The sequence below is a fragment of the Bradyrhizobium rifense genome, assembly GCF_008123425.1.
In the GTDB taxonomy this organism is placed as follows: domain Bacteria; phylum Pseudomonadota; class Alphaproteobacteria; order Rhizobiales; family Xanthobacteraceae; genus Bradyrhizobium; species Bradyrhizobium rifense.
The window spans coordinates 111,472-199,617 of sequence record NZ_VSSS01000015.1; the positions used below are offsets into that span (position 1 = coordinate 111,472).

The 88,146-nt window shown below is 64.1% G+C and carries 80 protein-coding genes, 1 tRNA gene and 2 pseudogenes (1 of these 83 only partly in view); 42 read left to right on the forward strand and 41 right to left on the reverse strand.

Going from position 1 to position 88,146, the window contains the following annotated elements; translation table 11 throughout:
• Window positions 1-428 carry the 3' portion of an A/G-specific adenine glycosylase gene (mutY, locus tag FXB40_RS09005; RefSeq protein ID WP_148771854.1) on the forward strand. The gene continues 691 nt to the left of window position 1, outside the view, so the window shows 428 of its 1,119 coding nt (coding positions 692-1,119); its start codon lies beyond the left edge, outside the window; it ends in the stop codon at window positions 426-428.
• A 52-nt stretch (window positions 429-480) separates the two neighbouring features.
• Window positions 481-903 carry a PaaI family thioesterase gene (locus tag FXB40_RS09010; protein ID WP_148771855.1) on the forward strand — a complete coding sequence of 141 codons (423 nt, stop codon included), beginning with the start codon at window positions 481-483 and terminating at the stop codon, window positions 901-903.
• A gap of 211 nt (window positions 904-1,114) precedes the next feature.
• Here the strand turns inward: FXB40_RS09010 and FXB40_RS09015 are convergent, their stop codons facing one another.
• Window positions 1,115-2,392, reverse strand: coding sequence for a flavin-dependent oxidoreductase (locus FXB40_RS09015; RefSeq protein WP_148771856.1), 1,278 nt, complete (start codon window positions 2,390-2,392; stop codon window positions 1,115-1,117).
• 141 nt (window positions 2,393-2,533) lie between these two features.
• Here FXB40_RS09015 and FXB40_RS09020 point away from each other — a divergent pair, with 141 nt between their 5' ends.
• Complete coding sequence (locus tag FXB40_RS09020) at window positions 2,534-3,154, forward strand: glutathione S-transferase family protein (RefSeq protein WP_148771857.1); 621 nt, start codon at window positions 2,534-2,536, stop codon at window positions 3,152-3,154.
• A 41-nt stretch (window positions 3,155-3,195) separates the two neighbouring features.
• Here FXB40_RS09020 and FXB40_RS09025 read toward each other — a convergent pair whose 3' ends face one another.
• Both FXB40_RS09025 and FXB40_RS09030 read right to left on the reverse strand, forming a co-directional pair.
• Window positions 3,196-3,894 (reverse strand): FkbM family methyltransferase, encoded by a 699-nt coding sequence (locus tag FXB40_RS09025; protein ID WP_148771858.1) that lies wholly within the window; start codon window positions 3,892-3,894, stop codon window positions 3,196-3,198.
• 90 nt (window positions 3,895-3,984) lie between these two features.
• Entirely contained in the window at window positions 3,985-4,899 is a 915-nt protein-coding gene (locus FXB40_RS09030) for a LysR family transcriptional regulator (protein WP_148771859.1), read from the reverse strand.
• A gap of 91 nt (window positions 4,900-4,990) precedes the next feature.
• On the opposite strand from FXB40_RS09030, the gene FXB40_RS09035 reads away from it, so the two are divergent.
• From FXB40_RS09035 to FXB40_RS09045, 3 genes are all read left to right on the forward strand, one after another.
• The gene (locus tag FXB40_RS09035; RefSeq protein ID WP_187436744.1) at window positions 4,991-5,434 is read left to right on the forward strand and encodes a nuclear transport factor 2 family protein; all 444 of its coding nucleotides are present in this window, start codon (window positions 4,991-4,993) and stop codon (window positions 5,432-5,434) included.
• Between the two features lie 77 nt (window positions 5,435-5,511).
• On the forward strand, window positions 5,512-5,646 hold the full coding sequence (locus FXB40_RS09040) for a YjiS-like domain-containing protein (protein WP_246207480.1): 135 nt from the start codon (window positions 5,512-5,514) through the stop codon (window positions 5,644-5,646).
• Window positions 5,647-6,115: 469 nt separating this feature from the next.
• Window positions 6,116-8,125 (forward strand): methyl-accepting chemotaxis protein, encoded by a 2,010-nt coding sequence (locus tag FXB40_RS09045; protein ID WP_148771861.1) that lies wholly within the window; start codon window positions 6,116-6,118, stop codon window positions 8,123-8,125.
• A 52-nt stretch (window positions 8,126-8,177) separates the two neighbouring features.
• On the opposite strand, the gene FXB40_RS09050 is transcribed toward FXB40_RS09045, so the two are convergent.
• Both FXB40_RS09050 and FXB40_RS09055 read right to left on the reverse strand, forming a co-directional pair.
• On the reverse strand, window positions 8,178-8,858 hold the full coding sequence (locus FXB40_RS09050) for a glutathione S-transferase family protein (RefSeq protein ID WP_148771862.1): 681 nt from the start codon (window positions 8,856-8,858) through the stop codon (window positions 8,178-8,180).
• A gap of 320 nt (window positions 8,859-9,178) precedes the next feature.
• A complete protein-coding gene (locus FXB40_RS09055; protein ID WP_148771863.1) occupies window positions 9,179-10,309 on the reverse strand; it encodes a site-specific DNA-methyltransferase in 1,131 nt (376 codons plus the stop codon).
• Window positions 10,310-10,723: 414 nt separating this feature from the next.
• On the opposite strand from FXB40_RS09055, the gene ypfJ reads away from it, so the two are divergent.
• Both ypfJ and moaB read left to right on the forward strand, forming a co-directional pair.
• Window positions 10,724-11,659, forward strand: a complete 936-nt coding sequence (gene ypfJ / locus FXB40_RS09060; protein WP_148771864.1) for a KPN_02809 family neutral zinc metallopeptidase — start codon at window positions 10,724-10,726, stop codon at window positions 11,657-11,659.
• A gap of 164 nt (window positions 11,660-11,823) precedes the next feature.
• On the forward strand, window positions 11,824-12,387 hold the full coding sequence (moaB, locus tag FXB40_RS09065) for a molybdenum cofactor biosynthesis protein B (protein ID WP_148771865.1): 564 nt from the start codon (window positions 11,824-11,826) through the stop codon (window positions 12,385-12,387).
• A 210-nt stretch (window positions 12,388-12,597) separates the two neighbouring features.
• Here moaB and FXB40_RS09070 read toward each other — a convergent pair whose 3' ends face one another.
• The gene (locus FXB40_RS09070; protein WP_148771866.1) at window positions 12,598-13,527 is read right to left on the reverse strand and encodes a bifunctional helix-turn-helix transcriptional regulator/GNAT family N-acetyltransferase; all 930 of its coding nucleotides are present in this window, start codon (window positions 13,525-13,527) and stop codon (window positions 12,598-12,600) included.
• Window positions 13,528-13,589: 62 nt separating this feature from the next.
• On the reverse strand, window positions 13,590-14,165 hold the full coding sequence (locus tag FXB40_RS09075; RefSeq protein WP_148771867.1) for a glycosyltransferase family protein: 576 nt from the start codon (window positions 14,163-14,165) through the stop codon (window positions 13,590-13,592).
• Between the two features lie 302 nt (window positions 14,166-14,467).
• Here FXB40_RS09075 and FXB40_RS09080 point away from each other — a divergent pair, with 302 nt between their 5' ends.
• On the forward strand, window positions 14,468-15,307 hold the full coding sequence (locus FXB40_RS09080) for an RMD1 family protein (RefSeq protein WP_148771868.1): 840 nt from the start codon (window positions 14,468-14,470) through the stop codon (window positions 15,305-15,307).
• Window positions 15,308-15,439: 132 nt separating this feature from the next.
• Here FXB40_RS09080 and FXB40_RS09085 read toward each other — a convergent pair whose 3' ends face one another.
• A complete protein-coding gene (locus FXB40_RS09085; protein WP_148771932.1) occupies window positions 15,440-16,639 on the reverse strand; it encodes an acetate/propionate family kinase in 1,200 nt (399 codons plus the stop codon).
• 4 nt (window positions 16,640-16,643) lie between these two features.
• Entirely contained in the window at window positions 16,644-19,031 is a 2,388-nt protein-coding gene (locus FXB40_RS09090; RefSeq protein ID WP_187436751.1) for a phosphoketolase family protein, read from the reverse strand.
• 210 nt (window positions 19,032-19,241) lie between these two features.
• Between FXB40_RS09090 and FXB40_RS09095 the strand changes: the two genes are divergently transcribed.
• The 4 genes from FXB40_RS09095 (at window position 19,242) to FXB40_RS09110 (ending at window position 23,319) form a co-directional block, all read left to right on the forward strand.
• The gene (locus FXB40_RS09095; RefSeq protein WP_148771870.1) at window positions 19,242-20,402 is read left to right on the forward strand and encodes a PA0069 family radical SAM protein; all 1,161 of its coding nucleotides are present in this window, start codon (window positions 19,242-19,244) and stop codon (window positions 20,400-20,402) included.
• 24 nt (window positions 20,403-20,426) lie between these two features.
• The gene (locus tag FXB40_RS09100) at window positions 20,427-20,882 is read left to right on the forward strand and encodes a VOC family protein (protein ID WP_148771871.1); all 456 of its coding nucleotides are present in this window, start codon (window positions 20,427-20,429) and stop codon (window positions 20,880-20,882) included.
• A gap of 73 nt (window positions 20,883-20,955) precedes the next feature.
• Window positions 20,956-21,711, forward strand: coding sequence for a ribonuclease HII (gene rnhB, locus FXB40_RS09105; protein ID WP_148771872.1), 756 nt, complete (start codon window positions 20,956-20,958; stop codon window positions 21,709-21,711).
• A gap of 99 nt (window positions 21,712-21,810) precedes the next feature.
• On the forward strand, window positions 21,811-23,319 hold the full coding sequence (locus FXB40_RS09110; protein ID WP_148771873.1) for a glycosyltransferase family 39 protein: 1,509 nt from the start codon (window positions 21,811-21,813) through the stop codon (window positions 23,317-23,319).
• A 127-nt stretch (window positions 23,320-23,446) separates the two neighbouring features.
• Here the strand turns inward: FXB40_RS09110 and FXB40_RS09120 are convergent, their stop codons facing one another.
• A complete protein-coding gene (locus tag FXB40_RS09120) occupies window positions 23,447-24,253 on the reverse strand; it encodes a uracil-DNA glycosylase (protein ID WP_148771875.1) in 807 nt (268 codons plus the stop codon).
• Window positions 24,254-24,389: 136 nt separating this feature from the next.
• Here FXB40_RS09120 and FXB40_RS09125 point away from each other — a divergent pair, with 136 nt between their 5' ends.
• From FXB40_RS09125 to FXB40_RS09135, 3 genes are all read left to right on the forward strand, one after another.
• Window positions 24,390-26,051 (forward strand): electron transfer flavoprotein-ubiquinone oxidoreductase, encoded by a 1,662-nt coding sequence (locus tag FXB40_RS09125; protein ID WP_148771876.1) that lies wholly within the window; start codon window positions 24,390-24,392, stop codon window positions 26,049-26,051.
• 294 nt (window positions 26,052-26,345) lie between these two features.
• A complete protein-coding gene (locus FXB40_RS09130) occupies window positions 26,346-28,142 on the forward strand; it encodes a tetratricopeptide repeat protein (protein ID WP_148771877.1) in 1,797 nt (598 codons plus the stop codon).
• 113 nt (window positions 28,143-28,255) lie between these two features.
• Window positions 28,256-29,140, forward strand: a complete 885-nt coding sequence (locus FXB40_RS09135) for a 4-(cytidine 5'-diphospho)-2-C-methyl-D-erythritol kinase (RefSeq protein WP_148771878.1) — start codon at window positions 28,256-28,258, stop codon at window positions 29,138-29,140.
• Between the two features lie 116 nt (window positions 29,141-29,256).
• Here the strand turns inward: FXB40_RS09135 and FXB40_RS09140 are convergent, their stop codons facing one another.
• A complete protein-coding gene (locus tag FXB40_RS09140; RefSeq protein WP_148771879.1) occupies window positions 29,257-30,132 on the reverse strand; it encodes an alpha/beta fold hydrolase in 876 nt (291 codons plus the stop codon).
• A 424-nt stretch (window positions 30,133-30,556) separates the two neighbouring features.
• Here FXB40_RS09140 and FXB40_RS09145 point away from each other — a divergent pair, with 424 nt between their 5' ends.
• Complete coding sequence (locus tag FXB40_RS09145; protein WP_148771880.1) at window positions 30,557-30,826, forward strand: hypothetical protein; 270 nt, start codon at window positions 30,557-30,559, stop codon at window positions 30,824-30,826.
• Between the two features lie 61 nt (window positions 30,827-30,887).
• Here the strand turns inward: FXB40_RS09145 and FXB40_RS09150 are convergent, their stop codons facing one another.
• The 4 genes from FXB40_RS09150 to FXB40_RS09165 form a co-directional block, all read right to left on the reverse strand.
• The gene (locus tag FXB40_RS09150; protein ID WP_148771881.1) at window positions 30,888-31,520 is read right to left on the reverse strand and encodes a LysE family translocator; all 633 of its coding nucleotides are present in this window, start codon (window positions 31,518-31,520) and stop codon (window positions 30,888-30,890) included.
• A gap of 44 nt (window positions 31,521-31,564) precedes the next feature.
• Window positions 31,565-32,827, reverse strand: a complete 1,263-nt coding sequence (fabF, locus tag FXB40_RS09155; RefSeq protein ID WP_148771882.1) for a beta-ketoacyl-ACP synthase II — start codon at window positions 32,825-32,827, stop codon at window positions 31,565-31,567.
• 1 nt (window position 32,828) lies between these two features.
• A complete protein-coding gene (locus FXB40_RS09160) occupies window positions 32,829-33,344 on the reverse strand; it encodes a winged helix-turn-helix transcriptional regulator (protein ID WP_148771883.1) in 516 nt (171 codons plus the stop codon).
• A gap of 367 nt (window positions 33,345-33,711) precedes the next feature.
• Complete coding sequence (locus FXB40_RS09165) at window positions 33,712-34,719, reverse strand: polyprenyl synthetase family protein (protein WP_148771884.1); 1,008 nt, start codon at window positions 34,717-34,719, stop codon at window positions 33,712-33,714.
• A gap of 128 nt (window positions 34,720-34,847) precedes the next feature.
• On the opposite strand from FXB40_RS09165, the gene FXB40_RS09170 reads away from it, so the two are divergent.
• The 6 genes from FXB40_RS09170 (at window position 34,848) to glyS (ending at window position 40,520) form a co-directional block, all read left to right on the forward strand.
• On the forward strand, window positions 34,848-35,075 hold the full coding sequence (locus FXB40_RS09170; RefSeq protein ID WP_148771885.1) for a putative signal transducing protein: 228 nt from the start codon (window positions 34,848-34,850) through the stop codon (window positions 35,073-35,075).
• Complete coding sequence (locus FXB40_RS09175) at window positions 35,068-35,835, forward strand: tRNA1(Val) (adenine(37)-N6)-methyltransferase (RefSeq protein WP_148771886.1); 768 nt, start codon at window positions 35,068-35,070, stop codon at window positions 35,833-35,835. Before FXB40_RS09170 ends, FXB40_RS09175 begins: the two co-directional genes overlap by 8 nt.
• 216 nt (window positions 35,836-36,051) lie before the next feature.
• Window positions 36,052-36,960 (forward strand): S49 family peptidase, encoded by a 909-nt coding sequence (locus FXB40_RS09180; protein WP_148771887.1) that lies wholly within the window; start codon window positions 36,052-36,054, stop codon window positions 36,958-36,960.
• A 107-nt stretch (window positions 36,961-37,067) separates the two neighbouring features.
• A complete protein-coding gene (locus FXB40_RS09185) occupies window positions 37,068-37,259 on the forward strand; it encodes a hypothetical protein (protein ID WP_008131462.1) in 192 nt (63 codons plus the stop codon).
• A 226-nt stretch (window positions 37,260-37,485) separates the two neighbouring features.
• Window positions 37,486-38,421: a glycine--tRNA ligase subunit alpha gene (locus FXB40_RS09195; protein WP_148771888.1), complete on the forward strand. Its 936-nt coding sequence runs from the start codon at window positions 37,486-37,488 to the stop codon at window positions 38,419-38,421.
• Complete coding sequence (glyS, locus tag FXB40_RS09200; RefSeq protein ID WP_148771889.1) at window positions 38,421-40,520, forward strand: glycine--tRNA ligase subunit beta; 2,100 nt, start codon at window positions 38,421-38,423, stop codon at window positions 40,518-40,520. Before FXB40_RS09195 ends, glyS begins: the two co-directional genes overlap by 1 nt.
• A 111-nt stretch (window positions 40,521-40,631) precedes the next feature.
• On the opposite strand, the gene FXB40_RS09205 is transcribed toward glyS, so the two are convergent.
• Together FXB40_RS09205 and FXB40_RS50350 are read right to left on the reverse strand one after the other, a co-directional pair.
• Window positions 40,632-40,985 (reverse strand): DUF1236 domain-containing protein, encoded by a 354-nt coding sequence (locus FXB40_RS09205; protein WP_148771890.1) that lies wholly within the window; start codon window positions 40,983-40,985, stop codon window positions 40,632-40,634.
• 53 nt (window positions 40,986-41,038) lie between these two features.
• A pseudogene (locus FXB40_RS50350) lies at window positions 41,039-41,092 on the reverse strand (hypothetical protein); the annotation flags it as partial.
• Between the two features lie 114 nt (window positions 41,093-41,206).
• On the opposite strand from FXB40_RS50350, the gene FXB40_RS09215 reads away from it, so the two are divergent.
• The 3 genes from FXB40_RS09215 to FXB40_RS09225 all read left to right on the forward strand — a co-directional run bounded on the left by FXB40_RS09215 (window position 41,207) and on the right by FXB40_RS09225 (window position 46,332).
• The gene (locus FXB40_RS09215) at window positions 41,207-41,362 is read left to right on the forward strand and encodes a DUF3096 domain-containing protein (protein WP_084291949.1); all 156 of its coding nucleotides are present in this window, start codon (window positions 41,207-41,209) and stop codon (window positions 41,360-41,362) included.
• Between the two features lie 95 nt (window positions 41,363-41,457).
• Window positions 41,458-44,406, forward strand: a complete 2,949-nt coding sequence (gene ppdK / locus FXB40_RS09220) for a pyruvate, phosphate dikinase (protein WP_187436747.1) — start codon at window positions 41,458-41,460, stop codon at window positions 44,404-44,406.
• 441 nt (window positions 44,407-44,847) lie between these two features.
• Window positions 44,848-46,332 carry a cell wall hydrolase gene (locus tag FXB40_RS09225; RefSeq protein WP_187436748.1) on the forward strand — a complete coding sequence of 495 codons (1,485 nt, stop codon included), beginning with the start codon at window positions 44,848-44,850 and terminating at the stop codon, window positions 46,330-46,332.
• Window positions 46,333-46,514: 182 nt separating this feature from the next.
• On the opposite strand, the gene nadC is transcribed toward FXB40_RS09225, so the two are convergent.
• Genes nadC through nadA form a run of 3 tightly spaced genes read right to left on the reverse strand, consistent with a single transcriptional unit; the run spans window position 46,515 to window position 50,122 of the window.
• Window positions 46,515-47,393, reverse strand: coding sequence for a carboxylating nicotinate-nucleotide diphosphorylase (nadC, locus tag FXB40_RS09230; protein ID WP_148771893.1), 879 nt, complete (start codon window positions 47,391-47,393; stop codon window positions 46,515-46,517).
• An 11-nt stretch (window positions 47,394-47,404) separates the two neighbouring features.
• A complete protein-coding gene (locus FXB40_RS09235) occupies window positions 47,405-49,012 on the reverse strand; it encodes an L-aspartate oxidase (protein ID WP_148771894.1) in 1,608 nt (535 codons plus the stop codon).
• Window positions 49,013-49,021: 9 nt separating this feature from the next.
• Window positions 49,022-50,122 (reverse strand): quinolinate synthase NadA, encoded by a 1,101-nt coding sequence (gene nadA / locus FXB40_RS09240; RefSeq protein ID WP_148771895.1) that lies wholly within the window; start codon window positions 50,120-50,122, stop codon window positions 49,022-49,024.
• Between the two features lie 336 nt (window positions 50,123-50,458).
• Between nadA and FXB40_RS09245 the strand changes: the two genes are divergently transcribed.
• From FXB40_RS09245 to FXB40_RS09280, 8 genes are all read left to right on the forward strand, one after another.
• On the forward strand, window positions 50,459-51,712 hold the full coding sequence (locus tag FXB40_RS09245) for an MFS transporter (RefSeq protein ID WP_148771896.1): 1,254 nt from the start codon (window positions 50,459-50,461) through the stop codon (window positions 51,710-51,712).
• 40 nt (window positions 51,713-51,752) lie between these two features.
• On the forward strand, window positions 51,753-52,739 hold the full coding sequence (acuI, locus tag FXB40_RS09250) for an acrylyl-CoA reductase (NADPH) (protein WP_148771897.1): 987 nt from the start codon (window positions 51,753-51,755) through the stop codon (window positions 52,737-52,739).
• 113 nt (window positions 52,740-52,852) lie between these two features.
• Window positions 52,853-53,461 carry a hypothetical protein gene (locus tag FXB40_RS09255; protein ID WP_148771898.1) on the forward strand — a complete coding sequence of 203 codons (609 nt, stop codon included), beginning with the start codon at window positions 52,853-52,855 and terminating at the stop codon, window positions 53,459-53,461.
• Window positions 53,462-53,629: 168 nt separating this feature from the next.
• Window positions 53,630-53,884: a DUF6894 family protein gene (locus tag FXB40_RS09260; RefSeq protein WP_148771899.1), complete on the forward strand. Its 255-nt coding sequence runs from the start codon at window positions 53,630-53,632 to the stop codon at window positions 53,882-53,884.
• Window positions 53,885-54,105: 221 nt separating this feature from the next.
• On the forward strand, window positions 54,106-55,848 hold the full coding sequence (locus FXB40_RS09265; protein ID WP_148771900.1) for a methyl-accepting chemotaxis protein: 1,743 nt from the start codon (window positions 54,106-54,108) through the stop codon (window positions 55,846-55,848).
• A 179-nt stretch (window positions 55,849-56,027) separates the two neighbouring features.
• A complete protein-coding gene (locus tag FXB40_RS09270) occupies window positions 56,028-57,734 on the forward strand; it encodes a methyl-accepting chemotaxis protein (protein WP_148771901.1) in 1,707 nt (568 codons plus the stop codon).
• Between the two features lie 200 nt (window positions 57,735-57,934).
• Window positions 57,935-59,905 (forward strand): methyl-accepting chemotaxis protein, encoded by a 1,971-nt coding sequence (locus FXB40_RS09275; RefSeq protein WP_148771902.1) that lies wholly within the window; start codon window positions 57,935-57,937, stop codon window positions 59,903-59,905.
• Between the two features lie 283 nt (window positions 59,906-60,188).
• Window positions 60,189-61,877 carry a methyl-accepting chemotaxis protein gene (locus FXB40_RS09280; RefSeq protein WP_187436749.1) on the forward strand — a complete coding sequence of 563 codons (1,689 nt, stop codon included), beginning with the start codon at window positions 60,189-60,191 and terminating at the stop codon, window positions 61,875-61,877.
• 3 nt (window positions 61,878-61,880) lie between these two features.
• On the opposite strand, the gene FXB40_RS09285 is transcribed toward FXB40_RS09280, so the two are convergent.
• From FXB40_RS09285 to ygfZ, 6 genes are all read right to left on the reverse strand, one after another.
• Window positions 61,881-64,574 (reverse strand): DUF2339 domain-containing protein, encoded by a 2,694-nt coding sequence (locus FXB40_RS09285; RefSeq protein ID WP_148771904.1) that lies wholly within the window; start codon window positions 64,572-64,574, stop codon window positions 61,881-61,883.
• 48 nt (window positions 64,575-64,622) lie between these two features.
• Entirely contained in the window at window positions 64,623-65,585 is a 963-nt protein-coding gene (locus FXB40_RS09290; RefSeq protein WP_148771905.1) for an NUDIX hydrolase, read from the reverse strand.
• A gap of 217 nt (window positions 65,586-65,802) precedes the next feature.
• The gene (locus FXB40_RS09295; protein ID WP_148771906.1) at window positions 65,803-66,309 is read right to left on the reverse strand and encodes a tyrosine phosphatase family protein; all 507 of its coding nucleotides are present in this window, start codon (window positions 66,307-66,309) and stop codon (window positions 65,803-65,805) included.
• 129 nt (window positions 66,310-66,438) lie between these two features.
• Window positions 66,439-67,053 (reverse strand): YfbR-like 5'-deoxynucleotidase, encoded by a 615-nt coding sequence (locus tag FXB40_RS09300; RefSeq protein WP_148771907.1) that lies wholly within the window; start codon window positions 67,051-67,053, stop codon window positions 66,439-66,441.
• Window positions 67,050-67,676: a DNA-3-methyladenine glycosylase I gene (locus tag FXB40_RS09305; protein ID WP_148771908.1), complete on the reverse strand. Its 627-nt coding sequence runs from the start codon at window positions 67,674-67,676 to the stop codon at window positions 67,050-67,052. Before FXB40_RS09305 ends, FXB40_RS09300 begins: the two co-directional genes overlap by 4 nt.
• Window positions 67,673-68,548: a CAF17-like 4Fe-4S cluster assembly/insertion protein YgfZ gene (gene ygfZ, locus FXB40_RS09310; RefSeq protein ID WP_148771909.1), complete on the reverse strand. Its 876-nt coding sequence runs from the start codon at window positions 68,546-68,548 to the stop codon at window positions 67,673-67,675. The genes FXB40_RS09305 and ygfZ overlap by 4 nt, the downstream gene beginning before the upstream one ends.
• A gap of 101 nt (window positions 68,549-68,649) precedes the next feature.
• Between ygfZ and FXB40_RS09315 the strand changes: the two genes are divergently transcribed.
• Window positions 68,650-69,984, forward strand: a complete 1,335-nt coding sequence (locus tag FXB40_RS09315) for a dihydroorotase (protein ID WP_148771910.1) — start codon at window positions 68,650-68,652, stop codon at window positions 69,982-69,984.
• Between the two features lie 142 nt (window positions 69,985-70,126).
• Window positions 70,127-70,996 carry a sulfurtransferase gene (locus FXB40_RS09320; RefSeq protein ID WP_148771911.1) on the forward strand — a complete coding sequence of 290 codons (870 nt, stop codon included), beginning with the start codon at window positions 70,127-70,129 and terminating at the stop codon, window positions 70,994-70,996.
• A gap of 213 nt (window positions 70,997-71,209) precedes the next feature.
• Here FXB40_RS09320 and FXB40_RS09325 read toward each other — a convergent pair whose 3' ends face one another.
• From FXB40_RS09325 to FXB40_RS09340, 4 genes are all read right to left on the reverse strand, one after another.
• Window positions 71,210-71,476 carry a hypothetical protein gene (locus FXB40_RS09325; RefSeq protein WP_148771912.1) on the reverse strand — a complete coding sequence of 89 codons (267 nt, stop codon included), beginning with the start codon at window positions 71,474-71,476 and terminating at the stop codon, window positions 71,210-71,212.
• A gap of 142 nt (window positions 71,477-71,618) precedes the next feature.
• Window positions 71,619-71,996, reverse strand: a complete 378-nt coding sequence (locus FXB40_RS09330) for a TIGR02301 family protein (protein WP_148771913.1) — start codon at window positions 71,994-71,996, stop codon at window positions 71,619-71,621.
• A gap of 46 nt (window positions 71,997-72,042) precedes the next feature.
• On the reverse strand, window positions 72,043-72,477 hold the full coding sequence (locus FXB40_RS09335; RefSeq protein WP_148771914.1) for an NUDIX hydrolase: 435 nt from the start codon (window positions 72,475-72,477) through the stop codon (window positions 72,043-72,045).
• A gap of 17 nt (window positions 72,478-72,494) precedes the next feature.
• Window positions 72,495-72,992 (reverse strand): hypothetical protein, encoded by a 498-nt coding sequence (locus FXB40_RS09340; RefSeq protein WP_148771915.1) that lies wholly within the window; start codon window positions 72,990-72,992, stop codon window positions 72,495-72,497.
• A gap of 63 nt (window positions 72,993-73,055) precedes the next feature.
• Here FXB40_RS09340 and FXB40_RS09345 point away from each other — a divergent pair, with 63 nt between their 5' ends.
• Window positions 73,056-73,820: an SOS response-associated peptidase gene (locus FXB40_RS09345; RefSeq protein ID WP_148771916.1), complete on the forward strand. Its 765-nt coding sequence runs from the start codon at window positions 73,056-73,058 to the stop codon at window positions 73,818-73,820.
• An 11-nt stretch (window positions 73,821-73,831) separates the two neighbouring features.
• On the opposite strand, the gene FXB40_RS09350 is transcribed toward FXB40_RS09345, so the two are convergent.
• The 6 genes from FXB40_RS09350 to FXB40_RS09375 all read right to left on the reverse strand — a co-directional run bounded on the left by FXB40_RS09350 (window position 73,832) and on the right by FXB40_RS09375 (window position 79,618).
• Window positions 73,832-75,025, reverse strand: a complete 1,194-nt coding sequence (locus tag FXB40_RS09350) for a CaiB/BaiF CoA transferase family protein (RefSeq protein WP_148771917.1) — start codon at window positions 75,023-75,025, stop codon at window positions 73,832-73,834.
• A gap of 38 nt (window positions 75,026-75,063) precedes the next feature.
• Complete coding sequence (locus FXB40_RS09355; RefSeq protein WP_148771918.1) at window positions 75,064-75,993, reverse strand: glycine/sarcosine/betaine reductase selenoprotein B family protein; 930 nt, start codon at window positions 75,991-75,993, stop codon at window positions 75,064-75,066.
• A gap of 103 nt (window positions 75,994-76,096) precedes the next feature.
• A complete protein-coding gene (locus tag FXB40_RS09360; protein ID WP_148771919.1) occupies window positions 76,097-76,678 on the reverse strand; it encodes an NUDIX domain-containing protein in 582 nt (193 codons plus the stop codon).
• Between the two features lie 71 nt (window positions 76,679-76,749).
• Window positions 76,750-77,187, reverse strand: a complete 438-nt coding sequence (locus tag FXB40_RS09365) for a GNAT family acetyltransferase (protein ID WP_148771920.1) — start codon at window positions 77,185-77,187, stop codon at window positions 76,750-76,752.
• Window positions 77,184-78,611: an FAD-binding oxidoreductase gene (locus FXB40_RS09370; protein ID WP_148771921.1), complete on the reverse strand. Its 1,428-nt coding sequence runs from the start codon at window positions 78,609-78,611 to the stop codon at window positions 77,184-77,186. The genes FXB40_RS09365 and FXB40_RS09370 overlap by 4 nt, the downstream gene beginning before the upstream one ends.
• Before the next feature lie 17 nt (window positions 78,612-78,628).
• Window positions 78,629-79,618, reverse strand: a complete 990-nt coding sequence (locus FXB40_RS09375; RefSeq protein ID WP_187436750.1) for an L-threonylcarbamoyladenylate synthase — start codon at window positions 79,616-79,618, stop codon at window positions 78,629-78,631.
• Between the two features lie 68 nt (window positions 79,619-79,686).
• Here FXB40_RS09375 and FXB40_RS09380 point away from each other — a divergent pair.
• Window positions 79,687-79,763 (forward strand) — tRNA-Pro (locus tag FXB40_RS09380).
• A 273-nt stretch (window positions 79,764-80,036) separates the two neighbouring features.
• Here the strand turns inward: FXB40_RS09380 and FXB40_RS09385 are convergent.
• Window positions 80,037-81,305, reverse strand: coding sequence for a site-specific integrase (locus FXB40_RS09385; protein ID WP_148771923.1), 1,269 nt, complete (start codon window positions 81,303-81,305; stop codon window positions 80,037-80,039).
• Window positions 81,306-82,262: 957 nt separating this feature from the next.
• Here FXB40_RS09385 and FXB40_RS09390 point away from each other — a divergent pair.
• From FXB40_RS09390 to FXB40_RS49040, 3 genes are read left to right on the forward strand one after another with little or no spacing between them, the layout of a single operon-like run.
• Window positions 82,263-82,649 (forward strand): hypothetical protein, encoded by a 387-nt coding sequence (locus tag FXB40_RS09390; RefSeq protein WP_085398455.1) that lies wholly within the window; start codon window positions 82,263-82,265, stop codon window positions 82,647-82,649.
• Window positions 82,646-83,041: a hypothetical protein gene (locus FXB40_RS49035; protein ID WP_246207471.1), complete on the forward strand. Its 396-nt coding sequence runs from the start codon at window positions 82,646-82,648 to the stop codon at window positions 83,039-83,041. The genes FXB40_RS09390 and FXB40_RS49035 overlap by 4 nt, the downstream gene beginning before the upstream one ends.
• Complete coding sequence (locus FXB40_RS49040; RefSeq protein WP_347339753.1) at window positions 82,987-83,280, forward strand: DUF6036 family nucleotidyltransferase; 294 nt, start codon at window positions 82,987-82,989, stop codon at window positions 83,278-83,280. The genes FXB40_RS49035 and FXB40_RS49040 overlap by 55 nt, the downstream gene beginning before the upstream one ends.
• A gap of 66 nt (window positions 83,281-83,346) precedes the next feature.
• Here FXB40_RS49040 and FXB40_RS09400 read toward each other — a convergent pair whose 3' ends face one another.
• The 3 genes and pseudogenes from FXB40_RS09400 to FXB40_RS09410 all read right to left on the reverse strand — a co-directional run.
• On the reverse strand, window positions 83,347-86,133 hold the full coding sequence (locus FXB40_RS09400; RefSeq protein WP_148771924.1) for a caspase family protein: 2,787 nt from the start codon (window positions 86,131-86,133) through the stop codon (window positions 83,347-83,349).
• Window positions 86,134-86,136: 3 nt separating this feature from the next.
• Window positions 86,137-86,472, reverse strand: a complete 336-nt coding sequence (locus FXB40_RS09405; protein WP_085398452.1) for a hypothetical protein — start codon at window positions 86,470-86,472, stop codon at window positions 86,137-86,139.
• A 230-nt stretch (window positions 86,473-86,702) separates the two neighbouring features.
• Window positions 86,703-86,956, reverse strand: a pseudogene (locus FXB40_RS09410) (short-chain fatty acyl-CoA regulator family protein); the annotation flags it as partial.
• A 165-nt stretch (window positions 86,957-87,121) separates the two neighbouring features.
• Between FXB40_RS09410 and FXB40_RS09415 the strand changes: the two are divergent.
• Window positions 87,122-87,331, forward strand: coding sequence for a cold-shock protein (locus FXB40_RS09415; protein WP_085398462.1), 210 nt, complete (start codon window positions 87,122-87,124; stop codon window positions 87,329-87,331).
• Here the strand turns inward: FXB40_RS09415 and FXB40_RS09420 are convergent, their stop codons facing one another.
• A complete protein-coding gene (locus FXB40_RS09420; protein ID WP_148771925.1) occupies window positions 87,332-87,637 on the reverse strand; it encodes a hypothetical protein in 306 nt (101 codons plus the stop codon).
• Between the last annotated feature and the right edge of the window lie 509 nt (window positions 87,638-88,146).

An 88,146-nucleotide genomic window follows, 5' to 3' on the forward strand; every position in this document is an offset into this window, starting at 1 on the left:
CGCAGGAGGCGTTTCCGCGCAAGGCGCCGAAGAAGAGCGGAACGCTGCGGCGGGGTGCCGCCTTCGTCGTCACGCGCGGTGATGAGCTGCTGGTCCGCTCAAGACCAGAGAAGGGTCTGCTCGGCGGCATGACCGAGGTGCCGGGCTCCGACTGGCGCGCTGGGCAAGAGGACGCGACGGCAAAGCAGCAGGCGCCGGACTTAAAAGGGCTGTCGCGATGGCAGCGCAAGGTCGGCGTGGTCACCCACGTCTTCACGCATTTCCCGCTGGAACTCGTGGTCTACACGGCGAAGGCCGGGGCTCGCACGCGCGCGCCCGAGGGCATGCGCTGGGTTCCGATCGCGACCCTGGCCGAAGAGGCGCTGCCCAACGTCATGCGCAAGGTGATCGCGCACGCGCTGGACCTTTCATCGGCCCGATCCTCCTGACAATACCCTGGCAGCAGCGCTACGCTATCAGCGCGCGATACGGAGGCTGCCAATGGTCAAGACCGCGCTCGACAACTTCAAGAGACCGCCCTGCGCCGAGCTGTTGGGATGGCGGCTGCTCGATGCCCGTCCCGAGGACGGCTGGATCAAGCTCGGCTTCGAGGGCAAGCCTGAGTTCTGCAATCCCGCCGGCTTCATCCAGGGCGGCCTGCTCTCCGCCATGCTGGACGACACGATGGGCCCTGCCGTGCTGGTGATGAGCGAAGGCCGGCTCTACACCACGACGATCAGCATGACCGTGAATTTTCTGGCGCCTGCAAAGCCCGGCCCGATCATCGGCGAGGCAAAGGTGACGCAGCTTGGCAAGACCATTGCGTTCGTCGAGGCCAAGCTGATGGCGGAGGATGGCACGGTGCTGGCGACGGCGAGCGCGAGCGAGCGGCTGCTCGAGGCGGCGAGGGTGGTGGGCAAATAGCCGAGCCGCGCACTCCGCTTCCCTTCTCCCCTTGCTTGCGGGAGAAGTTGGCGCGTAGCGCCGGATGAGGGGTATCTCTCCGCGAATTCAGAGCCAGTTGGACTCGCGGAGACATACCCCTCACCCAAGCGAGCTCGTGTCTACCAGCGGAGCTGCCCTCTCCCGCAAGGGGCGAGGGCGCATTAACGCGCATCTCGTTTCTTGTGAGCGCTCACGCCCTCGCGCGCGCATTCCCGCTTACGATCGGCGGCTTCGCGTTCAGCGCCTCCACCTGGAATCCCGCAACGCGTTTGTAGTTCGCGGCGACATCTTCCAGCTCCTTTTGCGACAGCACGTCGGTGACGACGTCGTAACCGCTGGGCGCGCGTTCCTCGACGAGCTGCATCACCTGCTCCGGACCGTTCTTGCGGTTGAGCAGCACGAGGTCGGTGGTCGCAGGCCGCCGCTCGGCCTCGTAGGCGAGCAGTGCCGCAGTGGTAGGACCATGCGCTAAAATCTCGCGGGTGATGGTGCGGGCATCGAGGATCGCCTGCGAGGCGCCGTTCGAGCCGATCGGGTACATCGGATGCGCGGCATCGCCCATCAGCGTGACCTTGCCAAAGGTCCATTGCGACACCGGGTCGCGGTCGACCAGCGGATATTCATAGGCGTGCGGGCAGTTCCTGATCAGGCCGGGCACGTCGAGCCAGTCGAACTGCCAGCTCTCGAACCACGGCAGGAACTCGTCCAGCCGCGCGGTGCGGTTATAGTCTTCGCGGCGCCACTGATAGGTCGGCGGCATGTGGCGCTCGGCGACCCAGTTGATCTGATGGTTGCCAGCGGCATCCGGTTCTTTCGAGATCGGATAGCAGACGAATTTCAGGATCTCGTGGCCGGCCATGATCATGGTGCGGCCGGTGAGGAAGGCTTTTGACGGCGTCACGCCGCGCCAGAGGATGCGACCGTTCCAGATCGGCGGGCCCTCTTGCGGATAGAGCTTTTCTCGCGCAGCGGAATGGATCCCGTCGGCGGCGACCATGATGGCGCCGTCGTAAGTCCCGGCCGGTTTGCCGGTCGCCCTGTCGATGAACTCGGCGCGCACGCCGTTGGCCGTCTCGGTCCAGCCGGTCAGATGATGGCTGGTCAAGATGTTGTCGCGGCCGAGCCGCTCGATTGCGGTGTCGAGCAGGAGTTGCTGGAGCGTGCCGCGATGGATCGAGAATTGCGGCCATTTGTAGCCGGCTTCCAGCCCGCGCGGTTCGCTCCAGATCGGCTTGCCGTGCTTGGAGAAATAGGCGAGCTCGCGGGTGCGCACGCCGCTGGCGTCGAGCTTGTCCATGAGCCCAAGCTCGATCAGCTCGCGCACCGCATGCGGCAGCACGTTGATGCCGACGCCGAGCGGCTTCAGTTCCGCGACGCTCTCGAACACTTTCACGGGAACGCCGATCCCGTGCAGGCTGAGCGCAAGCGTCAGCCCGCCGATGCCGCCGCCGGCGATGAGTACCGTCATGACCTAACCCCTCCGGTTGCGGGCGTCTTGGCATAGGCGGGCGGCGGTGGGCAACTGCGAAGAGCAAAAGCACTGAGAACGCCGTGCTATGGACCTGGCGGCCCGCAGCCGCTAATTTCCAATTTTCCCATGAGGTCCGACATGCTCAAGCTCTACTACGCCACCGGCACCTGCGCGCTCGCCACCTACATGACCCTGGAGGAGGCCGGCGCCGACTACACGGCTGAACGGCTGAGCTTCAAGGATAATCAGCAGAACAGCCCGGACTACCTCGCGATCAATCCGAAGGGCCGCGTGCCGGCGCTGGTGACCGATCGCGGCGTCCTCACCGAGACGCCTGCGATGCTGGCCTACATCGCGCAGACCTTCCCCAAGGCGAAGCTCGCGCCGCTCGACGATCCCTTCGACTTCGCCCAGGTGCAGTCGTTCAACTCCTATCTCTGCTCGACCGCGCACATCAACCATGCCCACAAGATGCGCGGCGCGCGCTGGGCGACGCAGGAGAGCTCGTTCGCCGACATGAAGGCGATGGTGCCGAAGACCATGGCAGCCTGCTTCTCCTTGATCGAGCAGAAGATGTTCAGGGGACCCTGGGTGATGGGCGACCAGTTCACGATCTGCGATCCCTACCTCCACACGCTCTCGCACTGGCTCGAAGGCGACAGCGTCGACATCAACGCCACGCCGAAGATCGCCGATCATTTCAAGCGCATGTCGGATCGGCCGGCCGTGCGCAAGGTGATGGACGCCCAGAAGGCGTGAGGTCTCGCTGGATTGTAGGGCGGCCGACCGGCCTTACGAAGCTAGGGCGGAGTGCCCCACAGTTCACGTTCTCCGGCCGGCTCGATCCGATAGCCATGCTGCTTCAAGATGGCCGGCGCCTGTTCGAAGGCGCCGTCGTGCAGGGCGAGGAAGATCGTGCTCTTGTGCTCGGACAAGAGCCGCGCCGCACCCGTGAGAGCCAGCGTCTCGGCGCCCTCGATATCCATCTTGATCAGGTCCGGGGTCGGAAAGTCGTCGAGGCGGACCGTCCTGACCGGCGTTCCGGTTTCTGAAATTTTCCCCATGTAGCCGTATTTGCCGACATCATCGTTGGTACGGAAAAACGTCTCGCCGTTGCGGTCAGTGACTGCCGCCTCGATCACCTCGACGTTCTTGACGTCGTTGAGCTCGAGATGCTTGCGAAGCCTTGCCGCATTGGCAGGGTTCGCTTCGAACGCAAGGACACGGCCTTGGGGTCCGACAAGCCTGGAAAGCATCAGGGTGTAGTATCCGGCATGCGCGCCGACATCGAAGGCCGTCATGCCTGGTTTCACGCGAGCGGCGATCGCCCTGGCATGATCGCTTTCATATGTTCCGAGCCAGCAACTCTGGTTGCCGGCCCCGACGACCCATTTCAGGCCTCGGTTCGGTCCGGTGAGCACCGGCATGACGGACGATGGCGAAACCAGCTTGAACGGAAGGCGGATCAACCATCCAAGTGGTTGGTGCGGGTCCAGCATGCTGTCGATCCCTTCGGTTCCTGTGGCTGGCTCATTAAAGGCCCTGAGGGCTTGTTTCAAGTCGAGCGCCTTGCGACGCCGCTGCGGTGCTCATCGTTTGTGTTTCTCTAGCTCCCGTCCCGTCTCCAGCATCAGTCGCCGCAGCCAGATCGAGCCCGGATCCATCTGCGCCCGCGTCGGATAGAACATGAACTGCTCGTCGATCCCGGGATCGAGCGGCGGCGTCATCGTGACGAGCCCGAGCTGTTTCGACAGCGCCGCGATCAGCCGGCGCGGCACGAAGGCGACGAGGTCGGTGCGGGCGGCAACGTGCAGCGCTTCGCGATAGCCTGACACCACCAGCGAGATGTGCCGCTCAATGCCCCTAGGTCGGAGCCAGGTGTCGATCAGATCCTCGCTGTTGCCGCGGATGATCACGCCGACATGGCGCGCGGCGAGGAACGCGTCGCGACGCTTCAGCTTGACGCCGGCGGGATGGCCGCGCCGCACCGCCAGCGCGTCGCTGTCGGTGTAGAGCAACTGGCGATGAAAGCCCTTGAAGGCGTTGCCGATCGAGATCACGAGATCGATGGTGCGGGCGAACTCGGCGTGGAAGATCGCCGGGCCCCGCCATGGTACGACGTCGATGCGGACGTTGGGCGCAAGGCGCGTCACCTTCTCCATCAAAGGCGGCATCAGAAGCTCGACCGCGAGATCCGGCATCATCAGGCGGAACGGCCGCTCGCTGCGCGCTGCATCGAATTCGTCCCGCACGAACAGCCCGCGCACCTGGTCGAGCGCCTGCGCCAGCGGCGCGCGTAACGCTTGCGCCCGCGGCGTCAGCTCCATCCGCGCGCCGGTGCGCACCAGCAGCGGGTCACCGAAGATGTCGCGTAGGCGTTGCAGCGCGTGGCTGGTGGCCGGCTGCGACAGGCCGATCCGCATCGCCGCGCGGCTGACATTGGCCTCGCGCAGCAGCGCATCGAGCGCGGCCAATAGATTGAGATCGAGCGAATTCAAATTCATGAGGTGAATAGATATCATATCCGCTATCGATTTGAAGAATTACCGCCGGGCGGCGATGTTCTCCATGTTGCCACCAAACGGAGATGCCGCCATGAGCGCGAGCGCCAACAAGAAACTGATGCAGGATATTTTCGCCGCCGCTGCCAACCCCGATCCGGCGGTGCGCGACCGATCGTTGTTCGCCGCAAGCCTTGCCGACGACGCCAAATGGATCGTCACCGGCCAGTATTCCTGGTCGCGCACGTTCACCGGGAGAGAGGCGATCCTCAACGATCTGCACGGCTATGTGCGCACCCGCCTGCGCGAGCGGACGCGCACGGTCGCCGAGCGCTTCATTGCCGATGGCGACATCGTCGTGGTGGAGGCCAAGGGCGACAACATCACGCCCGAGGGCGTCCGCTACGACAATGACTATTGCCTCGTGTTTCGGATCGAGGACGGCAAGATCAAGGAGATCCGGGAGTACTGCGACTCGGTCCTGACCGAGAAGGCGCTCGGACCGTTTCCGCAGACGCCGGTGAGGGCCGCGAGCTGAGTGCATTGAGCGGCGTCACGTCCGCCTGTCCGCGGCGGCCTGCAATGGTCCTGCGGGCCTGGCGGGCGCTGGTCGAGATGGTGCGTCTCAGGCGGGAGCGGTCCCGGGACCGCTATCAACTCGCCGCCATGACCGAACGGGAGCTTGGGGATTGCGGGATCACCCGGGCGGAGATCGAGTACGAGCTCCATAAGCCCCGGCGGCGGAGATAGAGGGGAGGCGAGGCGTATTGCCTCTCCTCCCATTTTTCCGGTAACCGCGGAACCTTCGGATTCCACATGGCGGCGGAAGTCATCCTGCTCGATCTCGGGGCGCGACATGTCGACACGGCCGATGGTGTAGAAGCCGTACACGCTGAAAGCGGTCGAGAACGCGCTCGGCAAATTTGCCGCAGGCGGCGGCCTGACAAACGATCATCGCCGCGCCTTTTGCAGCGATCTGCATACGCTTGCGGGCCGCGCGCCAAAACCTTGCGCAAATGCCGCTAATATCAGCAGGCTTCGTGCGGGGCTTTGGAGACATGCGCGAAAAATCAGAAGGTTCAATTAAGAAGTGTCCCGCATTGTATCGCGGTGCAGCGTGAGTCGCCGAAGAGGTGACGCGCGGCTGCTGGGGTGGCCGTGACGATTGCCGGAGTTGTGCGTCCGCCTGAATTCACATGCATCCGGGTGGACAGTGGGAATGCCGAGCTTTCGTTTGCGGATCCGGGGCCGTCTCTATGCCGGCTTCATGGCGCTGGTCGTGGTTGGTCTCGTGATGGCGGTGGTGGCCATCTGGAATTTGCGGTCCGTGCAGGACCAGGTCGCGAAGGCCTCGGCATTTTCGGACAGCACGGCGCGGGTGCTGGAGATCTCGACCCATCTCCAGGCGATCCAGCGGGCCAATCTGCGCTACATCTACGACGCCAACGAGTCCGCGATGCGGGAGGCCTCGGAGCGGGAGACCGCGGCGACCGAGCTGCTGCAGGTCGGTGCCAAAGGGACGCTCTCCGAGGAGCGGCGCAAGCTCTACAACGATCTGATCGCCGACATCGCGAAGATGAAGACCCTGCGCGACAATCTCGGCGACGCCGTCAACGAGGCGCGGACCGGCAAGGCGACGCTGCTGCCGAGCGGCGACGAGCTGACCGTCAAGATGAACAAGCTGAGCGATGTGGCGCGCGCAGCCGTCGACGAGGACACCGCGTCCCTCGTCGCAGACCTCGAATCCCGGCTGCTGCTCGTTCAGATCGCAAACTGGCGTTTCCTGGCGTTGCGCGACACCAAGGGTCCCGCCAACTTCAGGACCAATGTGGACAGGGCGTCGCAGCGGCTTGCCGCGCTCGAAAAGAGCCCGCAGGCGACGGAATTGCGCGCCACGCTCGCGCCGGTGAAGTCCTCGCTCGGAATCTACAAATCCGCATTCGAGACCACGTCGGCCGCGATGCTCCAGGCCGACGAGATCTACCACAAGAGCCTTGCGCCGCTCATCGTCGACAGCATCGCCAAGCTCAAAGTCGCCGAGACCGCACTCAAGAAGGACTACAAGGATTCCCGCAGCCAGGCTGAGGCCACGATCGACGGCACGACGTCGATGCAGGAGATCGTGGGCGGGGTGGCCACCCTGTTCGGATTGATCGTGGCTGTCCTGATCGCCCGCAGCATCGTCGGGCCCTTGACCTCGATGACGCGGGCGATGGGGCTGCTCGCCGGCGGCGATCTCGCGGTCGAGATCCCCTCGCGCGGCAAGGCCGATGAGATCGGCGACATGGCCAAGGCGATCCAGGTGTTCAAGGACAACATGATCGACACCGAGCGGATGCGCCACGAGCAAACCGAGATCGAGGCGCGGCAGGCCGAGGACCGCAAGAAGGACATGGTCCGGCTCGCCGACCAGTTCGAGCAGGCGGTCGGCGAGATCGTGGACACCGTGTCGTCGGCATCGAACGAGCTCGAGGCCTCCGCCGGCACGCTGACCACGACAGCGACGCGCGCCCAGGATCTGTCGACGGAAGTCGCCTCCGCGTCGCAGGAGGCTTCGTCCAACGTCCAGGCCGTGGCGTCTGCCACCGAAGAGCTATCGTCCTCGGTCAGTGAGATCGCGCGTCAGGTCCAGGAATCCGCCCGCATTGCTGGCGAAGCTGTGGGGCAGGTGACAAAGACCAACGCCCGCGTCAGCGAGCTCTCCAAGGCGGCTGCCCGGATTGGCGACGTGGTCGAGCTGATCAGCACCATCGCCGGCCAGACCAATCTGCTGGCGCTCAACGCCACCATCGAGGCGGCGCGCGCAGGCGAAGCCGGCCGCGGCTTTGCCGTGGTGGCGTCCGAGGTCAAGGCGCTGGCCGAGCAGACCGCAAAAGCCACGGGCGAGATCGCCCAGCAGGTCTCCGGCATTCAGGCCGCGACCGAGGAATCCGTCGGTTCGATCCGGGAGATCAGCGGCACCATCGAGCGGCTGTCGGAAATCTCATCGACGGTTGCCGCCGCCGTGGAGGAGCAGGGCGCCGCCACGCAGGAAATCTCGCGCAACGTCCAGCAGGCCGCCCACGGCACCCAACGCGTCTCGACCAATATCGGCGACGTCCAGCGCGGCGCTTCGGACACCGGCTCGGCCTCGTCGCAGGTGCTGTCGGCGGCGCGTTCGCTGTCGGCCGACAGCAACCGGCTGAAGCAGGAAGTCGCAAAATTCCTGAGCTCGGTCCACGCTGCCTAAAAAGCAAAAGGCCACGCGCATGCGCGTGGCCTTCAATCGCGACGCGGTGTGATCAGGCCACTTTCGTCGTCATGTGCCCGAACATGTTGCGGCGGGCGTCGTCATCCATCTCGGCCTTGAAGGTGAACTTGTCCTTCAGCGCGATCGCGCGGCTAGCTGCCGGCCGCGCCGAAATCTCGTCGATCAGCCGCTTCACATTCGGGTAGCGCGCAAAAGCGTCGTCGCCGAGCTTGAACGGCACCATCCGCGCCCAGCCCCACAGCGCCATGTCGACGATCGAATAGCTGTCGCCGACCATGTAGCTGCGGCCTTTGAGGTGACCGTCGAGAATCTTGTAATGGCGATCGGTCTCGTACTGATAGCGGTTATGGGCGTAGTCGTGGTTCTGGTCCTTCGGCGCAAAATGCTTGAAGTGCACGGCCTGACCCGAATACGGCCCGACGCCGGTGGCGACGAACATCAGCCAGGACAGCAGCTCGGCGCGGTTCGCGGGCAGGAATTGTCCGGTCTTCTCGGCGAGATAGAGCAGGATCGCGTTCGAGTCGAACACGATCGTGCCGTTGTCGTCGATCGCCGGCACCTTGGCGTTCGGATTGATCTTCAGAAACTCCGGCGCGAACTGCTCGCCCTTGCGGGTGTCGATCTTCACCGGCTCGAACGGCAGGCCGGCCTCTTCGAGGAACAGCGCGACCTTGGTCGGGTTCGGCGATCCGTTGAAATAGAATTTGAGCATCGGGCGTCTCCCAAATGTTGGTGCAAGGGGTGGTGCAAGTGTTGGTGGCCGAGAGCGGACGCAGCATCATTGCCGCGCGGCGGCCTTCTCTTGCCTGAAGAGCAGCTGGTCGCACAAGGGATGTGATTGACAGGTGGTGGCTGCGCCAGGCGCAGACCCGCCGGCGTAACAAAGGCCGTTCGCCATCGTACGTACCACGGCCTCCGATGCCGTAGGGTGGGCAAAGCGTCAGCGTGCCCACCAATTCCATCGATTTCTTGGAGAGATGGTGGGCACGGCGCTTCGCGCCTTTGCCCGCCCTACGAGAGCGCAGGGCGCGGCTATTCCACCGCCATGCCCGCGCGGATCTCGGCGCGGAGCTCATCGATCAGCTTGAGACCCTTCTTGGTCTCGACGTGCCAGAAGGTCCAGCCGTTGCAGGCCTGCGCGCCCTGCGCCACCGCGCCCATGCGGTGGATCGAGCCGACCTTGTCGCCGAACATGATGGCGCCGTCGGCACGGACCAGCGCGCCAAGCTTCTTCTTGGCGTCGAACAGTTTTGTGCCGGGCATGATCATGCCGCGCTCGATCAGCTCGGAGAACGCCACGCGCGGTGCTTCGCGCGCGGTCATGAACGGGGCGAGGCTCTCTTCCGGCAGTGGCTCGACCGCGGCGATGCGCGCGGCAGCGGCCTTCGCGTAGGTCTTGTCGCGCTCGAAGCCGATATAGGAGCGGCCGAGGCGTTTGGCGACGGCGCCGGTGGTGCCGGTGCCGTTGAAGGGATCGATCACGAGATCGCCGGGCTTCGACGACGACAGCAGCACGCGTGCGAGCAGACCTTCCGGCTTCTGCGTCGGATGCACCTTCTTGCCGTCGGCGCCCTTGAGGCGCTCCTCGCCGGTGCAGAGCGGGATCAGCCAGTCGGAACGTGCCTGCACGTCCTCGTTGGCCGCCTTCAGTGTTTCGTAATTGAAGGTGTAGCCCTTGGCCTTTTCATCACGCGCGGCCCAGATCATGGTCTCGTGCGCGTTGGTGAAGCGGCGGCCACGGAAATTTGGCATCGGGTTGGTCTTGCGCCAGACGATGTCGTTCAGGAGCCAGAAGCCGAGGTCCTGCATGATCGCGCCGACGCGGAAGATGTTGTGATAGGAGCCGATCACCCAGATCGTCGCCGACGGCTTCATCGCACGGCGCGCGGCCAGCAGCCAGGCGCGGGTGAAATCGTCATAGGCGGAGAATGAATCGAACTTGTCCCAGTCGTCATTGACGGCATCGACATGGGATTCGTCGGGGCGCTTGAGATCGCCCTTGAGCTGGAGATTGTAGGGCGGATCGGCGAACACCAGATCTACGCTACCTGCTTGAAGCTTCGACATCTCGGCGACGCAATCACCGAGAATGATGCTGTGCGAAGCGGACTCAAAATTTGTGCGGGGCGCCCTTGCAGACGCCCCGCGACGCGACACTACCATGACTCAAGAACTCTGACTCAGGCGACGCTGTCGGCGACGCGGGACCAAACAACCGACTGACCGTTACAATGAAGCGGCAAAGTAAAAATCGACTTAACCCGCCGCTTTCGTGAGCAGACCGGCCATCGTGCGTGGCGCGCGAGTCGCTGTGCGCATTTGCCGTGTTTTGCAGTGTGTTTCGCGTTTCTTCGCGTTGCGGGAGTGGCTGGAGCTGCAAAAGACTCCAAATTTCTCTCGGAAAAAAATGCTTGGCCCTCGGAAAAAATTGCTGGCGTCGCACGCTGTCGCACTAGGCAATAATTGCCGAGCGGGATATTGATTAACGCAATGGAAATTTTACGTCTGTGGTGCGTTGAGGGTTTCGCGTTTCCGCGTACCTACGCCATGCAATCGACGACCTGAGGGAAGCCCGCCATGCGCTACGATGATTTCCGCCGCAGCGACGACGTCGAGGATCGTCGCGACGACAGTGGCGGCGGTGGGGGCGGCGGCGGGTTTGGCCTGCCGATGGGCGGTGGCGGCCTCGGCATCGGCACCATCATCGTGCTGGGCCTGGTCGGCTATGCTTTCGGCATCGATCCGCGCATCCTGATCGGCGGCGCCGAGATCCTCACCGGTGGCGGCCAGGCGCCGAGCTACCAGAGCGACCGTCCGTCTTCCCAGGCCAAGCGCGGCGCGCCGACCGACGAGATGGGCAGCATGATCTCCGGCATCCTCGGTGAGATCGACGATCGCTGGAGCGAGATCTTCCAGGCCAGCGGCCAGTCCTACACCGGCCCGAAGGTCGTGCTGTTCCGCAACGCCACCAATGGCGGCCGCTGCGGGCGGGCCGAGTCGGCGATGGGCCCGTTCTACTGCCCGCCGGACCGTACCATCTTCCTCGACACCGGCTTCTTCCGCGAGGTCGAGACGCGCTTCCGCGGCTGCTCCGGCAAGTCCGCGTGCAATTTCACCACCGCCTATATCATCGCGCATGAGGCCGGCCACCACATCCAGAACCTGCTCGGCATCATTCCGAAGGTGACGCGGCTGCAGCAGCAGGCCGGCAGCAAGGCCGAGTCGAACGCGCTTCAGGTGAAGGTCGAATTGCAGGCCGACTGTCTGTCCGGCGTCTGGGTCAATCGCGAGGCGAAGAAGCGTCCGAACTTCCTCGAAGCCGGCGATATCGATGCCGCCTTGACCACGGCGAGCGCGATCGGCGACGATACGCTGCAGCGTCAGGCCACGGGGCGCGTCGTGCCCGATTCCTTCACCCACGGCTCGGCCGCGCAGCGCAAGCAGTGGTTCATGACCGGCTATCAGCAGGGCAATCTGCAGGCGTGTAATACGTTCGGCGGCGGCGGGCCGTAGTCTAGTTGTAGCGTCATCCTGAGGTGCTCGCCCTTGCGAGCCTCGAAGGATGGCGGTTCCCCGGCCCATCCTTCGAGGCGCGCTAGGGCGCGCACCTCCCGAGCGAACGCAAAATGCGTTCGTCCGGGGATGACGTCGGTGGGTGGGAAAGAAGGTGCGTTGCAATGGCCTCCATCGACGAAACCAAACAATTCATCCCGCTCAACATCGCGGTGCTCACCGTCTCTGACACACGGGCGCTCGCCGATGACAAGTCCGGCCAGACGCTTGTCGATCGCCTTACAGCAGCCGGCCATCATCTCGCCGCGCGCGAGATCGTCACCGATGACGTCGAGGCCATCCGCGCCGTGATCCGCCGCTGGGTTGCAGATGCCGGCGTCGACGTCGTCATCACCACCGGGGGCACGGGTTTTACCGGGCGCGACGTCACGCCGGAGGCGATCGAGCCGTTGTTCGAGAAGCGCATGGACGGCTTCTCGATCGCCTTCCACATGCTGAGCCATGCCAAGATCGGCGCCTCGACGATCCAGAGCCGCGCCACCGCAGGCGTAACGGGTGCCACCTATATCTTCTGCCTGCCAGGTTCGCCCGGCGCCTGCCGTGACGGCTGGGACGGCATTCTTGCTGCGCAACTCGACTACCGCACGCGCCCCTGCAATTTCGTCGAGATCATGCCGCGGCTGGACGAGCACCTGCGCAGGCCGAAGGCGCAGGGCGCGACGGTGTGATCGCGGACAGTCTCGTAGGGTGGGCAAAGCGAAGCGTGCCCACGACTTCTGATCGGTGGGCACGGCGCTAGCGCGCCTTTGCCCACCCATACGATTCCAGACTCGCGGAGATATACCCCTCACCCAAGTGAGGCTGTGTCCGCCAGCGTCGCTGCCCTCTCCCGCAAGGGGCGAGGGCACTATAATGCGCATCTGTACCGCGCCACGCAGCTACAGATCCCGCTCCCAGGTCTCGCCAACCAGATCGGCACCGAAGCTGTGGTGCTTCTCTTCTTTCACCAGCTTGAATCCTGCGCTCTGGTAGATGCCGCGCGCGGCGACCAGAATGCTCTGCGTCCATAGCGTCATGCGGCGATAGCCTCGCTCGCGCGCGCCTTGTATGCATTGCTCGACCAGCGCGCGGCCGACACCGAGCCCGCGCGCTTTCTTCTCCACCTGCAACAGGCGGAGTTTTGCGATCTCGTCCGTGGCCTTGACCAGAAAGATCGAGCCGACCGGCTCGCCACCGACTTCCGCGATCCAGCAGTGCTCGCGCGCGGCGTCGTAGTTCTTGATGAACTGTGCACAGATCTCGGCGACCAGCGCTTCGTAGCTGATGTCCCAGTTGTAGTCCGCAGCATAGGCGGCGCCCTGCCGGGAGATGACCCAGCCCATGTCGCCGATGCGATGGCTGCGCAGCACGACGGAAGCGGGCTGGCTCTGGCGTTGCTCCAGCACGTTCTCGATGGTTGCCATGGCCTGCGTGAGCCGCGTTGCATCGTCGGCCGAAAGCTGAGCCAGCATTGCGGTGACCTCGTTTTGCGAGCTCAGGCTCAGCTTGGCGAAAGTCTGCCGGCCCTTGGCGGTGAGGCTGAGCTGGTATTGCCTGCGATCTGCCGGCAGCGGCCTTCGTGTGATCAGTCCCTTCTCGTCAAAGCTTTGGACGATGCGGCTAAGATAGCCGGGATCGAGACCGAGCTCGTTTCCGATCTCTTTTGCCGCGAGGTCGTCGCGATGCGCGAGCTCGTAGAGCACGCGGGCTTCGCTGAGCGAAAACGGACTGTTTCCCAGGTGCTGGTCGAGCACGCCGAGCTTGCGGGTATAGAAGCGGTTGAAGGCACGAACCGCTGCGATCTGGTCATCGGTACCGTCGAATGGCATGGCACACCCCAATAATTGCCATTGTCAAATAATTATTTGACTTTGGCAAGTATTAGGCAGCCTCACGCGACCATGACGATCCGGCTTCGCAACATTGTCCGGGAGGAGCGGCCGAGCCGCCTGAGCAGCCTCGCCTCGGACCGGCGGGCCTGGGGCGGATAGCCGCCGATCCGGTCGTAATGATCCCGTGCGATCAAAAGCCCCTGATCACCGAGGGGGCCGACCAGCTTGCGTGCCACGGACCACAGGACGTCGCGGAAGCCGGTATCGGCGTAAGGCGAACGGGCATAGCGGAACACGGCCGCACGATCCCGGCCGCTGGCTGCGACGGCCTGGATGAACTGGGTGGTCTCCTCGATCCAGCCGGTGTCCAGCACCGCGCCGGCAGGGAGGAACATCAGCCAGGGCGAACGGGCCTGGAGCGCGCCGGCGGCCAGCGCTTCACCTTGCGAAGATCCCTCGCAGCCGATGAAACGGCAGCCGGCGACGTCGGCAACGCGCTCGATGACGCCGTTGCTTGTGCCGTCGACCAGCAGAACTTCCTTGATAACGCCCGCCGCGGCACCGGGGACCAGCGCGGCCAGGGTTGCGACCGCGGTCTGCTCGACGCCTTCGGTCGGAATGATGACGCTCAGCATGATTGAGACTTCGATGTCCGCAATTCGGGAGAAGCGTAACTCGTTATGATGTTGTCATAAACACGCTGCGCTGCCGAGTGCAACTTTTCGGCTGCGCCGCGGCGTGCGATGGTAAACCGGCTCGCGCCCGTCGCAGCCGAATATGTCGTGCCCAGGGTACCCATCTTGCCGAAAGTTTCGGCGAATTTGGGTGTCGTGAGCGCCAAACGGGGCGTTTCTCTGCCGATATCATCGGTGACTGCGCTGTTCCCGTGCGATGGGAAAAACGAGCAATCGCCATTGCGCAAAGCGAGATGTGTCCAATGAACGCCGATCAACTTCCCATGGGCGCGACGCCGATATCGCCGAAGCCGGATGCTGCGCCGACCTTGCGGATCCGCGCCGTGATGCTGGGGGAACGCATCAATCCATCGGGGCTCGAGATCGGCTCCCTGGTGTCCTCGACGCCGGCTGCCTTCCGCGTTCATGGCGGCCTTGCCGTGATCTTCCGCTACGGCGTCGTGGTGCTGATCGGGCTGTTGCCGTCGGAGGAGAAGGTTCTCATCGACAGTCTCAAGTCGCGCGTGACCGGTGAGCTCAGCCCCTATGAGGAGGAGACCGCGCAGGCGCAGCTTTGCCACGACGAAAACGCCGAGGCGATCCAGCCGGGCGGGCCGATCAACCTCTCCAAGTTTTCCGACGAGCGGCTGCTGCTGATCGCGGACGCACTCGCCAAGAGCACGTCGCTGGCGCGCGACGAGCGCCGCGTCGCTGCGGTGTTCGACGTCATCGAGCCTTTTGCGCGCGAACTCGCCGAGAAAGGCCGGACGTCGCGGCGGCGCAAGGGCATCCTGCAGCTCATCGGCAACGCACTGCTCGTCCAGCAGCGCGTCGCCGGCCGCGTCGCGGTTGCCGAAAAACCCGACGCGCTCTGGGAAAAGCCGCAGCTCGACCGGCTCTATGCGCGTCTCGAAGACGAGTACGAGCTGAAGGAGCGTCTCGACACGCTCGATCGCAAGCTCACGGTCATCGCGGAGACGGCCGATGCGCTGACCGACATCATCGACACACAGCGCTCGCTGCGGCTCGAGATTGCGGTGGTGGTGCTGATCGTGATCGAGGTCGCGATCGGGTGCATCCAGATTTTTGCCGGCATTCACTGAGCGCTGAGCTGCGTTGCCGCGCCTTATATCTCCGCGAGCTCAGTATCGTAGGGTGGGCAAAGGCGCACTTGCGCCGTGCCCACCACCGGTCCAGTATTGCAAAAAGTGGTGGGCTCGCTTCGCTTCGCCACCCTACGATACTGTCTCCATAGCTCGCAGCACGGCAACGCAATGCCGTGCGATCGTGAGTTCTTCATTGGTCGAGATAACGAACACATCCACGGCGCTGTCGCTCGAGCCGATGCGCTCGCGCGTCCCGTCATTTGCGGCGGGGTCGATGCGCACGCCGAGCCAGGCAAGACGTTCGCCGATTGCGCTACGGATTTCCTTGGCATGCTCGCCGATGCCGCCGGTGAAAACGAGGCAATCGAGCCCCTGTAGTGTGTTCGCCATCACCGCGATCTCCTGCGCCGCGCGGAAGGTAAAGAGATCGACCGCTTCCCGCGCCGAAGCCTCGCGGCTTGCAAGCAGCGTGCGCATGTCCGCGGAGATGTCGGAGACGCCGAGCAGGCCGGACTCGTGATAGAGCAGGTGCTGCAAATCCTCGACGGTCATTTTCGCGTGCTGCAACAGGTAGAGCAGCACGCCGGGATCGATGGTGCCGCAGCGCGTGCCCATCACCAGGCCGTCGAGCGGCGTCAGTCCCATCGTGGTGTCGACGCTGCGGCCGTCGCGAAATGCGCAGAGGCTCGCGCCATTGCCGAGATGGGCGATGACGGTGCGCTTGGCTGCAAGCTCCGGCGCGATCCCGGCGAGCCGGCCCGCGACATATTCGAACGACAGCCCGTGAAAGCCGTAGCGTCGCAGGCCGCGCGTCTCATAGCGCCGCGGGATCGCGAAGCGGCTCGCGGGCGGGGCAACGCCGTGGTGGAAGGCAGTGTCGAAACAGGCGATCTGCGTCAGGTCGGGCTTGATCGTTCTTAAGGGATAGACCGGCGCGAGGCACCGCGGCTGATGCAATGGCGCCAGCGGCGTGAGTGCCTTCAGCTTCGCGTAGACCTCTTCAGTCAATTCGACTGGACCTGAATAGTCCGGACCGCCATGAACGATGCGGTGACCCACGGCGCGCAAGCGGCCTTGGCCAAAGCGGTCCTCGATGAAGCCGAGCACATCGGCGAACAGGTGGCCGCCGTCCGCATCCGACGCCTCCCTTTGCTGCTCGAACAAGTCCTCACCACTCGGGCTTTTCACGACGAGCCGAGGCTTCGCCTCATGCTCGTCGAGCAGGCCCTTGCAGAGCAAAACAGGTTCGGCCGCCGAGATCTCGAACAGGCCGAACTTGATGCTCGAAGAGCCGGCATTGAGGACGAGGACCGCGTCGGAAGCCGGCACCACGTCAACCTTCCTTGCCCGGCCATGCCCAGTCGCGGATCGCCGGCATATCCTCGCCATGTTCGCGCACGTAAGCCGAATGTTCGATCAGCGTGTCGCGGAATTGCTGCTTCACATGTGCGGCCCTGGTCGCAAGCCCCGGCACGCGCTCGATCGCCTCGATCGCGAGGTGAAAGCGGTCGAGCTCGTTGAGCACGACCATGTCGAACGGCGTCGTCGTGGTGCCTTCTTCGATGAAGCCACGCACATGCAGGCCGGCATGGTTAGTGCGGTTATAGGTCAGGCGATGGATCAAGGCAGGATAGCCGTGATAGGCGAAGATCACGGGCTTGTCGCGCGTGAACAGGCTGTCGAAATCGCGATCGCTGATGCCGTGAGGATGCCGCTCCTTCGGTTGCAGCGTCATGAGATCGACGACGTTGACGACGCGGATATTGAGTTCGGGCAGCGCCTTGTGCAGGAGGTCGACCGCGGCGAGCGTTTCCAGCGTCGGCACGTCACCGGCGCAGGCCATCACCACGTCGGGCTCGCTGTCCGCGTCTTCCGTGCCCGCCCAGGTCCAGATGCCGATGCCGGCATCGCAATGGGTGGCCGCTGCCTCCATCGACAGCCATTGTGGCGCCGGCTGCTTGCCGGCAACGATCACGTTGACGCGGTCATAGGTGCGCAAGCAGTGGTCGGCGATCCATAGAAGTGTATTGGCATCAGGAGGAAAATAGATGCGGACGATGTCGGCCTTCTTGTTCGCGACTAAGTCGACAAAGCCGGGATCCTGATGGCTGAAGCCGTTATGATCCTGCCGCCAGACATGCGAGGTCAGGAGATAGTTGAGTGAGGCGATCGGGCGCCGCCATGGCAGGTGTCGCGTCACCTTCAGCCATTTGGCGTGCTGGTTGAACATGGAATCCACAATGTGGATGAAGGCCTCGTAGCAGGAGAAGAAGCCGTGTCGTCCCGTGAGCAGATAGCCTTCCAGCCAGCCCTGGCAGAGATGCTCGCTCAGCACCTCCATCACGCGGCCGTCCTGCGCGAGATGCACGTCGTAGGATTCGATCGGCTCCATCCAGACCCGTTCGGTGGCGTCGAATACAGCGTCGAGCCGGTTTGAGGCGGTCTCGTCCGGACCCATGATGCGGAAGTTGCGCTCTTGCGCGTTGAGCCGGATGACATCGCGCAGGAACTTGCCAAGCTCACGCGTCGCTTCTCCCGTGACGCCGCCGGGCTGTGGCACCTCGATTGCAAAACTGCGGAAGTCCGGCAGCTTCAGCTCCTTCTTCAGGAGGCCGCCATTGGCGTGCGGATTGGTGCCCATGCGGCGTTCGCCTGCGGGCGCCAGCGCCTGCAGTCCGGGGATGAGCGTACCGTTCGCATCGAACAGCTTGTCCGGCTCGTAGCTGCGCATCCAGTCTTCGAGAATCTTCAGATGCGCCGGATTCTCGCGGCAGCCCGCGACCGGCACCTGATGCGCGCGCCAAAAACCTTCGACCTTCTTGCCGTCGACTTCCTTCGGGCCGGTCCAGCCCTTCGGGCTGCGCAGCACGATCATCGGCCAGCGCGGTCGCTCGACGCTCTTGCGACCGTCGCGGGCGTGTTGCTGGATCGAGCGGATGCTGGCGAGCGCGACGTCGAGCGCGTCCGCCATGGCCCGGTGCATCAATTTGGGATCGTCGCCCTCGACGAACAGCGGCTCGTGGCCGAGCCCGCGGAAGAGATCGCGGATCTCGCTGTCGGGCATCCGGCCGAGCACGGTCGGGTTGGCGATCTTGTAGCCGTTGAGATGCAGGATCGGCAGTACCGCGCCGTCATGGGTGGGGTTGAGGAACTTGTTGGAGTGCCAGGACGCCGCGAGCGGACCGGTCTCGGCCTCGCCATCGCCGACGACGCAGGCGACGATCAGGTCGGGATTGTCGAATGCCGCGCCATAGGCGTGCACCAGCGCATAGCCGAGCTCGCCGCCTTCGTGGATCGAGCCCGGCGTTTCCGGCGCCGCATGGCTCGGGATGCCGCCGGGGAAGGAGAACTGCCTGAACAGCTTGCGCAATCCGTCCGCATCGCGCGCGATGTTGGGATAGATCTCGCTGTAGCTGCCTTCGAGATACGTGTTGGCGACCATGCCCGGGCCGCCATGGCCGGGACCGCAGACATAGATCACGTCGAGGTCCTGCGCGCGAATGACGCGGTTGAGGTGCGCGTAGATGAAGTTCAGCCCCGGCGTCGTGCCCCAATGGCCGAGCAGACGCGGCTTGATGTGCTCGGGCCGCAGCGGCTCGCGCAGCAGCGGATTGTCGAGCAGATAGATTTGCCCGACGGAGAGGTAGTTCGCAGCGCGCCAGTAGCGATCGAGGAGATCGAGGTCGCTGCTCGCCGCACGCGATTGTTGTTGATTTGTCATATTCATGCCGACCTTCACCGGGGATCGTCACCAACCGAGTTCCGGCGAGATCGATCCTTCAGCCGCATCAAACGGGATCGAGGTCACGCGGTGTTGCGTGAGGTCAAAGGTCAGCGCGTGAACTTTGGGCAGCGCTACTGTGCATGGGGTTGTTTTCGCGTTTTTCGTTCTTGTTCTTGATTTGTTCCTTTGACGTGCTATCTTGGCTTCATGAGTCCAGCTTCTTCTGCTCTCAAGCACCCGCCGGTCACGGCGCCCTCCGAGCCGGCGGGTGCGCCTTCTGATTTCCCCGAGCTTGGCGTCGCCATCGACCGCGTGCGCAGGCGAGGGCGGGGCGCACAGTCCAACGCCAGCGGCCGCTTTGAGGCCGAGGCGCGCGTCGCCTTCGATGACGGTTGGCAGAGCCTGGAAGAGCTGCCGCCGTTCAAGACGACGGTCGGCGTGGACACCTCGCGCAAGGTGATCACCCGCAACGATTCTCCCGACATCGGCTTCGACCGCTCGATCAATCCCTATCGTGGTTGCGAGCACGGTTGCGTCTACTGCTTCGCGCGGCCGACGCACGCCTATCTCGGCCTGTCGCCGGGGCTCGACTTCGAGTCAAAGCTGTTCGTCAAGCCCGACGCGCCGGCGCTGCTCGAGAAGGAGCTTGCCGCTGCCGGCTACGAGCCGCGGATGATCGCGATCGGCACCAACACCGATCCCTATCAGCCGATCGAGCGCGAGCGCAAAATCATGCGCGGCATTCTCGAAGTGCTGGAGCGCGCCGGCCATCCCGTCGGCATCGTCACCAAATCCGCGCTGGTCGTGCGCGACATCGACATTCTCGCGCGCATGGCCAAGCGCAACCTCGCCAAGGTCGCGATCTCGGTGACCTCACTCGACCCAAAACTCGCGCGCACCATGGAGCCGAGGGCCTCGACGCCGCCGAAGCGGCTGGAGGCGCTCAAGCAGCTCTCGGACGCCGGCATTCCGACCACCGTGATGGTCGCGCCCGTGATCCCCGCGCTGAACGATTCCGAGATCGAGCGCATTCTCGATGCGGCCGCGCATGCCGGCGTCAAGGAAGCCTCCTACGTGCTGCTGCGGCTGCCGCTCGAGGTGCGCGATCTCTTCCGCGAATGGCTGATGGCGAACTATCCGGACCGCTACCGTCACGTCTTCACGCTGATCCGCGACATGCGCGGCGGCCGCGACTACGATGCCAAATGGGGCGAGCGGATGAAGGGCACGGGACCGATGGCCTGGACCATCGGCCGCCGCTTCGAGATCGCCTGCGACCGGCTCGGGCTCAACAAGCGTCGCGCGAAACTGACCACGGATCATTTTGCGCGGCCGAAACAGCATGGCGAGCAGCTCAGCCTGTTCTAGGGCGCGGAGCGAACGAGGTGTGTGATGAGTAAGGAACTTACGCCGCCGGTGCCGCGGCTCACGGTGATCACGCTTGGTGTCAGCGACATCCGCACCAGCATCGCATTCTACGTTGCGCTCGGATTTTCGCGCCGGCTGAAGGCGACGGGTGAGGCCGTTGCGTTCTTCGACACCGGCGGTCCGGTGCTCGGCCTGTTTCCCTGGGACCAACTCGCAGCCGACGCCAAGCTGGCGGACCAGCCGAGGCCAGCGACCTTCCGCGGCGTCACGCTCGCCTGGAACTGCGCGACGCGCGAGGAGGTCGATGCGGTGCTGGCGTTTGCCGTCGGCAAGGGCGCTGCGCTGCTAAAGGCCGCACACGAGACCGATTACGGTGGCTACTCCGGCTACTTCGCCGATCCCGACGGTCATCCCTGGGAGGTCGTCGTCGCCCCCGGCATCGAGGTCGGTAACGACCGGCGAGTGCATCTGGCGGAGTAGGGTTGCCTGAATAACGGGAATTGCGCGGGGTTCCCGGTTGCGCGAGCGGGTCGGCTTGCGCACGATCCCGGCCATGATTCGGGACAAGTCCGCCAAGACACCAATTAAGGCAACGCCACCGAAGGCAAGCTTTCGCCGCGAGCGCGCGTTGATCAAGCGTGGCGTCTGGCCGATCGCAGGCTGTGACGAGGCCGGCCGTGGGCCGCTCGCCGGCCCCGTGGTGGCGGCCGCGGTGATTCTCGACCCCGACCGCATTCCGCGCGGCATCGACGATTCCAAGCGGCTGACGGCGGAAGAGCGCGAGAAGCTTTTCGACAAGATCTGCGCGACCGCGCAGGTCTCGGTCGTCGTCGCCTCGCGCGCGCGCATCGACCGCGACAATATCCTGCGCGCCTCGCTGTGGGCGTTGAAGCGCGCGGTGGTCGCATTGCCCGAGGCGCCCAGGCACGTGTTCGTCGACGGCCGCGACCGGCTCGATACGCCTTGCGACTGCGAGGCCGTGATCGGCGGCGACGGTATCGTGCTGTCGATTGCGGCCGCCTCCATCGTCGCCAAGGTGACGCGCGACCGGCTGATGTGCGCGCTGGCGCAGGATTGTCCCGGCTACGGTTTCGAGCAGCACAAGGGCTACGGCGTGCCCGAGCATCTCGACGCGCTCAACCGTCTCGGCCCCACCGTCCATCACCGCAGCTTCTTCGCCCCCGTCGCCGCCGCCCGCGCCAAGCACATGCCCTGGACCGTCGAACCGGTGCGGGACCTGTTCGCGGTCACCGAGGTCGAGGTGCAGGTGGAGACCACAGTTGAAATCGATGCTTCGGCAGGCCTCTAGCGTAGACTGTCGTTGCCACGACGCGTGGCGCCCTTTATCAAAACAGGCTTGAGCGAATAGGGCCGGCTGGACGGGTTGGCTGCATCTTGCGGGCGTTGCATGCGGTTTACCTCCCTGGTCATCGAGCTCATTCGCGCCCGGCCGCGGCTGATCGTCTGGATTGCCGTGCTGTTGCAGGCTGCGATGTGGCTGATGGTGGCGCTTCTGTTCTACCGCAGCCCGCCCGGCAGCCTTGCGACCGTGCTGGCCTTCGGCAGGGAGTACCAGGTCGGCACCGATCTTGGCCCGCCGCTGTCGGTCTGGCTCGCCGATATCGCCTATCGCGCCGCCGGCGGCCACATGTTCGGCGTCTATGTCCTGGCCGAACTCTGCGAGATCGCGACCTTCATCACGCTCTATCACCTGGCGCGCGCCGTGGTCGGCACCCAGCAGGCGGTGCTCGCCGTGCTCCTGACCATGACGGTGCTGGCCTTCTCCTCGTCCGCGCTCGACTTCGGCCCCCTGGTGCTGGCGCGGCCGTTGTGGACGCTGTTGCTGCTGCATTCCTGGCAGATCATCGGCCAGCGCCGCGGCAATGCCTGGTTCGCCTGGTCGATCGAGGCTGGCCTGCTGCTGCTGACCACGCCGGCCGCGATCTTCCTGCTCGCATTGCTTGTCATCTTCGCGCTCTCGACCGCCGGAGGCCGCCGGACGCTGCGCGCGCTCGATCCGCTGTTCGCGCTCGTCGTCGTCGCGGTCCTCGCGCTGCCCTATGCCGTCTGGCTGATGCGCGCCGAAACCCTTGTGCTGCCGGCCCCGACGCAAATTGCCGACCTCAGCGCCCGCGCGATCCACGCCGCCTGGCTGCTCGGCGGCCTCGTCCTCGGTGCGGTGGCGGTCCCGGTGCTGACCTTCCTCAACGCTCCCGTGTTCGCCGGCAAGAGCGAGGAGGCGCCGATCATCTACCGGCCGCCGGTCGAGCCGCTTGCGCGCAATTTCGTCTATTTCTTTGCGCTCGCGCCGGCGCTCGGTGCGGTCCTGATCTCCGGCCTGTTCGGGCTCGATGCCGTCGTCGGCGGTGCCGGCGTGGTGCTGGTCATGTCGGGCCTCGCCATGGTCGTCGCGGCCGGCGATCTCATCGCGATGCGCCGCGCGCGGATGCTGCGCACGGTGTGGCTGGCGGCCGTCGTGGCGCCCGCCGCCGGTGTCGTGCTGGCTGTGTTGTTCCTGCCCTGGAGCGGCACCGGCGAAATCGCGACATCGATGCCGGCGCGCGCGATCTCGGACTTTTTCGACGACAGCTTTGCCCGCCGCACCAACCATCGCCTGCGCGCTGTCGCGGGTGAAACCGAGCTTGCGAGCCTGATCGCGCTGCACTCCGGCCGGCCGCATCTGTTCATCGACGCTGCGCCTGCGCGTACGCCGTGGCTGACACAGGCAAAATTCAGCGAGACCGGCGGTGTCGTGGTCTGGCGCGCCTCAGATACCGCCGGCACCCCGCCGCCCGAAATCCTTGCGCGCTTTCCCGGCATCGTGCCGGAAGTGCCGCGCGCCTTCGAATGGCTGGTGACCGGACGCCAGCAACTCCTGCGCATCGGCTGGGCCATCGTGCGGCCGAAGGGAACGTGAGGCGCGCGCTCTCTCTCCGTCGTCATTGCGAGGAGCCCTTGCGACGAAGCAATCCAGAATCCCTCCGCGGAAAGATTCTGGATTGCTTCGCTGCGCTCGTAATGACGATGATAGGGCGTTCCGCCCCTTACGCGCCCGCCAGCACCTTCGCGATCGCGCGCAGGTCCTGCCAGGCCAGCCTCTTGTAGGACGGCGAGCGCAAGAGATAGGCCGGGTGGAAGGTCGCCAGCGCGCGGATGGTGCGGCTACCCGTGTCGTAGTCGAACCAGCGTCCGCGCGTCCGCATGATGCCTTCGCGCGTCGAGAGCAGCGTCTGCGTCGAGGGATTGCCGAGCGTCACCAGCACGTCGGGGTTCACGAGCTCGATGTGGCGCTGGATGAAGGGCAGGCAGATTTGCGTCTCCTGCGGCGTCGGCGTGCGGTTGCCGGGCGGCCGCCAGGGAATGACGTTGGTGATATAGGCCGTGGTGCGGTTGAGCCCGATCGCGCCGATCATGAGGTCGAGCAGCTTGCCGCTGCGTCCCACAAACGGCAGTCCCTCGATGTCCTCGTCACGGCCCGGCGCCTCGCCGACGAACATGATGCGCGCCTGCGGATTGCCGTCGGCGAACACCAGCCGCGTCGCAGTGTGTTTTAGCGCGCAGCCTTCGAAATTCTGCATGAGCTCGCGCAAGGCCTCGAGCGTGGGCGCGGTGCGCGCGGCCTCGCGGGCCGAGGCAATGGCGACGTCGGGCGCCGGTGCTGCCTCGCCGCGCATCACCGCAGGCGCGGCGACTGGCCGCGGTGCTTCGACCGGCGCCGCGCGCGGGGCCGGCGGCGGGGCGTCTAATTCCGCCAGGCGGTCGACCGGTTCCTCGGCGAGCGCGCAGTCGACTCCGGCCTCCAGATAGAAGGCGAGAAGCTCTCGGACGGTGGGTGCGGGCTCGGGGATCATTTGGAAAGTCAGACTATTAGTTCATCTTAAGGCGCCTTGCATCCCAGCGGAACGCATTTCCGTGGTTGTCCTACCCGGAAAAATCGGAAACAAGGGAGCGCAAATGACAAGGAACCGTCTCAAGGGCTGAGATCAGATGAGCACCGAAGAACTTCCCCCGCGCGAATCGATGGAATTCGACGTCGTCATCGTCGGCGCCGGCCCCTCGGGCCTGGCCGCGGCGATCCGGCTGAAGCAGATCAATGCCGATCTCAACGTCGTCGTGGTGGAGAAGGGCTCCGAGGTCGGTGCGCATATTCTCTCCGGCGCCGTGATCGATCCGGCCGGGCTCGACAAGCTGATCCCGGACTGGCGCGAGGACTCCGATTGCCCGCTGAAGACGCAGGTCAAGGACGACCGCTTCTACTGGATGACCGCCGGCGGCGCGATCAAGCTACCGGGCTTCATGATGCCGCCGCTGATGGACAACCATCACTGCTATATCGGCTCGCTCGGCAATGTCTGCCGCTGGCTGGCGCGCAAGGCCGAGGCGCTCGGCGTCGAGATCTATCCGGGCTTTGCCGCCGCCGAAGTGCTCTATGACGAAAAGGGCGCGGTGAAGGGCATCGCCACCGGCGACATGGGCATCGGCCGCGACGGCAAGCCGAAGGACTCCTTCACCCGCGGCATGGAGTTGCTAGGCAAGTACACGCTGTTCGCCGAAGGCGCGCGCGGCAGCCTGACCAAGCAGCTGATCGCGAAGTTCGCACTCGACTCCAAGAGCGAGCCCGCGAAGTTCGGCATCGGCCTCAAGGAAGTCTGGCAGATCGATCCTGCCAAGCACCAGAAGGGCATGATCCAGCATTCGTTCGGCTGGCCGCTCGACCTGAAGACCGGCGGTGGCTCGTTCCTCTATCATTACGACGACAACCTCGTCGCCGTCGGCTTCGTTGTGCATCTGAACTACGACGATCCCTATCTGTCGCCATTCGACGAATTCCAGCGCTTCAAGACTCATCCCTCGATCCGCGGCACCTTCGAAGGTGCCAAGCGCCTTGCCTATGGCGCGCGTGCCATCACCGAAGGCGGCTACCAGTCGGTGCCGAAGCTGACGTTCCCCGGCGGCGCGCTGGTGGGCTGTGCGGCCGGCTTCGTCAACGTGCCGCGCATCAAGGGCGTGCACAATGCGATGGGCACCGGCATGCTCGCCGCTGAAAATGTCGCGGCCGCGCTTGCGGCTGATCGCGCCAACGACGAGATCGTCGACTACGAGAATGCGTGGCGGTCCTCATCGGTCGGCAAGGATCTGTTCCTGGTCCGCAACGTCAAGCCGCTGTGGTCGAAGTTCGGCACCGTGCTCGGCGTGGCGCTCGGCGGCTTCGACATGTGGTTCAACACGCTGTTCGGCACCTCGCTGTTCGGCACGCAGTCCCATGCCAAGCCTGATCGCTCGACGCTGGATCCGGCCAAGCAACACTCGCCGAAGAGCTATCCGAAGCCTGACGGCAAGATCTCGTTCGACAAGCTGTCCTCCGTGTTCCTGTCCAACACCAATCACGAGGAAGATCAGCCGATCCATCTCCGGGTGGCCGACATGAACCTCCAGAAGATGTCCGAGCACGACGTCTTCGCCGGCCCGTCGAATCGCTATTGCCCGGCCGGCGTCTATGAGTGGGTCGAGGAGGGCGCGAGCCCGCGCTACCAGATCAACGCCCAGAACTGCGTCCACTGCAAAACCTGCGACGTGAAGGACCCCAACGGCAACATCACCTGGGTTCCTCCGGAGGGCGGCGGCGGTCCGAACTACGAGGCGATGTAAGGGCGCGCCAGGCGACTAAATAGGTCCGAAGGGTGATGTAGCGCACGTTCGCGTGAGGACCGGGCTGCGGCCACCGGCCGCGGCCACGATAAGGCCACAGTAGCGGCGTCTTGGGGCCCTCTTGGTCAATTTGGGGCGCGCGGAGGGGATCGCGCGGTCCGAATCCTTGCGGTGAAGCGCCAAAAGCGGCATTGTCCGACCCGACGGTTCCGGGTCCCATGTCGCCGGCCGCGTTCGCGTGCGAGACGGCCTTTTGCTTCAAACCCAGGCACTACCAACTCAAGGCGAGCCCTGATGTTTTCAAATCGTTTCAACCGCTGGACTGCTGCTGCCATCGCCCTTGCCGGCTCTGCGATCGTGGCGGTCCCCGGCGGCGTGCTGGCGCAGACGCCGGATCATCCGGCCGACACTGCGGCGCAGTTTCCGACCCGAAACGATCTGAAGGCGCTCACCACCGCCGGCAGCTATCTCGCCGCCCGCCACGCCGCCGTCGAGCGCGACGCGACCTCGGCCGCCGCCTTCTACCGCTCCGCGCTGCGGACCGACCCCAAGAACAACGAGCTGCTCGACCGCGCCTTCATCGCCTCGGTCGGCGATGGCGACATCGAGGAAGCGGTCAAGCTCGCCGAGCGCATCCTCACCATCGACAAGACCAATCGCGTCGCGCGCCTCGTGGTCGGCGTGCATGATTTGAAGCTGAAGAAATATCCGAGCGCGCAGAGCAACATCAACCAGTCGATTCGCGGACCGATCACCGATCTGGTCGCAACGCTGCTGTCCGGCTGGGCCGCCTATGGCGCGGGCGATGCCAAGGGCGCGGTCGCGACCATCGACAAGCTGGCGGGCCCGGAATGGTATCCGCTGTTCAAGGACCTGCACGCCGGCATGATCCTCGAGAACGCCGGCAAGGAGAAGGACGCGGGCGTCCGTTTCGAGCGCGCCTACAAGCTCGACGATTCCATGCTGCGCGTCAGCGAGGCCTATGCGCGCTGGCTGTCGCGCAACAAGGACGCCGCCTCGGCGACCGCTGTCTATGAAGCCTTCGACAAGAAGCTCGCCCGTCATCCGCTGATCGTGGAAGGCCTGCGCGAGACCAAGGCCGGCAAGAAGCTGCCGTCGCTGGTCGATTCCGCGCAAGCCGGTGCGGCCGAGGCGCTCTACGGCATCGGCGCCACGCTGACCCGCCGCGGCGGCGAGGATCTGGCGCTGGTCTATCTCCAGCTCGCGCTCTATCTCCAGCCCACTCATCCGCTGGCCTTGCTCTCGCTCGCCGACCTCTATGAATCGGTGAAGCGGCCGCAGATGGCCATCAAGATCTATGAGCGCGTGCCGTCGAGCTCGCCCCTCAAGCGCAACGCGCAGATCCAGCTCGCCATCGATCTGGATTCCGCCGACCGCACCGACGAGGCGATCAAGATCCTCAAGGGTGTGACCGCCGAGGACTCCAAGGATCTCGAAGCCATCATGGCGCTCGGCAATCTCGAGCGCGGCCGCAAGAAGTTCGGCGACTGCGGCGCGACCTATTCGCGTGGCATCGACGTGCTGCCGGCCGGCAACGACAAGGCCAACAGCGTCTGGTACTACTACCGCGGCATCTGCGAGGAGCGCACCAAGGAGTGGGGCAAGGCCGAGGCCGACATGAAGAAGGCGCTCGAGCTGCAGCCCGACCAGCCGCATGTGCTCAACTATCTCGGCTATTCCTGGATCGACCAGGGCGTGAACCTCGACGAAGGCATGAAGATGATCAAGCGTGCCGTCGAGCAGCGGCCCGACGACGGCTACATCGTCGATTCCCTCGGCTGGGCCTATTACCGCATCGGCAATTACGAAGAGGCGGTGAAGAACCTCGAGCGCGCGATCGACCTGAAGCCCGAGGATCCCACCATCAACGACCATCTCGGCGACGCCTATTGGCGCGTCGGCCGCACGCTGGAAGCAAAATTCCAGTGGGCGCATGCCCGCGATCTCAAGCCCGAGCCGGACGATCTGCCGAAGATCGAAGCCAAGATCGCCAACGGCATGACGGATGACAATTCGAACTCTTCGGCCGCGCAGGCGGACAAGAAGAAGGACGACGGCAAGGGCGGTTGAGGCCGCGCATGATCCGGAAAAGTGTGCAGCGGTTTTCCCCGCGACAAACGCGGAACGCGTTTGCGCAGAGATCATGCGCAAAGCAAAAGTAAGTAACTGGGGGCGTATCGCCGATGCCGGCGTTGGTTGAAGAAGGGCGCGCGAAGGTCAATCTGAGCCTTCGCGTGGTCGGCCGTCGTGCCGACGGCTATCATGATCTCGAAAGCGTGGTTGCGTTCGCCGATTGCGCCGACCGGCTCACGCTGGAGCCGGGTGGCGAGCTCAGGCTTGCGACCACCGGGCCGCTTGCCGCGGCCTGCGGCGAGACCTCAGACAATCTCGTGTTCAAGGCCGCGAAACTGTTGGCCGACGCGGTGCCGAATTTGAAGCTCGGCGCCTTCGCGCTCGACAAGGTCTTGCCGGTCGCAGCCGGTATCGGCGGCGGTTCGGCCGATGCGGCGGCGGCGCTGCGTCTTCTCGCGCGCCTCAACAATCTGTCGCTCGATGATCCCCGGCTCCAGCAGGTCGCGCTTGCGACCGGCGCCGACGTACCGGTGTGCCTGTTCTCGCGCGCCTGCGACATGACCGGCGTCGGCGAGCAATTGCTGCCGCTGGCATTGCCGAGCATGCCCTGCGTGATGGTCAATCCGCGCGTGCCGGTTGCGACCAAGGACGTGTTTAGGGAGTTGGGCCTGCGCAACGGCGAATTGCTGGTCGGCGCCACTGACGTCCTCGAATCTCCGGCCTGGCCGGAGCAGGGCGGGTCGATTGCCGATTGGGTCGATGTTCTCGACACCGTCGCCAATGATCTCGAAGCCCCTGCGCTGCGCATCGAACCTGTCATCGGTGACGTGCTGGAAGCCTTGCGCTCTTCCGCCGGCGTCAAGCTGGCGCGGATGTCCGGCTCGGGCGCGACCTGCTTTGCGATCTACGGCGCGTCCGCGGAGGCGCATGCCGCTGCCGAGACGATTCGGCGCGACCACCCCGGCTGGTGGGTGCATGCGGGAACGTTGAGCTGAGTATTTCCTCGGCGACGGTCCCGTGGGTTAGCCGCAGGCGTAACCCACCACTGTTTGTATCCGCGGAGACAGAAGAGGTGGATTACGCTCCGCTAACCCACCCTACGGCAGCGGAGCTAACCCGCGCCTTGCGCGGCAAGCCCGAGAAACTGCCGGATCTCACCCAGCACCTCCGCCGGCTTGTCATGCTGCAGCCAGTGCCCGGCACCGGCGATGGTTGCGATGCGCGCCTGCTGGAAATAGCGCTCCAGGCCTGCGGCCCTGGCGCCGGCGAGAAAGCTTTCGCCGGCATTGAGCAGCAGCGTGGGGCAGGCGATGCGCGACCACAGCGTGACGTGGTCGTCCGGCCAGAGCCGGTGCGGTGCGGAGGCGCGCTGGTACGGGTCGAACTTCCAGCTATAGGTGCCATCATCGTTCCGGCGCGCGCCGTGCGTGGCAAGGTGCAGCGCGAGCTCGCGGGAGAGCCGCTTGTTGTGAAACACCATCTGCGCGGCCGCGTCCTCGAGGGTCGCATAGCGGCGCGGGGTTCGGTCGTGCAGCCTGTCGAGCTGGCTGACCCATCTGCCGATGCGCTCATGCGTCGGAGGCTTCGGCGTGTCAGGCAACATCGTCACGCCGTCGAGCACGACGAGCTTCGTGACCTGCTCGGGGAATGAGCCTGAAAAGATCAGGCTCACCATGCCGCCCATCGAATGGCCGACGAGCGTCACTTGAGGCGCTGCGATGCTGCGCACGAGCTGGGCGAGATCGTAGACATACTCCGTCAGCGCGTAGCTGCCGCCCTTGGTCCAGTCGGAATCGCCGTGGCCACGCAGGTCGGGCGCGATCACGTGAAAATGCGGCTGCAGCGAGCGGGCGATGGCATCCCAGCTCCGGCAATGATCGCGGCCGCCATGAACCAGGATGAGCGGTGACGCACTCTCATTGCCCCACTCGGCATAATGCAGCCGCAGGCCGTGGGATTCGTAGTAGCGACTTTGCGGGGCGAGCATCGGGCAGTGATCCCTGGAATGCCGGACAAGACGACAGCAGGACTGGAGTAGCCTGCTGCCGGTCATTCGACAAGCAATCGGGCGGTCATGCTGGCTTCGGCGCCGGGCCAGGTTTGGGCGTCGGCTGATGCGCCAGGCGAGCGCGTCGCCGCATCTTGAGCAGCTTCGCAGCGCGACAGCGACGAGCGGCGCGCGACAACGAATTTGGCAGGAGGTGGTAACGCGACCAGGACATCATCTTCATCGAACCCTCCATCGCAACATCAATGGGTGAGCCCTCGGCGATGCCACGTTCGAATTCCGCGCGTTACATATCGGCAAGTCATGACAGATTGGACAGCTTGTTCATCGGCGTTAAACCTTCGTAAGACACCGAACGCGTTCGTCGTTCACCGCCTCCAACGAACGTTAGGAGGTGAAAATCATGAAACTCGTTTCTGCGCTTGTCGGCCTCGCTGCTCTCGGTGGTGTCGCTCTGTCCACCGGAGCGGCATCGGCCCAGCCGATCGACGTCCCCGGTGCGTCGGGCGTCGTTCCGTCAGGCTATATCTGCAACGAATGGGGCCATTGCTGGCACCGCCACTATTACGGCGGCGGCTACTATCACCCGCATTACTGGGGTGGTTACGGCTGGCACCGTCATTGGGGCGGCGGCTACGGCTGGCATCATTGGCACCACTGGCATCAGTGGTGAAATCCGGGAAAGGGGCTTCGGCCCCTTTCTTTTTGCCGATGCTTGTCGGGAGTGACGCGAGCTAGCCCTGCACCGGCCGCCGCGCCAGCGCGAGCGAGAGGCCGAGGCCCGCGATGAAGACGCCGGAGCCTTGGGTGAGCCGCTTCATCAGACGCGGCCGTCCGATCAGCTGCGTGCGTGTCGCGGAGGCCATCAGCACCACGATGACATCGGCGAGCGTGTTCAGCGTCACCGAGATGGCGCCGAGCACGATGAATTGCAGCGTGGGGCTCGCTCCCGCGGGATCGAAGAATTGCGGAATGAAGGCGAGGAAGAACGCCGCGGTCTTCGGGTTCAACGCCTCGACCAGCACGCCGTCACGGAACGCGCGCTTGTCCCCGACAGGCTCGCTCGCGAGTGACAGCGCTCCGCCGGCGCTGCGAAAGGTCTTGATGCCGAGCCAGACCAGATACAGCGCGCCAACGAACTTCACGACGGCGAACAGCTCGGCGCTCGCCAGGATGATCGCGGAAATGCCGAGACTGCCTGCGACGACATGGACCAATCCGCCCAGCGCCGTGCCCGCGGTCGAGGCAAAGCCGCTGGCGCGCCCTTCCGACAAGGTTCGCGCCGCGACGTAGAAGATGCCGGGGCCGGGGATGGCTGCAATGAGAACCGCGGCGGCGAGGAACAGCCAGAAATTTGTATCAATCATTCCATTTTCGTAGCGCAGCGCGCCGCGATTGCAAGGCCTGTCGTTTAGCCCATGCGGCGGAAGATCGCGCTGGCATTCACCCCGCCGAAGCCAAAGCCGTTGGAGATGGCGTTGAGCATCGGCATCGGTCGTGCGCTGCCTGCGACAATGTCGATGCCATCAGCGTTTGCGTCCGGATTTTCAAAATTGAGTGTCGATGGCGCGATCTGGTCGCGCAAGGCGAGCACGGTGAAAATTGCCTCCAGCCCGCCGGCGGCACCGAGTAGATGGCCTGTGGCCGATTTGGTCGCGCTGACCGCGATTGTCTTGGCGCGGCCGAACAGCGCAGCGATCGCGCCGAGCTCGCCCTCGTCGCCGGCCGGCGTCGATGTCGCATGCGCATTGAGGTGCTGCAGATCCGCCGGCGCAAGGTTCGCCTGCCGTAGCGCGATCTCCATCGCCCGGCGGGCGCCGTCGCCATCGGGCGGACCCGACGTCATGTGATAGGCGTCCGCGGTGGTGCCATATCCGACAATCTCGGCGATCGGCGTGGCGCCGCGCGCGAGCGCATGTTCCAGTTCCTCGATCACCAGAATGCCGGCGCCTTCGCCCATGACAAAACCGTCGCGGTCGCGATCGAACGGGCGCGAGGCGCGGGCGGGCTGGTCGTTGAATCCGCTCGACAGCGCGCGTGCTGCTGCGAAGCCGCCGAGGCTGACGATATCGATGCAGGCCTCGGCGCCGCCGCAGATCGCGACATCGGCCTCGCCTGCGCGGATCATGCGTGCGGCATCGCCGATCGCCTGTACGCCGGCGGCACACGCCGTGACCGGCGTGCCCAGCGCGCCCTTGTAGCCGTATTTGATCGAGACGTGGCCGGCAGCGAGATTGGCGAGGAACGAGGGGATCGTGAACGGCGACAGCCGGCGCGGGCCGCGCTGCTCGGTGATGCGCACCGCTTCCGCCATCGCCGGGAAGCCGCCGACGCCGGAGGCGATGATGGTCGCGGTCCGCTCCAGTGATGCAGCATCTTGCGGCGTCCATTTGGCCTGCGCGACGGCCTCTGCAGTGGCGAGCAGCGCAAACAGGATGAAACGGTCCATCTTGCGCTGATCTTTTGGCGCGGCGGCCTCCGCTGGATCGAACCCGCCATCGGCATCGTCGGCCTTGTCGGGCACCAGACCGGCAATGCGTGCGGGTAGCGCCTGCGACCATTGGGGCAGCGGGCGCAATCCGCTCTGTCCGGCGAGCAGCCGGCGCCAGGACAATTCGACACCACAGCCGAGCGGCGACACCGCGCCCATTCCCGTCACGACGATACGACGCATGTCAGTCTCCAGCCGGCGCGACCGCCGGGTTCATGGCTTTGAGCGAAGTGAGCCGCCGCCGCATCAGGCGGCTCGCGCCGGGGCCTGGGATCACCACCGCGTTGGCGAGCGTGATCGGCTGCAAGTCGGCGGCATCGACCACGACGGGATCGAGCGGCCGGCGATCGTCGCGGTTCGCCAGCAGGATGGATTCGCCCTTCGGCGCGAGATGCTTGTTGCCCCAGGCGAGCAGCGTCGCGATCACGGGGAAGAAATCCCGCGCCTTGTCCGTCAGCACGTATTCGTAACGCGGCGGCCGCTCGTGATAGCGGCGGCGGACGAACATGCCGGTCTTGGTGAGATGGGCGAGACGCCGCGACAGGATGTTCGGCGCGATGCCGAGATTGCGCTCGAACTCGTCAAACCGCGTCGAGCCCTGAAACGCATCCCGCAGGATCAGGATGCTCCACCACTCGCCAACCGTCTCCACGGCGCGGCCGACCGGGCATTCCAGGATGGAGGGGGACTTTGGCTGCATGGCAGGGAAGGTAGGGGAGTGACTTGCAAAATGCAAGTAACTGGGTGGGCAGGGGCGATTTGAGATGTGAGTTGGTGAACGAAGGCCGTGCGCCATACTCCGTCATTGCGAGCGCAGCGAAGCAATCCAGAGTCCCTCCGCGGAGAGATTCTGGATTGCTTCGCTGCGCTCGCAATGACGTGGAGAGAGCGGCGCCCACAAATCCATCCCCGTCACCCTTAGGTGCGAGCGCAGCGAGCCTCGAAGGCGAACGGCCCGGATGCATCTCGGCCGTGCATCCTTCGAGGCGAGTGGCGCGATGCTCGGCATCGCGCCACTCGCACCTCAGGATGACGGAGTTGATAGCGGAAGCGGAAAGCGCGCAGCCCTAATGCGACCGTGCCAGGCAGAACGCCACCACCTGCTCCAGCGCGCTCTTCATCGGCGAGGAGGGGAACAGCGCCAGCGCGTCGACGGCCATGGCGCCGTAATGGTGGGCGCGGCTAATTGTGTCCTCGAGCGCGCGGTGCTTGTTCATCAAGCCGAGGGCGTGATCGAGGTCGCTGTCGCCGATCTCGCCGCGCTCGAGCGCCTTGATCCAGAAGGCGCGCTCGGTGTCGTTGCCGCGGCGGAAGGCGAGCACGACAGGAAGGGTGATCTTGCCCTCGCGGAAGTCGTCGCCGGTGTTCTTGCCGAGCTTTGCACTCTTGCCGCCATAGTCGAGCACGTCGTCGACGAGCTGGAAGGCGATGCCGAGATTCATGCCGACGGAGCGGCAGGCGGTCTGCTCGGCCTTCGGACGGTTGGCGATCACGGGGCCGACCTCGCAGGCGGCTGCGAACAGCTCGGCGGTCTTGCCGCGGATCACGGCAAGATATTCGTCCTCGGTGGTCGCGGTGTTCTTGGCGGCAGCGAGCTGCATCACCTCGCCCTCGGCGATGGTGGCGGCGGCCGCGGAAAGAATGTCAAGCGCGCGCAGCGAGCCGACCTCGACCATCATGCGGAAGGCTTGTCCCAGCAGGAAGTCGCCGACCAGCACGCTGGCCTCATTGCCCCAGAGCATGCGCGCCGACAGCTTGCCGCGGCGCATCTCGCTCTCGTCGACGACGTCGTCGTGGAGCAGGGTCGCGGTGTGCATGAACTCGACGGAGGCAGCCAGCTTGATGTGGCCGTCGCCGGTGTAGCCGGCCAGATTGGCCATGGCGAGCGTCAGCATCGGCCGCAGGCGCTTGCCGCCGGAGGAGATCAGATGGTTGGCCACTTCCGGGATCATGGTCACGTCGGAGCCAGTCCGCGACAGGATCGTGGTGTTGACGCGCTCCATGTCGGGGGCGACAAGGGCAACCAGCTCTTCGATCGACGCGCCGGGAGTTTCGAAAGGTACGATGACGGCCACGCCGGTCTCCAATATTTGCCCCGGAGGGGCTATTCTGATGGAAAGACAATAGAAACTGGACGGGGATGCGGCAAGGCCTGTGGAACCATTGACATTTGCCGCTCACCCCTTTCAGGCAGGAGGCTCGTTTGCGTGACCTGGTTCGGACCAACGATATCGTGCTGGTGTCGGCGATCGGCGCGCTGCTCGACGGCGCCAACATCCATCATCTGGTGCTGGATCAGAACATGAGCATCATCGAGGGCTCGCTCGGCGTCCTGCCCCGGCGGATCCTGGTCCATGAGGACGACGCCATCGAAGCCCGGCAGCTCCTGACCGATGCCGGGCTCAGCCACGAACTGCGCGGCGATGATTGACGTCGTCACAGATCTTACCGAGGACGCCTTTCTCGGCGGGCAGCTGCTCCTGAGGCAGAAGCGATCCGGCCACCGCGCCGGGCACGATGCCATTTTGCTTGCGGCGGCGACCGAGGCCCGCGCTGGCGACCGTGTGGTCGATCTCGGCGCCGGCATCGGCGCGGCCGGGCTGGCGCTGGGGCGGCGCGTGGCCGGGGTCGATCTTTGCCTCGTCGAGATCGATCCGGAACTGGCCGGGCTCGCGCGCGCCAATGCGGCCGCGAATGCAATTGCTGCCGAGGTGATTGTGCTCGACATCACGGCGGATGCGCAGGCTTTTGCGACACATGGGCTCATGCCCGACAGCGCAGACTGCGTGTTGATGAACCCGCCCTTCAACGATTCCGCGCGGCACCGTGGCTCGCCGGACCAGGCGCGTCACACCGCGCATGTCGCGACCGAGGAGACGCTGAATGCCTGGGTGCATGCAGCGCGGCGCGTCCTTCGATCGAACGGCGTGCTGACCCTGATCTGGCGCGCGGATGGCATTGCAGACGTTTTGGCAGCGCTGTCACGCGGCTTTGGTAGCGTGTCGGTCCTGCCGGTTCATGGCGAAGCGGGAAGGCCTGCAATCCGTGTGCTGGTGCGCGCCGTCAAGGGTGGCCGGGCGCCGCTGCGATTGCTGCCGGGCCTCATGCTCAATGATGAGTCACGCGTGCCCAAAGAAGAGGTGAGGAATATTCTGGAGGGGAGGGCGGTCTTGCCGCTGGCGGAGCCGTGACGGCTTACTGCGGAAGCGATTCCGATTGCTGTTCCTGCGGGGAAGTATAGCGAAGCGCCGTGAAAAGTGCACCGATCAGCAGCAACAGCAGATAGATCTTCATGGCATTTCCTCCGCTGCTTCATTGCAGCTTCCCAACGAGGAATCTGCAAAACACGTTCCAGCGAACTTCAATGACAGTCGCGTGATAAGAATTGGTTAATCAGAGGTAACGGCATGGCCGAAAAATTGAACGATCGCGAAAATTCCGGCCTGGCCGACAAGCTCCTGCAATACCTGCCGGCGCGATTCCGCCCCGGCACGGCGGTGGTGCCGGTGGTGCGGCTGTCCGGCGTGATCGGCGCGGTGACGCCGCTGCGCCCGGGCATGTCGCTGGCGGGCGTCGCCCGGGTGCTGGAGCGAGCCTTCTCGGTCCGCAATGCCAAGGCGGTGGCGCTGGTGATCAACTCGCCCGGCGGCTCGCCGGTGCAGTCGCGCCAGATCTATCTGCGCATCAAGCAGCTCGCGGCGGAGAAGAAGTTGCCCGTGCTGGTGTTCGTCGAGGACGTCGCGGCCTCCGGCGGCTACATGATCGCCTGCGCGGGTGACGAGATCTTCTGCGATCCGTCCTCGATCCTCGGCTCCATCGGCGTGGTCGGCGGCAGCTTTGGTTTCCAGGAGGCGATCAAGCGGCTTGGCATCGAGCGGCGCCTCTACACGGCCGGCACCCACAAGGCGATGCTCGATCCGTTCCTGCCCGAAAACCCCGACGACGTCGCCAAGCTGAAGGCGCTTCAGCGCGAGATCCACCAGATCTTCATCGCGCTGGTGAAGGAGAGTCGCGGCGCGCGGCTGAAGGGCGCCGACGACACCCTGTTCACCGGTGAGTACTGGGCCGGCGAAACTTCGATCGCGCTGGGCTTGGCCGACGGCATCGGCGATATCCGCTCAACTCTTCGTGCCCGCTACGGCGAGAAGGTTCTCACCCCGGTGATTGCGCAGCCGACCGGCCTGCTCTCCGGTCTGTTGGGGCGGAAATCGCCCGGCGCGGGGCAGCTTTCGGCCATGGAATCAATGGTCGGGTTGCCGGACGAGCTGATCTCGGCGGTCGAGACGCGCGCGATTTGGGCGAAATTCGGGTTCTAGGAGGAGCCCCTCCCGCGCCATTTGGTCCGAGCCGAGCCAATTGCGGCTCAGCTCGGACTGCGCAAGAATGTGGGTGGGGGCTGAGCATTGTGAACAAGGAACGACCGATGCCGCCGTTCGTCGCTTTCGCGGGCGTCCTGGGCGGGCTTGCCGTGGTCCGCTGGGCCTACAAGACCGCTGTCCGGATCAACCAGGAGCTGGAGGAGATGCGCCTCTCGCGCGTCGCCGAGGCCGCCCATATGGGGAATATCCAGACGTTGAAGCGTGATCCCGTGACCGGAGCTTACCGGCCGGGTTAGCCGCTCTCAACACGAGAGGTGCCGTAGAGTGGGCAAAGCGAAGCTCGCCCACCACCGCGCCGTAATCCGGGAAAGATGGTGGGCACGGCGCAAGTGCGCCTTTGCCCACCGGCGCCGTCCCAGGGCAGTCGTTAAGCCCGAATCCGCCCCTTTGCCTTGATTCCCACCCCCGCCGTCGATACGGTCCCGCGCGATTCAAAACCCCCCGCGAGAGCCTGATCTGACGATGGACGCCTCATTGCCCGCCCATATGCGCCCGGAACGCTCGTTCCAGGGTTTTATCCTCGCGCTCCAGCGGTTCTGGGCCGAGCAGGGCTGCGTGATCCTGCAGCCCTACGACATGGAGATGGGCGCGGGTACCTTCCATCCGGCGACCACGCTGCGCGCACTCGGGCCAAAGCCCTGGAACGCGGCCTATGTGCAGCCCTCGCGCCGGCCCAAGGACGGCCGCTACGGCGAGAATCCGAACCGGATGCAGCACTACTACCAGTTCCAGGTGATCATGAAGCCGTCGCCGCCGAACCTTCAGGAGCTGTACCTGAAGTCGCTCGCCGCGATCGGCATCGATTCCGCCGTGCACGACATCCGCTTCGTCGAGGACGATTGGGAGAGCCCGACGCTGGGCGCCTGGGGCCTCGGGTGGGAGTGCTGGTGCGACGGCATGGAAGTCAGCCAGTTCACCTATTTCCAGCAGGTCGCCGGCGTCGAATGCGCACCGGTCGCGGGCGAGCTCACCTACGGGCTTGAGCGCCTCGCGATGTATGTGCAGGGCGTCGACCGCGTCTACGACCTCAACTTCAACGGCCGCGACGGCGATGCCAAGGTCACCTATGGCGACGTCTTCCTGCAGGCCGAACGGGAATATTCGAAGCACAATTTCGAAGTTGCCGACACCGCGATGCTGTTCGAGCAGTTCAAGATGGCGGAAGCGGCCTGCCGGAAATATCTCGACGCAGGCTGGAAGGACGGCAAGCGCGAGGCGCATCTGATGTCGCTGCCGGCCTATGACCAGTGCATCAAGGCCAGTCACGTGTTCAACCTCTTGGATGCGCGCGGCGTGATCTCCGTGACCGAGCGGCAGAGCTACATTTTTCGTGTGCGCGAATTGGCAAAAGCCTGCGGCGAGGCCTGGATCCATACTGAAGCGGGCGGAGCGGCCTGATGCCCGATCTTTTGCTTGAACTGTTCTCGGAAGAAATTCCCGCGCGCATGCAGGCCAAGGCGGCCGACGATCTGCGCCGCCTTGTCACCGAGAAGCTCGTCGCCGAAGGCCTCGTCTATGAGGGCGCGAAGGCCTTCGCGACGCCGCGCCGCCTTGCGCTCACCGTGCACGGCATCCCCGCGCGTCAGCCTGATCTCAAGACTGAACGCCGCGGACCGAAAGTCGGCGGCCCCGATACGGCCGTGCAGGGCTTTTTGAAAGCGACAGGTTTGAAGTCGCTGGATGAGGCCAAGATCCAGCGCGACGCCAAGGGCGACTTCTATATCGCGCTGATCGAGAAGGCCGGGCGTGACGCGATCGACGTGCTCGCGGAAATCCTGCCCGTCATCATCCGCACCTTCCCCTGGCCCAAATCGATGCGCTGGGGCGCGCGCTCCGGAAAACCGGGCTCGCTGAGCTGGGTGCGTCCGCTGCACGCGATCACCGCGACCTTCGGACCCGAGACGGAAGAGCCGGATGTCGTGAAATTCTCGGTCGACGGCATCGAGACCGGCCAGACCACCTACGGCCATCGCTTCATGGCGCCGGCGGCGATTTCCGTGCGCCGTTTCGAGGACTACGAAGCCAAGCTGAAGGCCGCAAAGGTCATTCTCGATCCGCAGGCGCGCAAGGACATCATCTTTGCCGACGCCAAGGAATTGACGTTTGCGCAGGGCTTCGAGCTGGTCGAGGATCAGGTGCTGCTGGACGAGGTGTCGGGCCTCGTCGAATGGCCTGTCGTGATGATGGGATCGTTCGAAGAAGAATATCTCGCGATTCCGGACGAGGTGATCCGCGCCACCATCCGCAACAACCAGAAGTGTTTTGTGGTCAAGGATCCCAAGACCGGGAAGCTGACCAACAAATTCGTCCTCACCGCCAATATCGAGGCGACCGACGGTGGCAAGGTCATCGTCGCCGGCAACGAGCGCGTGATCCGTCCGCGCCTGTCGGATGCGAAGTTCTTCTACGAGACCGATCTCAAGACGAAGCTCGAGGACCGGCTGCCGAAGTTCGAGCAGATCGTGTTCCACGAGAAACTCGGGACGCAGGCGGAGCGGATCAAGCGGATCGAGCGGCTCGCAGCCGAGATCGCGCCGCTGGTCGGCGCCGATGTCGCCAAGGCGACGCGTGCTGCGCATCTCGCCAAGGCGGATTTGCTGACCGAAGTCGTCGGCGAATTCCCTGAGGTGCAGGGCCTAATGGGCAGGTACTACGCGCTGGCGCAGGGCGAGGATGCCTCCGTGGCCGCCGCGTGCGAGGAACACTACAAGCCGCAAGGGCCCGCGGATCGCGTGCCGACCGATCCGGTCAGTGTCGCGGTCGCGCTTGCAGACAAGATCGATACGCTGGTCGGGTTCTGGGCGATCGACGAGAAGCCAACGGGATCGAAGGATCCGTATGCGCTGCGTCGCGCTGCGCTGGGTGCGATCAGGCTGATTACCGAGAACGCGCTTCGGCTTTCGCTGATGAAAGTAGCTGCGTCCGCGCTCGCCGGCTTGTCAGTGAGGCCTGCGGATGCGCAGAAGCTCCCGAGCGATCTGCTCGCCTTCTTCGCTGACCGTCTGAAAGTCCAGCTCCGTGAGCAAGGCGCGCGTCACGATCTCGTCGATGCCGTGTTCGCGCTCGGTGGCCAGGACGATTTGCTGATGATCGTCCGCCGCGTCGAGGCGCTCGGTACGTTTCTCGAGACCGACGACGGCAAGAATTTGCTCGCCGGCATCAAGCGCGCGAGCAACATCCTTGGTATCGAGGAGAAGAAGGACAAGCGCAGCTTCGACGGCGCGCCTGATGCTGCGCTCTACAGCCTTGGCGAAGAGAGGGCGTTGGCCAAGGCGATCGGCGAGGTGAAGGCGGAAGCCAGTGCTGCCGTCGCCAAGGAAGATTTTGCCGCGGCCATGAGCGCAATGGCAAAACTGCGTCCGCCGGTCGATGCATTCTTCGACAAGGTCCGCGTCAACGACGATGATGCGAAGGTGCGCGAGAACCGCCTGAAGCTGCTCAACGAGATCCGCAGCGCCACGCGTGCAGTGGCGGACTTCTCGAAGATCCAGGATTGATCTCGCAAAAAAAGCCCCGCCCGGCGGGGGAAGACCGGGCGGGGCCTGATGTCCGACTACGCGATGCGCGTCAGCCTGATTGATATGACGCGCCGGACATCGAGTTGAGCGCTAATCCATCACCTCGACGATGCGGCGCGTGCGCGGCTCGACCAGCACGGTCTCGCCGTTCACGACGGTGTAGCGATAAGTCGTCGCGCCGAAACGTTGCGGCACGTCATAATAGGTGACGCCGGTCTCGGGTAAGGTGGCGCCGACCACCACACGATCGGGAATGCTGAAGGCGGGCACACGTTGTTCGACGACATAGTCACGGAAAGCCGGCCGCTGTTCCACCGCGATGGCCGGGCCGCTGTCGACCACGACGGGCGCGCGTCCCACCGTGATCCCGGTTTGCGCCTGCGCCGCGATCGGCGAGCCGAGCGCGACGCCAAGCGCTGCGAGGGCGAGAATCCTGTTCCGCATGAGCAACTCCTTCGAATTGATTTCAGCCGGCGCCAGTGGCGCGACCGGTTGCCAATGCTGCGGCGCGCGTGATGTTCCGGAAAAGGCCTGCCGCATACGGGGCAATTTCGGGCAGTTTTCGCGAAGCGGGGAACCCGATGCGGCCTCGCGCGTCTCTACCCGCGGAACCCGGTCCGCTATGATCCGCCCGCGATTCGCCTCACGACACAGGAAGACTCTTCATGCATCTCACCATCGCCCACATCTCGCCGATCCTGTCGCTGATTGCGGGTGTGCTCATTTTGATCATGCCGCGCCTCCTCAACCTGATCGTTGCGATCTTTCTCATCATCAATGGTGCGATCGGACTTGGATTGTTGAAGTGGCTCCATCTCTAGGCCTCATTTTCCGGAACTCTTCGACTTGCGCGGGCCTGCCCAAAGTGGTGTAAGGCGCGCGATTTCCCATTCCTCTCGCAGGTTGTGTGCAAGCTATGGCCAAAGCCGCCTCGAAGCCTAATAAAACTGCAGCGAAATCAAAGTCTTCCGCCAAGGCGAAGGCCGCGCCGGCGGCCCGAAAGGCGCTCGCCAAGAGCGCCGTGAAGAGCGCCCCGAAGCCGGTCGCCAAGGCGGCTGTGAAGGCCGCTGCCAAGCCGGCGGCGAAACCCGCTGCAAAGGCTGTGACCAAGCCGGCTGCGCCGAAGGTTGCCGCCAAGGTTGCTGCGAAGACTGCGCCCGCCAAGGCGGCCTCGGCCGCAATCAAGGCCGGCAAGTGGGTTTACACGTTCGGCGACGGCAAGGCCGAGGGCCGCTCGGAGATGCGCGACCTGCTCGGCGGCAAGGGCGCCAACCTCGCCGAGATGGCCAATCTCGGTCTGCCGGTGCCTCCGGGCTTCACCATTCCGGCCTCGGTCTGCACCTATTTCTACGCCCACGACAAATCCTATCCGAAGGAATTGCAGTCGCAGGTTGAGAAGGCGCTGGACCATGTCGGCAAGCTGACCGGCAAGGTGTTCGGCGACACCAAAAACCCGCTGCTCGTCTCCGTGCGCTCCGGCGCGCGCGCCTCGATGCCGGGCATGATGGACACCGTGCTCAATCTCGGCCTCAACGACGAGACCGTGGAAGCGCTGTCGGAGCTGTCGGGCGATCGTCGTTTTGCCTATGACAGCTATCGCCGCTTCATCACCATGTATTCCGACGTGGTGCTCGGCTTCGAACATCATCACTTCGAGGAGATCCTCGACACCTTCAAGGATAGCCAGGGCTACACGCTCGACACCGACCTCACCGCCGAGGATTGGGTCGATCTGGTCGGCAAGTACAAGGACGCGGTCGCGCGCGAGACCGGGAAGGATTTCCCGCAGGATCCGCATGACCAGCTCTGGGGCGCGGTCGGCGCGGTGTTTTCATCCTGGATGAATGCGCGCGCGGTCACCTACCGCAGGCTGCACGATATCCCTGAGTCCTGGGGCACCGCGGTCAACGTGCAGGCCATGGTGTTCGGCAACATGGGCGAGACCTCGGCGACCGGCGTTGCGTTCACCCGCAACCCCTCGACCGGCGAGAGCAAGCTCTATGGCGAGTTCCTGATCAACGCGCAGGGCGAGGACGTGGTGGCGGGCATCCGCACGCCGCAGGACATCACCGAAGAGGCGCGCAAGGAATCGGGCTCCGACAAGGCGTCGATGGAAGCGGCGATGCCGGAAGCCTTCAAGGAGCTGACGCGGATCTACACGCAGCTCGAGAAGCACTACCGTGACATGCAGGACATGGAGTTCACGGTCGAGCAGGGCAAGCTGTGGATGCTGCAGACCCGCGGCGGCAAGCGCACGGCGAAGGCCGCGCTGCGCATCGCGGTCGAGCTCGCCAATGAGGGCCTGATCACCAAGAAGGAAGCGGTGATGCGGATCGATCCCGCCTCGCTCGACCAGCTCCTGCATCCGACCATCGATCCCAACGCCAAGCGCGACGTGATCGCGACCGGCCTGCCGGCGTCGCCCGGTGCCGCCTCCGGTGAGATCGTGTTTTCCTCGGACGAAGCGGCAAAGCTCCAGGGCGACGGGCGCAAGGTCATTCTGGTCCGCATCGAGACCAGCCCCGAAGACATCCACGGTATGCACGCTGCCGAAGGCATCTTGACCACCCGTGGCGGCATGACCTCGCACGCCGCCGTGGTCGCGCGCGGCATGGGCAAGCCCTGCGTCTCCGGCTGCGGCACCATCCGTGTCGATTACGGCCGTGGCACCATGAGCATCGGTTCGCGCACCTACAAGGCCGGTGACGTCATCACCATCGACGGCTCGCTCGGCCAGGTTCTGGCCGGCCGCATGCCGATGATCGAGCCGGAGCTTTCCGGCGAGTTCGGCACGCTGATGAAATGGGCCGACCAGGTCCGCAAGATCGGCGTCCGCGTCAACGGCGATACGCCGGAGGACGCCCGCACCGCGATCAAGTTCGGCGCTGAAGGCATCGGCCTCTGCCGCACCGAGCACATGTTCTTCGAGGAGACGCGCATCCGTACGGTGCGCGAGATGATTCTCTCCGAGGACGAGCAGTCGCGCCGCGCTGCGCTCGCAAAACTGTTGCCGATGCAGCGCGCCGACTTCGTCGAGCTGTTCGAGATCATGAAGGGGCTGCCCGTCACGATCCGTCTGCTCGACCCGCCGCTGCACGAGTTCCTGCCGCACACCCATGCCGAGGTCGAGGAAGTGGCGCGCGCCATGAACACCGACCCGCGGCGTCTGGCCGACCGTGCACGCGAGCTGTCGGAGTTCAATCCGATGCTCGGCTTCCGCGGCTGCCGCATCGCGATCGCCTATCCTGAAATCGCCGAGATGCAGGCACGCGCGATCTTCGAGGCTGCAGTCGAAGCCGAGAAGCGTACCGGCAAGGCCGTCGGCCTTGAGGTGATGGTGCCGCTGATCGCGACCAAGATGGAGCTCGATCTGGTCAAGGCACGCATCGACGCCACCGCGAAAGCGGTGATGCGCGACACGAATACAAAACTCACCTATCAGGTCGGCACCATGATCGAGCTGCCGCGCGCCTGCCTGCTTGCGGGTGAGATCGCGGAGAGCGCCGATTTCTTCTCGTTCGGCACCAACGATTTGACGCAGACCACCTACGGCATCAGCCGCGACGACGCGGCGAGCTTCCTCGGGACCTATGTGTCCAAGGGCATCCTCCCGATCGATCCCTTCGTTGCGCTCGACCAGGAAGGTGTCGGCGAGCTCGTCAAGATCGGCGTCGCACGCGGCCGCAAGACGCGTCCGAAGCTCAAGGTCGGCATCTGCGGCGAGCACGGCGGCGATCCCGCTTCCGTCGCGTTCTGCCACAATATCGGTCTCGACTATGTGTCGTGCTCGCCCTACCGCGTGCCGATCGCCCGTCTCGCCGCTGCGCAGGCTGCGCTCGGCAAGGTGGTTGCGAGCCAGGCGTAAGCGACGAGTTGAAGTGTTAAGTGCGAAGAGGCGGGGCCAAAACCCCGCCTCTTCATTTTGTGCGCCGCTCTTTCCACGCCGTCATTGCGAGCGCAGCGAAGCAATCCAGAATCCCTCCGCGGAGAGACTCTGGATTGCTTCGCTGCGCTCGCAATGACGAGTGTTGCAACAGCGGGAACTCATCGCGCGTCCCGTAATGATACGCACGCGCAAGAGTTCCTTCACCATTCGCGTTGACCAGATGTTTACCGCTTCACATCAGCCCGCATTTACCACGCGCGCAAACGCCCCGTGAAAACACCTGACATCGCTTGAGTGTGCTTCGCGCGCAACGCCGATTAACGCCCCGGCAACCTAAATTAGATACTCACGATAAAGATCGAATTGCACGGAAGTACTGCGGCTCGATCTCTCTAGTGTAAGCGTAGCGTGAGCGTATCGATGTCAGTGTTGCGTAACCATCCGAAGGGTGCGCGGTTCGCATCCTTCGGAATCGGTCTCTGCATCTTCGCATTGATGCCGAGAGAGACCGGCTATCAGGACATAGGCTCGTTGCTGGCGCGTCAGCCCGGCGTCGCCGAACGTTGGCAGAAGCAGGTATTCTCCGCAGCCTCGTCCATTCAGCTCGCCACCTACAGCTTTTCGCGTCCGATCGGAACGTCGATTCCACAGAGTGCAATGGTTCGCCTCGAGAGCCTCGATGGCCGCGACGTCACCGGCGCCGTCACGCGCAATCCGGTGTTCCAGGCGCCGACGCGTTACCAGGCCTCCGATTTCCCCAAGGTTGATCGCGCTTTGAAGGGTGACCGTCTCGCCACCGTGACGCCAGCGCAGGCGCCCGAGGTGGCAGCGCCGCCTGCAGCTCCCGCACAGGAAAGTCCCGCGACCTCGAATAGCTCGGTGTTCGGCGCCAAGACGGTCGAGTTGCCGGTCGCGCAACCACAAGCGATGTCGCCGGAGTCCGCGGCAGCGCTCGATCCCGAGCTCCAGGAGGCGATGCGCGCGCCGCCACTGCCGCAATATGCCAATCCGCCGAAGGCCGGCGACAATGCGCTCTCCTTTGCGGCCCAGCCGCTCGCCGCGCTGAAGCAGGCGACGATCGCCGCGCTGAAGCAGGCGACGATCGCCGCGCCGCCGCGCGATCCCTTCAGCGTCAAGACCTCGAACCTGTTTTTCGGCAGCTCCTCGCTCGGCGGCAATGTCGAAAGCATCGAGAGCTGGCAGCCCGGCGCGGAGCCGCTGATCGTGATGCCCGACCCCGACATGAAGCTGGCCTCGCTGTCGCCACCGTCGGACGACGTCGTGAAGGACAGCGAGAGCGGCGAGAGCGTCGCGCCGAAGGGCGAGGTCAATTCCGACAACCAGCGCGCCAAATCGCCGGCCGAGCGGCTGGCGCTCGACGACAAGTCACGCGCGAAGTCTGAGAAGTGCCTCGCTGAGGCCGTCTATTTCGAATCCCGCGGCGAGGCCGTGCGCGGCCAGATCGCGGTCGCGCAAGTCGTGATGAACCGCGTGTTCTCCGGCAAATATCCGGACACCGTGTGCGGCGTGGTCTATCAGAACAAGTACCGCCATTTCGCCTGCCAGTTCACCTTTGCCTGCGACAACAATCCCGACGTGATCCGCGAGCCGGAGATGTGGGAGCGCGCCAAGAGGATTTCGAAGGCGATGCTCGACGGTCAGATCTGGCTGCCCGAAGTCGGCAAGTCGACGCACTACCACGCCTATTGGGTGCGTCCGTCCTGGGTCGCCGAGATGAAGAAGATGTACAAATTCGGCGTGCACACCTTCTACCGGCCGCGCAACTGGGGCGACGGCAGCGAGGAGCCGAGCTGGGGCACGCCGGCGCAGACCGCCGCGCTCTCGGCGGAGCTCGCCCAGGAAGCCAAGAGCTCCGCCGAGATGGGCGTGGTCGAACGGCGATAGTCTTTCTTAACCTCGCCCCGCTTGCGGGGAGAGGTCGGATTGCATCGAAGATGCAATCCGGGTGAGGGGGTACAGGTCTCGCGACAGTCGCCTATGTGGAGAGAGGCCCCTCACCCCGACCCTTTCAGCGCGAGCGAAGCTCGTCGCGGCCCCGTAAGAACGGGGAGAGGGAGTAGACCGCATCACATCTCAATATCCAGCGCGCAGTCGAAATTCGGCGCCGAATGCGTCAGCGCGCCGGATGAGGCGTAGTCGACGCCGGTCGCTGCGATCGCCGCGATCGAGTCCAATGTGACGCCACCCGACGCCTCCAGCGCGACCCGGCCCTCGCTCATCCGCACCGCTTCGCGCAGCGTCGCGATGTCCATGTTGTCGAGCAGCACCGCCTCGGCAAGTCCGGTGTTGAGGACGTCGCGGAGCTGCGCCAGCGTATCGACCTCGATCTCGATCTTGACGAGATGGCCGGCGTAGCTGCGGGCACGCTCCAGCACGGGGCGGATGCCGCCGGCGACCGCGATGTGATTGTCCTTGATCAGGATCGCATCGTCGAGGCCGAAACGATGGTTAAAGCCGCCGCCGCAACGCACCGCGTATTTCTCCAGCGCCCGCAATCCCGGCGTGGTCTTTCGCGTGCAGCAGATACGCATTTTCGTGCCCTCCGTGCGCGCGACGTAGTCGGCCGTGAGCGTGGCGACGCCGGAGAGGCGGCCGACGAAATTCAGTGCGGTCCGCTCCGCTGTAAGAATGGCGCGGGCCGGGCCGGAGATCGTCAGGACCTGCTGCCCGCGGGCAACGCGCGCGGCGTCGCGGACATGCGCGCGCACCTCGATGTCGGGCGATAGCTTTTGCAGCGTCGCCAGCGCGAGCGGCAGACCGGCGATGACGCCGGATTGCCGCGCGACGAGGATGGCCTGCGCCTTGGTCGCTTCCGGGATCGTCGCGAGCGAGGTGACGTCGCCGGCGCGGCCAAGGTCCTCGTCGAGCGCGCGATGCACAGCCTCGTCGACGGCGAGCGGAGAGAGAAAGGCGTCGGGATAGAGCAGGGAGGTCGGGGTGATCATGAAAAACTCCGTCAGGCGATCATGGATTGCGCGATGCGCGGCGTTGAAAGCTCGGTGAGACTGTCGGCAACCTCGCGCGCCCCAGCGAGCGTGGTCATCGTTCTCTGCGCCAGCGCGGGCACCTCCGCAGGATGGTCGGAGCGGAAATGCGCGCCGCGGCTTTCGCGTCGGCTCCAGGCTGAGGCGGACACGAGGAGGGCCGCTGTCGCCATGTTGCGGACAGCGATGCTCGTGGCCGTGTGCTCGAGCGCAGCAACACTGCGTACGGCGTCTGCAAGTCCGTCGCGCTCGCGGATGACGCCGACATGCGTGCTCATCATCGTGCGCAACTGCTTCACGCTCGCTGCATCGGGCGCTCCACCGCCCGGCGTCACCAGCCGATCGGGAAGGCGGGCGGGTGCAGGGATTGCGTGGCCGGCGATGTCGTCGGCGATGCGTGCGGCATAGACCACGGCCTCGAGCAGCGAGTTGGAGGCAAGCCGATTGGCGCCATGCGCACCGGTGGACGACACTTCTCCCCCGGCCCACAGCCCGTCGATCGAGCTGCGGCCGCGTGCGTCCACCGCGATGCCACCCATGTGATAATGCACGGCCGGTGCGATCGGGATGGCTTGCGTCGCCGGATCGATGCCGGCGGCGATGCAGCTTGCATGCACGGTCGGGAATTTGTCGGCGAAGCGCGCGCCCAGTGCTTCTCGCGCATCGAGGAAGGCGCCGCGACCGCCTGCGATCTCGGCGAACACGCCGCGGGCCACGATGTCGCGCGGCGCGAGCTCGGCGAGCGGATGGAGTGCCGCCATGAAGCGTTCGCCCTGGCCGTTGATCAGCGTTGCGCCTTCGCCGCGCAGTGCTTCCGTCGCAAGCGGCGCGGGATCGCGGCCGACCATGATCGCGGTCGGGTGGAACTGCACGAATTCAGGATCGGCGATCACAGCGCCGGCGCGCGCGGCAATCGCAAGGCCCGACCCATTGGCCTCGGCCGGATTGGTGGTAACGGCATAGAGATGGCCGATGCCGCCGGTCGCCAGTACCACCGCGCGCGAAGCGATCATCACGGGCTTCGCTGCGAAATTGCCGGCCTCGCGCAACTGAATGCCGGTGACGGCGCCGTCCTCGGTGAGCAGCGCTTCGGCGACAAAGCCCTCGATCAGGCGGATTGACGGCGTGCGGCGCACGGCCTCGCTCAGCGCCGCAATGATCGCAGCACCCGCGCCGTCACCGCGGACATGCACGATGCGCCGTGCCGAATGCGCAGCTTCCCGTCCCACGGCAAGCCGGCCTTCGAGATCGCGATCGAACGGCACGCCGTAGGCCAGCAAATCGTGAATTCGCGGCGCGGCCTCGCGCGCAATGCCAAGCGCGACCGCCTCATCGACGATGCCGCCGCCGACCGCGATGGTATCCGCCGCATGCGCTTCGGGGCTGTCGCCTTCGGCAACGGCGGTCGCGATGCCGCCTTGCGCCCACGCCGATGACGCCCCCTGTCCGAGCGGCGCCGCCGAGATCAGCGTCACCGGCCGCGGCGCGAGCTTGAGTGCGCAGAACAGTCCGGCAAGCCCGCCGCCGACGATGACGACGTCGTCGGTGGTGCGGGTGAGGTTGTGGATGTTGCTTGTCATGTCACGCTCTCAATTCTTCAAGTTGATCATCCGCTCGACCGAGCGCCGTGCGCGCTCCGCGAGCGCCGGATCGATCGTGACTTCCTCGCCGAGCGTCAGCAGGCTCTCCAGGATGTTGGACAGCGTGATGCGCTTCATGTGCGGGCAGAGATTGCAGGGGCGCAGCATCTCCACATCCGGTAGCTCGGCGCGGACATTGTCGGCCATCGAGCACTCCGTGATCATCACCAGCCGCTTCGGGCGCCGCTCGCGCACCCAGTTGATCATGTGCGCGGTCGAGCCTGTAAAATCGGCTTCTGCCAGCACGTCCGGCGGGCATTCGGGATGTGCGATGATCTGCACGGAGGGATCGGCTTCGCGGAAGGCGCGCAGTTCGTCGCCCGTGAAGCGCTCGTGCACTTCGCAGGCGCCTTTCCAGGCGATGATTTTGACGTCGGTCTTCGAAGCGACATAGGTCGCGAGATAACGGTCGGGCAGGAAGATCACAGTGGGCGCATTGAGGCTCTCCACCACTTGCACGGCGTTCGACGAGGTGCAGCAGATGTCGACCTCGGCTTTCACCTCGGCTGACGTGTTGACGTAGGCAACGACAGGCACGCCGGGAAATTTTTCGCGGAGCAGCCGCACGTCGGCGCCGGTGATGCTGGCGGCCAGCGAGCAGCCCGCGCGGGAATCCGGAATCAGCACCGTCTTGTCCGGATTGAGCAGCTTTGACGTCTCCGCCATGAAGTGCACGCCGCATTGGACGATGACATCGGCCTTCACCTTGGTGGCCTCGACGGCGAGCTGAAGCGAATCGCCGCCGATGTCGGCGACGCCATGAAAGATCTCCGGCGCCTGGTAGTTGTGGGCGAGGATCACCGCGTTGCGTGCGCGCTTCAGTTCATTGATCGCGTGAATCGTCGGCGCCATCAGCGGCCATTCGATCGGCGGGATCACATGCTTGAGACGCTCATAGAGCGGCGCGGTGGCCCGCTCGACCTCCGGCGTCCATTCCAGCGAGGGCATCGGCAATGCGGGGCCGGTTCGCGCCGGCGCGACGTGGGTGATGGTCTGGCCCTGAGGCCGATTGGCAAAATCGTCGGGGCCGTAAATTCCAGTGATCGGCATCGAAGCCTCCCATTCGGGTTATATATGCTCAATATGAGTATATAAGGAGCCTGAGAAATCCGGCCGAGAGGGCCGGTGGGTTTCGCCAAAGCTTACATATACTCAATCTGAGTAAATCAAAGATAACACGCTGAACTGGGAGCCGCTAGGTCTCGCCACACACATTCTCGTCAAGTCCAGTCGCGTCGCGCCAGGCAAGGCTGCGATGAAACGCAATGCTCCCGCGGCAGCCCCTCGTGGAACGCAATCATTTTCGACTTGGGATTTTCATGCATTTGCATTAAACGCCTAGCGGCGCCGATTTGCAGATCCGCCAATGGCCGAGGAGGAGGACCCATGTCGACACAAGCAAGCGAGCTCGGTTCGACCTCACGCTCCGCCAACTGGCGCACACCGACCGTCATCATCCTCTGCGGTTGTGCGATCGGCATGCTGGGCTTCGGTCCGCGCTCGGCGCTGGGCTTCTTCGTGCAGCCGATGAGCCACGAATTCGCCTGGGGCCGCGACGTGTTCGGCCTCGCCATCGCCCTTCAGAATTTGTTGTGGGGACTGGGCCAGCCGTTCGCCGGCGCAATTGCCGATCGCTTCGGCCTGTTCCGGGTGATGTGCGTCGGCGCGCTGCTCTACGCCGGCGGCCTTCTGCTGATGCGCTATTCCACGACGCCGATGTCGCTCAACATCGGCGCGGGCGTCATGGTCGGCTTCGGTCTCGCCGGCTGCTCGTTCAACCTGGTGCTGTCGGCGTTCACGAAGCTCCTGCCGGCCGAGAAGCGCGGCCTTGCGCTTGGTGCGGGCACCGCGGCGGGATCGCTGGGCCAGTTCCTGTTCGCGCCGATCGGCGTCGCGCTGATCGACAATTTCGGCTGGCAGCAGGCGCTCACCGTGTTCGGCTTCCTGATGCTGCTGATCATCCCGCTGGCGCTGGCGATCTCGACGCCGCCGGTTGCGGGCAGCGCCAGCACGGCGCCTGCGGATGAGCAGACCATCACCAAGGCGCTCGCAGAGGCCTTCGGCCATCGCTCCTATGTGCTGCTGGTGCTCGGCTTCTTCACTTGCGGCTTCCAGCTCGCCTTCATCACCGTGCATCTGCCGGCGTTCCTGGTCGACCGCGGCATCTCGACGCAAACCGGCGGCTGGGTGATCGCGGCGATCGGCCTGTTCAACATCATGGGCTCGTTGAGCGTCGGCTATCTCCAGAATTCGCTGCCGAAGCGCTACATCCTCTCGGTGATCTATTTCACCCGTGCGCTCGCGACGCTCGCCTTCATCTCGTTCCCGATCACGCCGTTCTCGGCGATCGCGTTCGGTGCGGTCTCCGGCCTGACCTGGCTGTCGACGGTGCCGCCGACTTCGGCGCTGGTGGCGCTGATGTTCGGCACGCGCTGGCTGGCGACGCTGTATGGCTTCGCTTTCGTCAGCCATCAGGTCGGCGGCTTCCTCGGCGTCTGGTTAGGGGGCATCGTGTTCGAGAACTTCGGTTCCTATACGCCGATCTGGTGGCTCTCGATCCTGTTCGGCGTGCTCTCGGCGCTGATCAATCTTCCGATCGTGGAGAAGCCCGTCGCACGAGCGGTTGCACAGCCTGCCTGATCGGCTAAACATCCCGGTCAAACAAGTCAGGGAGTTTGCTGTGGCCACGTTCAAGGCGATCCGGATCGACAAGGCCGACAAGGGCACCACTGCCGCGCTCACCCAGTTCGACGAAGCCGAGCTGATGGACGGCGACGTCACCGTGCGCGTGGAATGGTCGACGCTGAACTACAAGGACGGCCTCGCGCTGACAGGCAAGGCGCCGGTGGTGCGCCGTTTCCCGATGATCGCCGGTATCGATTTCGCCGGCACGGTCGAAGCCTCATCGCATCCCGCGTGGAAAGCGGGCGACAAGGTCGTCTGCACCGGCTGGGGCATGGGCGAGACCCATCTCGGCGCCTATGCCGAGAAGGCGCGCGTCAAGGGCGACTGGCTGGTCGCTCTGCCGCAGGGCCTGTCGGCGCGCGATGCCATGGCGATCGGCACCGCAGGCTTCACCGCGATGCTCTCCGTGCTCGCGCTGGAGAAGCACGGTGTCTCGCCGAAGAGTGGCCCTGTTGTGGTCACGGGCGCTGCCGGCGGCGTCGGCTCGGTCGCGACCGCGGTGCTGTCCTGGCTCGGCTACCACGTCATCGCCTCGACCGGCCGCGCCTCGGAGGCCGATTACCTGAAGAGCCTCGGCGCCGCCGAGGTGATCGACCGTAACGAGTTGTCCACGCCGCCAAAGCCGCTGGCCAAGGAGCGTTGGGCGGGCGGCGTCGACAGCGTCGGCTCGACCACGCTCGCGAATCTGCTGTCGATGACCAGGTATGGCGGCGCCATCGCCGCCTGCGGTCTGGCCGCCGGCATGGACCTGCCGTCTTCTGTCGCACCCTTCATTTTGCGCGGGGTGTGCCTTCTCGGCATCGATTCCGTGATGTGCCCGATCGAGCCGCGAAAAGCCGCCTGGCAGCGGCTGGCATCCGATCTGGATCGGACAAAACTATCTGAAATAACTACGGAAATTGCGCTCGACGAAGTTCCGGAATGGGGCGCGAAAATCCTGGCCGGCCAGGTCCGCGGCCGCATCGTGGTAAAAATTGTCTAACGGCGTTCAGACTTTACCAACCAAGCTGCTTCAATGTCGCCATGGTTAGTATGGTAAGCAGCGGGTAAAGAGATAAGGCATCGCCCGCTGCGGGGGTTAGTTCGGAGTTGAGCATGCTTGCGCGTATTGTGTTGGGGGTTGTCACGGCAGTCGTGACGTTTGCGCCGGCCGTTGCCGGGAGCATGAATGCCGACGAGGCGCGCCGCTTCGTTGCCGGCAAGGTCTTCGCCTTCACCTGTTTCGACGGCACCCGCGGCGCAGGCCGCATCCTCGACGATCTCGGCGCCGCTGGCGCCGTGCAGTTCTCGGGCTCAGGCCCGGTGAAACATCTCCGCCTGCCCGGCAACACGCTCCAGATCCGCGGCCAGAACGTTTGCGCCTCGATCAAGGGCATTCCGTTCGAGCCTTGTTTCAACCTCGAAAAGACTGATGAGCGCAGCTTCCGCGGCTCGGTCTCGGGCATGGGCTTCGCCTATTGCGACTTCCACCACCAGGGCGGCAACCAGATGCTGATGGCGCGCGCCGTTGCGCGGCCGCGCTCGCTGCGCAGCACCGAGCAGACCGGTTCAGTCAACACGTCGAGCACCGAGGTCGCCGCGCGCGTCGAGACTCCGCGGGTCGAGAGCGGCCGGATCGAGCCGGTGAAGACGGAAGTGAAGTCCGAACCCAGATCCGAGCCGAAGAACGAAGGTCCGCTCGAGTTGCGCCGCTCGACCGAGTGACATCTAGCGCAAAACTGCGCGCGCAATTTACCCGCCTTTGACGAATGCATCGCGCGCGAAACCGCGGCGCCGTAGTCATACGGCCCGCGGCTTTTATGCCTTGGTAGCGACTGGCGCCCCAGCCTTGCGTAACGGCCGGGGGGCGGCCCTCAACAAGGGTTCAAAAAGATGTCGCTGTATTTCTTCCGCATCAGCACCGGCCGCTATTCCGGCGCCGCCGATCAACCGTACGAGTTCGAGGATCGCGACGCCGCCTGGAAAGAGATGACCGAGGTCTGCGCCAATCTGCTCGGCAGCATCGTGCGCAATCTGAAGCCGAACGCGAAGTGGAGCATGGAGCTGCTCGACGAGAACAAGGAGCCGGTGTTCCGCATCAGCCTTGTGGGCGAGGCTATGTGTTGCGAACCGCAGGTCGGACGTTAACGATTGCGGGCAGGCGTTAACGAATCTGACACCTGCAAATTCGCGAGCTGACTGTTGGCTGCACGCCACAGCTGCGCAAGTCCGATAGTTTGAGCAGCCTTTCCCGTATTACTACTCGGCTCGCGGCCTCCTTGCTTAACGTTAACGAGGGACCTGCAGGTTAGCCTCCCCGGGATGTTTATGCGCTGCGCCGCAGCCATGCGTCCCCTGGGAATATTGCAATGATGTTCATTCAGAACCTGCGAATTGGCACCAAGCTCGCCATCACCTCGGCGCTGACCATCGGCCTCGTCGCGCTGCAGATCTATCTGCAGATGAGCGGAGACGCCGATGTCCAGAAGCTCAACATTGGAGCAGCGGGGCAGCAGGCGATTGCGCAGAATGCCGCTGAGGCGAAGGCCTCCGTGCGCGGGATGCAGATCGGCATCCGCGACATCCTGACGTCATCCTCGCCGGCCGAGATGCAGAAGGCCGTCACCTATTTCAACGACCGGCAGGCGGCGGCCGAGAAGTTCACGGGCGAAATGGCCAAGCTCTCGCGCTCCCCCGAGAATCGCAAACGCATCGATCGCCTCGCTGTGCTGATCGGCGACTTCTCGAAAGGCGAGCGGCAGATTGAGACGATCCGCAAGCAGGAGCTAGCGCTCGACGCGAAAAAGGACGGTGAAGCGGCAGCACAACTCGCAAAGCTGGTGTCTGAGGTGGACCGGCTCCGCAAGGAGACCCTGGCGCCGATCAACGACGAGATTTCGGCGCTGACCGACCAGATCACGGCATTCGCCAAGCAGAAGGCCGGCGAGACCCGCGCGGAAGCAGAAGGGGAAGCCGCGTCCGTCGCCCGGACGTCTCTGATCACCGGCGTCCTGGTGGCGCTGGTCCTGATCGCTGCCTGCATCTTCTCGGTCTTCAGCATCGCGCGACCGATGCGCGCGTTGACGGTTGCGATGGAAAAGCTGGCTGGCGGCGACCTCTCGGTGGTGCTGCCGGGTCTTGGCCGCAAGGACGAGGTCGGCGAGGTCGCCGGCGCCGTCGAGAAATTCAAGATCGTGTCCGAGCAGAAGGCGCGCCAAGAAGCGGAAGCCAAGATGCGGCGGGATCAGATCGCGGCCGAGCAGCGCAAGCTGGAGATGCGCAAGCTCGCCGACAGTTTCGAGGGCGCCGTCGGCGAGATTGTCGGCACGGTATCGTCGGCTTCGACCGAGCTCGAGGCGTCCGCAACGACACTGACCTCGACCGCCGAACGCACGCAACAGCTCACCACCGTGGTCGCGGCGGCCTCGGAGGAAGCCTCCACCAATGTGCAATCGGTGGCGTCGGCAACCGAGGAACTATCGTCCTCGATCACCGAGATCAGCCGCCAGGTGCAGGAATCCGCGCGCGTGGCGAGCGAGGCCGTCGGCCAGGCCCGCAACACGACCCAGCGCGTCAGCGAATTGTCGAAGGCGGCAACGCGCATTGGCGACGTGGTCGAGCTGATTAACACCATTGCGGGCCAGACCAACCTGCTGGCGCTCAACGCCACGATCGAGGCGGCGCGCGCCGGCGAAGCGGGCCGCGGCTTCGCCGTCGTCGCTTCCGAGGTCAAGGCGCTGGCCGAGCAGACGGCGAAGGCGACCGGCGAGATCGGCCAGCAGATCTCCGGCATCCAGACCGCCACCCAGGAATCGGTCGGCGCGATCAAGGACATCAGCGACACCATCGAGAAGCTGTCCGAAATTTCCTCGACCATCGCTGCCGCCGTCGAGGAGCAGGGCGCCGCGACGCAGGAAATCTCACGCAATGTCGCGCAAGCCGCCCAGGGCACCGAGCAGGTCTCGTCCAATATCGCTGACGTGCAGCGCGGGGCGAGCGAGACCGGCTCTGCGTCCTCGCAGGTGCTGTCTGCGGCGCAGATGTTGTCCACCGACAGCGATCGCCTGAAGCTGGAAGTCGGCAAGTTCCTGGAGACGGTGCGCGCGGCCTGATAAAAACCCTGACGAGAGCTCTGCTTCCTACGCAACTCTCGAAGGGCAATAGCAGCGCGAATAGCGGATGAAACTCCGTGTTTCTACGGCAGTCGTGGTTAAGACAACCGGAATGGTTCTGGACGAAGATCGTGGAAATTCAGCTGCTTGCGTAGCGATTTCCGTGAGGTATTCCACTCATGCATTTTCTCGGTCGCTTCCGTATCCTGAGCAAGATCCTCGGGATCGTCGTCCTGCTGTGTGGGATCGGTGCTTCGATCGCCTGGATCGGTGTCTCTGCCCTCAGCGACCTCAGCGAAAAGGCCGACGTGATGTCGACCTCCGCGCGGCGGTCTCTGCTCGCGGCCCGCGCCAACCAGAACGTCATCGCGCTGAACCGCGCGGAATTCCGTAGCGCGCTCGATCCCCGCGACGACAACCGTCTCGCCGCGCGCGAGGTGATCAACGCCCAGCTCAAGCAATATCAGGAGCGTTTCGACGAGGTCAGCCAGACCCCGGACGAAAAGGCCAAGGCGCTGCTCCCGGGCGTGCGCGACGCCTTCTCGGCCTACAAGAGCCAGATGGATGCAACGCTCGCGACGGTCGAAGCCGAGAAGGCATCGAAGCTGAGCGAGAGCGCCGACAAGCTGCGCGACGTCGCCCTGAAGAGCAGGACGGCGGCAGAGAACCTTCAGGGGAGGGTGCGCGAACTGGCTGATCGCCTCAACGCCCGCGTCGAGGAGAAGAGCAAGGAGGCGCGCGAGCAGTATGAATCGACGTCGCGTTTCCTGGTTATCCTCGCCGGCCTCGGTGTCGTCATCGGCGGCGTATTGGGCTTCATCATCGGCCAGTACGGCATCGCCAGGCCGATCCGCATGATCGTCGGCGTGCTCCAGGAGCTCGCTAGCGGCAAGTATGAGGTTCAGATCGTCGGCCTCGACCGCAAGGACGAGGTCGGCGAGGTCGCCAAGACCGCGGAAGTGTTCCGCGAGAATGGCCTCGCCAAGATCCGTATGGAAGCCGAGCAGAAAGAGGCGGAGACCCGCGCAGCAGCGCAACGGCGTCAGGACATGCTGCAGCTGGCCGACCAGTTCGAGAACGCGGTCGGCGAGGTGATCGAGACCGTGAGCTCGACCTCGACCGAGCTCGAGGCCTCCGCGACGACGCTGACCTCCACCGCCGAGCATGCACAGCAGCTTGCGACCGTGGTGGCGTCGGCCTCCGAGGAAGCGTCCACCAACGTGCAGTCGGTCGCGTCCGCGACTGAGGAACTGTCGTCTTCGATCACCGAGATCAGCCGCCAGGTTCAGGAGTCGGCGCGCGTGGCGAGCGAGGCGGTCGGTCAGGCCCGTACCACGACCGATCGTGTCGGCGAGCTGTCCAAGGCGGCGACGCGCATCGGCGACGTCGTCGAGCTGATCAACACCATCGCTGGCCAGACCAATCTGCTGGCGCTCAATGCCACGATCGAGGCGGCACGCGCCGGCGAGGCTGGCCGCGGCTTTGCCGTGGTCGCATCCGAAGTGAAGGCCCTGGCCGAGCAGACCGCGAAGGCAACCGGCGAAATCGGTCAGCAGATTTCCGGCATCCAGGCCGCCACCCAGGAATCGGTCGGCGCCATCAAGGACATCAGCGACACCATCGAGCGGCTGTCGGAGATCTCTTCGGCGATTGCGGCCGCGGTGGAAGAGCAGGGCGCGGCGACACAGGAGATTTCCCGCAACGTCGCGCAGGCCTCGCAGGGCACCCAGCAGGTGTCGTCCAACATTACCGAGGTGCAGCGCGGGGCAAGCGAGACCGGCTCGGCGTCCTCGCAGGTGCTGTCCGCGGCACAGTCGCTGTCCGGCGACAGCAACCGCCTCAAGCTCGAGGTCGGCAAGTTCCTCGGCACCGTTCGCGCCGCCTGACCGCGGCATCTCTCAACAGACAGAACCTTGCAACCGCTGCGCGCGATAGCGCGGCGTTTGCGCGCGAGCATATTGCGGCGCCGTGACGAATGAGATGCAGGGTTAACCTTCCGGAAAAGCGACGCAGGCATGATCCCCGCAATATTCCGGGCGTTGAGTCGCCCGTCTGTATTGCGTCTTGAGCGTTTTGGAGCACTTTCATGCGCGGTCTTTCCATCCGCCTGACCCACAAGGTCATGGCGATCGGACTCTTCGGCCTCGTCGGACTCGCCGTCTTCGGCGCGATCTATGAGATCGGTAGCCTCTCCCAGGATGCCTCCCGCGAAATTGCCAACCGCGCCCGCGCGATCTCCGACCTCAACAAGCAACTCTCGATCGAGATGCTGGAGGCCCGCCGCAACGAGAAGAATTTTCAGCAGCGCCGCAACGAGAGCTACGCCAAGGCGCATTCCGAGCTGATCGGCCCGATCAACCACGATTTCGACGAGGTCGAACGGCTGATGTTGGCAGGCGGTATCGGCGCTCTGTCCGACAAGACGAAGCAGGCCCAGGAGGGCTTCAGGCGCTATACTGCGGACTTCAATGCGCTGGTCGCTGCCGAAACCAGGCTCGGGCTGAACGAGACGCTCGGCCTGTCCGGCTCGCTCCGCGCCGCCGTGCACGATATCGAGACCAAGCTGAAGGAGGTCGACGATCCCAGGTCGACGAGCTGGATGCTGATGATGCGCCGGCACGAGTTGAACTTCATGCTCCAGCGCGACCAAAAATATGTGGCCGAGGTGAAGAAGGCTGCGGCTGAATTCTCCAACGCGATCGAGGTCGTCGCAGTTCCTACGGCAGTGATGGACGACATCACGGCCAAGCTCCAGAAATACCTCTCCGAGTTCGCGGCCTGGGCCGAGACCGCGCAGCAGAGCGCGGCCCTGGATGCCAGCATGATGAAGACCTTCCGCGAGCTCGAGCCGGGGATGCAGGAGGTGCGGACCACGGTCGAGGGCCTCTACAAGCAGGCCGACGCCGCCGAGGCAGCGACCCGCGACGCCGTCCGGTTCTGGATGATGATCGCGTTCCTCATCACCGTCGCGGTGCTCGCCGTGGTCGGCTTCCTGCTTGGACGCTCGATCTCGAAGGCGTTGTCCGGCATGGTCGACGCGATGACGCGGCTTGCGCGCGGCGAGCTCTCGATTGCCGTTCCCGGGATCGGACGCAAGGACGAGATCGGCGAGATGGCCGGTGCGGTCGAGGTGTTCCGAACCAACATGACGGAGGCCGAACGGCTGCGCGCAGAGCAGGTGGAAGCCGACACGCGACGGCGTGCGCAGCGCAAGGTCGACATGAAGCGGCTCGCCGATGATTTCGAAGGTGCGGTCGGCGAGATCATCGAGACCGTGTCATCGGCGGCAACCGAGCTCGAAGCCTCCTCCAATACGCTGACGCATGCGGCGGAGCGCTCCAACGGGCTTGCCGCCTCGGTGGCATCGGCCTCGGAGGAAGCGTCCGCCAACGTGCAGTCGGTGTCGTCAGCGAGTGAGGAGATGACGTCGTCGATCTCCGAGATCAGCCGTCAGGTGCAGGAATCGGCGCGCGTCGCCGACGTCGCTGTCGAGCAGGCGCAGCGCACCAATGCGCGCGTCGGCGAATTGACCAAGGCCGCGGGGCGCATTGGCGACGTGGTCGATCTCATCAACACCATTGCCGGCCAGACCAATCTGCTGGCGCTCAATGCCACGATCGAGGCGGCGCGCGCCGGCGAGGCGGGCCGGGGGTTTGCCGTGGTGGCGAGCGAGGTGAAGGCGCTGGCCGAGCAGACCGCCAAAGCCACCGGCGAGATCGGCCAGCACATCGGGGCGATCCAGACCGCGACGCAGGACTCCGTCAGCGCGATCAAGGAGATCGGCGACACCATCGCGCGGATGTCGGAAATCTCCTCGACCATTGCTGCGGCTGTCGAAGAGCAAGGCGCCGCCACGCAGGAGATCTCTCGCAACATTCAGCATGCCGCGCAGGGCACCTCGGATGTGTCGGCCAATATCGGCGATGTCCAGCGCGGCGCGGGCGAGACCGGGGCCGCGTCGGCGCAGGTGCATTCGGCGGCGCAGTCGCTCTCGCAGGAGAGCAACCGCCTCAAGAGCGAAGTCGCGCGCTTCCTGGATTCGGTGCGGGCGGCCTGACGGCGCTGATTGCCGCCTACCAATGCTGCATTGCACCGGTGTGCTGGTGTGGCGTGACGGGATATCGGTGCGGACGCAACAAATGGTTGCAGACAGGTTAAGTGTCGGGAATCGGCAAATCAGTAGTTCCCCTAGGTTCTTGTTAACGCCTGTTTGCAACTATGGGCGCAATCTTACCGGATAAGAACCAGCCAGCATTGTTGGAATGACCACCGCCCACCGTCCGCCGTGGCGGTCGCGGCGGGCTGACTTGTGCGTTTAGGTATCATCGGGATTTGTCGTGATGTCGAAGTTGTCGATCGTCTTCAAGCTTCTGACCGTGTTGTCGGTCCTCGTGCTCTCGCTCGCCGGCGTCGGCGTCGTGGCGATCGGCACCATGCAGAACATCAACTCCCACACCGTCGAGATCGCGCAGAGCTGGCTGCCGAGCGTCCGCGCGCTCGGCTCGATCCGTGCCGATGTCAACGAGCTGCGCGTCGCGCTCCGTCTGCACCTGATGCAGGACACCGCCGAGGGCAAGGAGGCGGCCGAAAAGCGCCTCGCCTCGCTGCGCGAACGCATCGAGCAAACCCGCAAAACCTACGAGGCGTTGATCACGTCCGCCGAGGAGCGCTCCATCTACGGACAATGGACGACAGCGTGGGGCGAGTACCTGAACGGTGTGCAGGACGTCATGGCGCTATCGCGCAAGAGCGTCGGCAAGTTCCCGACTGAGGCCAACGAGCTGCTGCAGACCAAGGTCGCGAAGATGGCGCAGGCCTCCGATCCGCTGCTGACGAAGGATATCGAGCTCAACAACCGCGGCGCTGAATCCGAGACCAAGCAGGCGGCCGACAGCTACGCGATGATCTTCCGCATCCTGGTCGGCATCATCATCGCCTCGGTCGCGATGGCGATCGGCGCCGCCTATTATCTCGTCCGCGACGTCTCGCGCGGCATTGCCTCCATCATCAAGCCGATGCAGTCCCTCGGCGAGGGCGACCTCTCGGCCGAGGTGCCGCACCGTGGCGAGAAGACCGAGATCGGCTCGATGGCGGATGCGCTCCAGATCTTCAAGCAGGCGCTGATCGCCAAGAAGGCCGCCGACGAGGCGGCCGCACGCGACGCCGAGGCCAAGATCGAACGCGGCCGCCGCGTCGACGCCATCACCCGCAAGTTCGAAGCCATGATCGGCGAAGTCGTCGGCACCGTCTCGGCGGCCTCGACCGAGCTCGAGGCGTCCGCAACGACCTTGACCAACACCGCGCAGCGCGGTCAGGAGCTCGCGACGGCGGTCGCCGCGGCCTCCGAGGAAGCGTCGACCAACGTGCAGTCGGTCGCCTCGGCTTCCGAAGAGCTGTCGTCCTCCGTCACCGAGATCAGCCGCCGCGTGCAGGATTCGGCGCGCATGGCCGCGGAAGCCGTCGATCAGGCCGTGCGCACCAATGCGCGCGTCAACGAGCTGTCGCAGGCGGCCTCCCGCATCGGCGACGTCGTCGAGCTTATCAACACCATCGCGGGCCAGACCAATCTGCTGGCGCTGAACGCCACCATCGAAGCGGCACGCGCCGGCGAGGCCGGCCGCGGTTTTGCGGTTGTCGCCTCCGAGGTCAAGGCGCTGGCGGAGCAGACCGCGAAGGCGACCGGCGAGATCGGCGCGCAGGTCGCAGGCATCCAGGCGGCGACGCAGGAATCGGTCAGTGCGATCCAGGAGATCGGCGGCACCATCGAACGGCTGTCGGAAGTGTCCTCCGCGATCGCCGCCGCGGTCGAGGAGCAGGGCGCGGCCACGCAGGAAATCTCGCGCAACGTGCAGCAGGCTTCGCTCGGCACGCAGGAGGTCTCGATGAACATCACCGACGTGCAGCGCGGTGCGATCGAGACCGGCTCGGCCTCGACGCAGGTTCTGTCGGCGGCGAAATCGCTGGCGACCGACAGCACCCGCCTCAAGGTCGAAGTCGCGCAGTTCCTGGAATCGGTCCGCGCGGCCTGATCCTCAACTCCCTGCCTGCGGAGCCGGCGGCGGGACCTGCCGCCGGAACAGGATGCGCTGGTACAGCCAGCCGATCGCGACCAGCACGATGCCGAGGCACATGAACGACAGCGCACGGTAGACGCCCGTCAGCGTCGACATGTCGATCACGAAGGCCTTCAGGATCGTCAGCGCGATGACGGCGGCCGACGCCAGCCGCGCCCGCTCGGAGTTGACGAGAATGCCGATGCCAAGCAGCACGACGCCGAAAGCAAGCCAGCCGATCGAATAGGTGTATTGCTCGGCCCCCGTGGTCTCACCACTGGTGAGGAACGGGCCGTGATAGAAGCGGCGGATCTCCAGCGTCAGGTATACGAGCGCAAATACGAGCGCCGCGCCCGCAATCGTGTTCGCATAGACCTTGCCGCGCGCACCGACCACCGCATAGGCGAGCAGCAGCATCAGCACCGCCGGCAGCGCGTAGCAGAGTAGCAGCAGGTTGAACACGGCGCCGCCGACATCGATGTGCCAGATCAGCGGGTTCTCCAGGAACAGCAAGCCGAACACGCTGATGAAGCCGGCGATCGCCGTGAGCACGACCGCGCCGACATTGTGCACGATGCTGTGGCTGCGCAGCCGCAGCCGCTCCAGCCCGATTGCCATGGCCAACGACACGCAGACCTGGAGGCCTGCTTCGAGCAGTGACGGCGCTGCGATCATGTCGCCGCCGGTCGCGAGATGGCGAACCTCCATGAAGGCGAGCAGCGCGGTGAACAGGATCGCAGCCGCCTCCACCATGCGCAGCGGCGCGTCGTCACTCCTGCGGCGCAGGAACATGGTCGCCACCCAGAACGAGGCCGCCGGAAGGCCATAACCCCACAGCAGCCAGTTGAAGATCGGTGTCGTTCCGACGGCGTCGCCGACGATGCGCGGGTCATAGCCGACGCGCGCGGTGACGATGCCAGCGAAGATGGCGGCGAGCCAGCGCAGGAACGGGATCGGCCGCTGCATCGCAATCCAGGCGGTGCCGAGCGACATCAGCGCCAGCGCGATGGTGAGCCAGCCCTTCTCCAGCGCGAAGGTCAGCGCCAGCGCCAGCGCGCCGAGCGTGCCGGTCGCAAACAGCGCCGTCGAGATGGCAAGGCCGGGCCGAGTCTCGCGGCGGGTCAGCGTTTCCGTCGCAAACCCAAAGGCGGCGGCCAGCAGCACCGCGAGGATCGCGAACGGGATAGAGCGGTCGAGATGGGCGATGCGGGCGTAGAGCGCGACCAGGATCGCGATCGGCGTGGCGACGCCTGCCGCCGACCACACCACGGGAATGATCGCCGAATTCGAGCGGCCCTGCGCGAAGAAGCCCGCAATGCCGAAGCCGGCGGCGAAGATCGCGGCCATCACCAGATGAAGCGTCACCGCGCTGTCGGTGGCGGTCGGCGTGATGCCGGGCATGGGGCCGCCCGGCAGCACCAGCATGTCGGGATTGGCGCGCACGGCCCATTCGGCGAACACGATGAACACGGTCGCAGCCGCAGCGCCCAGCGCGCCGACTGCTGCCTCCGCGCGCCAGGCGACGAACAGCGTCGCCGCAACCAGCAGCGTGAAGGCGATCAGCGCGAGATCGGCATGCGCGCTCGACAGCACGATCAGCATCGCGCCGAACAGATAGGCGCCCAGCGCGCTCGACGACACCGGCTCGATCTGTCCGTCCTCGATGGTCGGGCCGAACATGAAGCCGCACACGACGAGTAGCGCAGCCAGCACGAATCCGGCGATCACATGGAAGGCGTGCGGCGCGACCTGCAATTCGCCGGTATCGAGTCCTGGGAAGACCCAGAGCACGGCGAAGACGATGGTCGTCACAGCCAGCCAACGCCACAGCCTGATACGGGCGAGGCCAAAGCTCGCGGCGGTGACGATGGCGAGATAGATGTACAGCGCCCAAAAGTCCGGCTTGCCGCTGGAGACGAGCACCGGTGTCGCGAAGGCGCCGACCACGCCGAGGCCCGCGAGCGCCGGCCCGTGCAGCAGCGCGGCTGCGAGCGTGCCCATCGCAACGATGCCGAGCAGCACGAAGGCCGTCGCGGGCACCAGGAAGTCATAGAGCGCGTAGGCCGCATAGACGGTTGCGAAGGCAACCGCGGTTCCGGCCGCGGTGAGGATCGCGGGGATGTTGGCGATCGGAAGCGCCGCGATGGTGGAGATGCTCTCCTTGCGCCGTGTCCATTCGCCGGCGCCCAGGAGGGCGAGCGCGAACAGGCCGCCGAGGAATACGCGCACCCCGGGGCCGACCAGGCCGGCCTCGATCGAATAGCGCACCATGAAGAAGCCGCCGAGCGCGAGCGCGAGCCCTCCGATCCACACCACCCAGCGCGTGCCGAGCCGTTCTTCGAAGCCTGGTTCTGCGGCGGGCACGGGAGGCGGCGCGACATTGTCGGTGCTCGGCTCGAGCGCAGGTGGCGAAACTTGTTCGGCGACCGGCAGCGGCGCCGGCTCGGTTTCGGGCGCAAGCGGCGGTGGCTCCGCGGCAATTGTTGCGGGCGCTTCAGGCGCCGGCGTGGGCATCAGCGGCGGCGGCTGCACCTGCCGTTGCGCGTACAGCATCGCCTCGAGCGAGTTCAGCCGCCGGCGCAGCTCGGTCGCCTGGCTGGTGGCCTTGATCGCGATCAGGAAGGCGACGATCGCAATGAGAATCGCAAGGTCGTCGAACGGGGCGTCGAACATGAAGGCCTCCAGGCAATCGGCGGGCAGGGGCCGATCACAAATCTTGGTCTAGCGCCGGGAGCGCACCCGCAAGCCGGGCGCCGGCCGCTCCTGGAGTACGTCACGGCGGAAGCGATAGAGCGCCGCTGGTCTCCCGCCGGTCAGTGTCGACATCACGCCGGTCGGTTCGACCAGGGCTTCGGTTTCGACCAGACGGCGGAAATTCTGCTTGTGCAGGTGCCGGCCGGAGATCGCCTCCACCGTGTACTGCAACTCAGTGAGTGTGAACTCGGCGGGCAAAAGTTCAAATACCACAGGGCGATACTTCAACTTTGCGCGCAGCCGCGCGATTCCCGTGGCGAGGATTCGGCGGTGGTCGAACCGCATCGAGGTGCCGAGCGCGGGAAGCGTCCTGCGCGCCAAAGCCGCAGGCCGGCCGTCGCGCCGCGCCTCCTCGACGAGGCCAGCCTCGTACAGGAGCTCGTAGCGATCGAGCACGCGCTCCTCGTCCCAGGCCGCACCCTCGAGCCCGAAATAGAACCGCACGCGATCTTTTCGCGGCAATGCGCGCGTGGTCTCGGGCGGCTCCTCCTCGGCCCATCTATTGAGCTCCGGGATGATGTCACGGGCGATGATCGCGGGCGGCGCCTCGCGCCAGTCTTCCCAAGGGAAGAAGCGATACCAGGGCTCGAAGCTCGCCGCGTTCGCGGCGCCTTCGGCGGTGCGCGTCAGTGCGAGATAGCCGATCGACACCATATGCGCGCCGGTGTCGCCGGCCTCCGCGTTGCGGCCGCGATCGCCAAATGTATAGAGCTGCTCGACATAGCCGAGCCGCAATCCCGCCTGTTCCTCGACCCAGGCGCGCAGGCCGATCTCGAAGGTGCGATGGCTCGGCGCATCGAACGGACCGAACGGCAGTCCGGTCAAGCCGTCGCTGCCGCGCGCAGTCAGAACCAGCGGTTCGTGATCCTCGATTGCGACGATCGCAGCGGTCAGGCCGATCTCGATCGGCGTCAGCAGCTTGTCGCTCATGCGGCAATCGACAGGAAGAAGAAATTCGTGGTGGTCGGATCGGCGTATCCGCGCGCTCGCTGCACCTCTCCCGCTTGCGGGGGAGGTCGACGCGCTCGAAGAGCGCGGCGGGTGGGGGCTTTCTCCCCAAGGGGGGGCACGCTCGCGGAGGCACCCCCACCCCAACCCTCCCCCGCAAGCGGGAGAGGGGGCGCACCTTCGATGTGGCGCGCAGTTGTCATTCGAGCTCGATCACGAAGGGGCGGCCCTCGATCAGCAACTCGCCAGGACCCATCTCGTCGAGCGCGTGCAGCATGCGACCGTTGCGCCCGAGCGCACGGTCGGCGAGGCCGACGATGCGCCGGTTCGGTGAGGCGATCGGAGAGGCCGCACGGATCTTCTTAGCGATCTCGATTTCGTCGCGATCCGGATTGAGCGCGCAGACGGCGGCGAACGCGCTCGCCGTGGAGCGGCTGATGCCGGCATAGCAATGCACCACCAGCGGTGCGTTGCGATCCCAGCCGCGCACGAAATTCAGCACCTGGTCGATATGGGCCTCGGAGGGCGCGACGAAGCCATCCATCTCCTCGGTGATGTCGTCCATCGACACCTTGAGATGATTGGCCGGGAGCACCGACACCGGCCGCGCCACCTGCTCGACATTGGCCATCACGGTCAGCACATGGCTGGCCCCGGTGCGGCGGACGGTTTCGGGAAGGGCGGCGAGCGAACAGACGTGGATCATGGCGGACCTTTTGGTTGATTATAGCCGCCGCCGTAGGGTGGGCAAAGCGAAGCGTGCCCACCATTTTTGTCGCGGTCGCAAAAAGTTGGTGGGCACGGCGCAAACGCGCCTTTGCCCACCCTACGAGGCCTATGCAAACACGGCGCCAAACCGCTCCAGAAACTGCTTCTCGGCCCGCGCCGCCGTCCAGGGCGTCAGATAGTCGCGCCGGACGCTGTCGGAAAGGCCGGGATCCCTCCCGAACAGGCGCTTCGCCTCGCTCTCGCTGAAGCCTGCGAGCTCGGTCGCCTCCAGATAGGCCGCGCCGCGATCGGCGGCCTTGATCGCCTGCGTGGTCTCGTCGGGCAGCACCGGCGGTAGGCCGAAGCGGATATGGATGGCGCCGAGCAGGCGCTTCTCCACGGCCTTGTAATGGCCGTCGAGCACCGCCTTGAACGGCGAGATCATATCGCCGATCACATATTCGGGCGCATCGTGCAGCAGGGCTGCAAGCCGCATGCGCTCATCGACGCGCGGCATCTCGTGCCGCAGCACGGTTTCCACCAGCAGCGTGTGCTGCGCGACCGAGAAGATATGCGCGCCGATGGTCTGTCCGTTCCAGCGGGCGACGCGCGCCAGCCCATGCGCGATGTCGGCGATCTCGATATCGAGCGGGGAGGGATCGAGCAGATCGAGCCGCCGGCCCGACAGCATGCGCTGCCAGGCGCGGGACTCCGCTGCGCGCGCTGTCTTCCCGGCCGTCATTTGGCCTTGAGGCGTGGCTTGCGCTGCATCTTGCTGCAGCTCGCGTGGCAATGGCAGTCGACGAGATGGTCGTTGACCATGCCGGTCGCCTGCATGAAGGCGTAGACGATGGTCGGGCCGACGAATTTGAAGCCGCGCGACGACAGCTCCTTGGAGATCTGCACCGACAAAGGCGTCGAGGCCGGCACGCTCGCCGTGGTCTTGAAATTGTTGACCTTGGGCCGTCCGCCCATGAAGTCCCACAACAGCTTCGAGAAGCCCGGGCCCTTCTCCATGATATCGAGATACGATTTTGCGCTCAGAATCGTGCCGTCGATCTTGGCGCGGTTGCGCACGATGCCGACGTCGTTCATCAACGCTTGCACCTTCTTGTCGTTGTAGCGCGCGATCTTCTCCGGCTGGAAATCGTCGAACGCTTTGCGGAAATTGTCGCGCTTGCGCAAAATCGTGATCCAGGAGAGACCGGCCTGAAAACCGTCGAGGATCAGCTTTTCATAGAGCGCGCGGTCGTCATACTCGGGCACGCCCCATTCGGTGTCGTGATAGGCCACATAGAGCGGGTCTTCGCCGGGCCAGGGGCAGCGGGTCTTTCCGTCGGGATGCAGGCGGGGAGCACGGCTCATGCGATGGGCTGCTTGGTGGGAATGCGGACGACGTCGGGTTCTGCCAGCTTCAACGCGAGACCGCCAGCGGTGAGCGGCTGGCCGGCATCGAGCGCGTCCGCAACGCGGTCGATGCGCACCAGCGCGATGCCCTTGCCCTGCGCCGACGAGCCCATGGTGCCGACGGACTTGTCACCGGCCATGACACTGACACCAGCCTCAGGTGAGGAGTCCTCGAGCAGCACCTTCACGCTTCGGGTGCGCGCCGTGCCGCGATGCTGCATGCGCGAGACGACCTCCTGGCCGACATAGCAGCCCTTGTCGAAATCGACACCGGCCAGACGGTCCATGTTGGTCTCGTGCGGGAACGCGTCGCTGTACATGAAATCGAGCCCGCCGCGCGGCACGCCGAGCGCGATGCGATGCGCCTCGTAGTCGGCGGCATCGACCAGCTCGGCGCCGATCAGGTCGGAGAGTTTTTGCTTGAGATCCTCGGGGATCAGGATGCGAGTGCCGAGATGCTCATTGCGTGGATCGGCAAAGGAGAGATCCGGCTGAGCAGCCAACTCGCCGTCCCAGGCCGCGAGCACGCCGAGATCGAGGTTGTCCACCGTCACCTTGGCGCGCAGCTTGTAGAATTTCAGCTTGGTGGCGAGGTCCTCGGCCAGCGGTTTCGGGCAGTCGATCAGGAACCCGCCGCCATGGCCGACGGGGGCCTCCGTGATCAGGAAATCCACGATGATCTTGCCCTGCGGCGTCAGCAGCGCGCCGAATCGCCCCAGGCCCGGCTTGAGCTTGTCGACATCGGTCGTGACGAGGCCATTGAGGAAGTTGCGCGCATCCTCGCCCGCGACCTTGATCACGCCCCGGTCCGGAAGAAACGCTGATTTCATGCGAAAATCTCTTGCGACATGTTGCTCCGGAACGTAAGCCCGCAAGGCATAAACGACAAGACCTCGAGCCCTGCGCTTGGGGATGAGAGAGGCCTCCAGCCATGACCCAGCGTTTCGATGTGATCCTCAAGGGTGGCACCGTCGTCAACCAGGACGGCGAGGCTGTTCGCGATATCGGCATCGCAGGCGGTCGCATCGCTGAGCTCGGCCCGCTGTTGCAAGGCTCCGCCGCCGAAGTGATCGACTGCAAGGGCCTGCACATCCTGCCCGGCGTGATGGACACGCAGGTGCATTTCCGCGAGCCCGGGCTGGAGCAGAAGGAAGATCTCGAGACCGGCTCGCGCAGCGCCGTGATGGGCGGCGTCACCGCCGTGTTCGAGATGCCGAACACCTCGCCGCTCACGGTGACGGAGGCGACTTTCACCGACAAGGTGAAGCGCGCGCACCACCGCATGCATTGCGATTTCGCCTTCTTCATCGGCGGCACCCGCGAGAACGTGCAGGATCTGCCCGTGCTCGAGCGCGCGCCCGGCTGTGCCGGCGTGAAAGTGTTCATCGGCTCCTCGACCGGCGCTCTGCTGGTGGAGGACGACGAGAGCCTGCGCCGCATCTTCCAGGTGATCCGCCGCCGCGCGGCCTTCCATGCCGAGGACGAATATCGTCTCAACGATCGCAAGTCGCTCCGCATCGAGGGCGATCCGCGCTCGCATCCGGTCTGGCGCGACGAGACCGCGGCGCTGATGGCGACGCAGCGCCTCGTCAAGCTCGCGCACGAGACAGGCAAACGTATCCACGTGCTGCATATCTCGACCAAGGAAGAGATCGAGTTCCTGCGCGACCACAAGGATATCGCCTCCTGCGAGGCGACGCCGCATCATCTCACGCTGGTCGCACCCGAATGCTACGAGCGGCTTGGCACGCTGGCGCAGATGAATCCGCCGGTGCGCGGCGCCGATCACCGCGCCGGCATCTGGCGCGGCATCGAGCAGGGCATCATCGACGTGCTCGGCTCCGACCACGCACCGCATACGCTGGAAGAGAAGCAGAAGACCTATCCGGCGTCGCCCTCCGGCATGACCGGCGTGCAGACGCTGGTGCCGCTGATGCTCGACCACGTCAACGCCGGCCGCTTGTCGCTGGCAAGGTTCGTCGATCTCACCAGCGCCGGCCCGGCGCGTCTTTACAACATGGCCTGCAAGGGCCGTATTGCCGCCGGTTACGATGCCGACTTCACGATCGTCGATCTCAAGCGCAGCGAGACCATCACCAACAAATGGGTGGCATCAAAGGCCGGCTGGACACCGTACGATGGCGTCCGCGTGACCGGCTGGCCCGTCGGCACCTTCATCCGCGGCCGCCGCGTGATGTGGCAGGGCGAACTGGTGACGCCGTCACAGGGCGAGCCGGTGCGGTTTCTGGAGACGTTGAAGCAGTAGGACGCCGCAGCCTCGTCATTGCGAGGAGCGAAGCGACGAAGCAATCCAGAATCTCTCCGCGGAGACAGTCTGGATTGCTTCGCTGCGCTCGCAATGACGAGGGGAGGGAGTTACACTCCCACTCGAACGGGAGTGCAGTCCAATGTCCCAGCCCACCGCCCTCATCACCACCACACAACTCGCTAGCATCCTCGGCGACCCCAACCTCCGCCTCTACGACTGCACGACCTACAACGAGCCGGTGCCACCCGGCAGCGACGTGCCGTATCGCGCCGTTCCCGGCGACAAGACGTTCGCGGCCGGCCACATCCCGGGTGCCGATTTCCTCGACCTGCAGGGTGAGTTCTCCGAGACCTCCGCGCAGCAATTCTTCATGATGCCTGGCGTGGCCCAGTTAGAGGCCGCCTTCGGTCGCCACGGTGCGGATGCGAGCAAGACCATCGTGCTCTACAGCATCGGCACCATGATGTGGTCGACACGGTTCTGGTGGATGCTGCGCGCGCTCGGCGTCGATGCGCGGGTGCTCGATGGTGGTTTTGACAAATGGAAGGAAGAGGGGCGGCCCGTCGAGACCGGGGCCCCGAAGGGCTATCCGGCGACGACGTTCAAGGCGACACCGCGCGCGGGCTTCTTCGTCGACAAGACTACCGTCAAGGCGCGGATCGGCGATCCCTCGACCGTCACCGTCAACGCACTCGGGCCGCAGTTTCATAAAGGCCTTGAGCCAAGCCGCTACGGCCGACCCGGCCGCGTGCCCGGTAGCGTCAACGTCTCGGCCGCGACGCTCGTGAATGCCGACAAGACCCTGACGTCGCTTGCCGATGCCGAAGCGAAATTCACAGCCCAGGGCGTCACGCGCGACAAGAACGTGATCCTGTATTGCGGCGGCGGCATCTCGGCGACGATCGATCTGTTTCTGCTGACGCAGCTCGGCTACGACAAGCTGACGCTCTACGATGCTTCCATGGGCGAGTGGGCGAGGGACTCGGAGCTGCCGATCGAGACGGATTAGCTCGCATTCCCGACTGTGTCGGGAACATCTCCCGGTTGTTCCGAGATTAATGCTCGTCTACGCCAGCGGCTTCCGTGCGATAAACGCAGCAGACTTCGCGAACAATGTTCGCCAAAGCCTGTTCGCCAAAGCCTGTTCGCCAAAGCCTGTTCGCAAAGTCATTCATCCGTAGACTGGCCCCGCCCGTGAGGCGGGGTCATTTTCGAACAGGGCTTACTGCCTTGCGAGGCAGACCGAGAATTCGCCGTTGCGGATGCGGGCAGGAACACCCTCGACGAATTTCGCCACCGCGTCCTCGCCATAGGTGCCGACGAGCTCGGCGAGCGCCGCAAACAGGCTCGCCTGTGCCAGGCAATCGCCGTCGACGCCGTCATGGCGCGCTTCGGCCCAGGCTTCGTTGAGATAGCTCAGTGCGGCTTGTTTCTGCTCGTGATCGGGCAGCGGCGCGCGGGCGGGGGCGTAGGAAATCGGCTGGCTCATGAATCTCAATCAGGGCTGGGGCGCGATCCACCGGCGATGCGCTGTGCCAAGAGGTGTAGCACGCGCATTAACGACCGCTAGGCCACATCTTTAGGAACGGTTAACGGCTGTGAACAAAGTCGATGACAGAGTTCCCGCGAGATCAGTTCGCGTAGCGCGCCGTGAGATCGCGCGAGATCTTCGAGCCTTCCTCGATGTAACGGCGGATTGCCACCGTCGCGGCCGGCGTGCAGCTCCGGTAGGTCTGCTGAAAACCGTTATAGCCGCGGTTGAAGGCCGCGATCATGCGGGTGCGGCGCTCGCCGGCGGGGGTTTCGGCATCGATCAGCGCCTGCATCTCGCTGCGCCATTTGTTGCCCTCGTTGGTGCCGCAGATGCCGCGCAGGTAGTGTAGGCCGCCAAGGACCTCGGCCAGCCGCTGCAAATCGGCGTCGAACGGCGCCGCCACGTCCTGGGCCCGGGCGGGCGCGGAAGCGCAGGCGAGAATCAGGACAAAAATGGCCAGAAATCGCGTCGACATCGGCGGGCTGTATGCCCCCTCGGCGCTGATGACGCAAGGCGGGCGCTCAGGGGCCGATCAGTCGGGCGGCGGACTGGATGATCTCCTCCAGCCCCCCGGTCATTTTGAGGTCACCGAGGCTGCCCAGAGCGTCCGGGGCAATCCAGCGGTAATCATCGAGCTCGTCGTTCAGGGCGGGTTCCTTGGCCACCCAACGGGCGGCAAAGGACATGATCAAATAATGGCCGGCACCGGGTGCGGCCGGGAGCACCTCGCGCCAGCCGGCAAGGCTGACGATCTCAATTTCGAGCCCGGTCTCCTCGTCAACCTCGCGGCTCAGCGCCTGGTGCAGTGATTCGCCGAATTCGACCCGGCCGCCGGGCAGTGAATAGAACCCCTTGGCGGGCGAGCGGGCGCGGCGGGTCAGCAGCACCTTGCCGTCGCGGAAGATGGCCGCGCTGACCGCGATCTGTGGGTGGGTGGGCTGGATGACCGCAGCCATTTCTTCAGCTACCTGACTCAATTCGCCATGATGGTGTCGACGTCGGCTTCCGCACCGCCATTGATGATGCCGCCGCAGGCCGCGATCAGCGGCTTGACCCAGAGGGTGGCCTGCTCGGCGAGCCGGACGCGGGTCGTGTCCTTCTCGACCTCGCGCATGGCCGAGCCGACCGCGGTCAGGATCGAGGTCATGGTGTCGGTGATATGGTCGAACTGGGTTCGCACGCTCGGCTCGGCCTTTTCATAGGCTTCGATTGCCAGATCCCGTGCCTTGAAATTCGATGCGGTAAAATGTTCTGCATAGGACAGCGGCGACCAGGTCAAAAAATCCTCGGCGCATTCCGGCATGTCCGGGATCATTTCCAGAAGCATCACGGCTTCATTGAAATGGTTGAGATAGTCTGTGGCAAGCCCGGTCCGCGGATTGATATTGGCCACGCGCAGCCGCTCGGCCCAGGCCGCGGCCTCGGGGCCCGTCTGTGCGCGCGTCGCGGGTTGGGAGGCCGTTGAGCTCATCCGCCGCAGTGTTAACGTTCTGGGTTAAAAGGACCTGAACGGACCCTATATAGAAACCCTGAGATGTGTGGACGCTTCGTCATAACTTCGGCCCCCGAGGCTTTGCGGCAACTGTTCGGCTATATCGAGCAGCCGAATTTCCCGCCCCGGTACAATGTCGCGCCGACGCAACCGATTCCGGTTGTTCTGGTCGAGAATGGCGCGCGCCATTTTCGTCTGATGCGCTGGGGCCTGCTGCCGGGCTGGGTCAAGGACCCCAAAGGCTTTACGCTCCTGATCAACGCCCGCTCGGAGACGGTGCTGGAGAAGCCCGCGTTCAAGAGAGCGATTCGCCGGCGGCGCGGGCTGATCCCCGCCGACGGCTATTACGAATGGAAGGCGATCGACGGCCGCAAGCAGCCGTTCTTCATCCATCACGCCGACGGTGCGCCGCTCAGCTTTGCCGCAGTGTTCGAAACCTGGATCGGGCCGAACGGCGAGGAGCTCGACACGGTGGCGATCGTCACCGCGGCGGCTGGCGAGGATCTCGCGAGCTTGCATGACCGCGTGCCTGTCACCATCAGCCCGCGCGATTTCGAGCGCTGGCTCGATTGCCGCAGCGACGAGGTCGATTCGATCCTGCCGCTGATGACGGCCCCGCGCCTCGGTGAGTTCGTCTGGCACCCGGTCTCCACCCGCGTCAACCGCGTCGCCAATGACGACGATCAGCTGCTCTTGCCGATCAGCGCGGAGGGGATGGAGGCGGAGGTTGAGGCCGCGAAGCCCAAAAAGTCAGTGCGGAAGGTTGCTGCTGCGTCATCAGATGACGGGCAGGGGTCGTTGTTCTAGATGCGGTGCCGTTACACAATCTCCCGCGCCCGCAACGCCGCGATCTCCGCCGCATCGAACCCCAGCTCGCCCAGCACCGAATCCGTATCCGCACCCAATTCCGGCGCCATGCGATCGAGCTTGCCGCCGCCATGCGCGAGCTTGAATCCGCTGCCGGCAAAGCGCAGGCGGCCATAGGGCGTGTCCAGTTCTTGAATGGCGCCTCGCGCGGCAATCTGCGGATGGTCGATCACCTCCTCGACCTTCCAGATGCTGGCGCAGGGCGCGCCGGCGTCTTCCAGTAAGGTCTCCCATTCGTGCGCAGGCTTTGCCGCAAGCGCCTCCTCGATGATGGCACGCAGCGCGGGCTCGTTCTCGTTACGCGAAAACCAGTCCGCGAAGCGCGGATCGCTCAGCGTGTCCTCGCGGCCGAGCGCGGCCATCAGCGCGCGGTATTGTTTTTCGTTGTTGACGGCAAGCAGGATGTGGCCGTCACCGCATTTGAACAAATTCGCCGTAGTCCTGCGGCTGACAGCCTGATTGCCCGAAAGCTGCTGGCGATGACCGGCGACCGACCAGTCTGCGATTTGTCCCGACAGAAACGCCATCGTCGCCTCCAGCATGGAGACGTCGATGAGCTGGCCCTTGCCGGTGCGGTCGCGCTGGTAGAGCGCGCTCGACACGCCGAACGCAGCCGTCGCGCCCGAGAGCACGTCGCAGACCGCAAAGCCTGCGCGCGTCGGCCCTGTTTCCGGATGCCCCGTGATCGCCATGATGCCCGACAGCGCCTGCATCTTGCCGTCATAGCCGGGGCGCAAGCGATCCGGGCCGGTCTGGCCGAAACCGGACACCGCGCAATAGATCAGCTTCGGATTGATCGCCGACAGCGCCTCGTAGCCGATGCCGAGCTTGTCCATCACGCCGGGGCGAAAGTTTTCCATGACGACGTCGACGGTCGCGGCGAGCTTCTTCACGATCGCGATGGCCTCGGGCTTTTGCAGATCCAGCGTCAGGCTGCGCTTGTTGCCGTTGATGGCCTGGAAGGCGGGCGCCAGCCCGCGCTCGGCCCATTCGCGGGACAGCGGCGTGCGGCGCATGTCCTCGCCCTCGCGCCGCTCGACCTTGATGACATCAGCACCCAGCAGCGCGAGCTGGTAGCTCGCATAAGGGCCGGCCAGCACTTGTGTGAAGTCCAGGATCTTCACGCCCTCGAACGGTCGCGTCACGTCTCTCTCCCCATGTTGTTTTATTTTATCGGAGGACGTCAGGCGGCGCGATTGCCGCGCGCGATCTCCTTTTGCTTGTCGAATTCGGCGCGGCGGCGCGCCAGCTCTTCGGGGCTCATTTGTGCGACGTTGTTGTAGTCGAGCTTCCAGGAGGCGTCCTCGCTCCAGCGCAGCGGCGACTGCATCGTGGTCTGCGGGCCGCTCGCGGTCTCCAGCAGTTTCAGCGCCAGCCCCAGCGTCTGTGCTTGCGAAGCAATGTCGTGCGGCTTGCCGGCGGAATTGCCGAGCGGGAAGTCCGAGAACAAAAAGCGCGGCACGGCGGCGTGTTCGATGATGTCCTTGGCGCAGCCCATGATCACGGTCGGAATGCCGTTGGCCTCGAGATGCCGCGCCACCAACGCCGTGGTCTGGTGGCAGACCGGGCAGTTCGGCACCAGCACGGCGACGTCGACCTTGTCGGCAATGCAGCGCGCCAGAATCTCCGGTGCATCGGTGTCCAGCGTGACGCGATGGCTGCGGTTGGTCGGCGCGCCGAAGAAGCGCTGGCTCACCTCGCCGATCCGGCCGGCGGCTTTGGCCTTCAAGAGCTGCGGCAGCGGAAACCAGGTGCCGTTGTCGGTGGCCGTGGTGTGCTTGCGGTCGTAGCCGATGTGCGAGATGCGCAAATCGTGTTGCTTCGCCGTATCGCCGTCATAGACCTGATAGAACTTCGCGCTGCCATTATACGCCGCGCCCGGCCCTTGATCGCCCTTGGTCGGATCGAAGGGCGCAGCCGTGGTGATGATCGTCACCCGAGATTGCGCCAGCGGCTTCTTCAGCTTCTGGAACGGCGCCTCGGTGTAGTGCGCCCAGCGATACGCGGTGGTGTATCCGATCGCGGTGTAATAATCCCGCGTGCGCTGCATATAGGGGACGGGGGCATCGTAGTCGGGCGCAAAGCCGAATTCGTCGTCGCGCGGAGCGGACATGGGCGCGTCTCCTGGTTCTTGGTTAGAGCCAGACTAGAGATAGTCGGCGGTTTGCTCAACAGGCGCCACGGCCGTGCAGGCCAGAATTGTCGGCCCGGCGGGGCTACCTGAAAATATGCAGCGCCGCGTATTGCAGCAGCATGATCGCCTTGGCGTCGATGATGCGGCCGTCGGCGATCATCGCCAAAGCCTCGTCGATGCCCAGCTCCAGCACCTCGATGTCCTCGCCTTCGTGCTCCAGGCCGCCGCCGGCGCTGACGCGCATCTCCGGCTCGTATTCGGCGACGAAGAAATGTATTTTTTCAGTCACCGCGCCCGGGCTCATGAAGGCCTCGAACACCTTGTGGACGTCGTGTAGGCGATAGCCGGTTTCTTCCTCGGCCTCGGCGCGGATGCGCACCTCGGGCGAGGCGTCGTCCAGCACGCCGGCGGCGGCCTCGATCAGCAAATCGTCATAGCCGCGAATGAACGCCGGCAGGCGGAACTGGCGCACCAGGACCACCGTACGCCCGGCGCGATTGTAAGGCAGCACGGCGGCGGCATTGTCGCGCTCATAGGTCTCGCGCTTCTGCGTCTGCCATTCGCCATTGCCGCGGCGGTACTCGAACGTCGTGGTCTTCAGCGTGGTCCAGCCGTCCGAGAGCACGCGGACGTCCTTGATGCGGACGCGGTCTGAAATGGTCATTGCGGTCTTCCGGATACGAGCATGATCCGGAAAAGTGTGAAGCGGTTTTCCGAAAAGATCATGCTCAAAAATTATGAGGTGGGAGCGCGGCCGTCGAGCCACTTCTGGAACATCACCGACGTCGATTCCTCGAAGCCGAGCGATTGGTAGAACGCATTGGCCTGCGCATTCTCGCGCCGGACCAGCAGCTGAAGCTTTGCAATGCCGGCGGCGCGCAGCCAGTCTTCGGCGGCGGCCATGATCGCCCGGCCATAGCCGCGCTTGCGTCCATCCGGATCGACCGCGACGTAGTAGATCCAGCCACGATGACCGTCATGGCCGACCATGGCGGTCGCGACGATCGCGCCCGGCTCGCGTCCGATCAGGATGGTGGAATTGTCGCGCCGCCGCGCCAATGCGATGTCGGCATGCGGATCGTTCCACGGCCGCGTCAGGCCGCAGCGCTGCCACAGCGCAACGACCGACTCCACGTCGGCATCCCTGATCGCGTCAATCGCAAGAGTGCTCACAGTACTTTCCCCGGATTCATGATGCCGTGCGGATCGAGCATCGCCTTGATCGCGCGCATCAGCTCGATCGCGGTCTTGTCCTTGACCTCGGGCAGCTCGTCGCGCTTGAGCACGCCGATGCCGTGCTCGGCCGAGATCGAGCCGCCCATGCGCAGCACGATCTCGAACACCACAGCGTTCATCTCATGCCAGCGCGCCAGATAATCCGCGGTGTCGGCGCCGATCGGCTGGCTGACATTGTAGTGCAGATTGCCGTCGCCGAGATGGCCGAACGGCACTGGCCGCGCGCCGGGGATCAGCTTCACCACGGCGGCGTTGGCTTCCTCGATGAAGGCGGGCACGGTGGCAACAGGCACTGAGATGTCGTGCTTGATCGAACCGCCCTCAGGTTTCTGTGCCGACGACATTTCCTCGCGCAGCTTCCAGAAGTTGCCGCGCTGGCTGAGGTTGGCCGCGATCACGGCGTCGTCGACGATCTCCTCCTCCATGGCGCGGGCCAGGATCGTCTCCAGCGGCGTGCGGGCGTCGTCGCCCGGCGAGGACAATTCCATCAGCACGTACCAGCGATGCTTCTCGGCAAGCGGATCGCGGACGTCGATGCCGTGGCGGACGGAAAAGTCGACTGCCATCTCAGAGAGCAGCTCAAAGCTCGTCAACGCATTGGCGGCTTCGCTCTGCGCGATCGTCAGCAGTTTTAGCGCTGCCGTCGGCGATTTCAGCCCGACATAGGCCGTCTCGACCGCCCGTGGCTTCGGAAACAGCTTTAATGTCGCCGCGGTGATGATGCCGAGCGTGCCTTCCGCGCCGATGAAGAGGTTGTGGAGGTTGTAGCCGGTGTTGTCCTTCTTCAGCTTCGACAGCACGTTGAGCACACGCCCGTCGGCGAGCACGACCTCCAGCCCCAGCGCCATCTCGCGCGCCACGCCATAGGCAAGCGCGGCGGTGCCGCCGGCGTTGGTCGAGAGATTGCCGCCGATGGTGCAGCTTCCTTCCGCGCCGAGCGACAGCGGAAACAGCCGATCGACGTCGGACGCTTTCTGCTGCGCGATCTGCAGCACCACGCCGGCCTCGCAGGTCATGGTGTTGGAGGCGGTGTCGACCTCGCGGATCTTGTCGAGCCGGCGCAGCGACACCACGACCTCGCCATTATGCGGCGTCTGTCCGCCGACGAGGCCGGTGTTGCCGCCCTGCGGCACCAGCGCGATCTTGAGTTCGGAAGCGAGCTTGCAAATCGCGGACACCTCAGCCGTCGAGCCCGGACGCAGCACCAGCGGCGAGCGGCCGTGGAAAAGATTGCGCTCCTCGGTAACGTAAGCCTGGATGTCGGCCGCATCGGTGATCGCGTACTTGTCGCCAACGATCTTGCGGAATTGGTCGATCAGCTCCGGCGCAAGCGGCGGGGTGGCGGATTGATTGATGTTCATTATCTCGTCTCTTGCTCTTATCGTGCCACCGCAGCGCGCCGCAGCCGGTCGTTGATCGCTTCACCCAGGCCCTCTTCGGGGATTGCCATCACCGCAATCGCTCGCGGCGCCCTGGCATCAAGAGCGCGAAGATAGCCGAACAGATTGGCGGCGGCTTCATCGAGATCAGCCGCGGGCGACAAATTCATGACAGCGGCGGCAGCCTCCTGGCCGGGCAGGCGATCAGGCCCGAACGCCAGCAGCGCTTCGCCGGGTGCCACGTCTTGCGCGCCCAGCCTCACGGTGGCGTGGGGCGCGTAATGCGAGGCCATCATGCCCGGCGCCAGTGGCTGGCTGTCGTGGCTCTCGGTCTCCACAGGCGGTCGGCCTAAGGGCATGCCGAGCACGGCCTCGATGCGTTCACGCGACAGCCCGCCGGGGCGCAGCAGCATCGGTGCCTCGAAGCAGCCAACGATGGTCGATTCGACGCCCACCGCAACCGGTCCGCCGTCGATGATCAGGTCGATGCGTCCCGCAAGGTCGCTCTCGACATGAGCCGCCAAGGTTGGCGAGACGTGGCCGGAGATATTTGCCGACGGCGCCACCACCGCCCCGCCAAAGGCACGCAAAATGGCTTCGGCCACCGGGTGGGCGGGAATGCGGATCGCGACGGTGTCGAGGCCCGCAGTGGCGAGATCGGCCACCGGGCAATCATTCGTCTTCGGCACCACCAGCGTCAGCGGCCCCGGCCAGAACGCCTCGGCAAGCCTCAGCGCGCGCGCATCAAACCGCCCGATCCGGCGCGCGGCCGCGAGGTCGGCGACATGGGCGATCAGCGGATTGAAGGCCGGCCGGCCCTTGGCGGCATAGAGATGGGCGATCGCGGTGGCATTCGTCGCGTCGGCGCCGAGCCCGTAGACCGTCTCGGTCGGGAACGCCACCAGCCCGCCCGCGGCCAAAATCCGGGCGGCAGCTTCCGCGCCGGCCTGGCCGGCCGGCAGAATCGACGTTTCAAGACCCGTTTTCACAGGGATAAAATTCCTCATCTCGGCCGCTTGCGGTGCGCCAAACCCGACGCTATAAGCCGGCCTCTTGTCGGAGTGTGGCTCAGCCCGGTAGAGCACTGCGTTCGGGACGCAGGGGTCGCAGGTTCGAATCCTGCCACTCCGACCATTATTTCAAATACTTATACTTTCGATGATTTTTGCGCGCAACGAAATGCGCAACAAAATGGCTCGATCGGAGCAGTGTGGTGGCTGTAGAGCTCGATTCTGCATACGAGCGTTGGAGTAAGGCCGTGCACGCGCTTGTCACAGCCAACGATCGGTTTCTGCAGATTTCGCCGAGGGATCCTGAGAAGTCCGGGGCTTGGGCGAAGGTGCGGGCCGCTCAATCTGAGCTCGACGCTGCAGCGAACGAAATCGATCCCAAGTTCCCCGCGCGGGACTAGCGTTGGCCGCCAAACGCCTCAGCGGCTTCTTCCTGGAATTCAGGATGGTGATGACCGTAGTTTGCCTCAAGCTGCTCTACCGTCATTCCAAGCCAGCCAGCAGCCTCCCACATATCGACGCCGGCCTGCATCAGCCACGTCGCTGCTGTATGGCGTAGCGAATGCCGGACAACATCCTCGCCAAGCCCCGCGTCCTGCAGAATACCTTCCCAAGCTGACCTGATCTTGCCGGCAAGCGGCTGGCCATCGTGAATGCGGTTCACGACGAATCTGATTTGTTCGCCGTTCTCCAGAATGCCGGCCGCGCGCAGTTCGCTAGATCGCATTTGGTCGATCTTGCGCCAGCGGACCAAGTGAGGGCGCAGGCGGCTAGCGATCTTTGCCGGAGGGCGCCGTTTCTTAGTTGACCGTTCCAGGGCGCCTTTGCCCTGATAGACCATGCCGTCGAGGTTCATCCATGGATGCGTGGTGGTGGCGAGCCATTGTGTGCGCCGAATCGTTTCCTCGCGCCGCGCGCTGTAAACGCCAATCAGACAAAAGCGGGCGGCCGGATAGCGTCGCCGGATGATCCACCGCTCCCGGCGCAACAGCTTGCCATCTTCCTTTCGTTTCCAGGATTTTCGCTCGTTATCCCACACGTAGCCGATCGCGGCACCGAGCAGGCGCGCGGCTTCGTTGCGCGTCAGCCAGCGGTGGCGGCCTTCCGCCTTGGGAGGTAGGGTAATCTTCGGAACGACGCTCAGCGTGTGCTCCGCATGGTACGCGTTGATGGCAGCACGTAAATCCTCAAGCCGGCGCCTAGCGGTTTGCTCGGAAACTTTGCCTTGACGTGGCTTAAACCCGGCCTGCCTGTTGTTTTCATTCGGCGTGTTCGTGGACCAGTCCACGAAGTCGCGGCACAGCTGGGCCTTGAGCTTGCTCACTGTCTTGTCACCGAAGAAGCCATTCAGATCGAGGAGCCGGATGAGCAGTAGATCATGCTGCGCCCAGGCTCGCTCGTCACTCTTATCCTTTGGCCGTTTGGATACCTCGTAGGCAGTAAGGACGTCGGCTATGGCGAGGACCCCAGGGTCACTTGCCCCGATTGTGGTTGGGTGCCGTCCGCCGATGTAGGTTTCGAGCGCTTTCGCAGCGCCGTCAATGTCGTCGCGGCTGCAACCTGTGCGGATCTGCCGTCGCTTTCCCTCCGATCGATCGAGGATGACCCAGCATCCGTCGTCTTCTCGGAACCAGAGTCGCGGCGGCTTGGCTTTGCGGCCCGGCATGATGGCTTTACCAATTTGCGGATAGCACGAGGCGTCGTCAAATCTTTACCTGCCACTTTGGCGATTTCAAGAGTCCCAACTGCCGCTGCCCTGCGCAGTGATGATAATGTCAGTGGACCTTGCGGAAAAAACACGGCGACAGCCTCGCTAAAGGTCATCGCTTCATCCTCGTTCCATTGGGAGGGATCCGGTCGTGCTTTCGCGCGCGCAAGCTTGTCGGCATTTCGCTTGGGCATGTGTTGGACCCGGGACCTTTGCTTCCGCTGTTCTGATCAACGTGTAAGCAAAATCTGCCCTTCGTGAAGCTTGATGCCTTGGCCGGTGCGGCAATCGGCGACTTCCGAGTACAAATTGGACGATCGAGGACTCTGAATCATCGCATTCCCAAATGGCGTGATGTTCGGCTTCAACGAAAATTCGTGGCCATTCCCAAATCGTCCATCCGTAAAGCAGTGTCCCTCCGTCTCTCGCAACCTTTGCGGCAACGTTGCTGAAGCACTCGCTGGCAACGGCGCCGGGCTCAGGCAAGACTGAGATCCAGACAGGCTGTCGGTCTGGGCTGAGTTCGCGGCAAAGGGCCAGGATGGGCTCGGAGATCTCCCGCGGGGAGGGGTAAAGGTTCTCTGGAAGATCTCAGTTCGTATCGCCGGCATGGCCTCCATTCCCGTTTTGGGCCTGAAAGGAGGATTATCGCTCTTGAGGCGATAGATCGAGCTAAGATATTGATTTGTCTTATCAATATCCCCATGTTTAGTTGAGTAAGACGCTTGCTGGTCGGAGGTCAGGTTCCTTAGACCTTGGCGATTTTCCGGGTTTTTGCCCCGTTGCCCGAGCTTATCGGAACTGCTAGTTTGAACGGACAGGGAACATCCGCCGTCCAAGAGGATTGGTGGGTAGCTGGATTTTTAAGGGTCGATGCCCTATTTTCCACCCTGAGATAGGCACTGGTCGAGAGCCATGAGCGTCCGGATCAACCGGGAATACGTGAACGACACCGCGAAGCTGATCATGCATCGGCTTATTGCGCGGCAGATCGGTCGCGACCCGTCGCTGGTCGAAAGGGCTAAGGATTCTTTGGCCCATAACTACCAGCGTTTCGAAGGCTACGCTTTCGTTCGCGAGTGGTCGGACATGCTTGGCTTTCCTCCTTCTACGGTCCGCCGCCGTCTGACGAGCCGCGACGAAGAGATGACGCGTCTGCGTCTGTCCTCACCTTTCGTTTTGGCGGAAGGCATCAATTTCGAGGACGACACTCTGCGCCGTCGTATCTGGAAGGCGGCGAAGCGGATTGCCGAGAGATCTGCGATCCATCAGACCGCGGGACTTCCGCGGATGGCTGCGTGACACAAAACTCGTTTGTTCGCACTATTGAAGACCTTGTCGAGACAGTCAGGGTGATCGCCCGGCTATTTAAAACCGACAAGGTCTTCATCATCGGCAGCCAAAGCATCTTGCTTTCATGGCCAGACGCACCAATCGTCCTACGCACCTCTGGCGAAATCGACGCTTATCCGGAAAACGCGAAGATTTGGGAGATCCAGCAGAAGGAACTGGATCCCGAAGACGATCCAGAGGCTTCAGAAGAGATCAATGCCCTCTATGGCGAGGGCTCTAAATTCCATCGCGAGCACGGCTTCTATATCGACGGTGTCGACGAGAACACCGCGCGGCTTCCTGAAGATTGGAAAAGCGGGCGATCACCAAGACGGTCGACGTCGACGATCGAAAGGTCCTAGCCGTTGCCCCATGTCCTGAGGACATCATCGTATCCAAACTCGCTCGCTTGTCCGACAAGGACAAGGAGTTCGTGGAAGGCTACCACCAGGCGCGACCGTTCGATCGCGAGCTCGTTGTCGAGCGCATCAAGGCGACGAAGCTTGAGGCCGAACTTCAGGAGCGAGCCATAAACTTCGTGCGCGGCCTTGCGGATGCGCCGAAAGCAGATGCTGCGGCAGGCAAGACGGTCGGATCATAGCCGTTGCCGGCTGTGCAACCTATCGCGCCTTGATTCAGCGTCGCGCGTCGGCGGGGGCGTTGCGCTTCAGCGCTTCTCATTCAGGTCCTCCAATTCGATCGAAGCAAACACTCTCACCGCCAAGCTTGCGATGTCCGCACGCAATTCTGGTTCGATTTCAGTAGCAGCGAGCGCGCTTAGCTCCGTGACCCACCTCTTTTTTTCCGCAACAGGGCGATCACGCAGGTACTCCTGCACAATCAAGACCTCGGATCTGCGACGGCGCGCATCACCTCGGAGGCTCGACACCAATCTTAACAAGCCTTCCGGGGTGGGCGGATCTTGCCGATATCTAATTTCCGCTCGCGCAGCCAACATCCAATCCACGTATGCGCGCGGTGCGAGAAATCCGCGCCAGTCAGAGAGGTTTATTCCTGGAATTGGATTAGGCAGATCGAAAAGCTCTTCCTTCATTCGGGGGTCTTGATAGCCGCGAGACGCCATGCGTGCGAGCATCCCGAGCTTGAGGTCGACAAGTGATTTGATTTGGTCGCGTCCTTCAGTCGTTTCACCGTGAAAAATATAGTCCGATATGTCTTTTCTAAGCGGACCGAGCCACGATAGACCTTCCGCATAGGCATCGAGCCCGGGGGCAATAGATTCCATGCCATTTGTCTTAGCTATTCTCTCGATTGGTTCATCCAGACGCAGGAAGCGCTGCTTTGACTCGGAGGACATCTTTGCAGCGCCAACACTCAGAGTCTGCAGGGCGCGATCGGGACGCGACAGCGCCTCTGAGAACAGTTGCGCCCACATAGGCGGCACTTTGTCTGCGGCAATTCTATTCGGCCATCTTTCGACTGTTTGAAAAAGGGCGTCTTCCAACTCTCCCGGAAACCCGCGATCCGCCGCCAAGCGCACAGCCATTCGGAGCCTGTCCTTGGCGCTCACCGATTGTGGCACCTGCGATAACAAAGACCACCCTTTAGACGTGTCTTTGATCGCCTCACGGTGGCAAATTTCCTCGAAAGCTCCGAGAAGCAGTTTGACCACGGTATCGCTACGTTTTCCGTACTTGACCGGGGGCGTCGTGAGATCATCGAGGATCCTCGCTGGCAGCTCTGGATCAGCTTTCTCCTCCTCCAGCCAAGCAAGGAGAATATCCGCCATCGTGCCGCATCCCGACGTTTTCAGTTCGGAAACTTTGTCGGCATCTCCTTTCGCTAACGCCGTCTCATTTCTCAATCGTCGTCCAAGTGCGTAGGATCTAATCAGGTGGCGAAGTTTGGCGGCGCTAATCACTATGTAGTCAAGTGGATCGGATTCAGGAGATTCCGGTCGTGGCGGCTCCGCTCGTAGGATGAGATCCAGAACTCGGGCTTGGAAGATCAGAAAGTCAAATAACTCGGGTGCGTCGGCTCTGGCCGCCGAGAGAGACAACGATTGCCAAAAATCGCCCTTACCCCACTCGAGGTACTCGTAGCTTATTGTTGTCGCACATGCGTTGGAATTAAATGTAGCCAAATCCTTGTGCTGGACGACCGGTCTAATCAAGCCGTCCATGTCAGTAGGATGATCGAGGACAGCCGACGCGCCAATGGCGATTAAATGATCTATGTCCATCGGCCGGGGGCCAAACAGCATGCTTGAGTATCTGGATACGCCAGCTCCGCGCCTCTTGAAATCGAAGCTTTCCGGATTGATAAGGTTCAAGTCTGGAGCTGCTTCCTGGGGCATGCCATTGAGTGCCCTAGTGTAAGCGCGGATGCCAGGTCGCAGAGCGCCTTCGATGACCTGTAGCCAGCGGCGCTGGCCGAAACGATCGGTCTGCCACCACATACCCTCGATCTTCCGGCTCAACGCCGCTGCCCTAAGGGACGGCTCTTCGGTGATGTCAGCTACTGTAAATGGGAGCTCGCTTCGTAGCAGGAGATCTCCCGGCAGTGACGGTAACCAGGATGGACCTGCAAAAAGTGCCAAATAGCCCTTGGAGCTGAATTCAAGATGCCAGGTCGCGGCATAGATGGTCACGATCGAGAACGCGGCAATTACACAGATAGTGGTGACTACTGAACGCCACCGCGCCAATAGCGCGGTGAACGTTCCAGGCGGTGGGCGAGTTGAGGGGGCGATCGGCAGGTAGATATTATCGCGTGACAGTCCGCCGGAAACCGGCTCCTGCGGGGCTCTCCCTTTGAGATTGAACGCGAGCGCAGGTACTCTTCTCTTTAGGTAGGGAAACAAGGCCTCATCCAGGCTAAGGTGCTCCGAGCGAAGCCGCGCCGCTTCGTCGATTTTCTCGAACAACGCCAGCGCAAGCAAACTTGACCCACTGGCGTCAGTTGCAGATTTTAGGAGATCGTCTTCGTAGGCTAGTTGATCCGCTTGACACGAAGCGACGAACAACCTGCAACGAGAGCCTTCCAACCGGCTGAAGAACTCGCTGCCCCAGAATACCGCCTCCGCGTGGCAGCAATCCACAAAGATCAGGACGTTCTTTGCTTGCATTCTACGGAGCGCATCGTCGATAAAGTGGGCATCGACGCCTTGGCCAACCTGCGGATGGTCGTACGCGCAGAAGTTGGCGCCGTTTGCCGTACGACGACCGTGACCGGCAAGATAGATCAGCACGAAATCAAGGTTTTGCAGGGTCGCGAGTGTCTCGAGCGAGGATTTAATTGTAAGGTGAGTCGCCTGCGCGTTGAAAAATGCGAAATGTCTCGACTGCTCGCGCGGGAAGGTGTCGGAAACCCACGCGTGGACACGGCGGGCGTCTGCGCTAGCACATTTCAGGGGCAATTCATCCCCTTGGTAGAACCCTTGGGGGTACTCGTCGATTCCAATCGCGAGGGAGGCAAAACGGGCTTGGGCCATCGGCTACCAAACGAAAAAATCTCGGATGCCGGTCGATGAGCCTCTCGATCCCTTAACGCCTGCGGGAGCGTGGGCAATCAGCTTCTGCAGTATAATTGGTGCGGCCAGACCAACGAAGTAGACGTCAAATGGAACTCCGTCAGAGCCGAATCGAACCCACGCGAGAAACGCGCCCACCAAGACCATCGCAATCGTCACAATCCAGTAAAAAACCGACTTTGCGTAGATCGGCACACGACCACCGCGTCGAAGTCCATACCAATGAAGAACCTCCGCCGAGATTCCGCCGGCCGCGCCAACGGAAAAAACGGAAAAATCGCTGCTGAGAGTGGCAACCATGGTGTCCCCGCCATTTGTACAATTTTTGAGTTACGAGGCGCAATTATATCGCGCAGCGAGAAGCCGTAAAGCGCGCGCGGACCTCTTCAGATACTGGCTATACTCGCTTGGCTCCCGAAGTGGACCGCGCTGTCGAACATACGTCGGCTCACCCAACGCCCGCCGGATCTGAAAGTAATCCAGCGATCGGCTCGCGATATCTAGGCGTGTTTTTGAAGGTGCCCGTATAATCAGTCATCGGAGAACCCAAACGGTACGCTTGACGTCCTGAAGTCGTCGGGAAGGAGTTCGCGACCAATTGGAAGCGCTGACCGAGCCGCGCATCTCGGGCGGCGGCAGATGCGACGCCGATCGGCGTTGCCTCCTCGGAGCGTGGTCCATGGCCGCCGCGCATATAGACCAATTGCCCGGCGTGCCCGGCTGCGCAGCCAATTGTGATTGCGCGCTCGACGCGGATTGCACCGAACGAGCCTCCGCCGGCGCTGCCCATCGCGCGCATCTCGCCGAAGATGATTTTGACGGGTATACGAACACAAGGTGCGCGAGCTACTTCCGCCGGAGGAGTTTTGGGAGCTGCGCCGTAAGTTCAAGGTGGAAAGCTCAGCAAACCTGATTTATTCTTTCGGAATTGCGTAGCGAGGAGAATAAAATGGCAACTGGCGTGGTAAAATGGTTCAATGCGACCAAAGGTTTCGGCTTCATTCAACCCGATGATGGCGGCCAAGATGTTTTTGTGCACATAAGCGCCGTCGAGCGCGCTGGTCTCTCGGACCTGCGTGAGGGACAGAAGGTCTCTTACGAGGTCAAAGTCGATCAGAGGCGGGGCAAGAGCAGCGCGGAAAATCTGCGCGTATCTTGATCACTGCATTTTTCTCTCAAGATCTCTTAGGAGCGTGTGGAGAAAGTCGCTCGCGCAATCATATCGCGCGCCGCCGCCGGCGATATCATGCGCGCGCGGCTCTACTATACTGCCAACGGTTTCGCGGCCGAGTAAATCAGCTCTTTCAGACCACTGCTGCAATAGACGATCAGGAATGTCTTCCGCGGACCCGAACAGCTTCAGAAGGCATTCCTCACCTTCGGCTTTGTGGTCGTGATGAGCTTTCGCCGCATAGAAAGCGAATAGTCCACGAAAAGCATCACGGGAAACGGCCGGTTTTGCCATTGCAATGTCCCCGGAAAAATTGACTGCTCAATGGGACTATCTTGATTGTCCAGTGCAGGAAAATCCAGCAAAACTTTCGTCGCACGTCACAAGAAAAGGCCGCCCTTCGGACCGCCTCAGGTTGTTCGCTATGCTGATCTAAAATCGTGCTGAAAGCACCACGTCAGACCCCGGGTGTAAATAGATGCGAGATGAACGTTCCAGCCCCGGCCCTAAGATTATGCCAAGGTGATTTGCTTCTGCCAATGTAAATCCGATGAATGCCGGGAAAGAATGCGAATTCCCAACTTATGTTAGTTTTCGTTTGGAACTCGGCAGGTTGAAATCATGATGATCTATCAGAATTGCGTGCTCGACGAACTTGGTAATGCGCTGAGCGCAACAGAGTAAGAAGCCAAGGTCAAGGCCGCCGCGATGGTCGACGGACATCGGGTGGCGATCGACGCGTCGCTCTAGCACTCCTTTGGCAGATTCCCAGTTTTGCCTGCTTTATAGGATTCCCGAATCAA

What these genes read in the sequence shown, in the direction of transcription:
- FXB40_RS09140 (WP_148771879.1), bottom strand. Translation starts at nt 30,132, where the DNA reads ATGCTCGCCCCGCAAAGTCGCTACTACGAATCCCACGGCCTGCGGCTG.
- nadC (WP_148771893.1), bottom strand. Translation starts at nt 47,393, where the DNA reads ATGATCACCCCGACCTCCCTGCTCTATCCCGACGCCTTTCTCTCTCCG.
- FXB40_RS09090 (WP_187436751.1), bottom strand. Translation starts at nt 19,031, where the DNA reads ATGACAAATCAACAACAATCGCGTGCGGCGAGCAGCGACCTCGATCTC.
- ygfZ (WP_148771909.1), bottom strand. Translation starts at nt 68,548, where the DNA reads ATGAAATCAGCGTTTCTTCCGGACCGGGGCGTGATCAAGGTCGCGGGC.
- FXB40_RS09180 (WP_148771887.1), top strand. Translation starts at nt 36,052, where the DNA reads ATGGCCGAAAAATTGAACGATCGCGAAAATTCCGGCCTGGCCGACAAG.
- FXB40_RS09285 (WP_148771904.1), bottom strand. Translation starts at nt 64,574, where the DNA reads ATGTTCGACGCCCCGTTCGACGACCTTGCGATTCTCATTGCGATCGTC.
- FXB40_RS09095 (WP_148771870.1), top strand. Translation starts at nt 19,242, where the DNA reads ATGAGTCCAGCTTCTTCTGCTCTCAAGCACCCGCCGGTCACGGCGCCC.
- FXB40_RS09225 (WP_187436748.1), top strand. Translation starts at nt 44,848, where the DNA reads ATGTCAGTGTTGCGTAACCATCCGAAGGGTGCGCGGTTCGCATCCTTC.
- FXB40_RS09035 (WP_187436744.1), top strand. Translation starts at nt 4,991, where the DNA reads ATGAGCGCGAGCGCCAACAAGAAACTGATGCAGGATATTTTCGCCGCC.
- FXB40_RS09045 (WP_148771861.1), top strand. Translation starts at nt 6,116, where the DNA reads ATGCCGAGCTTTCGTTTGCGGATCCGGGGCCGTCTCTATGCCGGCTTC.
- FXB40_RS09185 (WP_008131462.1), top strand. Translation starts at nt 37,068, where the DNA reads ATGCCGCCGTTCGTCGCTTTCGCGGGCGTCCTGGGCGGGCTTGCCGTG.
- FXB40_RS09415 (WP_085398462.1), top strand. Translation starts at nt 87,122, where the DNA reads ATGGCAACTGGCGTGGTAAAATGGTTCAATGCGACCAAAGGTTTCGGC.
- FXB40_RS09390 (WP_085398455.1), top strand. Translation starts at nt 82,263, where the DNA reads ATGAGCGTCCGGATCAACCGGGAATACGTGAACGACACCGCGAAGCTG.
- FXB40_RS09145 (WP_148771880.1), top strand. Translation starts at nt 30,557, where the DNA reads ATGAAACTCGTTTCTGCGCTTGTCGGCCTCGCTGCTCTCGGTGGTGTC.
- FXB40_RS09360 (WP_148771919.1), bottom strand. Translation starts at nt 76,678, where the DNA reads ATGACCATTTCAGACCGCGTCCGCATCAAGGACGTCCGCGTGCTCTCG.
- FXB40_RS09010 (WP_148771855.1), top strand. Translation starts at nt 481, where the DNA reads ATGGTCAAGACCGCGCTCGACAACTTCAAGAGACCGCCCTGCGCCGAG.
- FXB40_RS09320 (WP_148771911.1), top strand. Translation starts at nt 70,127, where the DNA reads ATGTCCCAGCCCACCGCCCTCATCACCACCACACAACTCGCTAGCATC.
- moaB (WP_148771865.1), top strand. Translation starts at nt 11,824, where the DNA reads ATGGCCTCCATCGACGAAACCAAACAATTCATCCCGCTCAACATCGCG.
- FXB40_RS09295 (WP_148771906.1), bottom strand. Translation starts at nt 66,309, where the DNA reads ATGATCCACGTCTGTTCGCTCGCCGCCCTTCCCGAAACCGTCCGCCGC.
- FXB40_RS09175 (WP_148771886.1), top strand. Translation starts at nt 35,068, where the DNA reads ATGATTGACGTCGTCACAGATCTTACCGAGGACGCCTTTCTCGGCGGG.
- FXB40_RS09335 (WP_148771914.1), bottom strand. Translation starts at nt 72,477, where the DNA reads ATGGCTGCGGTCATCCAGCCCACCCACCCACAGATCGCGGTCAGCGCG.
- FXB40_RS09345 (WP_148771916.1), top strand. Translation starts at nt 73,056, where the DNA reads ATGTGTGGACGCTTCGTCATAACTTCGGCCCCCGAGGCTTTGCGGCAA.
- FXB40_RS09400 (WP_148771924.1), bottom strand. Translation starts at nt 86,133, where the DNA reads ATGGCCCAAGCCCGTTTTGCCTCCCTCGCGATTGGAATCGACGAGTAC.
- FXB40_RS09130 (WP_148771877.1), top strand. Translation starts at nt 26,346, where the DNA reads ATGTTTTCAAATCGTTTCAACCGCTGGACTGCTGCTGCCATCGCCCTT.
- FXB40_RS09420 (WP_148771925.1), bottom strand. Translation starts at nt 87,637, where the DNA reads ATGGCAAAACCGGCCGTTTCCCGTGATGCTTTTCGTGGACTATTCGCT.
- FXB40_RS09205 (WP_148771890.1), bottom strand. Translation starts at nt 40,985, where the DNA reads ATGCGGAACAGGATTCTCGCCCTCGCAGCGCTTGGCGTCGCGCTCGGC.
- FXB40_RS09040 (WP_246207480.1), top strand. Translation starts at nt 5,512, where the DNA reads ATGGTGCGTCTCAGGCGGGAGCGGTCCCGGGACCGCTATCAACTCGCC.
- FXB40_RS09235 (WP_148771894.1), bottom strand. Translation starts at nt 49,012, where the DNA reads ATGACAAGCAACATCCACAACCTCACCCGCACCACCGACGACGTCGTC.
- FXB40_RS09245 (WP_148771896.1), top strand. Translation starts at nt 50,459, where the DNA reads ATGTCGACACAAGCAAGCGAGCTCGGTTCGACCTCACGCTCCGCCAAC.
- FXB40_RS09050 (WP_148771862.1), bottom strand. Translation starts at nt 8,858, where the DNA reads ATGCTCAAATTCTATTTCAACGGATCGCCGAACCCGACCAAGGTCGCG.
- FXB40_RS09300 (WP_148771907.1), bottom strand. Translation starts at nt 67,053, where the DNA reads ATGACGGCCGGGAAGACAGCGCGCGCAGCGGAGTCCCGCGCCTGGCAG.
- FXB40_RS09305 (WP_148771908.1), bottom strand. Translation starts at nt 67,676, where the DNA reads ATGAGCCGTGCTCCCCGCCTGCATCCCGACGGAAAGACCCGCTGCCCC.
- rnhB (WP_148771872.1), top strand. Translation starts at nt 20,956, where the DNA reads ATGATTCGGGACAAGTCCGCCAAGACACCAATTAAGGCAACGCCACCG.
- FXB40_RS09290 (WP_148771905.1), bottom strand. Translation starts at nt 65,585, where the DNA reads ATGAGCGACAAGCTGCTGACGCCGATCGAGATCGGCCTGACCGCTGCG.
- FXB40_RS09255 (WP_148771898.1), top strand. Translation starts at nt 52,853, where the DNA reads ATGCTTGCGCGTATTGTGTTGGGGGTTGTCACGGCAGTCGTGACGTTT.
- FXB40_RS09080 (WP_148771868.1), top strand. Translation starts at nt 14,468, where the DNA reads ATGAACGCCGATCAACTTCCCATGGGCGCGACGCCGATATCGCCGAAG.
- FXB40_RS09030 (WP_148771859.1), bottom strand. Translation starts at nt 4,899, where the DNA reads ATGAATTTGAATTCGCTCGATCTCAATCTATTGGCCGCGCTCGATGCG.
- FXB40_RS09275 (WP_148771902.1), top strand. Translation starts at nt 57,935, where the DNA reads ATGCGCGGTCTTTCCATCCGCCTGACCCACAAGGTCATGGCGATCGGA.
- FXB40_RS09280 (WP_187436749.1), top strand. Translation starts at nt 60,189, where the DNA reads ATGTCGAAGTTGTCGATCGTCTTCAAGCTTCTGACCGTGTTGTCGGTC.
- FXB40_RS09355 (WP_148771918.1), bottom strand. Translation starts at nt 75,993, where the DNA reads ATGTCCGCTCCGCGCGACGACGAATTCGGCTTTGCGCCCGACTACGAT.
- FXB40_RS09150 (WP_148771881.1), bottom strand. Translation starts at nt 31,520, where the DNA reads ATGATTGATACAAATTTCTGGCTGTTCCTCGCCGCCGCGGTTCTCATT.
- glyS (WP_148771889.1), top strand. Translation starts at nt 38,421, where the DNA reads ATGCCCGATCTTTTGCTTGAACTGTTCTCGGAAGAAATTCCCGCGCGC.
- ypfJ (WP_148771864.1), top strand. Translation starts at nt 10,724, where the DNA reads ATGCGCTACGATGATTTCCGCCGCAGCGACGACGTCGAGGATCGTCGC.
- FXB40_RS09405 (WP_085398452.1), bottom strand. Translation starts at nt 86,472, where the DNA reads ATGGTTGCCACTCTCAGCAGCGATTTTTCCGTTTTTTCCGTTGGCGCG.
- FXB40_RS09070 (WP_148771866.1), bottom strand. Translation starts at nt 13,527, where the DNA reads ATGCCATTCGACGGTACCGATGACCAGATCGCAGCGGTTCGTGCCTTC.
- FXB40_RS09265 (WP_148771900.1), top strand. Translation starts at nt 54,106, where the DNA reads ATGATGTTCATTCAGAACCTGCGAATTGGCACCAAGCTCGCCATCACC.
- FXB40_RS09385 (WP_148771923.1), bottom strand. Translation starts at nt 81,305, where the DNA reads ATGCCGGGCCGCAAAGCCAAGCCGCCGCGACTCTGGTTCCGAGAAGAC.
- FXB40_RS09075 (WP_148771867.1), bottom strand. Translation starts at nt 14,165, where the DNA reads ATGCTGAGCGTCATCATTCCGACCGAAGGCGTCGAGCAGACCGCGGTC.
- FXB40_RS09325 (WP_148771912.1), bottom strand. Translation starts at nt 71,476, where the DNA reads ATGAGCCAGCCGATTTCCTACGCCCCCGCCCGCGCGCCGCTGCCCGAT.
- FXB40_RS09340 (WP_148771915.1), bottom strand. Translation starts at nt 72,992, where the DNA reads ATGAGCTCAACGGCCTCCCAACCCGCGACGCGCGCACAGACGGGCCCC.
- FXB40_RS09195 (WP_148771888.1), top strand. Translation starts at nt 37,486, where the DNA reads ATGGACGCCTCATTGCCCGCCCATATGCGCCCGGAACGCTCGTTCCAG.
- FXB40_RS09135 (WP_148771878.1), top strand. Translation starts at nt 28,256, where the DNA reads ATGCCGGCGTTGGTTGAAGAAGGGCGCGCGAAGGTCAATCTGAGCCTT.
- FXB40_RS09110 (WP_148771873.1), top strand. Translation starts at nt 21,811, where the DNA reads ATGCGGTTTACCTCCCTGGTCATCGAGCTCATTCGCGCCCGGCCGCGG.
- ppdK (WP_187436747.1), top strand. Translation starts at nt 41,458, where the DNA reads ATGGCCAAAGCCGCCTCGAAGCCTAATAAAACTGCAGCGAAATCAAAG.
- FXB40_RS09315 (WP_148771910.1), top strand. Translation starts at nt 68,650, where the DNA reads ATGACCCAGCGTTTCGATGTGATCCTCAAGGGTGGCACCGTCGTCAAC.
- FXB40_RS09020 (WP_148771857.1), top strand. Translation starts at nt 2,534, where the DNA reads ATGCTCAAGCTCTACTACGCCACCGGCACCTGCGCGCTCGCCACCTAC.
- FXB40_RS09215 (WP_084291949.1), top strand. Translation starts at nt 41,207, where the DNA reads ATGCATCTCACCATCGCCCACATCTCGCCGATCCTGTCGCTGATTGCG.
- FXB40_RS09160 (WP_148771883.1), bottom strand. Translation starts at nt 33,344, where the DNA reads ATGCAGCCAAAGTCCCCCTCCATCCTGGAATGCCCGGTCGGCCGCGCC.
- FXB40_RS09120 (WP_148771875.1), bottom strand. Translation starts at nt 24,253, where the DNA reads ATGATCCCCGAGCCCGCACCCACCGTCCGAGAGCTTCTCGCCTTCTAT.
- FXB40_RS09055 (WP_148771863.1), bottom strand. Translation starts at nt 10,309, where the DNA reads ATGGTAGTGTCGCGTCGCGGGGCGTCTGCAAGGGCGCCCCGCACAAAT.
- FXB40_RS09100 (WP_148771871.1), top strand. Translation starts at nt 20,427, where the DNA reads ATGAGTAAGGAACTTACGCCGCCGGTGCCGCGGCTCACGGTGATCACG.
- FXB40_RS09330 (WP_148771913.1), bottom strand. Translation starts at nt 71,996, where the DNA reads ATGTCGACGCGATTTCTGGCCATTTTTGTCCTGATTCTCGCCTGCGCT.
- FXB40_RS09125 (WP_148771876.1), top strand. Translation starts at nt 24,390, where the DNA reads ATGAGCACCGAAGAACTTCCCCCGCGCGAATCGATGGAATTCGACGTC.
- fabF (WP_148771882.1), bottom strand. Translation starts at nt 32,827, where the DNA reads ATGCGTCGTATCGTCGTGACGGGAATGGGCGCGGTGTCGCCGCTCGGC.
- FXB40_RS09015 (WP_148771856.1), bottom strand. Translation starts at nt 2,392, where the DNA reads ATGACGGTACTCATCGCCGGCGGCGGCATCGGCGGGCTGACGCTTGCG.
- FXB40_RS09370 (WP_148771921.1), bottom strand. Translation starts at nt 78,611, where the DNA reads ATGAACATCAATCAATCCGCCACCCCGCCGCTTGCGCCGGAGCTGATC.
- FXB40_RS09270 (WP_148771901.1), top strand. Translation starts at nt 56,028, where the DNA reads ATGCATTTTCTCGGTCGCTTCCGTATCCTGAGCAAGATCCTCGGGATC.
- FXB40_RS09260 (WP_148771899.1), top strand. Translation starts at nt 53,630, where the DNA reads ATGTCGCTGTATTTCTTCCGCATCAGCACCGGCCGCTATTCCGGCGCC.
- FXB40_RS09025 (WP_148771858.1), bottom strand. Translation starts at nt 3,894, where the DNA reads ATGCTGGACCCGCACCAACCACTTGGATGGTTGATCCGCCTTCCGTTC.
- nadA (WP_148771895.1), bottom strand. Translation starts at nt 50,122, where the DNA reads ATGCCGATCACTGGAATTTACGGCCCCGACGATTTTGCCAATCGGCCT.